This window comes from Micromonospora sp. BQ32 (assembly GCF_059358895.1).
Genome location: NZ_JCADBI010000019.1, coordinates 1 through 111245, shown reverse-complemented (window position 1 = coordinate 111245; position 111245 = coordinate 1). Strand labels below are relative to the sequence as shown.

The following is a 111245-nucleotide window of genomic DNA, read 5'->3' as shown; positions in this document are numbered from 1 at the left end:
CGGGACGTTACCGGACGTCGCCGCCGGCCGGCCCACCCCACGTCGGGGCGCTCCGGCCGGCGGCCACGGCGGTCAGCTCAGCCCATGTGCACGGTGTTGCCGGTCGGGATGTCCTCCTTGCGGACCTTCACCAGGACCAGGGTGGCCAGTCCGGCGAGCACGATCAGCGCCGCGCCCCAGGCGAAGGCCACCCGGTAGCCGTGCACCAGCGCCTCGACCTGGTTGACCGGGTTCGGCGCGCGGCCGACCAGGTAGGCGGCGACCGCGCTGGTGTAGAAGGTGTTCAGCAGCGCGGTGCCGAGCGAGCCACCGATCTGCTGGGTGGCGTTGAGGGTCGCGCTGGCCGCGCCGGCGTCGTGCTCCGGCACCCCGACCAGGGCCAGGCTGGACAGCGGGACGAAGGTGAAGCCCAGCCCGAGGCCCAGGATGACCTGCGCGGGCAGGAGGTGGGTGAGGAACGAGGTGTCCACGTCGATCTGGGTCAGCACCAGCATGCCCACGGCCGCGAGCGCCGCACCGGCGACCATCAGCGGCTTGGCACCCAGCCGGGGCATCAGCTGGCTGGCGCCACCCGCGGCGATCAGCACACCGGCGGTGACCGGCAGGGACGCCAGACCGGCTTCGAGGGGCTTGTACTGCAACACCACCTGGAAGTAGAAGGTCAGGAAGAGGAACGCCCCGAACAGGCCGGCGCCGATCAGCGTCGAGGTGAGGAACGCCCCGCCCCGGTTGCGGTCCAGCAGGATCCGCAGCGGCAGCAGCGGGTGGCTGGAGCGCAGCTCGATCACCACGAAGGCGGCGAGCAGCACGACGCCCGCGGCGATGAAACCAAGCGTCGCGGTGGCGTCCCAGCCGTCCTCGGCGGCCTTGGTGAAGCCGTACACCAGGGAGACCAGGCCGGCGGTCACCACGATCGCACCGGGTACGTCGTAGCGGGTGTTGCCGTGGGCCCGGCTCTCCGGCACCAGCGGCAGCGCGAAGGCGATGGCGATGGCGGCGACCGGGATGTTGACCAGCAGGCACCAGCGCCAGTCGGCGTACTCGGTGAGCACCCCACCGAGCAGCAGGCCGACCGCCGACCCACCGCCGGCGATCGCGCCGTACACCGCGAATGCCTTGGCCCGCTCGGTGGCCTCGGTGAAGAGAACGGTGAGCAGCGCCAGCGCGGCCGGGGCGAGCAGCGCGCCGAAGGCGCCCTGCAACGCGCGGGCGGCGAAGAGCATCTCACCGGTGGTGGCCAGACCGCCCAGGGCGGAGGCGAGCGCGAAACCGGTCATGCCGACCAGGAAGGCGCGCTTGCGCCCCCAGTAGTCGGCGATGCGACCGCCGAGCAGCAGCAGACCACCGAAGGCCAGCGTGTAGGCGGTGATCACCCACTGCCGGTTCGCGTCGGTGATGCCCAGGTCGGCCTGGGCCTGCGGCAGCGCGATGTTCACGATGGTGGCGTCCAGGACGACCATCAGCTGTGAGACCGCGATGACCGCCAGCGCGATCCAGCGCCGCGGGTGCGGTGCGCCTGTCGACGCCCCGGCGTTGGGCGCGCCGGGCGCGGTCGAGGTGGTTCCGGGCATGGTGAAGCCTTCCGTGTTGCGAATATCGGTGAGTCAGGCCGGCGACGGACGGTCGTGCTGATAACGGAGCACCGGGATCAGCACCTGGTCGACGACCTGGGTGAGGAACGCGTCATCGGCGGGTAGGCCGTGCGCGACGATGCGGGACATGGTGAGCGCGGGCGCCAGATCGTGGAACAACTCCCGCTCGCCGGCCTCCGGCGGGATCTCCCCGCGGGCGGCGGCCCGGACCAGGATGGCCGTGCTGGCCACCCGCCCGGCCGGCAGCACCTGGTGACGTACCAGGCGTTCCAGCTCGGGATTGGTCCGCATGGCGAAGGTCAACGCCTGCATCAGGTCGCAGTCGGCCGTGCAGATCGCGGCCGTGGCCCGCAGCAACTCGATCAGGTCCCCGCGCAGGGAACCGGTGTCGGGCGGGTTGTGCACACCCACGTGCCGGTCGCGCAGGGCGGCGACGACCAGCTCCGCCTTGCCGTCCCAGCGTCGGTAGATGGTGGCCTTGCTGACGTGGGCGCGGGCGGCGACGGCGTCGATGGTCATCCGGTCGAAGCCGACCTCGCGCAGGGTGTCGATGACGACGGTGAACAGGTGGCTGTCGGTGCAGCGCGGACCCCGGGCTGCCGGCACCCCGGCACCCGCGCCCACCTGCTGACCACCCAGCATCCCGACCCCCCGCGAAACGATGTCGTACTGACCCTAGTTCGCGGTTGGTTGATCGTGCAGGCTTTCGTGAGTTGCCTCGCATCCAAACGACGAAACGATTGCGTTTCCACCGGGAGTCCGGCGGGTGAACGGGTGGTCAGCCGCCGGGTGCGAGGACCACCGGCACGGCCATCGTGTTGATCCGCGCGCCGTTTTCGGCGGACACCTCGTACACCTCGACCGTGCCCTGCTGTTCGCGGACCGTGCGCCAGCCGACCACCACGCGGTAGCCACCCCGGCAGCCGCTGCCGCAACTGGCGGTGCCGAAACCGGTGGCCACCTCCCGGCCGGCGGCGTCCAGCACCCGGACGCTCACCGTGGCCTCGAACACGGTTGCGGTGCCGGTGACGACGAGCGGGACGGACACGCGTTCGCCGGGAATCGGGCCGGTGACCACGATCGGTGCCAGCAGGTCCGCGTAGTCCGCCCGGTCGACCGGGGTGGCGCCGTCGAGGCGAACCTGACGCACCGTGGGGAACTGGGTGAGCGTCCACACCACCTGCGCCTCGCGTAGCCGCCGGGTGGCCGGGTCGCCGGCGGACGGCACCCGCAGCGTCGCCATGCCGTCGGCGACGCGGGTGACCTCGACGCCGACCGGCAGCAGGGTGGTCATCCCGGTGGCGGCCTCGGCCGGGTTCGGCCCGGCGGCCAGTTCGGTCAGTGCCAGCCGGGACGTCGCGACGGTGGCCGGCCGGGTGCGTCGGGTCGGCACGAGCTGCCCGGCGCGGACGTACCACAGCTCGATGGTGACCGGGTCCGGCCGGCGCGTGCCGGTGGACGCCGCCGCCGACGGACCCGGTGGCCGGTCGGGGGGTGGTGGTGTCGGCTCCGCTGCCCGGGTCGGGGCGGGTTCCGGACGGTCGTTGGGTGCGACGCGCGGCGGCGGCGCGGTGGGCGCCGGGCCGAGGTCACCGGAGCGGGGAGTGCCGCAGCCGCCGAGCAGGAGCGCCGCGACCAGCGCCGGTACGCCCAGCCCGACCGCGCCGCGGCCGGTCATCCCGCACCGCCCGCCGCGCCGGCGGTACGCCCAACCGGACCCGGGCGCGGCACGTCACCGTGCGGGCCGGCGGGACCGTCAGCGGGCAGCTCCAGTCGGAACCGGGCCCCCTCACCCGGTTCGCTGCGCACGCCCAGCGCGCCGCCGAGCAGTTCGGCGTGCTCCCGAGCGATGGCCAGCCCGAGCCCACTGCCCGGCGCGGACCGGGACGGGTCGACCTGGTGGAACCGGTCGAACACGCGGGGCAGATGCTCGGCCGGGATGCCGGGCCCCTGGTCGGTGACCTCGAAGACGACCAGGGGCCCGGCGCCCGCCACGCTGGCCGTGATCTCTCCACCGCCATGCTCGACCGCGTTGGCGACCAGGTTGGCCAGCACCCGCTCCAGCCGACGCGGGTCGGTGCGCACCGCGACCGGATCACCGGTGACCCACACCCGCGGCGTCCAGCCGCGCGCCGCGACGATGCCGCGCAGCAGCGCCAACGCGTCGACCGCCTTGACCGCCAACTGCTCCCGCCCGGCGTCCAGCCGGGAGATCTCCATCAGGTCCTCGACCAGCCGGCGCAGCCGGACCACGTCGCCGACCAGCAACCGGGCCGCCGGCCGGGCGTCGTCGGGCAACTGGTCGAGGTGTTCGCGCAGCAGCGACGCCGCGGCCACCAACGCGGTCACCGGGGTACGCAGCTCGTGCGCGACATCCGCGGTGAACCGCCGCTCGCGGGCCTGCGCGGCCGACAGCGCCGTGATCTTCGACTCCAGCGCCTCGGCCATCTCGTTGAACGTCGCCGCCCAGACGCTGAACTCGTCCCGCCCGCGTACCGGCAGGCGGGTGGCGAGCAGGCCCTCGGTGAGGGCTCGGGCGGCCCGGCTGGCCCGACCCACCGGCTCCAACGTGCGGCGGGCCAGCGCGTGACCCACCGCGGCGGCCAGCAACACCACGAGCACCCAGCCGGCCACCAGCGCGGTGCGTAGCTGACCCAGGTCGGTGGCGACGTCGTCCTCGACGGTGAGGACGTACAGCTCGGCGGTCGAGCCGGGAATGCGCCCGCCGATCACCAGCAGCCGCGGACGCTCCGCCGGCCCGGAGCGCTGGTAGCCGAGCCGCCCGTCCGCGACGACGGCCCGCAACGGGGTGCCCAGCACCGGGGCGTACGCGGGGTGCGAGGCGCGGGGCGGACCGTCGACGAGCACCACGTGCCGGCCGCTGGCCTCGAAGCTGGTGAGCAGTTCGGTGCTGCGCTGCTCCGTCAGCGGGAGGAACTGTCCAGCGAGCACGAGTTGGTAGCGGGCGTCGGCGGCGGCCTCGTGCAGCGACGCGTCCCACCAGGACTGCCGCAGCAGCAGCCCGGTCCCGCCGGCGAGCAACCCGGCCGAGACGCCGGCGACCAGGACGAACGCGATCATCAGCCGGCGCCGCAGGCGGCCCGGGAGCACCGCGCGTCCGGCCATCGCCGACCCCCCGTCAGCCCGTCGACAACTTGTAGCCGGCGCCGCGCACGGTCCGGATCAGCCGTGGCTGCGCCGGATCGTCCTCGATCTTGGCGCGGAGCCGCTGCACCGCCACGTCGACCAGTCGGGAGTCGCCGAGGAAGTCGTGGTTCCAGACCAGGTCCAGCAGGAGTTGCCGGGTGAAGACCTGGCCGGGTCGGCGGGCCAGCTCCAGCAACAGGCGGAACTCGGTGGCGGTCAGCGCCACCTCTCGGCCGCGCCGGCGGACCACGAAGCCGCCCGGGTCGATCTCCAGGCCGCCGACCTCCACGACGGTCGGCGGGGCCGGCCCGCTCACCCGGCGCAGCACCGAGCGGACCCGGGCCACCAGCTCGGGCAGGTCGAAGGGCTTGCGCAGGTAGTCGTCCGCGCCGCACTCCAGCCCGACCACCACGTCGATGGTGTCGGTACGCGCCGTCAACATCAGGATCGGCACCTGACTGGTCCGCCGGATCTCCCGGCATACCTGGAGACCGTCCAGGCCCGGCAGCATGATGTCGAGCACGATGAGGTCGACCGGGTGGGCTCGGAACGCGACCAGCGCCTGCTGCCCGTCCACGGCGGTGTCGACCCGGAAGCCGGCGCGGCGCAGACCGAGGGCGGTGACCTCCCGGATCGAGAAGTCGTCCTCGACCACCAGCACGCGGCCCTCCATCACCTGAGGGTAGACCCGGCGCCACCGTCCGTAGTCCTGGCAAAACGGTCGACATCGGCGGCCGGCTGGCCCCCTCCCGGCACCGTCCAACCGCTACGGTCAGGTGCCTTCGGCACCCCTGAACCAGCTCACACGAAAGGGCACGACGTGCAACGTCATGGCTGCGTGATCCGACTCCGCCCCGAGCAGCGTGAAACCTACCTGCGGTTACACGCCGCGGTCTGGCCGAGCGTCGAGAAGACGCTGCGCGAGGCGAACTTCCGTAATTACACCATCTTCCTCCACGACGACCTGCTCTTCGGCTACTACGAGTACGTCGGCGACGACTACGAGGCCGACCTGCGGCTGATCGCCGCGGATCCGCAGACGCAGGAGTGGTGGAAGCTGACCGACCCGTGCCAGGAGTCGATCGCCGAGCCCGGCTCGGGGGACTGGTGGGCCCCGATGCGAGAGGTCTGGCACCTGGCCGACGAGGCTATCGAGCAGGCACCCGACCCGACCCGGCAGGGTTCTGGCGGCTAGTGCTGTGTCCACTAACGTTGGCCGGGTTGTGTCAGGCCCTCGTGGTTGGCTTCTGGTATGCCCAGACGTAGGGATTCGGGAGCGCCGGCGGGTGGTGCATCGCACCGCCCGGGTCGGCCTGCGTCTTACCCGGGCGCAGCGGCAACGCTGCTTCGGCCTGCTCCGCGCGGCCGGGGATCTTTGGGCGTGTGTATTGGAATACAACAGCTGGCGGCATCGTCGTCACGATCGGCCGGTCGCGAGCTATCAGGAGTTGTGTCGACTGCTCGCCGCGTCTGGTCCGGGCACGTTCGGTGAGCTCGACTCGACCGGCGCCCGGTCGGTGTTGCGTCGCTATTCTGATGCGTGGTTCAGCGCTGCCGCCCGCCGTAGGGCGGGGCATGGTGAGGTGCGGTATCCGCGGCGGCGACGGTCGTTGATGCCGGTCCGCTGGTATCACGGCACGTTCGGTCTGAGTGAACGGCGGCTGCGGTTGCCGACCTCGGCCGGGAGCCCGCCGCTGGTGGTGCGCCTGGACCGGGCGGTTCCCTACCCCCATGATGCGGTGCGGTCAGTGACGCTGGTGTTCGATCAGGGGCGGTTGTGGGTCGAGGTCACCGCGGAGCTTCCGGTCGCGACCTACCCCGCGGGTCAGGAGCCGCAGCGGGGGCGGGTCGCCGGGGTCGACCTGGGCATCATTCACCCGTACGCGGTGGCAGCGGGTAACGGGCAGATGTTGCTGGTGTCCGGGCGGGCGATCCGCGCCGAGCACCGTCAGCACCTGGCCGACACGAAAGGCCGCCGCCGGGCGATCGCCGCCCGTGCGCCGAAGAGGGGCCAGCGGGGTTCGCGGCGGTGGCGCAAGACCCGCCGGCGGGCTCGGCTGATGGAGGGGCGGCATCGGCGTCGGGTACGGCAGGCTGGGCACGAGGCCGCGAAGACCGTGATCGGCTGGGCAGTGCAGCACCGGGTCGGGACGCTGACCGTCGGTGACTCGCGTGGTGTCCTCGATCTGCCGGCGGGTCGGCGGCACAACCTGCGGTTGCGGCAGTGGCAACTCGGCCGGGCGATCGCGGTCCTGAAGGACAAGGCGGAGCTGGCCGGGATCACCGTGTATCTGGTCGATGAGCGGGGTACGTCGTCGACCTGCCCGGTGTGCCGGCGCAGAGTGGTCAAGCCCCGCGGGCGGACCATGATGTGCAGGAGTTGCGGGTTCGTCGGGCATCGTGATGTTGCCGCGGCGTTCACCATCGCCACCCGGACCCCGGGCGGCGTCACCACCACCGCACCCGACATGGGTGCGGTCATCACGCACCGTCGAGCAGGCCGACACCTTCCCGGTGCCGGGCTGTCCCGGCGTGACCCACGCCGCCCACCAGCGGTGTCAGGGTCGGTTGGCCGGCTGAGGCCCGCCCCACTACCGGTGGGGAGTCGCTCGCTCCGACAACGTCTGGGCGAGGAACCACAACAGCACCGACAACCCGGTGAACGTTAGTGGTCACAGCACTAGCTGACACGGAGCTACGACGGGGGCCCACCGACCTGCGACGGATGGCCGGCCGGACGGGACGCCATCGGACGGTCGGGGCCGGCCGGGTCCCGACCGTCCACGTCGACCGGCGGGAGGCAATCCCGAGGACGTTCGTACGCCCCAGTGGGGTGACAACTCAGCGCTCGCATTGAAGACTAGCTTCATTCCGTCATGTCGATTGGTTAATATCTTACGGAGGAAGCGTGCTCACCAGAAGAAACCTGCTCGTCGCTGCCGGTGCGGCGGTGGTCGGCGCCGTACCGCTGGCCAACTCGGCTGCGGCCGCGTTGCCGCAGCTGGACATGGAGGCGCTGATCAAGGCGGCGCAGATCGACCCGCGCCGGCCGGACACCGCGCTCACCGACGGGGCCAAGGACAGCGTCCTGCTGGTCGAGCGCGCACTCCAGGCGAGAGGATTGCTCTCGTCGGCGTACGTCGACGGGCACTTCGGCACCAGCACGATCGCCGCGTACGCCGCCTATCAGCGGTCGCTGGGCTACACCGGTCTCGACGCGACAGGTCTTCCCGGCCCGTCGTCGCTGCGGTCGCTCGGCGAGGGGCGGTACGCCGTGGTCAGGGCGATCTCACCCGGCAGCGTGGTGACCCTGCGCGGCGTGCAGGTCAACACCCGTACCAGGTCGATGCTGTTCGAGGCCGAACGCCTGCTCGGCCGCCAGCTCGGCATCACGCAGGGCTCGTACAGCAGCGGTGTGGGCGCCTCCGCCGGCACGCACGACGGCGGCGGAGCGCTCGACCTCTCGGTCAGCGGCCTCTCCTCGGCCGTCCGGACGGACGTGCTGCGTCGCCTGCGCACGGTGGGCTTTGCCGCGTGGCTGCGGACCCCTGCCCAGGGCGACTGGGGCTACCACATCCACGCCATCGCGCTCTCCGACACCGACCAGTCGACCGGTGCGCAGAACCAGGCCGGCGACTATTACCTCGGTCGTAACGGCCTGGCCAACCGGGGCGCCGACGACGGGCCGGCAGTCAGCCCCAAGCGGACCTGGGAGGAGTACCAGCGCACCCTCTGAGGCTCACTGGTCCTCCCATGCTGACACCGTAGCCAGCGGCACCGCCGCCTGCCCGCCGGTCGGTGGGCGGTGCCGCCGGTCAGGCGAACTGCGAGAATCGGTGGTCGGGCTCGTCCGCTATGTCCCGAGATTGCCTCATCTTACGCCGACGCCAAAAATCGTGGACAAAAATTTGGGGCGTGCTGTCGATTGGGGTCGGTTCAGTTCGTAGCCCTGGTGAGAGCCCGGCATCGCAACGGGCCGCACACCCACTGGAGGGCACGATGACCGCCACTGCGAATACGACCCACGCCACCACGTCGACCGTCGGTGCGCTGATCCGGACCGGTGTCGCCGCCACGGTCGCCGCGAGCATCGCCACCATGGCCGTAGCCGCCGCCGGCCAACTGGCCGGAATCAGCCTCGACCTGGCCGGCGCCCCGATCCCGGTGACGGGGTTCGGCGTGCTGACCGCTGTCTTCTCGCTGATCGGCGTGATCATCGCCGCGCTGCTGGCGCGTTTCGCCCGGCACCCGCGGCGCACGTTCGTCCGCACGACGGTGGTGCTGACGGTTCTGTCCCTGGTGCCGGACGTGATCGCCGACGCCGGGGCGGCCACCAAGGCGCTGCTGATGCTCACCCACCTGGTCGCGGCCGCGATCGTGATCCCCGCTGTCGCGCGCCGCCTGGCCGTCTGACCTGCATTATCCCACCATCGAGCTGCCGGAGGATCATCATGAAGCAGTACCTGCTGTCCGTGCATTTCGTCGAGGGCGCGCCGACGCCGTCCGACGAGGAGATGCAGACCATGTTCAGGGAGACGGGCCGGATCAACGACGACCTGCAGGCCGCGGGCGCCTGGGTCTTCGGCGGGGGACTCACGTCGCCGGACAGCGCCACCGTCGTCCGGGTCGAGAACGGCACCACCACCATGAGCGATGGGCCGTTCGCCGAGACGAAGGAGCACATCGCCGGGTTCTGGGTCATCAGGTGTGCCGACCTGGACGCGGCGCTGGCCTGGGCCGAGAGGTGCTCGGCGGCCTGCGGGCCGGTCGAGGTGCGCCCCTTCGACGACCTGTCCCAAGCCTGACCACGAGTTGGTCTCCCGACATGGACCTGGCGAGCATCTACCGCGCGGAGTACGGCCGCTGCGTCGCCACGCTGGCCCGCCTCCTCGGTGACATCAACCTCGCCGAGGAGGCGGTCCAGGACGCTTTCACCACGGCGTTGCAGAAGTGGCAGACCCCGCCGCCGAACCCGGGCGCCTGGATCGTGACCACCGCACGCAACCGGGCCGTCGACCGGCTCCGCCGGGAGTCGACCCGCGAGGCCCGACACGCCCAGGCCCTGCTGCTGCGTCACCAGGACGAGCCACGAGAGGTGGGACCGGTGCGGGACGACCAGCTGCGACTCATCTTCACCTGCTGCCACCCGGCGCTCGCCCCCGACGCGCGGACGGCCCTCACGCTGCGCCTGCTCGGTGGCCTCGACGTGCCGGAGATCGCCCGGGCCTACCTCATCCAGGAGGCGACCGTCGCCCAGCGGATCGTGCGCGCCAAGAAGAAGATCCGCGACGCCGCCATTCCGTACCGGGTGCCCGCCGAACACGAGCTGCCGGACCGGCTGCCGCCGGTGCTCACCGTGCTCTACCTGATGTTCAACGAGGGCTACGCGTCCACCGCCGGGCCGCTGATCAGAACGGATCTGTGCGCCGAGGCGATCCGGCTCGCCCGCGAGCTCGCCACGTTGATGCCCGACGAGCCCGAGGTCCTGGGCCTGCTCGCCCTGCTGCTGTTGACCGAGGCGCGCCGCCCGGCCCGGCTCGACGCGACCGGCGAACTGGTGCTGCTGGCCGACCAGGACCGGTCGTTGTGGAACCGGTCGCTCATCGCCGAGGGCCACGACCTGGTCCGCCGTTGCCTGCGCCGCAACCGGCCCGGCCCGTACCAGATCCAGGCCGCGATCAGCGCGGTGCACACCGACGGCGCCGCCACCGACTGGCCGCAGGTCCTGGCACTGTACGACCAGCTCCTCGCGCTCGCGCCAACCCCGGTCGTCGCCCTCAACCGGGCGGTCGCCGTCGCCGAGGTGCACGGCCCGGCGGTGGCCCTCGCCGCGTTGGAAAGTGTCGATCTCCCGGGCTATCACCGGCTGCCCGCCACCCGGGCCGAACTGCTCGCCCGGCTCGGACGTGCCGACGAGGCCCGAGCCGCCTACGACCAGGCCATGGCACTGGCCACCAACGAGACCGAGCGGGCCTACCTGCAGACCCGACGCACCGAACTCACCCGTGAATGGAGAGCTTCATGACCGCCACCTACACCGTCGACGTCTTTTCCAGCCTCGATGGCTTCGGCACCACCAGCGGAAACTGGGGTGGCTACTGGGGCAAGCAGGGCCCGGAGCTGCTTGCCCACCGCCTGGCCCTGTACGGCGCCGAGCAGCGCATGGTCTTCGGGGCCGGTACGTACCGGGTGTTCGCGCAGATGCTGGCCGCGAGCACCGAGGAGTCCGATGTCCGCGACGCCTGGGTGACCCAGATGAGGAGCCTTCCGGCGACCGTGGTGTCGAACACCCTGGACGGCCCTCTTGACTGGCCGGACGCGACCGTCGTGCGCGGTGACGCCGTTGACGTCGTCGCTCAGCTCAAGGAGGAGTCCGAAGTGCCCTTGCGTTCGCACGGCAGCCTGTCGTTGAACCGGGCGCTGATGGCCGCCGGGCTGGTCGACGTCGTCCAGGTGACGCTCTTCCCGGTGATAACCGGACAGACCGGTACCGAGCCGATCTTCCAGGGCGCGGCCGACTTCGACCTGGAGCTGATCGACAGCCGGACCCTCGACGGCCGCACCCAGGAGCTCACCTACCGGCCCACCCTGCACGTCTGACTGATGCCCGGGTCGGTGCTCGGCTGAGCGCACCGCCGACCGGACCTCGCGGCGGCCTGTCGCGTCGCCGCCGAGAGGTCGGCGGGGGCTTCGAACGTCGGCGCCCAGGTCACCACTGGTGGGCGACGTCGAGCACCACCCGACTGTGGGTGCCGGGGCCGGCGAGCACGAGCACGCGGAACGGCAGCCGCGCCCGTACGCCGACGGCGAAGGTGCTGTAGCCCTCGAAGCTGCCGCCGAAGACCACGTCGCGCAGCGTCGGGTAGCGCAGCAGGTTGGCCACGTGCTCACCGACCGCGTAGGGCACGGTGCCCAGGTGGTCGTCGTCGTACGCCGGGGCCCGCAGCGAGACCCGCAGCAGCGCGCCTCCGGCGGTGTACGGCGACAGCGCCAGTCCCTCGCCCTCGGTCCACGCCTCGCCGTAGCCGATCGCGTACCCGTTGACCGGGCCGGCGAACTCGAACACCACCCGGTCGTAGCAGTCGTGCCGGCCGGTCCGTACCTCGGTCAGCGGGGCGTCGCTCAGCGCGCCGGCCGCCTTCTCCGCGCTGCCCCAGGTGATCCCGCAGTACGCCGACGCGCTCGTGCCGCCCGACGCGGTGCTGCTGCCGGCGCTGGCGACCAGCCCGGCGAGGACGACCGCCAACGCGGTCAGTGTGGCCCTGATCCTCATGATGATTTCTCCGTTCGGTGTCGGGGTTACGTCGCGGCGGCGCTGCCGGTGACCCTCTGTCGCCACCGTCGTCCTGCCCTGGCGCAGGCACTTCGCTGGGCAGTAACCGTTGAGTAACAGGAAGTGGTGGGGTGACCGTCGGATCGGGCACACCGGCCAACCGCCGTCGACGTCGCCGGTATGACGCTTCCGCTATGCCGAACATCGAACGCCGTCACACTAATATCGGCGTACATCGATGACCGGCGGCCGATGGTCGCCGGACGACCGTAGGGGAGTACCCGATGTTCCGACGACAAGTGCGACGTGCGGCGCTGGCCATGCTGGTGGCGATCCTGGCGGCGGCCGGGGTGCAGCTCGCCACCGGTGCGCCGGCGGCCGCCGTCCGGACCGTCTACTACGACGCCAGCCGGACCGGCGAGTTCCGCACCAACTTCGACCAGGCGGCGCAGATCTGGAACAGCCGGGTCAGCAACGTCCGACTCCTGGCCGGCACCCCGGCCAGCATCACCATCTACGTCGACGACGGCTGGCCCCGCGCGCAGCCGACCGGCCTCGGCTCGGGCCGGATCTGGATGGGCCGCACGGCTGTCAACCAGGGCTACGACCGCAACCGCATCGCCGCCCACGAACTCGGACACATCCTGGGTCTGCCGGACCGGCGCACGGGCCTCTGCTCCGACCTGATGTCCGGCAGCAGCGCCCCGGTCTCCTGTCGCAACGCGAACCCCAGCGCGGCCGAGGCGAGCCGGGTGAACTCGCTGTTCGCCGGCACCCTGGCCGCGCCGGCCAGCACGACGTACACCTGGAACAGCGCCTCGGACATCGGCCCGACGGTGGTCGGCGGCCGGCCGGCCACGGAGAACTACCCCTTCATGGTGTACGTCTCCGGCTGCACCGGCACGCTGATCAAGGGCAACTGGGCGGTCACCGCCAAGCACTGCTCGACGCCGTCCTCCGTGCGGGTGGGCAGCATCAACCGCACCAGCGGCGGGACCGTGGTGCGGGTGACCCGCGCGGTCAACCACCCGAGCGTCGACGTCAAGCTGCTGCAACTGGCCAGCTCGGTCACGTACGCGCCGGCCCCGATCCCGAGCACCTCCGGCGCGGTCGGCACCGCCACCCGGATCATCGGCTGGGGCCAGACCTGCGCGCCGCGGGGCTGTGGCTCGGCCCCGACCGTGGCCAACGAACTGGACACGTCCATCGTGGCCGACAGCCGGTGCTCCGGAATCAACGGCCCGTACGAGATCTGTACCAACAACACCAACGGCAACTCCGGCGCCTGCTACGGCGACTCGGGTGGGCCGCAGGTGCGTCGGGTCAACGGAGTGTGGAACCTGATCGGCGCGACGAGTCGGTCCGGCAACAACAACTCCACCTGCGCCACCGGCCCGTCCATCTACGTCGACCTGCCGTCGATCCGATCGTGGATCTCCACCCAGGTCGGTGGCCTACCGGTCTGACCATCAGGGACACCCGGGCGGGGGCGAGCGTCAGACGCGCCCCCGCCCCCGGTGTGCCGGTGTCACCCACGCCATCCCACATTGCGGTACGGTGCGTGGCATATTCGGCACATCGGAGGTGGCTTCATGCCTACCGTCGTCGTCCTCGCGCTGACCCTCGCCCTCGCGCCCGCGCCCGCGCCGTCCCCGTCGGCCACCTCGAATCCGCTCGGTGACATCATCGGTGGCGTCGGCCAGATCGTCGATGACCTGCTCGGCGGCGGGACGCCGAGTGCCACACCCGCGCCGAGCGTCACCCCCACCGGGGCGCCCACGCCACGTCGGCCACCGGTTGCCGGTCAGCCGAGCCCGGTGAAGCCCATCGCGATCCCCGGCCCCGCCGGGTCGGCGGGCGGTGTCCCCGCATCCGCCGCCCCCGATCGCCGTACCGCTGGCGAGAGCACCGGCACCCGCGAGGCCGCCGTGCCCCGACTCGACGGCGGCACCCCCGCACCGGCCGCCCCGCCGACGCTCGCCAACCCCACCCGCCATGCCTGGCCACCCGCGTCGTACCTGCTGGTCGTGGCGGTCCTCGCGCTGCTGGCACTGCTGCTCCTGCGCCGCCGGGCCCCGGTCCCCGCCGCCGCACCCGCGCCGGACCCCGGTCCCGTACCGGAGTCCGGTCCGGCGCCGGACCCCGGCCCGGTGCCGGACAACGTCAGCCGGCTGCCCACCAGCCTCAACGCCATCTACGAGATGGGCCGGCAGGATGAGCGACTCGAACAGGAGCGCCGCCGGCGCACCTGAGGGCACCTCCGCCGTCGGTCTCACCGCGCCGAGTAGGCGCCCTCACGCCGGGGAATCTCGTCGTCGTACGCCCCGACCGGCCCGCTGTAACGGGCCTTGCCCTTCGGGTACGGCCAGGCGTTCGCGGTGCAGCCGTGCAGGCCCAGTGTCTGCTGCTGCATCACCGGCGCCGGCCGGCCCCGCCCGGGGCATCGCTCGTGGCCGTACCCGAGCTTGTGCCCCACCTCGTGGTTGACCATGTACTGCCGGTAGGTCTCCAGGCTCGCGCCGTAACCCGGCACGCCCTTGACCCAGCGCGCCACGTTGAGCACCACCCGGCCACCGTTGCGGCACGAGGTGTAGGCGTCCGGCACGTCCTGGCAGAGGGTGTCGCGGGTGCCGGGGGTCGCCAGGTAGATGGTGAAGTCGGTTGGTTCGCCGGCACCGACCCGACGCAGCCGCCACGCCCCGCCCGCCGTCCACCCGCGGGGGTCGTTCAACGTCGTGGTGATCGCCGTGGCGATGTCCTTCGCCGGCAGGCCACGGATGTCGCGCTCCACGGCGACCCGGTAACGCAGCAACCGGCCGGCCGTCGCGCGCGCGGGGGTGGTCTCGCCGGGCGCCACCGACCAGCGGTTACCGCCGGCGGCGGGGTAGCTGACCGGGATGACGGGCGCGGAACTGGGTCGGACCTCGGTGGTCCCGATCGGCCGACCGGTGGGTGTCGCCAATCCGCTGGGCAGCGGCCCGGCGGCGACCGGGTCGGTGGCGGGTTGCCCGGCGGCGGGCAGGCCGCATCCGGTGAGCAGCGCCACCACCAGCAGTGACGCCATCCAGGCGGGACCCCAGCGGCGGGTAGCCTTCGTCGACATGTCTCTCCCCTCGCGCGTCGCTCGGCGGCGGCGCGGAGGAGAAGACGGGTGACCGTGCCGAAAAGTTGATGTGACCCAGGCTCAACCTTTTGCCGGCCCCGCCCGTCTCTAGCTCTGTGGCACGGGGAGGGTTCGCGGTGGCGCGGGGGGACGCGGATTTCGTCGAGTTCGCGCGGGCGGCGTCCGCGCGGCTGGTGCACGCCGCGTTCCTGATGACCGGTGACCACCACCAGGCCGAGGACGCCGCGCAGACCGCCCTGGTCCGCACCTACGCGTCGTGGTCGCGGATCCACGACGAGGACGCGTACGGGTACGCCCGCCGCACGCTGGTCAACCATCTGGTCGACGGGTGGCGACGACCGATGCGGGAGTACCCGACCGACGAGGTGCCGGAGCAGCGCCGTGGTGACGTGGCCGACGACGTGACCACCCGGCGCTGGTTGATCACCATCCTCGGTGCGCTCAGCCCCCGGGAGCGCGCCATCGTCGTCCTGCGCTACTACTTCGACCTGCCGGAGGCGCAGGTGGCCCGAGAACTCTCCGTATCCGTCGGCACGGTCAAGAGCACCAGCTCGCGAGCTTTGGAGAAGTTGCGCACCGCAGCGCCCCGCACTGCCGATGAGGAGGCGCGCCGATGAGCGAGCTGGACCGGCTCCGCCACGCCATGCGGGCGACCGAGCGCCCCGACGCCGTGCTCGATCTGGACACCGTGATGCGCGAGGGACGCCGGTTGCGTACCCGTCGACGCGTCGCCGGAGCCGGGGCGGCGACGCTCGCGACCGGCCTGGCCGCCGTGGTCGTCGTGGTGGCGGTCGGCGCGTCCGGGCCGGGCGATCCGGTGCCGACCGAGCACCCACCGTCGGTCGCCGTCGCTCCGCCGTCGGTCAGTGTCTCGCCGACGGCGGAGAAGTCGCTGGGCCCCACGCCACCGCCGACGACGGCCGGCGACGAGCCGCCACCGAAGCCGCTGGGTCAGTTCGTGGACAGCGAGGTGCGGCACGGCGCCGACCGGCGGATCTACTACTTCGTCCGGGTATCCGTGCCCGGTCAGCCCAAGGTGTCCATCGGGCTGGCCGCCGGTCGCCAGGCTCCGGACGGCTCGGTGACCACGGACATCCTGGTCAACGACGTCGGCGGCAGCGACCGCAGCGCCGGGTTCCACCAGATCGGCTACGACGTGGGCTCGGCTGCCGCTCCGGTGCCCACCTTCGGCTACTTCGTCGGCCCCGCCAAGCGGATCATCGGCACCGTCGACGGTCGGCAGGTGGATGCCCGAGTGGCGCGCTGGAGTGTCGACAGACAGGTAGTGATCTTCTGGTTCGACCCGGCGCAGCTCACCCCGGGGGAGCGGCTGGACGGCATCATCGCCCACGACAGCAGCGGCCGCCGCCTCTGACCCGCTGAACCCGCTCAGGCCAGTCGACGCTCGATGGTCACCGTCGTCCCCTCGGCGGTGGAGACCAGCCGCACGTCGCCGTAGGCGTTCATCAGCAGCGCGCCGCGTCCCCGGTCCATCGCCGGCCGGCGGTCCCGCCAGGTGCCGAAGTCCCGGACCGAGATCCGGACCAGGTCGCCCCCCACCTGGACGCGCACCCGCACCTCCGGACGGCTGGGTCGCTGCGCGTGCTCGACGGCGTTGTTCATGGCCTCCGAGGCGGCGAGCAGGAGATCTTCCAGCACGTCCGGGTCGACGTCCAGGTCGCCCAGTGCGCCCCGGACGTCCCGACGCATCGCCGCGGCGGAGGTGGGTGCGGACGGGTACGTCCACCCGACGTCCAGGAGGTCGCCCGGCCCGTCCGGTTCGGCCGGCGTCTGCACGACCACGGCCGCGTCGCGGACGGGTTCGACCACCGGTGCCGGCGGTACGGGGTCGACCGGGGCGGGTCGGGCCCCGGGAGCGGGGGCAGCGACCGTCGCCGGGTCGCCGCCGGCGGCCGCCGCGGGCGTACGGTCGCGGGCTCGGCGGATGCTGGCCCGGATTCGGGCGATCAACTCGGCCGCGGCGAACGGTTTCACCAGGTAGTCGTCGGCGCCGAGGCTCAAGCCCTCCACGCTGGCCTCCCCGCCGGCACGGGCGGAGAGCACCAGCACCGGCAGCGTCCGGGTCGACGGCTCGGCGCGTAGCCGGCGCACCAGGTCGAAGCCGTCCAGTACCGGCATCATGACGTCGGTCAGGACCAGGTCCGGCAGGTCGCGGTGGATCTCGTCGAGGGCCTGCCGGCCGTCGGTGACGGCCCGCACCCGCCAGCCCTGCCCGGTGAGCAGCCGGGTGAGGTACGCCCGCATGTCGGCGTTGTCGTCGGCGAGCAGGATCCGGGCACCGGCCACGTCGTCAGTGGCCGGCCCGGACGTCGGATCGGGCTCGGTCACCGCGTCGTCCGGTTCGGTGAGCCAGCCCATCGCCTCCTCCACGGCGGCGCGGGCCGCGTCACCCCGCCCGTCCGCCGCCGGCCCGGTGACCGCGGTGCGCCGCGCCGCCGACCAGGGCAGCGTCACGGTGAACCTGCTGCCGACGCCAACCTGGCTGGTCACCCGCACGTCGCCGCCCTCCAACCGGGCCAACTCGTGCACCAGCGCCAAGCCGATGCCGGTGCCCTCGTGACTGCGCGAGCGGCCGCCCCGTACCCGGTGGAAGCGTTCGAAGAGCTTCGGCAGGTCCCGTTCCGCGATGCCGATGCCGGTGTCCGCGACGGTGAGGCGCACCTCCTCGTCGTCGGCGTCGAGGGTGACCCGGATCCGGCCGATGAACGTGTATTTCAGGGCGTTGGAGAGCAGGTTCGTGACGATGCGTTCCCAGTTGACCGGGTCGACCGCGACCGGCCGGGGCAGCGGTGGGCAGCTGACCTCGAGAGTCAACCCGGCCCGCTCGACGGCGGCCCGGAACACCCCGGCGAGTTCGGCGGTCAGCGCGGCCAGGTCGACCACCCGGGCGTCGCTGCGCGCGCGCCCGGCCTCCAGGCTGGAGAAGGTGAGCAGACTGTTGACCAGCGTCAACAGTCGGGTGGCGTTACGCCAGCCGGTCTCCACCCGCTCCCGCTGCACCGCCGCCAACGGCGCGGCGGCATCGGTGAGGGCATCGGTCAGCGGGCCGAGGATGAGGGTCAACGGGGTGCGGAACTCGTGGCTGACGTTGGCGAAGAAGTCGGTCTTGACCCGGTCCAGTTCCGCCATCGCCTCGACCCGACGCCGCTCCTCCTCGTACTCCTGGGCGTTGCGCAGCGCCACGGAGATCTGCTGGGCGAGGAGTTGGTGGAAGGAGCGGTACGCCTCGTCGAGCCCTCGGCTGGGGCTGACCCCGGCGAGCAGGACGCCGAGCGGCTGATCCTCGTCGCCGGAGGGCAGCGGCAGCGCCAACGCGGTGCGGACCGGGTCGTCCCACGGGCCGGCGGGCAGCGGCAGCCGATTGGCGACGTCGGTCACCTGGGTCGCCCGGCCCTGGACGGCGTCCGCCAGCCCCCAGGCGTACGCGGGCGGGCCCGGGTCGGTCAGCTCGACGGTTTCCGGTAGGGCCCGGGCGTGCCCCCGGTCGTCGCCGGTGCAGGCGACCCGTCGCAGCGCCGTGCCGTCGCGCAGGTAGATGGTGGCGAACGGCACGTCCAGGGGGTGGCCGTCGATCACGTCGATCAACCGAGCGGCGGTGGCGTCCACGTCGACGGTGCGCCCGTCGCCGAGCACGGACAGGTCGCGCAGGAGACGGAGCCGGCGCTCGCCGACCACCTGCTGGGTGACCTCGCTGCACACGGTCAGCACGCCGACGGTGCGGCCGTCGTCGTCGCGGGCCGGGGCGTGCGAGACGCTGAAGTACGCCTCCTCGCGGTAGCCGGCCCGCTCGAGCAGCAGTTGCAGCGCGGGGACCCAGCTGGCCACCCCGGTCGCCATAGCCTCCTCGATCAGCGGGGCGAGCACGTCCCAGCCCTCGGCCAGGGTCACCCGCACGTCGTCGCCGAGCGCGGCAGGGTGTTTGTCGCCGATCAGCGCGGAGTACGCGTCGTTGTAGAGCTGGGAGAAGCTCTCACCCCAGAGCAGCAGCATGGGATACCGGGAGGAGAGCACCATCCGGACGGCGGCGCGCAGGCTCTGCGGCCATTCGTCGACCGCGCCGAGCGGGGTACGGGCCCAGTCCAGCTCTGCCATCAGGCGCCCGGTCTCGCCGCCGCCGACGAACAGGTCACCACCGGGTCGTGTCACGCTCGATCCGACCCCATCGCAAGCCCCCGTTCCGGGCCCGACGACCCCTGCCGCGTTACCTACCCATCCTGACACCTCTACTCACCTGTGCCGACGCCGGTACCCATCGTCGAACCGGCGGCGGTTCGGGACGAACGACCGATGCTCGGAAAATAGATATCTGTAATTGTCTCCGATATCTCTCCAACCCCGAGGAGCCCCCATGAGAGGCAGAACGCTGAGCGCGGGAACCGCGCTCGCCGTGTTCGCCGGATTGACGGTGACACTGGCCGCCCAACCGGCGACCGCGTCACCCCCGACCACCACGACGGTGACCCGGCCGATCGCCGCCGCCGCGTTGGCAGCGCCGGACATCTCCGTCACCAACCTCCAGGCCCACCTGACCCAGTTCAACGCCATCGCCACCAGCAACGGTGGCAACCGACGGGCCGGCTCGGCCGGCTACACCGCCTCACTCAGCTACGTCAAGACCAGGCTCCAGGCGGCCGGCTACACCATCAGCGAGCAGTACTGCTCCAGCTGCCGGTACCCCTCGAACAACCTCATCGCCGAGTGGCCCGGCGGCTCCGCCGACCAGGTGGTCATGTTCGGCGCGCACCTGGACGGCGTCTCGGCCGGCCCGGGCATCAACGACAACGCCACCGGATCGTCGACCCTGCTGGAGAACGCGCTGGTCCTGGCCGCGCAGAACCCGACCATGACCAAACGGGTCCGGTTCGCCTGGTGGACCGACGAGGAGCAGGGGCTCAACGGCTCCCGGTTCTACGTCAACTCGCTCAACGCCACCCAGCGCGGCTACATCAAGGGTTACTACAACTTCGACATGGTCGGCTCGATCAACGGCGGCTACTTCATCAACCGGGTCACCTCGACCACGGCGGCGCCGCTGAAGGCGTACTGGGACTCGTTGGGCCTGCAACCGGAGGAGAACGTCGAGGGCCAGGGACGCTCCGACGACTACTACTTCCAGCAGGCCGGCATCCCCACCTCGGGCTACGCCGCCGGCGCCAGCGCCCGCAAGACCAGCGCCCAGGCGGCCAAGTGGGGCGGCACCGCCAACTCCGCGTACGACCCGTGCTACCACCGGTCCTGTGACACCACCGCCAACGTCAGCGCCACCGTGCTGAACCGGGCGGCCGACGGTGTCGCATACGCGCTGTGGCAGCTCGCCGTGGGCGGCGGCACCCCGACCTGTACCGGTGGTCAGGTGGTCGGCAACGGTGGCTTCGAGAGCGGCAGCACGCCGTGGACCGCGTCCTCCGGCGTGATCACCAACGCCAGCGGCCAACCGGCCCGGACCGGGTCGTACAAGGCGTGGCTCAACGGGAACGGCAGCACCCGCACCGAGAATCTGTCGCAGTCGGTGACCCTGCCGGCCGGCTGCGCCACCTACACGCTGTCGTTCTGGCTGCACATCGACACCGCCGAGACCACCAGTTCCACGGCGTACGACCGGCTCACCGTGCAGCTGGGTTCGAGCACGCTGGCGACGTACTCGAATCTCAACGCCGCAACCGGTTACGTGCAGCGCAGCTTCAACGTGGCCGGGTTCGCCGGGCAGGCGGTGACGCTGCGGTTCACCGGCGCCGAGGACTCGTCCTTGCAGACCAGCTTCGTCCTCGACGACGTGACGTTGCAGGCGAGCTGACCGGGTAGACGAGAAAGGGCCGCCACCGGTCACTTCCCGGTGGCGGCCCGTCGCGTGGCGGGTCAGGGGAGCTGTGGGTAGAGCGCGGCGACGCCGCCGGCCAGCCCGGCCTGCACCTGGCGGCTGAGGTCGTCGGCGAGGATCTCGTACGCGTCGGCCTCGATGCCGTCCACCCCGATCCGGGCGATCGTCGCCGGGTCCAGTTTCGGGCCGGTGACGTCGGCGGCCATGTCGGTGTCCAGGTAGCCGACGTGCAGGCCGGAGACCCGGACGCCCCGCTCGGCGAGCTGGACGCGCAGCACGTTGGTCATCGACCACTCGGCGGACTTGGCGGCGCTGTAGGCCCCGTGGAGCGGGGAGCCGAACCAGGACAGCACGGAGAGCACGTTGAGGATCGTTCCGCCGCCGTTGCCGGCGATGACCGGCGCGAACGCCCGGACCGTCGACAGGGTGCCGATGTAGTGGGTTTCCAGCTCCAGCCGGACGAGGTCCAGGTCGCCGTCGAGGAGGTCGGTCCGGGTGTCGATGCCGGCGTTGTTGATCAGCAGGTTCACGTTCCCGGCCTGCTCGGCGGCGGCGGCCACCGAGGCGGGGTCGGTGATGTCGAGGCGGACCGGCGTCACGCCGGGCAGGTCGACGCTGTCCGGGTTGCGGGCGCCGGCGTAGACGGTGGCGCCCCGGGCGAGAAGTTCGGCGGCCAGGTGTCGGCCGAGGCCACGGTTGGCGCCGGTGACGAGGGCGGTGCTTCCAGCGATCTTCATGGCCGCCACGCTATCCGGCCTGACTTCTGTTGAGCAAAGTCAGCTATCTCACCAGGATGGGCGACCGGATCGGGAATACGACCCGGACGCGGCCACAGCCGGAGCGGTGACGACTCGTATCCTTTCCGCGAACCTCCGAACGAGCCGAGATGGGAGACGGTGTGAGCAACCAGGCCGAAACGTTGGAATTCCAGGCCGAGGCGCGTCAGCTCCTCCAGTTGGTGGTCCACTCGATCTATTCGAACAAGGACGTCTTCCTGCGGGAACTCATCTCGAACGCGTCCGACGCCCTAGACAAGCTCCGGCTGGCCACCCTCGTCGACAAGGACCTCGTCGCCGACACCGACGACCTGCACGTCGCCCTGGAGATTGACCGCGACGCCCGCACCCTCACCGTGCGGGACAACGGCATCGGGATGACCCGCGACGAGGTCGTCCAGCTGATCGGCACGATCGCCAAGTCGGGCACCGCCGAGCTGCTGCGCCAACTGCGCGAGTCCGCCGACGCCCACGCCAAGCAGGACCTCATCGGCCAGTTCGGCGTCGGTTTCTACGCCGCGTTCATGGTCGCCGACCGGGTCACCCTGCTGACCCGCAAGGCCGGCGAGACCGGCGGCACCCGTTGGGAGTCCACCGGCGAGGGCACCTACTCGATCGAGGCGGTCGACGAGGCGCCGCAGGGCACCACGGTGACCCTGCACCTCAAGCCGGCCGACACCGAGGACAACCTGCACGACTACACCGCCGAGTGGACCGTCCGCGAGATCGTCAAGCGCTACTCCGACTTTATCGCCTGGCCGATCCGGATGACCGTCGAGCGCCCCGGCGCCGACGGCGAGGCCGCCACCCGCGAGGTGCAGACCCTCAACTCGATGAAGGCGCTCTGGGCGCGACCCCGCGACGAGGTCGACGCCGCCGAGTACAACGAGTTCTACAAGCACGTCAGCCACGACTGGGCCGACCCACTCGAGGTCGTGCACATGAAGGGCGAGGGCACCTTCGAGTACGAGGCGCTGCTGTTCCTGCCCAGCCACGCCCCGCTGGACCTGTTCTCCCCGCAGGGCCGCCGTGGCGTCCAGCTCTACGTCAAGCGCGTCTTCATCATGGACGACTGCGAGGCGCTGGTCCCGACCTACCTGCGCTTCGTCAAGGGCGTGGTCGACGCGCACGACCTGTCGCTGAACATCTCCCGGGAGATCCTCCAGCAGGACCGGCAGATCCAGATCGTCCGCCGCCGCCTGGTCAAGAAGGTCCTCGCCACCGTCAAGGACCTCAAGGCCAACCACGCCGAGCGCTACCGCACCTTCTGGACCGAGTTCGGCGCGGTGGTCAAGGAAGGGCTGATCGACGACACCGACAACCGGGACACCCTGCTGGACATCCTGACGGTGGCCTCCACCAACGACCCGGCCGAACCCACCGACCTGGCCGGCTACGTGTCGCGGATGAAGGACGGTCAGAGCGACATCTGGTACGCCACCGGCGAGTCCCGGGCCGCCATCGAGAACTCTCCGCACCTGGAGGCGTTCCGGGCCAAGGGGCACGAGGTGCTGCTCCTCACCGACCAGGTCGACGAGGTGTGGGTCGAGCGGGTCGGCACGTACGACGGTCGACCGCTGCGCTCGATCGCCAAGGGCGAGATCGACCTGGACACCGACGAGGAGAAGCAGCAGGCCGAGGCCGAGCGTGAGCAGCAGCGACAGGAGTTCGCGGCGCTGCTCGACTGGCTGGGGACCATCCTCACCGACAGTGTCCGGGAGGTCCGCCTGTCGTCGCGGCTGACCACCTCACCGGCCTGCGTCGTCGGCGACGCCCACGACCTCACCCCGACCCTGGAGAAGATGTACCGGGCGATGGGGCACGAGATCCCCCCGACCAAGCGGATCCTGGAGATCAACCCCGGTCACCCGCTGGTGTCCGGGCTGCGCAAGGCTCACGAGCAGGGTAGCGACACCGCCGCCCTGACCGAGACCGCCGAGCTGCTCTACGGCCTGGCGGTGCTCGCCGAGGGTGGTGAGCTGACCGACCCGGCCCGTTTCACCCGGACGCTCGCCGACCGGCTGGCCCGCACCCTGTAGGCGTACCCCGTCGGGCTGTGGGGTTCCCGGATCACCGGGAACCCCACAGCCGGCGGGTTGCTACCAGCGGTTCGTGGCCCGTCACGCCGCGGAGGCGGCCTTCGACCCTCGGTGCGACGCCACCGGGCCGGCGTTCCAGCCCCAGCGCGGGGCCGGCACCGCGGCGTCGCGGCGCCCGTCCGTGTCGACGTCGACGTCGACGTTGTCGGTCCCGTCGACGGTCAGCTCGACCGAGCTGGATGTGCTGCGGGCCAGCCGCAGTGAGTGCTCAGCACCGGCGCGGGCCGCACACGGCCAGGACTGCCCGGCGCACTGGAGGTTGCGGCACTGGCTCTCGTCGTCCGGCTCGTGTGCGCTCAGCACATCGATCGCCAACTGCCACAGCAGCGGGTCCGTTACGTCGTGCGGGCGCTCGGCGGTGCGGCTCGGTCGGTTGCTGGTGTCGTCGGACATCATGGGCCCCCCTCGTCAGGCTGTACCCCACAAGGGTCACCCGTCAGCCGCCGGTTAAACCGCCGACCTGCTGTGATGTGTCTCTGGTCGCAGCTCGGCCGCGGACGCCGCACGCGTATCGGTCAGTCCGGCAGGAGTGGCATCTCCACGCTCGGCTCCCGGCCGAGCAACACCGCCCGGGTGAGCGCCGCTGATCCGAACCGGTCGCGGACCGCGTCGACCGCAGTGTCCAGATCGGACCCGGGGTCCGGCTGGAACGGCAGCTCAGGCTGGACCGGGTTGTCGTCGAGGTTGCCCACGGAGACGCCGATCAGGGTGATGCCACGGCGATCGATCTCGGGCAGAGCCGCGCGCAGCAGCGCACGCGCGGCGGCGAGCAGCGGCGTCGTGTCCGCCGTCGCCTTACCCACCGTGTGCGAGCGGGTCGCCCGGGTGTAGTCGCCGAAGCGCAGCCGCAACACCACAGTGCGGCCGGACCGCCCGGCCGTCCGCATCCGCCGGCTGACCCGGTCGACCAGGCCGGCGAGGATGGCGTCCAGCTCCGTCGAGGCGTGCGGGGTACGACTCAGCGCGTGCTGCGCGCCCATCGAACCGCGCCGCCGCCCCACCTGCACCGCCCGGGGGTCGCGATTGTGCGCCAGCGCGTGCAGGTGCCGGCCGGCGCCCGCCCCGAGCAGCGACACCAGCGCCGCCTCGCCGAGACGGGCCACCTCCCCGACCGTGCGGATCCGGCGTTCCCGCAGCTTGGCGGCCGTGACCGGGCCGACGCCCCAGAGCCGTTCCACTGGCAGCGGGTGCAGGAATGCCAGCTCGGCGTCCGGTGCGACCACCAGCAGGCCGTCCGGTTTCGCCACCCCGCTGGCCACCTTGGCCAGGAACTTCGTGCGGGCCACCCCCACCGTGATCGGCAGGTGGACCTGGTCGCGGACCTCCCGGCGCAGCCGTTCGGCGATCTCGGCCGGTGGCCCGACCAGCCGCCGCAGACCACCCACGTCGAGGAACGCCTCGTCGATGGAGAGCCCCTCGACCAGCGGTGTGGTCTGCCGGAAGATCTCGAAGACCGCGCGGCTCGCCGCCGTGTACGCCGACATTCGGGGCGCCACCACGATCGCGTCCGGGCAGAGCCGACGCGCCTGCTGGCCGCCCATCGCGCTGCGGACACCCCGCGCCTTCGCCTCGTAGCTGGCCGCGAGCACCACGCCACCACCGACGATCACCGGCCGCCCACGCAGGCGCGGGTCGTCGCGCTGCTCGACCGACGCGTAGAACGCGTCCAGGTCGGCGTGCAGGATGCTGGCGCCGGGCGACACGTACACATGTTCGCATGGCGCCCGGCCAGTGCGGCAGTGAGCTGGGCGAACACCCGATCAGTCGAGACAGAACTCGTTGCCCTCCGGGTCGGCCATGATGAGATGACCGGCGCCCAACGGGGGAGTGGGCTCGTGCCGACTGAGCCGCTTGGCGCCATGGGAGACGAGGCGTTCGGCCTCCGCCTCCAGGGCCGCCATCCGCTCGTCACCCTCCAGCCCGGGGGCCGCGCGGACGTCGAGGTGGACGCGATTTTTCACCTGCTTGTGCTCCGGCACCCGCTGGAAGAACAGCCGTGGTCGCGAGCCCTCGGGGTCGACCACCGCCGACGCGTCGTTGCGGTTCTCCGGCGGCACACCCATCGCCTCCAGTGCCTGGTCCCAGGTTTCGAAGTTCCCGGGTGGGGCCTGCACCTGATAGCCGAGCGCCTCGGCCCAGAACGTGGCCAACCCAGCCGGGTCGGCGCAGTCGAACGTGATCTGGACGTCGCGGGTCACGGCGGACCCTTGCTTCTTGCCCTGGTCGGTCATGATCCCAGCCTCTCGCGGATAGCGGACAGGGTTGTTCCGCTATCCGTGCAACGATCGACAGGTGACCGTCGAGGCGACGACCGAGCGGGTGCTGCGCCTGCTGGCGCTACTGCAACGACGACTGTCCTGGACGGCCGCGGAGCTCGCCACCGAGCTGGGGGTCACCGGCCGTTGCGTGCGCCGCGATGTGCAGCGTCTGCGGACGCTCGGCTATCCCGTGCACGCGGTGTCGGGCGTCGGCGGCGGCTATCAACTCGGTGCGGGCACCCGGCTGCCGCCGTTGCTCCTGGACGACGAGGAGGCGATCGCCACGGCGGTGTCTCTGCGGCTCGCCTCCGGGGGCACGGTCGCCGGGGCGAGCGAGGCGGCGCTGCGGGCTCTCGCGAAGCTCGACCAGGTGATGCCGTCGCGGCTACGCGCCGAGGTACGGGCGGTGCACGGCGCCACCGACACCCTCCTCGGCCCGGTCGCCGAGATCGACGCGGAGCTGCTGGTGACGCTGGCCCGGGCCTGTCGAGACGGGGTGCGCGTTCGATTCCACTATCCCGGCCGGGACGCTGGCGAGCAGGAACGGACGGTCGAGCCGATCCGGATGGTCACCACCGGTCGCCGCTGGTATCTGATGGCCTGGGACGTCGACCGCGACGACTGGCGGACGTTCCGGCTGGATCGGATGCGGGCAGCGGCGGCGACGACCTGGCGTTTTCGCGCACGCGAGCACCCGGATCCGGTGGCCTTCGTGCAGCGTGCCGTGACCGGGGCGCCGTACCGGTACCTCGCCCGGGTGCGGGTGCACGCCCCGGCCGACCGGGTGCGTGAGGTGGTCCCGCCCCAGGTGGGGCGGGTCGAGGACGACCGCGACGGGTGGTCGGTGCTGGTCGTCGGCGGCGACAGCCTGGACTGGCTCGCCGCGCACCTCGCCCGCCTGGATCACGAGATGGAGGTGCTGGAGCCTCCCGAGCTGCGCGAGGCCGCAGGCCGGCTCGCCCGTCGCCTCGCGGCGCTGGCCGCTGCGGCGTCGGAGCCCGGCGCGCGATGACGCAGCCTGTAGTGGCGCAGCGACACCGGGCTGCCGTCCGGAGCGGCCCAGGGTGCCGTGCTGGTGCCGACACACCGCCATCCCGCGCGCTCATATAACGCGGCGGCTGCGGTGCCACCGGCGGCCACTTCCAGCACCAGGTCAGTGCCACGTTTTTCCGCCCACCGGCGGGCCCGGTCCAGCAGCGCGCTGCCCAGCGCCAACCCCCGGGCTCTCGGCGACACGAAGAGACGAGCCACCTCGGCCGTCGGCCGGCCGGGCGGCCCGTCCACCTGGCCGGGGATCCGATGCACAGCGACGTGTCCGACAACGGCCGCGTCGGCGTCGACGGCGACCCAGGCTCGCGCCGGGTGCGGTTCACGCAGCCAGCGGTGCGGGTCGGCGGGCCAGTTCAGCGGGTACCGGTCGACGCGGTGCACCTCGGCGAGCGCTGCGACGCAGCCGTCCAGATCGGTGGCGCGCCGCCGGCGGACAGCGGGTCGGTTCACAGGTCGTCGAACGGGCTGGCGTAGCGGAACTCGCCCCGGATCGACTCCCGCCACGCGTGCAACGGTCGAGCCATGAAGTACTGCGGCCCCCACGGCTGCGGCGGCGTCACGCCCAGCTCGACGGCGGGCCGGAACCCGAAGCGCGGGTAGTAGTCGGGGTGCCCGAGCAACACCACCAGCGGTTCGTCCCGCGCGTCGGCCGCGCCGAGCACCGCGTGCATCAACGCGCTGCCGACCCGACGTCGCTGCCAGTCGGGCAGCACGCCCAGTGGCCCCAGGCCCAACGCCACGGGCGCACCATCCACCAGGCCGCGGGTGGCCACCACGTGCCCGACCACCTGGCCGTCCGAATCGGTCGCCACCAGGGAGTACGCGGGCAGCCAGCCCTCGTCGGCGCGCAGCGCGTCGACGAGCGTCGCCTCGACCGGCATGCCGTCACCGCCGTCGGGCTTGGCGAAGGCTGCGAAGTGCACCGCCCGAATGGCGTCGACGTCGGCGGGTGTCTCGCGTCTGATCAGCACCGCGCCACCATACGGGTGCCCTCGGCCGCGGCTCCACGGGTTTATCCCGTCGCATGCCGATGACGCGGCGTCCTCGGCCTGCCCACTCGAGGCGCCCCAGGGCAACGATCGTCTGGACGTCTCCGGTTTCGCGGCGGGCCACCCGCCCGGCACCGCACCGCCGAGCAACGCCGGAGCGGCGCGGGCCGGTCGGTCGCCGAGCCGGGGCTGTTTCCGCATTGGCGGCGGCTGGAGGGCATGTCGCGGAAACGGGCTATACCTCTGAGTCATGAATATGAACCAGAGGCATAGCGCTCAACGGCGAATATGGCTCCCCGGTCGGAGAGTTGCGGGTCGGAGGCCGGCGGGGTCGGAGTCCAGGTCCGGGCCGAGGCCGGAGTGGGCTGGCGGCCAGGGCCGGTCCGAGGCCGGCAGGTCCGAGCCCAGGCCGGCCAGGTCGGGCGCGATCTCAGCCGATGGCGGTGGCGGACGGCGGGGCGCTGCCGCCCTGGGGTGCCTCCGGGACCATCAGCCGGATGATCTCCGCCTGATCGGCGGGCGAGGGCAGCCCCCATTCCGGCCGGTAGCCGTACACCTGGTGCAGTGGGGTGGAGCCGGTGCGGCCGTCCAGGATCTCCACGGCGTCGGTGCCGATCAGGCCGGGGTGTTCGACGCCGCAGGCCTCGGCGACCCTGGTCAGGTCCCGGCGCAGTGTCCGCAGGTAGTTGGCCGCCCGGACCGACTTCACCGTCGGGTCCAGGCCCCGGGCGAGCCACGCGTTCTGGGTGGCGACGCCGGTGGGGCAGGTGTCGGTGTGGCACTTCTGCGCCTGGATGCAGCCGATCGCCAGCATCGCCTCCCGACCGACGTTGACCAGGTCGCAGCCGAGCGCGAACGCCACGATGGCGTTGTCCGGCAGGCCGAGCTTGCCGCCGCCGACGAAGACCACCTGCTCGTGCAGGTTGTGCTCGGCGAAGATCTTGTACACCCGGGAGAAGCCCTGCTGGAACGGGAGCGACACGGAGTCGGTGAAGATCAGTGGTGCGGCGCCGGTGCCGCCCTCGCCACCGTCGATCGTCACGAAGTCCACACCCCGGCCGGTGTCGCGCATCAGGGTGGCCAACTCCTGCCAGAAGCCCAGGTCACCGACCGCCGACTTGATGCCGACCGGCAGGCCCGTCTCGGCGGCCAGCAGCTCCACCCAGTCGAGGAGGCTGTCGCAGTCGGAGAACTCGGCGTGCCGGGACGGGCTCACGCAGTCCTGACCGGCCGGAATGCCCCGGGTGGCGGCGATCTCGGCGGACACCTTCGCCCCGGGTAGCAGCCCACCGAGGCTCGGCTTGGCGCCCTGGCTCAGCTTGATCTCCAGCGCCCGCACCGGCGCGCCGGCGACCAGGTCCTTCAGCCGGTCAAGGCTGAACCGGCCGTGCTCGTCGCGACAGCCGAAGTACGCCGTGCCGAGTTGGAAGACCAGCTCACCGCCGTTGCGGTGGTACGGCGACAGACCGCCCTCGCCGGTGTTCTGCAAACAGCCGGCGAGCGCCGCCCCCTTGTTGAGCGCCGTGATGGCGTTGCCGGAGAGCGAGCCGAAGCTCATCCCAGAGATGTTGACGACCGACTCCGGTCGGAACGCCCGGGCCCGCCCCCGTGCCGCGCCGAGCACCTTCGCGCAGGGCAACCGCACGTCGTGCCCGGCGGTCGGTGACGACGGCGGCACGGCACGGCCGAACGTGCGGTGCTTGATGATCGGATACCCGGGGGTGTACTCGATGTCGTTGTCCGTGCCGAAACCGAAGTAGTTGTTCTCCTGCTTGGCCGACGCGTACACCCAGCGGCGCTGGTCGCGGGTGAACGGCCGCTCCTCGTTGTTGCCGGCCACGATGTACTGCCGAAGCTCCGGCCCGATCGTCTCCAACAGGTAGCGGGCGCGTCCGAGGACCGGAAAGTTGCGCAGCAGCGCGTGGTCGCGCTGGATCAGGTCCCGCGCGGCGAGGGCCGCGACGGCGGCGGCGACAGCGGGTACGGCTCGACGGGCCCAGGTCATGCCCGGGACTCTTTCCGCCCTGGCGGCGGATCAAACCGGTGAGCCGGCTGGGTGGCGGTGCGGGTGCGGCCCGCACCGCCACCACGGGCTCAGCGGTGCCGGAACGACTCGCGGACCGAACCGCCGACGACCGTGCACCACGTGCTCGTGCTGAGTTTGCCGTTGCGGGGCAGCCCGTGCAGCGCCTGAAGGTCCTGCACCGCCCTCCGGGTGGCGTGGTCGTACGCCCCGGTGACGGTGACCGCGTACCCCTTGGTGGCGAGGATTTCCTGCACGGCCGTGACCGGCGCTCCGGCCGCGTGCTGGTCCAGCTCCGGAGCGAGGGTCTCCCAGGTCGGTGTGGTGAGTGTGGCGTCCACGTCCACCGCGATGCCGTTGCGGGCCTGCCAGTCCTGCACGGCCGCGACGGTCGCGGCGTCGAACGTGCCGCTGACGGTCACCGGGTAGCCCCGGTGGGCGAGCAGGTGCTGCACCACCCGGACCGACGGGGAGTTGACGAAGCGCCACAGGTCCGGCCAGCGGCGTGCCGGCACGTCACCGAGCTTGGTGCCGAGGGCGGCGTGTACCCGTCGCCGCAGCTCGGGGAACTGCCGGTAGAAGGCGGCGCCCGGGCACTGGGTGGTGCGGAAGTCCCAGTGACCGAAGATGTCGTGCGCGTGCAGCCCGTACTGCCGGCAGATCGCGACGCAGAGCTTCACCAGCGAGTCGGTCAACGCCTCGGGCGGCGTCTCGGTGACGTAGGTGCCCTCGTTCTCGATGCCGATGGCCCGGCCGTTCTCGCCCGGGCAGTGCGCCGAGATCATCTGCCGGTCGCCGGCTTCGAGGCGCTCCAGGCTGCCCCGGCGGCCCTCCAGCACGTAGCCGCCGCGGCTCACCGTGAAGTGCTGACCGGTGTCCGACCAGCCGTTGCCGTCCATGTGCAGGTCCTGGCAGTCGTGGGCCAGCTTCACCGCCTGCTCGCGGGAGTAGTCGGTGACGTTCGGGAATGCCATGTGGTGAACGATGATCTTGTTGGTGGCGATGGCGCTCACCGACAGCGGATCCTTCGGTGGACGGGCGGCCCACTCGTCACAGCTGATGATCCAGTCCAGGTCGGTGCCCGGCGCGGCCTGCGCCGCGCCCGGGAAGGCGAGTTCGCTCCCGACGACGGCGACCGTGGCGGCGCCGAGACCGGCCCGCAGCAGCGTCCGGCGATCCACTTCGGAATGGTCGACGTGCATGGCATCTCCTCCTGCGGCCGACGGCGGGGGGATGAAAAGTAGCTCCAGTGGCCGCACGCACTCCGGAGAATATTGCCAAGACTCGCCCCGCGCTAGAGGGTCGGCCGGCCAGGTGATCACTTGTGTTTCCGCGGGTCGGGTCCGGGGTAGGTCCGGGGTGACCGTTCCGGCTGCCCCTTAAGGAATGACCAGATGAGTGACAACGTCAGCGACGCGGTGGGCGACGCTCTCCGCTCGGTGATGCTCTTCCTGCCCAAGGCCGTCGCCTTCCTGGCGATCCTGGTGGCCGGATGGCTGATCGCCAAGGCCGTACTGAAGATCGTGGAGAAGGTCCTCGAACGGGTGGGCTTCGACCGCGCCGTCGAACGCGGCGGCATCCGCCGCGCGTTGAGCCGCTCCCGGTACGACGCCAGCGACATCGTCGCGAAGCTCGTCTACTACGCGGTGCTGCTGTTCACCCTTCAGCTCGCCTTCGGCATCTGGGGCCCGAACCCGATCTCCGACCTGCTCGGCGCGGTGATCGCGTGGCTGCCCCGCGCCTTCGTCGCGATCGTCATCGTCGTGGTCGCCGCCGCCATCGCCAACGCGGTCAAGGACATCATCAGCGGCGCGCTCGGCGGCCTGTCGTACGGTCGGGTGCTGGCCACCATCGCCTCGGTGTTCATCCTCGGCCTCGGTGTCATCGCCGCGCTGAACCAGATCGGTGTGGCCACCGCGGTCACCACTCCGGTGCTGATCGCCGTGCTGGCCACGATCGGCGGCATTCTCGTCGTCGGTGTCGGCGGCGGTCTGATCCGTCCGATGCAGAGTCGCTGGGAGTCGTGGCTGACCCGCGCCGAGCAGGAGTCGCAGCTGATCGCCGAGCACGCCCAGGCGTACCGGGCCGGTCGCCGCGACGCCGAGGCCGAGCTGGCCCGCGCGTCGACCACCAGCAGCGGCGCGGAGGCCACCCAGGTGGTGCCCCGGCCGGTCGACGCCGAGGCCACCCAGGTGGTGACCCGACCCGCCGACCCGGAGGCCACCCAGGTCGTCCATTTCCCGGTCAGCTCCGACGCCACCCAGGCGGTCGGTCGCGGCGCCCTCGACGGCGATACGACGCCGACGCCGGCCCGGCCCTCCGCGACCGACGACACGACCCAGGTGGTCAGCGGCTCGGCCGGTTCGGAGGTCACACAGGCGGTGGGCACCGGTGTCGACCCCGACGCGACCCAGGTGGTCCGGGGCGGCACCGATCACGTGGTGCCCGGGCAGCGCACCAGCGACGACGGTGAGACCACCACTGTCATCCCGCCGGTCGACCGGCGCTGACCTTCAGCGGTACGGCGCGGGGCGGGATCGATCTGATCCCGCCCCGCCTCGCGTTGTCCGCCCGCTCCCTCACCCGCACGGCTCGCGGTGCTCGGCACGCCGAAAGCGCTGGCCGCGGCCGCGCGGGTTGTCTAGCATCGCGGGCATGACCTGGCGACATTGATCCAGCGGCGTTGGCCGATCCCGTGGGCCACCACGGGCACCGCACGTCCGGTGTCCGTCTCCACTCCCACGGGAAGGCCCCATGATCTCCATCGCTTCGCGCGTGCCCGACCCGGCGCTCCGTCGGCTGACGGCGACCCTCTACGGGTACGCGTTCCTCAGTGACCTCGTCCTGCTCTACCCGCTGTACGTGGTGTTCTTCGCCGACACCGGACTGTCGGTGGGGCAGATCGCGTCGCTCTTCGTCATCTGGTCCGCCGCCGGCATCCTGTTCGAGGTGCCCTCCGGCGCCTGGGCCGACGTGCTGTCCCGCCGGCTGCTGCTCTGCCTCGCCCCGCTGGTCGCCGCCGCCGGTTTCGCGCTCTGGGTGCTGCTGCCGTCGTACCCGGCGTTCGCGGTCGGTTTCCTGCTCTGGGGCGCCGGTGGCGCACTGGTCTCCGGTGCGCTGGAGGCGTTGGTCTGGACCGAGCTGGACCGGCTCGGCGCGGTCGGCCGGTACGCCCGGGTGCTCGGGCGGGCGCGGACGGCGGGTGTGCTGGGCGTGGTGGTCTCCGGAGTGCTCGCCGGCCCGGTGCTCGCCGCCGGCGGGTACCCGGTGGTCGGCGCGGCCAGCGTGCTCGCCTGCCTGCTCGCCACGATCGTCGCCACCCGGCTCCCGGAACACCGCGCGCCCGCCGCCGTACGCGTTCCGGTCGCCGAGCCGGCGATGGCCGCCCGGCCGACGGGCGCCGCACCAACCCGGCCGGACGAGCCGGACACCGTCCCGGCCGCGAGCCCGGACGACGATGGTGACCTGGGGTGGTGGGACACGCTGCGGGCCGGAGTGGCGCAGGTCCGTACCCGCCCGCCGGTACGGGCCGCCGTGCTGCTGGTGGCCGTGGTCGCCGCCGACTGGGGTGCCCTCGACGAGTACACCCCGCTGCTCGCCCTGGACACCGGCGTCGGGGCGCAGGCCGTACCCCTGCTGCTCCTGCTGCTCTGGGCGGGGGTGACCGTCGGCGGGCTGCTCGCCCCGGCGGGGGAGCGGCTGGGCAGCCGAGGCTACGCCGCGCTGCTGGGGCTGGTCGGCGTCGCGCTGGCCGCGGGTGCCCTGCTCCGGCACCCGGCCGGGTTCGTGCTGCTCGCGGTGGCCTTCGGCGCGGCGCAGTTGGCCACCGTGCTGGCCGACGCGCGGCTCCAGGCCCGGATCACCGGCACCAGCCGCGCCACCGTCACCTCCCTGGCCGGGATGGCCACCGACGTGCTGATCATCGTGACGTACGCCGGCTACGGCCTGCTCGCCACGGCGGCCGGCAACGCGGTGGCGTTCGCGCTGACCGCCGGGGCGTACCTCGTGGTGGCGCTGGTGCTGCTGACCCGCCGCCCGCGCCGGACGGCCGTGCCCACCGGCGTCGCCGCGGCGGTGACCGGCGCCCCGGACTGACCGGGGCCCGGCGGCGGCCGGAGCAGGCCGCCGCCGGGCCGCACGGTCAGCCGGCCATGTGCAGGAACGACCACTGGTGGCCGTCGAGGTCGCGGAAACCGCGCATGTACATCGGCCCGTTGGCCGTCCCCGGCCCGAGCGACTCCCCGCCGGCGACCGCCGCCTGGTCGACCAGTTCGTCGACCTGCCCCCGGCTCGACGCCGACAGCCCGACGATCACCTCCCGGCTGGTCGCCGTGTCCGTGACGGCGACCCCGGTGTACGCCTCGAAGCCCGAGCGGAGGTGCAGCACCAGCCGGGTGGTGTCGGAGATGGTGAGCATCATGCTGTCGCCGTCCGGATCGGCCTGGTCGCTGATGAAGCCGATCGCCCGGTAGAACTCGGTCGCGGTGGTCAGGTCGCGCACCGGCAGGTTGATGAACGTCATGGTCATCGGCGGTCTCCGTCCGTTTCGAGCAGTGCCTTCAGTGCGACGAGCCGGTCCCGCCAGTACGCCTTCAGCTCCGCGGCCTGCTCGGCTCCGGTCAGCTTCTCGTGCAGGATGCTGACCCGGGCCTTTGACTCGCCGACAGCGTCGATGCCGACGACGATCCGGGTGGGGCCACCGGCCCAGTCGGCCCGGAAGATGCGCGGCGCGGTTGCGGTGCGGACGCGTACCTCGACGTCGGGCAGCCAGCGGGCGCGTGCCGTCTCGTCGGCGAATGCCTCGAACAGTCGCCGCGCCGACACGGCCACCGTCCGGCTCGCGCTCGCCTCGAAGCCGCCGCCGCGTCGTTGACCCGGCGCGCGCAGGCCGCGTGTCTGCTCGTACCCGACGGTGATGGTCTGCGCCCACCAGCCCGGCACCTCGTGTTCGGTAGCCAGGTGACGGGCGATCCGGGTGTGCGTCCACTCGGCGGCGGACGCGGCGTCGAGCACTGCGAACCACTCGGCCCAGCCGCGGCCGGTCCGGTCGCGGATCAGGTCGTCGGCGATTCGCTCGGTCTGCGCTGCGGCGGCCGAGGCAGGGGGCGCGGTGGGTTCGGCCTGCGCTGGAGGGGGCGCGGCGGTGGACGCCGCAACCGGCTCGGCGGTCCGATTGATCAGGTGCCGGCGGGCGGTGGTGTAACTCTCGCCGGTCTTCTCCATTCGGGCCCGGACCCGGGCCTTGAACGATCTCTGGGTGGTCATCACATGCTCCCGGTCAACGGCACGGTCACCGGGACTCACGCTCCCGCCGACCCCGCCGCAGTGGGGCATGTGGCACCACGTCCCGAGGGCTCAAGGCCCCCTTTGCCTCCGCGTTGCCGGCGGCGTGAGCGCCGGGAGGGAGGTGTGGCGCAGGACTACGCCGACGTCATCCTACGCCCGAACAGCCGTCAGGGTTGGTCACCGTCGAGGTAGACCCACCGGCCGTCCTCGCGCACGAACCGGCTGTGTTCGGTCACCGTGCCGGGCCGGCCCGCGTCCCGGTAGTGCGCGTGGAAGGTCACCGTGCCGGCGGTGTCGAGCAGACCGCCCCGCTCGGTCTCCACGATCTCCAGTCGGGTCCACCGCTGCCCCGGGTCGAGCTCCAGGGAGGCGGGCCGGGTCGAGGAGTGCCAGCTGCGCAGCAGGTAACCGGAGTCGCCGAGGGCGAAGGCGCTGAACCGGGAGCGCATCAGAGCCTCGGCCGTCGCCGGGGCGTCGCCGCCGTGCGCCGGGGCGCAGCAGTCCGCGTACGCCCGGCCGGAGCCGCACGGGCACACCCGTCCCGTCGTCGCGTTCGCCCGCCGACGTCCCGCACCCTTACCCACGTCGCTCATCCTGCCGCACCCGACCTAGTCGAGCGGCACCGGCAGCGGCACCGGCCGCTTGGCCACCCGGTCGTCGCCCGACGAGCGGCCGCGTAGGTGTCGGGCCAGCCAGGGCAGCAGGTGCCGGCGGGTCCAGGCCAGCTCGGCGCCGAACACCTCGCCGCGGCGCCGCTGCGGTGCCGGCGGCAACGGCCGCGTCCAGGAGTCGTCGAACCCGGGCAGACCCGCCGTGTACGCCAGCGCGGCGGCGATGCGCTCGTGCCCGGCGCTGTTGGCGTGCAGCCGGTCGTCGCTCCACAGCCGGGGATCGGAGGAGACCGGATGGGCGCCCAGGTCGAGGAGCGTGGCGCCGGTCCGTGCGGTGGCGGCCCGCAGCGCCTCGTTGAGCGCCAGCATGCGACCACGCAGCGGCCGGGCCAGCGGCATCACGGGCGCCGGATCCGGCATCGTGAAGGTCAGCACGGTGGCCCCCTGCTCGACCAGTGCCTGCTGCATCGCCGCGACATCCGCGGCGACCTGGTCCGCGTCGAAGGAGGGGCGCAGCACGTCGTTCATGCCGGCGACCACGGTGGCCAGGTCGGGGGCCAGGTCGAGGGCGGGCTGGAGCTGCTCGGCGCGGATCAACGCGGTGGTCCGGCCACGGATGGCCAGGTTCGCGTATTCCAGACCGCCCTGGGCGCGGGCCACCGCCAGGGCGAACCGGTCAGCCCAGCCCCGGTAGCCGCCGACGCCGTCCGGGTCGTCGAGTCCTTCGGTGGTGCTGTCGCCGATCGCCACGTACCGCTGCCACATCACCCGCGCGAGGTTAGCCGTCCGTCAACTCAGGCGGACCTCCGGTCGGTCGAGAACGACAGTTGACGATCCTTCCTAGACTCGCGACATGACGCGAGCCCCTGCGGTGGCACTGGCCCCGAATGTCTGGCGCATCCCCACGGTGGGCCGATCGGCGGTCAACTCGTACGCCTTCGTCGACGACGATGGCAGTGTCACGCTGGTCGACTGCGGGCTGGCCAAGGCGCCGGCCCGGATCGTGCGTGGGCTCGCGGCGATCGGCAAGGCGCCGGCGGACGTCACCCGGATCGTGCTCACCCACGCGCACCCCGATCACGCCGGCGGCGCGGCGGAGTTGGCCCGCCGCACCGGCGCCCCGGTCGCGGCGCACGCCGCCGACGTGCCGTACGCGGAGGGGGCCGCGCGCCGGTCAGCGACCCGACCGTGACCGGCGGCCGGCTCTTCGCCCGGGTCAACAGCGGCCGGTTTCCGGCGGTCGAGGTGGCCCAGCCGCTGGCCGACGGAGACCTGCTCGACGTCGGCGGTGGCCTGCGGGTGGTGCACACCCCCGGGCACTCGCCCGGTCATGTGTCGCTGCTGCACGAGCCGACCCGCCTGCTGATCACCGGGGACGCGTTGTTCAACGTGCTCGGCGTCCGGTGGCCGATCAAGTGGCTGTGCAGCGACTTCCAGCTGACCCGGGAGACCGCGCACGTCCTCGGCGAGTTGGATTACGACCTCGCGGCCTTCACCCACGGCCCTGAGCTGACCGACAGACCCCGCGACCGCATCCGCGCCTTCCTCTCCGCGCACCGTTGAGCAGCCCGCCGGCGGGTCTCACAGCCAGCCAGAGCGGCGGAACAGGCGGTACAGGAACAGGGCCGCCGCCGCCATCAGGGTGAGCGCCCCGGCGTAGCCGTAGCGCCAGGCCAGCTCGGGCATGTGGTCGAAGTTCATGCCGTAGATGCCGGCGATGCCGGTCTGGGTGGCCGCGATGGCCGCCCAGGCGGCGATCTTGCGCATGTCGTTGTTCTGCTCCACGGCGAGCTGGGCCAGCCGCGACTGGACGATCGAGGTGAGCAGGTCGTCGTACGCGGCCACCCGGTCCACGGCCCGACTCAGCCGGCCGTCCACGTCGACGAACCAGCGGTGCAGGGCGCGCGGTGGGCCGTCGGGTCCGAGCAGCGTACGCATCGGCGCCTGCAACGGCAGGACCGCCCGCTTGAACTCCACCACCTCCCGTTTGAGCTGGTAGATGTGCTGGATGTCCGCGCTGCGGTCGCGGGCGAACACGGCCTCCTCGACCCGCTCCAGGTCCCGTTCCACGTGCCCGGCCACCTCCAGGTAGGAGTCGACCATGCGGGCGCACACCGCGTACGCCACCGCCCACGGGCCGGCGGCCAGCAGCGTGGGGCGGCGCTCGATGTCGGCGCGGACGCTGCGCAGCGCCCCGGCGGCGCCGTGCCGCACCGTGATGGCGAAGCGGTCACCGAGCAGCACCATGACGTCCCCGGTGTCGATCACCTCGGAGGTGTCGGTCAGCTCGTCGTGCTCCACGTACCCGGCGGTGCGCAGGACCAGCAGCGTGACCGGCCCCTGGCGCTGCACGGTGGGCCGGTGCCCGTCGGCGAGCGCCTGTTCGACGGTCAGCTCGTCGAGGCCGAAGGTCTGGCCGACCGCGGCGAGCACGGCCGGGCCGGGATCGTGCAGTCCCAGCCACACGAAGGCGTCGCGGCTGTGCCGCGCCCGGGCGTACGCGTCGGCGTAGTGCGGTTGACCGGGTTCCCGGCGGCCGTTGACGTAGACGGCGCAGTCGACCACGGCGTCCGGGTTGGACCGGCGGGGGTTGGGGGAGTCGTCCTCGACCCGTCCGAGCAGTCGACGGGCCAGGGCGCGTACGCCTCGACCGGTCCGGTCCCGTACCGGTCGCTGATCCACCGCGTGCCTCCCCGTCGCCGGCGCACCATCTCGATCACGGATGGTGCCACCGCATTCTGCCGAGCAGGGTCCGGCTCCCGACAGCGGGGCGGTGGCTCAGGCGGTGCGGCGGCGCGGGCGGGCGGCTGGGATCAGGCGGGCGGCCCGGGTCAGGCGGTGCGGGTGGCGAAGACGACGACGTTGTCGACGTAGTTGCCGGTCGTGGCGTCGAACCGGCCGCCGCAGGTGATCAGGCGCAGCCCAGCGACGTCCGCCGGGCCGTAGACCAGGGTGGTGGGGAAGTGCTCCTTGGGGTACGCGCGGACGTCGTCCACGGTGAACGTGGCGACCTGTGCATCGGCGCGGGTGACCTGTACCTGCTGCCCGGCGCGGAGCCGACCGAGGTCGAAGAAGACCGCCGGGCCGGACGGTGAGTCGACGTGTCCCACCAGGACGGCGTTGCCGGTCTCGCCGGGGCTGACCCCGTGCCGGTACCAGCCGGCGAGGGTGGGCCGATCCAGTGGTGGCACCTCCAGCACCCCGGCGGTGTCCGCGCCGACGGGGACGATGTCGGCCCGTACGTCGATGGCAGGGATCTGCACCCGGACCGGCGCGGCCGGTGGCAGCGGCGCCAGGTCCGGTGCGGGGTGGGTGCGGGTCGGCGCGTCGGCCGACGGTCGTGGTGGCCGCGCCGGGTCGGCGGTGAGGCCGACGGTGATCAGCCCGAGCCCGGTCACGCCGAGCAGGGCGACCACGGCCGGTAGGGTCCGCCGCCACCACACGTGTGCACCTCCGTACCGGATCGTCGGGGTGCCCGCACCGGTGTCACCGGCGCGGGCACCCGTCTCAGGGATGGAACGGTCGCCGATCAGGCGACAGTGGACACCGGACGACGCCGGCGGATCAGGATCACCGCGCCGGCGAGGGCGGTGCCGAGCAGCGTGCCGCCGGCGGCGAGAGCGCCGGTGTCACGGTTGTCGCCGCCGGAGCCGGCCGGCGCGCCGCCGATCGGCGTGACGGCGAACGTGGCGGTGCCGGCCGAGCTGCCGTCGCCGCAGGTCGCCGCCACCGTGTACGTGCCCAGGGTGAACCCGGCGGTGAAGAGTTCGGCGCTGAGTCCGCCGCCGGCGGCGGCCGTGGTGGACCGGACGTTCTGGTCGCGGTTGGGGCCGGTGACCCGGAAGATGGCATCACCCGACTTCGGGTTGCAGGTCGTCGCGGTGAGCACGACGGTCCCACCGACCGGGGTGGTGGCCGGTGACACCGTGGTGTCGGCCAGTGCGGCGCCTGGCAGCAGGAGCGTGCCGAGGCCCACGCCGAGCGCCGCCGAGCAGAGTGCTGTTGAGACCTTCATACGCGTCTTCCCTCACTTTTCGTCCGCTGACTGCGTGGGACGTCGTTCGGGTGGCCAACTCCGTGACTAGCACCGGTGTGCCCAACACTAGGTGGGTTGGGTCCTCGATCAGGTGAAAATGAGAAATCCTCGTTGCCGTCACGTGTCCACCCGAAGGCGGGGAGAGCTGCGGAAAGGCCCGGACGGCCCGACCGGCACCGGTGCTCCGGTCGATGTCCATCCGGTCGGGCTGTCGTCGCTGGGTCGATGGCGAGGTATTGCCGGAGACGGCGGAAATGCACCGCCCGGCCGGCGCGATCCGCGCGGTCGGGTCAGCGGGCCTGGGCTGGGTCGGGCATCGGCTCGCCGGTCTCCAGCAGGGTCTTGAGGCTGGCCAGCAGCTCCGGCCAGCCGCCGCTGCCGTCGAGCTGGCCGCTGATCGCCCGGTGCATCTCGCTGTCGGGGGAGAAGTCGTCGTGGATGACGGTCAGCCGGACGGTCGACCCGCTGTGCGGCTCGATCTCGAAGGTCACCTTCGACTGGCGCTCACCGAGCCGGGCGGCCAGCTCCTCGGCGGACCAGCCGAAGTGCTCGGCGTGTTCGGGCTGGAAGCCGTGCCAGCTGTAGGAGAGGCGACGGTACGGCTCGGCGACGAGCACCCGCTGGCCGAGGTCGCGCGGCTCGCCGTCCGGCGTGTCCTGCCACAGCACGGGTGACCCGACCTGCCAGTCCGAAACCAGTGCGACTCCACCCCAGTAGCGACGGGTGAACGCCGGTTCGGTGAGCGCGGACCACAGTCGCTGCGCGGTGGTGGTGACGTAGGTGGTGTAGACGAAGGTCGGGCTCTCCATGGGTTGTCGCTCCAATGCGGTGGTCAGGTCGGCCAGGGTGGCAGCGCGCTCGCGGTCGTAGCGGCTGAGCCACCGGTCGGCGATGGCGTTGATCGGCGCGGCGTTGAGGTAGTGCAGCTTCTCCCGGCCGCGCCGCACGGTCGTGACGAGATCGGCCGCCTCCAGCACCGACAGGTGCTTGCTGACGGCCTGTCGGGTGGTGGCCAGCCCGTCGCACAGCTCCCGCAGGGTCTGGCCGTTGCGCTCGTTGAGTCGGTCCAGCAGTCGACGCCGGCTGGGGTCGGCCAGCGCCCGAAACGCGTCGTCCATCGACCCTCCCCGGTGACAGGCAACCAAGCGGTTGCACGTCACCATAGGCAACCGACGGGTTGCCTGTCAATCTGGCCATCCGGTGGCGGCGCGCGTGCGAGCCGGACCGTGTGGCAGCGTGGTGCGGGTGACCGACTCCGCGCCGCTCGACGTCGACCTCGCGCTGCTCGGTGGCGGCGGCGCGGCGTCGTTGCTGCTCGCCGCACTGGACCGGCACGGCGTCCGGGATCTGCGGATCGCCATCGTCGACCCGGTGCGCCGACGCGGCCAGGACCGCACCTGGGCGTTCTGGGGCCACCCCGACCCCGAGCTGGACCCGCTGCTCAGCGCGAGCTGGCGGCAGGTCGAGGTGGCGACGGCGGCGCGACGCCGCGTTCTGGACCTCACCCCGCTGCGGTACGCCATGCTCCGCTCCGGCCCGGTCTACGACCGGGCTGCCGACGCCGAGCGTCGCCTCGACGCCACCCGGATCGTCGCCCCCGCCGAAACGGTGCGCGACGACGGCGCCCGGGTGCGAGTGCGCACCGGCGACGGGCGCACCGTACGAGCCGGGTGGGTGCTCGACTCCCGCCCCCGCCCGCCGGCGCGAGCGGGGCGAACCACCTGGTTGCAGCACTTCCGGGGGTGGTGGCTGGAGGCTGACCGACCGGTGTTCGACCCGACCCGCGCGGTGCTGATGGACTTCCGCACCCCGCAGCCGCCCCGGGGCGTCTCCTTCGGGTACGTGCTGCCGGTCAGCGACCGCTACGCCCTGGTCGAGTACACCGAGTTCTCGCCGGACCTGCTCACCGACGCCGGGTACGACGCGGCGCTGGCCGGCTACCGGGATCTGCTCGGGCTGGACCCGGCGGGGCTGCGGGTGCGCGAGGTGGAGAACGGGGTGATCCCGATGACCGACGCGCCGTTCCCGGCCCGGCCCACCCCCCGCGTGGTCCGGCTCGGCACGGCCGGTGGCGCGACCCGCCCCTCCACCGGGTTCACCTTCTCCGCCATGTACCGCCAGGCCGACCAGGTGGCCCGCGCCCTCGCCGCGGGCCGTGCGCCGGTGCCCGCGCCGGCGTACCCGCGTCGGCACCGCTGGATGGACGCGGTGGCGCTGCGGGCGCTGGATCGGCGCGGGGTGGGCGGTCCCGAGTTCTTCGACCGGCTCTTCGACCGCAACCCGGCCGAGCGGGTGCTGCGCTTCCTCGACGGCGGCACCACCCCGGCCGAGGAGGTCGCGATCATGAATTCGACCCGGCTGGTGCCGATGATCGCCGCGACCGCTGGTGACGCCGTACACCGCGTCCGCGACCGGCTGCGCCCCACCCGGCCCGCGCCGGCCATCCCACCCGCGGTGGTGAGTTCGGCGCCGACGGCTCGGCGCGCCGGCCCCCCGAGCGGGCAGGACGACGTCACCGCCCGGTAGGTTGCCCGGCATGGTGGACGCGGCGGCCGGCAGGGGCGTGCAGATCTGGACCGACGGGGCGTGCAGCGGCAACCCCGGGCCGGGCGGTTGGGGTGCGCTGCTGCGCTACGGCGATCACGAGCGGGAGCTGTGCGGCGGTGAGGCCACGCCCACCACCAACAACCGGATGGAGCTGATGGCGGCCATCCAGGCGTTGGAGAGCCTGAACCGGCCGGTCACCGTGGAGCTGCACACCGACAGCACGTACGTGCGCAACGGCATCACCAGCTGGCTGGCGTCGTGGAAGCGCAACGGTTGGCGGACCGCCGCGAAGCAGCCGGTGAAGAACGCCGACCTGTGGCAGCGGCTGGAGGCGGCCTGCGAACGGCACGAGATCACCTGGCTGTGGGTGAAGGGGCACAACGGGCACCCGGAGAACGAGCGGGCCGACGGGCTCGCCAACAAGGGCATGACCGAGGCGCGGGCCGCGCTGACCAGCCGCTGAGCCCAGTCAGCGGGTCGCGTCGGGGTGCCCCGGCATGCTGGAACCGCCGCCGCTGCTGCCGGACGAACCACCGGCCACGCCTGAGTTGTCGGGCTCGGTCACGATGTCCGGCCGGACGTCGGTGTCCGCCGGAGCGGGGACCTCGGTGTCCGCCTCGACCTGCACCAGTGGCACCTGGCCGGCCTCGTCCTCGCTGTGCTGCGGGTCGCCCGGCAGCTCACCTTGGCGATTTCGGTAGCCCACGCCGTGCCCCCCGTCGATGCCGGTCCGCGTCGGCGCTGGCTACCCGGCGTCGTCCCGGCCGAAACCTGACCCGCCGGTGCTGACCGTCGATCCGACCGTCTCGGCCTGCGGCGCGGCGGACGGCAACCGCAGCGTCCGGCGACGGCTGAGCGCGACGATCAGCGCCAGCGCCAGCGCGCCGACGACCACCAGGAACGCCCAGGTGTTACCGAGGTGGTCGTTGACCACGCCGCTGGTCGCGGAGCCGGCGGCGATGCCGAGCTGGCCGGCCGTCTGCAACCATCCGTACGTCTCGGGGAGCCGGACCGCCGGGGTGGACCGGGCGAGGATCTCGTCGGTGACGGCGAGGAACGGTGCCAGCGCGAGGCCGAAGACCGCGAGCGCGACGGCCATCTGCGGCACGCTGCGCGGCAGCAGCAGCGCCACCGAGCTGGCGGCCAACGTGGCGAGCATCGTCAGGTACGCCGCCGCCGGGCTGCCGGGCCGCCCCCGGCTCGCCAGCAGCACGCCACCGGCCAGGCTGCCCACCGACCAGATGGTCACCAGCAGCCCGGCCTGGTCCGGGTGCCCGACCGTGGTGGCGAACGCGGGCACCAGCACCCACATCGCGCCGATGCCCATCATGTAGCCGATGTGGGTGCCGACGACAGTGCGGCGGGTGGCCTGGCCGGGCAGCGCGGATCCCTTCCCGCGAGGCTGCCGGTCGGCCTCGCGCGGCGGCAGCACGGCGACCATGCCGAGCAGCCCGGCGCTGCCGATCACGGCGAAGGCGAGCAGTGCGGCCGTGGGTCCACTGATCAGCAGGCTCAGGGTCACCGCGAGCGGGCCGCCCACGTAGAGCACCTCCTGCCCGACCGCGTTGACGGCGTAGGCGCGGGCCAGCGCGGCAGGGGCGACGAGCCGGGCCAGGTGGGCGCGTCCGCTGCCGACCGCCGGGGGAGTGCTGAGCCCGGCCACGGTGGCCAGCGCCACGAACGCCACCGGTTCGGTGGTGACGGCCAGGCCGAGCAGGGCGAGCAGGTGGGCGAGGCCGGTGGTGAGTAGCACGGGCCGGGCACCGATGCGGCCCAGGAGTCGGCCGACCAGCGGCGCGGTGACCGCCAGCCCGATACCGCAGCCGGCGCTGGCCACTCCGGCGGTGGCGAAGCTGCCGGTGTTCTGGTGACCGAGCAACACGACGAGCAGCTGCCGCAGTGCGACCGGTAGCTGCGCCACGGTCATCAACACGATGAGCAGCATCGCCCGGCGCGGTACATTCACAAGTTATGAATCTACCCGAGGATGGGTCCGCCAACCTGCTCGGCGCTCTCGCCCTGTTCGTCGGCTCGCGGATGCGGGCGTCGGTCAGCGCGTCCGTCGGGGCCGGCGGCGCGCTCGCCGAGGCGCTGGTCGTCCTCAAGGACCAGCCCGGGGTGACCGCCGAGTGGTTGGGCCAGGTGCTGGGGCTGACCCAGCCCGGCGTCGCGCACCTGGTCCGACGGCTCCGAGAGCAGGGCTGGGTGGAGCGGCGTCCCGGCGCCGACGCGCGCAGCCGGGCCCTGCACCTCACCACCGAGGGCACGGCGGCCGCCACCCGAACCCTGCGCGCCCGGCAGGAGGTGCTGACCGCGCTGCTCGCCCCGCTGACCGACGGGCAGCGCCGCCAGTTGGCCGACATCGCCCGCACCCTGCTGCACGACGAGGTGTCGGACGCCGGCAGCCTGGCCCACCTCTGCCGGCTCTGCGACCGCGCCCGCTGCCCACAGTGCCCGGTCCATGCCGGCTTCCAGGAGGTGACGGGAGCACGCGGCGGATCGGATCGCGCCGGTTCCTAACGGCGGCGGCCCCGACGGGCGGGGGAGCGGGCCGGCTGGCGGACCGGGGTGAGCGGCAGCGCCGTCCAGTGCGCCGGCCGGGTCAGCGTCCGCGGCAGCCCGGTGTGCGTGTCACCCCGGGCGGCGTCCAGCTGAGTCTGGTGCAGGAAGAGCGCGCCCCGCAGGTCCGCGCCCCGCAGGTCGGCCCCACGCAGGTCGGCGCCGGTCACGTCGGCCAGGCCGAGGTCCGCTCCGCGCAGGTCGGCACCGATGAGCAGCGCCCCGCGCAGGTTGGCCCGGCGAAGGTCGACGCGGCGCAGGTCCACCCCGAGCAGGTGCGCGCCCCGGCGGTCGACGCCGCCGGGGGCGCGGGCCGCGTCGCTGGCCCGGGACAGCAGCGGGTTGACCCGATCCCGGTGGCCGCCGACGTCGACCGCGCGGAGCTGCGCCGGGTCACCCTCGGTGAGCGTCAGCGTCTCGGCGCGGGCGCGTTCCAGCTCGGCGCGCAGGTCGGCCGGCGGGCGCAGCGCCACCGCCTCGGTGAGGTACCAGAGCAGTTCGTGCAGCGGTCGTAGCACCGCGAACGACTCCGCCATCGCCGGCAACGTCTCCGGCGCGTCCCGCCAGTCCCGCCCGCCGAAGGTCACCTGGGCGACCTGCTGCCCGGCACCGAAGCAGTCGAACACCGTGCAACCGGGAAAGCCGCGTTGGCGCAGCTCGGTGTGGATGCCGCAGCGGTGGTCGGGGCGCAGGTTGGGACAGGGCGAGCCGGCCGGCTTGTCGATGGCGAAGTCCGTCGACGCGGCGAAGGCCGGCACCACGCAGCACAGCCCGAAGCAGCGCCCGCAGTCGGCGCGCAGCTGCGCCGCCCCGGACGGCGGTGCGGTGCGGTGCGACACGCCGACGGTCCTCCTGACGATGAGGGTGGACCACCATTGTTTCCTGTGCCGAGCCGACCGGGCCGGTCGGGGGTCACCGTGCGTGCGTGTCGCCGGCCGTCGCCGGGCGGGGCGCCGGGGTACGGGGATCACCCGGTGGCGGCACCAGTCGGCGGATGTCCCGCTCGCCGTCGCCGTGCCCGTACTTCTGGTCGAAGTGCCGTTTCGCCAGGGCGGCCGGGGTGCGGTCCCCGTCGGCGGGCTCGGCCAGCGCGAACACGCCGGGGGTCGCCCCGGGCGCGCGGGGCGGCAGCACGGCGCGCACCGTCAGTGGCCCGGTGACCCGGAACCCCCGGCAGTCGACATAGTGCTGCCCGTCCACCGTCACGTACGGCACGCGTACCTCGACCACGTCCGACTCGTCGTGGCGCAGCGTGACCATGACCGACCAGTACCGCTCCAGGTCGAGGGTGGCCTGCTCGTGCTCCCACAGCTCCTCGAACCGCGCGTGCACGAACCCGCCCCACGGGCTGTCCATGTCCACCTCGAGCTGCGGCACGTTGAACGACAACTTCCCGATCGGGAAGAACGAGATCAGCGCCCGCCCGTCCCACTGGTAAAGCTGGATCGACGGGGACGCGTCGTAGAGCCGGACCTGTAGGCGGTGCCGCAGCCGCGAGTCGAGCGCGTCGGCGAAGGCGGCCAGGTGGCGCAGGTTGGTGCGGATCTGCCGGGGCACGTCCACCCGCTGCCGTTCCAGCTCCTCGGAGCGTTGCTGGGCGGCCGTGCAGTCCGGGTCGAGCAGGAGCAACTGCACCTGGGCACCGTTGGCGAGCGCCGCGCGCACCGCGCTCAGGGTCTCCTCGCGGTGCCGTTGCTCCAGCAGGATCGTCCAGGTGTCGAGGATGCGCACCCGGCGTCCGGAGCGGTGCAGCCGCGTCACGAACGCCTGCTGGTCGAAGCTGAGGTGCTCCTGCACCCGCGCCTTGCGGGCCTCCTCGAACAACGGGTCGAAGATGACGTACGAGATGGCCGCGAGCACCACACTGGCCCCGAGGTTGAGCAGCAGATCGCTGAGGAAGCCGGTGCTGCGCCAGGCGGCCAGCAGCATGACGATGGCGACCGCGAACAGTGCCCCACCGACGACGAAGGCGCGGCGTTGCCGCCCGCCCCGACCAGCCCACCCGGGCATCCGGTCCCCTTCCGCCGTCGGTCGACCCCACCGTCGCTTGCTGATCACCGGAATTCGGAGGATACGTGCCCGCTTTGCTGGGCGCTGTCCCGTTCTCCGACCGGTCGGTTCGCCGCTCGGGCCCGCTCCACGCTCATAGCGTGACGGTAACGGAGTCGCGCGACCACGGAGCGTGGCGGGGTGGACGAGAGCGAACGCGAGTAGGCGCTCCACACTGTCCTGACCACTGAACACTGCTGGTCAGACGGACCGCCAGTCGTCGTTCGTCAGCGCCGCGGCCTGGGGACCCATCAGCAACATGCCCCCGTCGACCGGCCAGGACGCGCCGGTGACGTAGCTGGCGGCGGGGGAGGCGAGCAACGCGACCACGGCGGCCACCTCCCGGGCGTCACCGGGCCGCCCCAGCGGCACGCCGGGCCGTTCCTGGGTGAACGGGTCCACATCCTCCTGACCGGTCATCGGCGTGGCGATCTCGCCCGGGGCGACGGCGTTGACGGTGATCCCGTCGACGGCCAACTCCTGGGCCATCACCCGGGTCAGCAGCCCGAGCCCGCCCTTCGCGGCGCAGTACGCGGCGGAGCCCACCCGGGGCGCGTGCTCGTGGACGCTGGTGATGTTGATGATCCGCCCGCCGGCGCCGGTGGCCCGCATCCGTCGCGCGGCCCGCTGGGCGCACAGGAAGGGCGCGTCCAGGTCGACGGCGAGCACCTCGCGCCACTGCTCCCACCCGGTGTCGACGAACGGCGTCGAGGCCCCGGTGCCGGCGTTGTTGACCAGCACCCCGATGCCGCCCAGCCGGTCGGCCAACTCGTCCACCACCGCCGCCGCGTCCGGTAGTCGGGTCAGGTCCACCTCGGCGACCTCGCAGCGCCGTCCCGTCGCGCGGACCTCGGTGGCCGTCCGCTCGGCGCCGTCGGGATCGCCGTACCAGGTGATGCCGATCTCGAAGCCGGCAGTGGCCAGCGCCACCGCGCAGGCCTTGCCGATGCCGGAGTCCGCGCCGGTGACAACGGCGATCCTCGGGTAGTTCTCGTATCGCTGCGGCATGCTGCCGCACTACCCCGGCGGGGCCGGTCCAACCGCCACGAGGACCACGCTCACCTCCCGGCGGCGTACCGTCGCCTGATGCGGATCACCCGATTCACGCACGCCTGTGTCCGCGTCGAGCACGACGGCGGGGTGCTGGTCGTCGACCCGGGGACGTGGAGCGAGCCGCGGGCCCTGGTCGGCGCGGACGCCGTCCTGGTCACCCACGAGCACACCGACCACATAGACGTGTTGCGGCTAGCCGGTCTCGGTGTCCCCGTGTACGCGCCGGAGGGTGCCCGACTGCCGGATCTCGCCCCGCTGCCGGTGACCCGGGTCCGTGCCGGCGAGCGGTTCACGGCGGCCGGCATTCCGGTCAGCGCGCACGGTGGCCGGCACGCCACGATCCACGAGGGGCAGCCCGACTGCCCGAACCTCGGCTACCTGATCGGCGGCGAGCTCTACCACCCGGGCGACGCCCTGCACGTGCCGGACGAGCCGGTGCGCACCCTGCTCGTCCCGGCCCAGGGGTCCTGGCTGCGCCTCGACGAGGCGATCCGGTTCGCCGGCGCCGTGGGCGCGGCGGCGGCGTACCCGATCCACGACGCGCAGCTCAACGACCGCGGTCTGGCCAGTGTCGCCGGCTGGTTCGCCGAGACGATCCCCGGCTACCGTCACCTGTTGCCCGGCGACACCGCCTGAGCCCGGTCGTCACCCGTGGTCGGGGTGCGGAAACGGGGCGCGGCGGCGGTGAGCACCGCGGCGGCCATCGGCGCGGACCACCCCTGGGTCAGCTCCGTCACGAGGTCGGCGACCAGCCGGGTCACGGCCGGCTCGCCACCGGGGTGCAGCGCCTCGGCGACGATCAGCACCGACGAGGTGCCCGCCCGTACGGCCGACCAGCCGCTCTGCCGGTTCGTCCACCGTCGGGCGTGCGCCCGCCCGGCCGAGTCGACGAAGGTCACCTCGCCCGGCTCGGGATGCTCGGTGTCGCCCGCGAAGCTCAGGTACGCCTCGTCGCCGTGCGCCGGCCGGACCACCAGGTCGCCGTCGACCCGGTCCAGGTCGAGCACCGCGACCGGGATGGCGTACGCGGCCGAGATGGCATTGCAGAGATCGACCAGCGGGTGCACCCGGGGCAGTTCGCCGTCCAGGCGCAGCCGACGCAGCAGCGCCTCGGCGGCGCACCGGTACCTGGTGGGCCGCAGCCCCATCGCCGCGTACGCCCGCCGCCACGCCTGGATCTCCGGGAGCCCGCTCTCGGGCCCGGCGGCCAACCGCCGTCGCGCTTCGGCGAGATAGCCGGCCGCGCGTCGCGTCATGTCGGCGGTGGCGGTGATGCCGGCGGCTCGCACCACACCGGCGACCAGGTCGGGGTACGCGTCTCGGAGTTGCGGAGCATGTTCGAACTGCACGGTGGTCCTATCGTTCGGTGAGGGCGAGGGTCACGCCGAGCGCGACGAACGTGCCGGCGGCGGATCGGCGCAGCCAGTCGGTGACCCGGGGTCGGGTCAGCACCCTTTCGCGTACCCGGGCCGCGAAGATGCCGTAGCCGCTGAACACCACGAAGGTGAGCAGCATGAACACCGCGCCGCAGCCGAGCATGGCCCGGGTCGAGCCCGGTGCCGTGGTGTCCACGAACTGCGGCAGGAACGCGACGAAGAACATCGTCGGCTTCGGGTTGAGCAGGTTGACCAGCACCCCGGAGACGATCACCCGGATCGCCGAGCGGGGTGGGGCGTCGGTGGTCACCGCGAAGGCGTCGCGGTCCCGTGCCATGGACCAGGCCAGGTAGAGCAGGTAGCCGACGCCGAGGTAGCGGACGGTCTCGAACGCCGCGGCGCTGGTCTGCATCAGCGCGGCCAGCCCGGTCATCGCGGCCAGCAGGTGCGGCAACGTGCCCAGCGTGCAGGCGAACGCGGCCAGCACCCCGGCCCGGGCGCCCCGCGACAGGCCGGCGGAGAGCGTGAAGATCACCCCGGCGCCGGGGGTGACCACCACGATCAGCGTGGTGATCAGGAACGGGATGGTCACGATCGTCCTCCGGCGGAGTGGGCAGGTCTGGCTCCTGCTCACTCTGCTGCCACAATGGTCCGATGGGCAGAGCCAAACCGACGGCATCCGAGGGGTCCATATCGGCCGGCTCCGACTTCCTGCACCTGACCATCACCGACGCCGCGCCGGGCGGGCGCGCCGACTGGCTGACCGACCGACTGCGGCAGGCCATCGCCGAGGGGCGGGTGCCGGTCGGCGACCGGCTGCCCCCCACCCGGGTGCTCGCCGCCGACCTCGGGGTCTCCCGGGGCGTGGTCACCGAGGCGTACCAGCGCCTGACCGAGGAGGGGCACGTCGCCGGTCGGGGCCGGGCCGGCACGGTGGTCGTCGCCGCGCCGGCCGCGCCCACCCCCGCCCCGGCCGCCGCGACGGCACCGGTCGCGACCTTCCCACCGGCACCGGGCACCGACATCTTCGACGCGGTACGCGCGGCGCACGCGACCATCGACCTGACGCCCGGCGTACCCGACCTGGCCGCCTTTCCCCGCGCGGACTGGCTGCGCGCCGAACGGACCGTGCTGCGCCGCCTCGCCGCGGCCGACCTCGGCTACGGCGACCCGTGTGGCACGCCCGCGCTGCGACAGGCCGTCGCCGCCTGGCTGGCCCGCAACCGCGGCATCAGCGTCGACCCCGCCGAGGTGATCATCGTGGCCGGCGTCTCCCAGGCGCTCGGGCTGCTCGCCCAGGCACTCACCGCCGCCGGTGTCGACCGGGTCGCGGTCGAGGACCCGGGCTCGCTCGGGGTGCGGCAGCACCTGAACAACTGGCGGATGGACACCCCGCCGATCACGGTCGACGACGCCGGTCTGCGGGTCGACGAGCTGGCCACCAGCGGCGTACCGGCCGTGATGCTCACCCCCGCGCACCAGTTCCCGACCGGCGTGGTGCTCGACGGTGACCGCCGCCGCCACCTCGTCGCCTGGGCGCGGGCCGGCGGGCTGATCATCGAGGACGACTACGACGCCGAGCACCGCTACGACCGTCCTCCGGTGCCGGCGCTGCGTGGCCTGCTGCCCGAGCAGGTCTGCTACGCCGGCAGCGTCTCCAAACTGCTCGCCCCCGCCCTGCGGGTCGGTTGGCTACTCGTGCCGGCACGGCTGCGCGAGGCGGTGGTGGCCGCCAAGCGCAACGCCGACCTGGGCAACGCCGTGCTACCGCAACTGGTGCTGGCGGAGTTGATGACCTCCGGCGCCTTCGAGCGGCATCTGCGGCTGCTGCGCCGACGGCACATCCGCCGGCGGGACGCCATGATCGCCGCGCTGGCCCGCGCGCTGCCCTCGGCGACGGTGCACGGCGCCGCCGCCGGTCTGCACCTGATGATCACGCTGGACGACACCGTGGTCGACACCGAGCTCGCGGCGGCGACGCTGGCGCGCGGGGTGAAGGTGCAACCGCTGTCCTGGCACTGCCAGCGGCCGTACCGGCCCGGCCTGGTGCTGGGCTACGCGGCCCGTACGCCCACCGAGATCGAGGACGGCGTCGCCGCCATCGCCGCCGCGCTCGGCCCCGGCTAGCCCCGGGACCGTCCGGTCCACCGTGCTCGCCGCGTATCCTTCGCCCGTGGGACTGCGGTTCGAGACGCGCGGGTCCGACTCGCCCTGGGTCGACACCGTGTGGACCTGCACCAGCGAGCAGGTCACTGCGATGACGTCCGTGGCCGGGGTGCGGTGGGGCCTGGTGTTCTGGGAGCAGGCTGGCCGGACGCACGCGAGCATCACCGGTCCCGAGACCCGGACCGGCACGGCGCCGGTGCCGGAGGGCGCGACCTTCACCGGCATCGAGTTCGCCGTGGGCACCTCGTTGCGGACCGTGCCCACGCCGACGCTGGTCGACGGCGGCATCGAGCTTCCCGACACCACGCGCCGGACGTTCCGGCTGGACGGCGCGCGCTGGGAGATGCCCGGCCCCGACGACGCCGAGGCCCTGGTCGAGCGCCTCGTCCGGGCCGGGACCGTGGTCCGTGACCTGCTCGTCGCCGACCTGCTGCGGGGGCACGACCCGGCCGTTTCGGGGCGTACCGTCGAACGCCGGTTCCGCGCCGCGACTGGACTGACGCGCGGCGCGGTCCGGCAGATCGAGCGGGCCCGCACGGCGGCGGAGCTGCTGGCTACCGGCGACCCGGCCGCCGACGTGGTCACCAAGCTCGACTACTTCGACGAGCCGCACCTGGCCCGGGCACTGCGCTCCTACGTCGGACGCACCGTCAGGCAGCTACGCGAGGGCACCGGCGGCGCCATCGCCCTCGACCTGAATCAGCGCCTGACGTCGTAGACCAGCTTGAGGATCCCGTTCGAGTAGCTCTCCGACTCCCGCAGCGTCAGCATGTGCTTGTCTCGGTCGGCCCGGCCGAACAGGCTCTTCCCGGCGCCGAGCAGCACGGGGAAGACGAGCAGGTTGTACTGGTCGATCAGTCCCTCGTCCGACAGCCGCCGGGCCAGCTCCGCGCTCCCGTGGATGAAGATCGCTCCACCCTCGCCCTGCTTGAGCGCGGCGACGTCCCCGGTCGAGCGCAGGATCGTCGTCGGCCCCCACCCGTCGACGAGCGCGTCGTCGGACAGCGTGCTCGACACCACGTACTTGGGCAGCTCCTTGTAGCCGGCGTGGTCCTCCGAACCGGGCCAGACCGGCGCGAACGCCTCGTAACTGCGACGGCCGAACATCAGCGCCGTCGTGTCAGCGAGTTCCTCGCCCTTCAGCGACCAAGCCTCCGGGACGAACTCCAGGTCCTTGAACACCCAACCGCCGCTGCGGTGCTCCTCACCCGGCCCGCCGCCGGGCGAGTCCACGACGCCGTCGAGCGACATGAAACCGGTGTAGACCAGGTCGCGCATGGTTTGTCTCCTCATGCTCGGACGGGATTGCTGGGTCCACGCTAGATCGAGGTCGCGGCGCTGTCTTGGACGGAAACGACAGCAGTCCACACGCGCTGCCCGACCTGGTGGTGCCGTGATCCGGCTCCCGGGCCGACCGGGCGGATGACCGGTCAGCCCAGGAACAGCTGGACGAGGACCAGCACGGCGAGCAGCGCCGGCCCACGTGACCCCTGACGCAGCAGGTCCACCGGGACCATCCCGAACGGCGTGTTGACCGTCGCGCCGCCGTAGTCGATCGGCGGGCGGGTACCGGCCCGGAACGCGGCGGCCACCACCCCGAGCGCCAGCGTCGGCGCCAGCCAGGGCGGCCCCGGGTCGACGGTCGGCAGGGTCAGCAACCACCACAGGCCCGCGCCGACGGCCGGCACCACCACGTGGATCCCGCGCAGCAGGTTGTCGCTGCCGCCGAGCGCCCGGCGCAGCCCGGGTGAGCGGCTGACCGACCGCAGACCGCCGGTCAGCCGGTTGGCGGCGAGATACGCGAACACCACCTGCGCGGCCCCCGCCAACCCGGGCAGGGCGAGCGCGGCAGCGTACTGCACCCCGATCAGCGCCGCCCAGATCAGCACGGCGCTCGGGTGCCGGCGCAGCCGGCGTACGTCGGCCTGGAGCAGCGCCCACCAGCCGGGGCCGGGCAGGAACCGGCGGCTGCGAACCCGGCCGATCCGACGCCAGCGGCGGCTCTCCACCAGACCGGCGAGCAGGCTCGGGTCCAGCAGGATCGTGGCCGTGGCGGCGGCGTTGGCGAACTGCGCGCCGGTGGTCAGGGTGGCCCGGTCGACCCGGGGCAGCGCGTGAACCGCGAGGATCGTGCCCACCACCGCGAGGGGCACCGCGACGGCGACCAGCGCGACGGTCGGCGTCGTCGCCGGCCGGGGCAGCCCGTCGCCGAGGCGACCGACGAGCACCACCAGGGCGGTGATCACGGCCGCCGCCATCATCGGCACCGCCCCGGCCAGGGTCGGCCAGCGTCGCCCCGACCGGCTGCCCCCCTGAGCGACGACGCTGAGCGCCAGCGCGGCAGCGCCCCACCCCGCGCCGGCCGCCGCAGCCCAGCCCAGGGTGGCCGGGTCGCTGACCCCACCGAGCGCCGCCACGGCCACTCCGAGCGCCGCGGTGCCGGCCGCCGCGCCCAGCAGCAGCAGGACGAAGCGCGGCGCCAGCCACGCCCGCCGGTCGATGGGCGCGCTGGTCGCCCAGCTCTGCGTGGCCGGGGTGACCAGCAGCGGGCCGAGCGCGCGCAGGCCACGCCAGGCGAGCCCCGCCCCGGCCAGCAGCGCGGCGACCGCCAGCCACCAGCGCACGCCCGGCTCGGCCCGCCCCACCGTGGGGGATTCCAGCAGGTCCCGGCTGGCGCTGATCGCGAACCAGCCGTACATGCCCACGAACAGGACCATGACGTACGCGTCGCCGAGCACGTCACCGAGAGAGTGGTCGTGGTGCCGGCTGCGGGCCTTGCGCAGGTGTGTCCGCACCTGCCGGGCGGTCGGCACCCCGGCCGGCGTGTCAGCGATCGTGGCCGGCGCGGTGGTCACTTGCCGATCTCGATGCGCTCGTCGACCACCGCGTCGATCAGCTCCGGGTCGTGCGACGCCAGCAGCACGGCCGTGCCCGCCGCCCGTTCCCGCAGCAGCCGGTCGGCGAGCCACTGTCGCCCGCGGACGTCCAGCCGCTGCTCGGGCTCGTCCAGGATCAGCACCCGGCGGGGCCGGACGAAACAGGACGCCAGCGCCAACCGGCGGCGCTGCCCGCTGGACAGCGTCACCGGCAACTGGTCGCGGGCCGGCTCCAGACCCAGCTCGGCGAGGACCTCCTCGACCGGCTCGGCGTCACCCCCGTGGGCGTACGCGACCAACTCCAGGTGCTCGACCACGGACAGGTCGGGGAAGAAGTCGATGTCGTCCAGGGCGGCGGCCACCAGCGCCCGCACCTGAGGATCGGTCTCGTCGGCCCGGCGGCCCTGCACCAGCACCTCACCCGCGTCCGGCCGGTCGGCACCGACGACACAACGCAGCAGGGTGGTCTTGCCGCTGCCATTCGGGCCCAGCACCACCGCGATCCGGCCGGCCGGGAGCGTGAAGCTCACCTCGTCGAGCACGACCAGGTTGCCGAAGTTGCGACTGAGTCCCCGTACCGAGAGCGCGTCCACGATCACAGAGTCTCCCAGAGCCGTACCACCGACCAACCCGAGCGACCTACGTCACCCGGCTGTCGGCGTCGTCCTCCAGTCGGGCGTCGGCGGCGGCCAACCCCTGGGCGTCGGCGACCTCCTCGGCCACCGCCGCCGCGTCCGCCCAGTGCCGCCGCGCGTCGTCCCGGTCGCCCAGCGCGGCGCAGGCGTCACCCAGGTAGAGCAGGGTACGTGCCAGCCCGGCGGTCGGGCGGGTCTCCTCGCGCAGCCGGCGGCTCTCGGCCAGCAGCTCGTACGCCGTCCGCGCCTGCCCCGGGGTGCTGCTCAGCAGCGTCGCCCCGGCGTTGAGCAGTGCCGTCGCCCGGCTGGTCGGGTCGTTGACCGACTCGTACTCGCGCAGTGCGGCCCGCCACGCCTGGGCGGCGTCCAGGTGCTCGCCGAGCGCCGCGTGCACCAGCACCAGGTTGGTCAGCGCCGCCGCGTACCCGCGCGCGTCACCCACCGACCGGAACGTGTTGGCCGCCCGTACCAGGTGGTGGTGTGCGGTGTCCGGTTCTCCCCGGGCCAGCTGGGCCGCGCCCAGGCCCAGCTCGGTGAGGGCGTGCCCGGCCCGGTCGGCGCCCGAGCGGTGTCGGCGGGACATCTCCAGGTGCTCCACCGCGTCGTCGAGCTGCCCCAGGTCGAGCAGGGCCAGGCCGAGGTTCATCCGCGCCTGGGCGTTGCCCCGCCGCCCCCGCTCGTTGACCGCGAGGGTGAGCGCGGCGGCCGCCCCCTGCGGGTCGTGTCGGCGTCGGCGCAGCACCCCCAGCTCGTTGTGCGCCCACCCGGCGATCTCCGGGCGGTCGTCGGCGGTCGGGGTGGCCAGCACGGTGCGGCAGACCTGCTCCCACTCGTCGAGCCGCTCGGCGTACGCCAACCACCCGCACAACGCCACGGCCAGCCGGAACCACCACCGGCGGACCCGCCGGGGCAGCGTCTCCTTCGCGCCGGCCGGCACCCGCACCACCGCCAGCAGCAGCTCCTGGTGCAGGTCGAACCAGCCGTACGGGTCGTCGTCCAGCGGCAGCGACCACTCCCGGTCCGGTGCGGAGCCGAGCACCGCCAGATTGGCCGCGTGCCGTTCGGCCCGGCGGGCCAGGTGCCGGGTCAATCGGGCCTGCGCGGCGACCCGGGCCCGGGCCGGATCCGCGTCCCGCAGGTGCAGTCGGGCGCTGCCGGCCAGCAGAGGGCGGATCTCGTACCGGTCACCGGGCGCGCCGACCACGAACGCGGCGGCGGCCAACCGGTCGAGCAGCGCGGTCACCAGCTCGGGGTGCCGCCCGGCCAGCGCGGCGATGGTGGGCCGGTCCACCGGGGCGGGGACCAGCGACATCAGCCGGTACAACCGTCGGGCCTGACGGGGCAACGCCTGGTACGCGATGTCCCGTTCGGTGACCAGGCGGGCCGCCGGTGAGACGGCGAGCCGTTGGTGCGGTGGCGTCTGCACCGCGCGGCGCAGCGCGTCCAGCACGTCGGAGTGCCGCCAGCCGTGCTGCGCCGTGCGGTAACCGAGCGCGCGGACGGTACGCGGCTGCCGCCCGCACAGGTCGACGATGTCGCGTACCGCCGGGTCGGTGCGCGGGTCGGCGCGACGCACCCGCGCGGCGGGCGCGGCCCCGCCCGCCGTCGCGAACAGCTCCACCGCCTCGGACGTGCCCGGCTCGGCGATCCAGTGCGCGACCACACCCTCCAGACCGACCAGCGCCGGACCGCCGGCGAGCAGCAGGCGGCAGGTGCGCGCGGTGGGCGGCAACAGTGGCCGGACCTGGTCGGGACGGTCGACGTTGTCCAGCACCAGCAGGATCTTGCGACCGTCGAGCTGGCCGCGCAGCGCGTCGGCGGCGGCGGCGAGCGCGTCCGGCCGACCGGAGGCCGGCGGGGCGGTGCCCAGGATCCGGGCCAGCGCGGTGAGCACCTGCCGGGCCGAACGGGGTCGGCCGCGCCGCCGCAGGTCCAGGTAGTACTGCCCGTCCGGGAAGTCCTCCCGGCACTGGTTCGCGGCCTGCACCGCGCACGCGGAGGTGCCCACCGCGCGTCGGCCCAGGACCGCCACCGCGTGCTCCCGGGCGAGCAGACCGATCAACGCCTCGACGTGCTCGTCACGACCGGTGAACTCGGCCGTGTAGGGCAGGTTGGGCGCCCCGGTGGCCGGGGTGGTGAGCACCTCCGTCGGCTCGGGGCCGACCTCCCGGCCGGCCCGGCGGCGGCGCACCTCGTACACGACGTAACCGACGACGCCGCCGGCGGCCAGGACGACGGTCACCGGCCCGAGCACGCTGGCCGCCAGCTCGGAGAGGACATTGCCCGCCAGGTTGCTGGCCACGTTGGCGAGGATGCTGCCGACCACGCCGCCGATCGCGATCAGCGCCGGCCAGCGCGAGCCACCGCGCGCACCACCCGGCCCGGTCACCGGACGCCCCCGGAGACCAGCCCGGCGACCAGGTGCCGCCGGGAGAGGACCACCAGCACCACCGGCAGCACCGAGGCGAGCACCGAACTGGCGGCCAGCGCGCCACTGTTGCTCACGAAGCTGCGGGTCTGCTCGGCCAGGAACGGCCCGAGCGGCGACGCCCCCGGCCCACCGAACAGCCGACCCACCACCAGGTCGTTCCAGACCTGGACGAACTCCAACACGGACACCGCCACCACCGCCGACAGGTTGTGCCGGGCCAACCGGCGCAGCGTGTGCCACCACCGGTGCCCGCCCAACCGGGCGTCGCGGACCTGCTCGACCGGCAGGTCGGCGAACGCGTTGCGCAGCACCAGCACCGCGAACGGCACGCCCAGCGCGATGTGCACCAGGGCCAGACCCTGAGCCGTGCCGGAGGAGAGCACCAGCCCCAGCACCTCGTTGACCGGCCCGGCGATGACCTGGATCGGCACGACGCTGGCCGCCAGCAGCAGCAGCCCGGTGGCCTGCGCGGCCGGCCCGGTCAACCAGGCCAACGGGTACGCGGCCAGCAACGCGACCACCAGCACCGTGGCGGTCACCGCGGTGGCCAGCAGCAGGGTGAAGCCCAGCGTGCGCCACAGCTCCGTGCCGGTGACCAGGTCGCGGTAGGACTCGCCGTTCGGCGCCGCGGACCACCAGCCGCGCGCGGCGGCGTCCACCCGGCCGTGCGCCGACGTGGCCACCAGCACCGCCAGCGGCACCAGCCAGGCGATCGCGGCACCCGCCGCGAGCAGCCGGAACACCCGCCGGGGCGGGGCGACCGGAGGGGGCTCCGGTGCCGCCTCCACGCGCGGCGGGGGCCAGGCTTGCCGGACGAAGAGCGCGGCCACCATGATCCCGCCGATCACCGCCACCAGCCACACCACGCCGAGCGCGGCGCCGTCGCCGGTGGTGGTGCCCCCGGACGTCTGCCAGATCCGCAGCGCGAGCACCGAGGCCTCGTCGCGGACCGAACCGGGGGTCATCACCAGAATGAGGTCGAACGTGCGGCTGGTGCCGACCGCCACCAACGCGAAGACCACCGCGGTCGTCCGCAGCAGCAGTGGCCGCCACTGCGCGTCCCACAGCACATGGCGACGCCCACCGCCGTAGGCGCGGACCGCGTCGGCGAGACTCGGCGGCACCGCGTCCAGCGCGGACCGGAAGACCAGCACCGCCAAGCCGACCCAGGCCCAGACGAACGCCGACATCAACGCGACGGTGACCATCCCCGGCCCGAGCAACTGCGGCGCGTCCTCGACCGGGCGGCCGGTCAGTCGGGTGGCGACCAGGGTGGCCAGCCCCCGGCTCGGGTCGGGGTCGTACATCAGTCGGAAGGTGACCCCGGTGACGACCAGCGGCAACGCCACCGGCACCAGGAGGATCAACCGGACCAGGCCGCCCTCCTGGGAGCGGCGGGACGCGGCGGCGAGCAGATAGCCCAGGGCCGTCACCACCGCCGGCACCAGCAGGGCCCAGAGGACCGTCCGGCCGACCACCGCGCCGGTGCCCGGGGCGGCGAGCGCGGTCCGGAAGTGCGCCGCGCCGACCCAGTGACCGTCGGTGGTGACGCTGGCGTGCATGGTCCGCAGCACCGGCCACAGGACCAGCCCGCCGAGCAGCACCGCGGCCGGCAGCAGCAGGGCCGACGTGGCCCCCGCCGCCGGGTAGGCCCGGCCCCGTCGGGCTGGACCGACGTCGTCGAGGACCGCCAGCTCGCCGAGGACCCGCACCTGGCTCATCGGCCACCCCCCGCGCTGCGGGCCGCCGCGGCGAGCAGGCCGGTGGCCCGGCGGATCGCCTCGCTGGCGCGGACCCCGTCGGTGACGTCGGCGAAGAAGCCCTGCATGATCCGCCAGATGCCCACCCCGTCCGAGCCGGTGAACGCGCCGGGCAACTGGTCGGAGAGGTCGAAACGCAGGGTGCCGGGCGTCCGCATCTCCGCGGCGAGCCCCTGGCCGACGCGGTCGCGGTAACTGCCGATCGCGACGTTGGTGTTGGGCGAGAGGTAGCCGCCGGCCCGCAACCACGGCTGGAACGAGTCGGCCCTGGTGAGCCACTCGACCAGCTCGACCCCGCCGTGGGCGTCGGCGAACGCCACGGCCGCGTCCCCGCCGACGATCAGTGGGCCGCCGCCCGGCTGGGCGCCCGGGAACCGGAACGTGACCGGCGCCTCCGGGCCGCGCTGGAACGGGTCGGCGACGTCGGCGGTGAAGTCGGCCCCGACGAGCATCACCGCCCGCTTCGTGTGCACCACCTGGATCACCGACTCCTCGTACTGGGTGAGCAGGGCGCGACGGCCGCCGCCGACGAACGCCCCGTTGATGCTCCACAGCCCGGCGAGCCGGTCCAGCGCGTCACGCACCGGTCTGCCCTGCCAGTCGGCGTCCGGCCGGGCGAGGGTGTTGTAGCTTTCGGGCGCCACGTCGGCCAGCACGTTCTCGAACCAGTCGGTGAGCACCCAGCCGTCCGCCGCGCCGATGGCCAGGGGTGCCGGCCCGCCGTCGCGCCGGGCGAGGGCGCCCAGCTCCTGGGTCCGCCGGACCAGCGCGTCCCAGTTGGCCGGCTGCGCGGGCAGCATCGAGGGCAGGTGCCAGACCAGCGACTTGTGCGCCGCCTTGACCCAGACGCCGTAGCGCTGGCCCTCGGCCGTCAGCAGCTCGCCCAGCCCGGCGGGTACGGCGTACCCGGTGGACGCGCGCACCGGGCTCAGCCACCCACGCTGGGCGTACTCGGTGACCAGGCCGGGGCGCGGCAGGATCGCCACGTCCGGGCTGGTGCCGGCGAGGTGCCGGGCGCGCAGGAACGCGTCGATGTCGTTGCCGGCGCTGACCACCTGCACCGGGGCGGGGTAGCCGGCGACGACCTCGCGGAACCGGTCCAGCTCGCTGGTGCTCCAGACCACCGCCACCTGCACCGACCGGGTCCCGCCGGAGCAGCCGGCGGCCAGCGCGGTGGCGCCCGCGGCGGTGGCGCGCAGCAGCGTACGACGACTCACTCGGGTGGCCGGCCTCATCGGGGCGCCTCGCTCGGCTCGGTGACCAGCTCGTGCCGCACCGGTATCTCGGCCAGGGTGGCCGGGTCGGCGGTGCAGACCAGCACCGCCACCCCGGGGGCGTCCGGTGGCGAGAGTCGAGGCATCAGGTCACCGAGGCGGCTGTCGCCCGCCGAACCGGCCGGTAGGTCGACCACCAGCACCTCGGGCAGGCAGGCCGCCGCTCGGGCGAGCGCCACCCGGAACCGCTGGGCGGCGGAGATCTGGTGCGGCAGCAGGGCGAGGGAGAGCGCCAACTCGAGCCGGTCGACGACGGTGGCCGTCCAGTCGTTGGCCACCTCGTGCACCCGTTCGCGTTTGCGCTGGCCGTACTCGATATTGCGCCGCACGGTGAGCTGCGGCAGCAGCGCGCCGCCGGCGGGCACGTAGCCGATCTGCCGGCGGGGCGGCGGCAGGCCGGTGACGTCCCGGTCGCCGACGAGGATGCGACCGGTCACCGGCGGGGCCAGCCCGGCCAGCACCCGGGCGACCGCCGTGCCGAACCGGGGCGGCGCCACCAGGGCGGCGAGCGTGCCGGCGGGAACGTCGAGGGTCACCGGCCCGGTGCCGGGGACGGCGACCAGTGCGCGTAGCCGTAACGTGGCCCTCACCTCCGGTGACCATTGATGACCGTCCCAGGGTGGCACACCGTGACGACAATCGACGCCCCCGACGCTTCCACTGTGGAGATGGTCGGGGCTGTTCAGGCGGGGGAGTAGAGCGCGGCGAGCCCGGCCGCCGTGGCGGCCAGCCGGTCGCGCAGCGCCACCGGGGCCAGCACCTCGACGTCGGCGCCGAAGCGCAGCAGCTCGCCGTGGGCATGGGTGAGCGACTCGATCGGCAACACCGCGGTCACCCAACCCCGCGCGTCCGGTGGCCCGGCGCTGGCGTCCATCGCGGTCACCACCGGATCGGTGCCAACCTCGCGCAGCCGCTCCCGACCGGCGGGGGAGAGCCGGACGTGGGCCTCGTCCCGGTGCAGCCGGGCCCGGAACTGCGCCACGTGCGCCCGCCACCAGGCCGGCAGGTCGAAGTCGGCGGGCCGGTCGAACTCCTGCGCCAACGGGGTCAGCGCGAGGATCTGGTTGACCCGGTAGGTCGCCGGCGCGCCCCGGCCGGGCTGGTCGGCCACCACATACCAACGGCCGCCCTTGAGCACCAGGCCGTACGGCTCCAGGACCCGGGTCACCTCGCCGTTCCAACCGCGGTAGCGCACCTCGACGCGGTGCTGTCGCCAGACCGCCTCGGCCGTGCGGGCCAGCTCGGGGGAGGCGTCGCCGTCGGCGTACCACCCGGGAGTGTCCAGGTGGAAGCGTTGTTGCAGTCGGGTCGCCCGGTCGCGCAGCGGCGCGGGGAGCGCGGCGTGCAGCTTGAGTTGCAGCGCGGCCACCACGTCGCCGTAGCCCAGCTCGCCGGCGGGGCCGGGCAGCCCGGCGAGGAACAGCCGGTCGGCCTCCTCGGCGGTCAGCCCGGTGAGGCGGGTCCGCCAGCCGTCGACGAGCTGGTAGCCGCCGGCGTGCCCGGCCTCCCCGTAGAGCGGGATGCCGGCGGCGTGCAGCGACTCGACGTCCCGGTAGATGGTGCGGGGGGAGACGGCCAACCGCTCGGCGAGCTGCGCGGCGGTCAACCGCCCGTGCGACTGGAGCAGCAGCAGGACGGAGAGAAGTCGACTGGCCCGCACTTCACTGACACTAGTTGTCAGGGGACCGGTCGTACTGTCCCGACATGACTGAGAACGCGACGAGCGGCAGCGCCGGTGGGCCGACGATGGGCGACTTCGACTTTTTCAAGGGCACCTGGAACGTCGTGAACCGGCGGCTGCGCAAGCGGCTGGCCGGCTCCGACGAGTGGGAGGAGTTCCCCGGGGTGTCGGTGGCGCACGGCTTCTTCGCCGGCGGCGGTCACTTCGACGAGATCACCTTCCCGACCAAGGGCTCCGCTGGCGCCACGATCCGGATCTTCGACCCGGCCCGGCAGGAATGGTCGATCTACTGGATGAGCAGCGACACCGGGGTGCTGGGGCAGCCGCCGATGGTGGGCCGCTTCGTCGACGGAGTCGGCCGCTTCTACGCCGACGACCAGCACGAGGGGCGACCGGTCCGGTGCCGGTTCATCTGGTCCGACATCAGCGCGACCACCGCCCGCTGGGAGCAGGCGTTCTCGGTCGACGGCGAGCAGACCTGGGAGACCAACTGGATCATGACCTTCACCCGAGCGGCCGACTAGGGGTTGTCGCGGTGGTTTCCGGCCATCCGGGGCGGTGTTAGGGTCCGATCACCGCCCCGGATGGAGGAAAACCGCCAGCAGAGGAGCAGGATCGTGCAGAGGTTCGACTTCGCCGGTGGGACCGCCGTGGTCACCGGGGCGGCCAGTGGCATCGGCGCGGCGCTGGCGCACGCGCTGGCCCGCCGAGGCAGCGACCTGGTCCTGCTGGACCGCGACGCCGAGCGGCTGGACACCGTCACCAACGCGATCCGCGCCGGCCACCCGGATCGTCAGCTCGCCACGTACCTCGTGGACCTCGCCGACCAGACCGCCGTCGCCCAGGTGGCCGCGGAGATCGGCCAGCGGCACCCGCGGGTACGCCTGCTGATCAACAACGCCGGCGTGGGCCTCGGCGGCCGGTTCGACCAGGTGACGTTCGACGAGTTCAGCTGGGTGATCGACGTCAACTTCCGGGCCGTGGTGCAGCTGACCCACGCGCTGCTGCCCACCCTCCGGGCCGAGCCGGGCGCGCACCTGGTCAACATCTCCAGCCTGTTCGGGCTGATCGCGCCAGCCGGGCAGACCGCGTACGCGGCGAGCAAGTTCGCCGTGCGCGGCTTCACCGAGGCACTGCGCCACGAGCTGGTCGACGACGGCATCGGGGTGACCTCGGTGCACCCCGGCGGCATCCGCACCCGGATCACCGAGAACGCCCGGATCGGCAGTGGCGTCTCCCACGACGAGTACGCGGCCGGCCGGGCGCAGTTCGAGAAGCTGCTGACCATCGCGCCGGAGCGGGCCGCCGAGGTGATCCTGCGCGGCGTCGAGCGGCGTCGGGGCCGGGTGTTGATCGGCTGGTCGGCGAAGCTGCCCGACCTGCTGGCCCGGGTCCTGCCGGCCTCGTACAACCGGCTCCTGGTCACCGGCCTGAACCGGGGCGTGGCCCGCCCGGCGCCACCCGCCCCCGCCGTTCCCGCGCAACGCCCCGCTGACACCCTCGTCGACCCGGCCCGCGAGGTGGCGTGACCGGAGTTCAGGCCGGGCCGGGCACCGCCGCGCTCGGGCCCACGTCGCGGCGGCGCAACAGGATGGTCAACGCCACGAGGGCGACCAGCAGCGCCGCGAGTACGTACACCGGGGCCGGGCCGAGCGGCGCGAGCAGTGCCAGCAGCGCGACGACCGGAAAGGCGACGACCACCGCGCCGTGCTGCTGCCGGCGTACGTGCAGCACCCAGACCGTGAGCAGGAAGACGGCGATCGGAACGGCCACCGCGTACCCGGCGATCGTTCCCGAGATGTGCGCGATGTGCCGCTCGTGGTCCACCGACACGCTCAGACCCGCGCCGACTGCGGCGACCGCCGCGAAGATGAGGTAGTGGCCGTAGCCCCAGACCAGCGAGTACGGCAGCCGGTCGGGCGCGTCGATGGGCCGGTCGAAGTAGAGCCACCACAGGGCGAACACGATCACGGTGGCCGCCGCCGCCAGCGGCCAGAGGTGGCGGTTGCCGGCGTCCACTCCGGTCTGGATGGCCACCGACGTGGCCAGCACCACGTCACCGAGCACGATCAGCGTGAACAGTCCGTATCGCTCGGTGATGTGTCGCGGATGCCAGGGAGTCATGCCCGGGCGCTCGGCCACCGCCGGCACCAGCAGGTCGGCCACGACCAGCAGCAGCAACGCCGCGCTCCCCAACCCCGGCGGCAGGGCCAGCCGGAGCAGCCAGCCGAGCTGGACGACGGTGACGCCGATCGCGTACCGCCGGGCTGCCCGGCGATGCGCCGGGTCACCGGCGGCGGCCCGGCACCACTGCGCGACGAGCGCGATCCGCATCACCACGTAGCCGTACGTGATGACGCTGAAATCGCCGTGGATGAACGCCCGGGGCACTCCGGCGGCGATGATCAACGCCCCGGCGATCTGCACCAGCGTGGCGATGCGGTAGAGGTCGTCGTCGGTGTCGTAGGCCGAGGCGAACCAGGTGAAGTTCATCCACGACCACCAGATCGCGAAGAAGACCAGCAGGTACCTGGTCAGCGCGTGGCCGAGCTGGTCCTCGGAGACGGCGTGGTGCAGGTTGCCGGCGGCCTGCGACACGGCCACCACGAAACACAGGTCGAAGAAGAGTTCCAGCGGCGTGGCGGCCCGGTGCGGCTCGTCACGAAGGCGTGGCCGCATCGGCCGGTAGAACGGCCGCACCGATCGAGGCTGGGTCACCGCAGCTCCTCAGGCCGCCCGCCCGGGTCAGCCGAGCCGACGGCCGTGGGTCAGCCCCTCCAGCACCAGGGTCAACCCCGCGCCGACCAGCCAGACGTCCTTGGCCAGCCCCGCGCCCTGCTGGGTCGGGCGGATGCTGCCCGGTTCGCGCATCCCCGGCGTCTTCAGGTACAGCTGGATCAGGCCCGCGCCGAACGCGGTCAGGCCCAGCCCGACCAGGGGCGCCGGGACGAACGGCGCGATCAGCGCGGCCCCCAGGGCGATCTCCGAGTACGACAGCAGCTTGGCGAAGCGCGCCGGCTCCAGCTGACCGAGCTGGGGCATGGCGGCGACCGCCATCCCGTGCAAGCCCTCCGCGGCGGTGCCCTCCAGAGTGCGCTTGCCCAGACCCGAGTTGAGGAAGTACGCGCCGATACTGACCCGTAGCGGCAGATGCGCGAATTTCATGGTCACTCCCGTTGGCCGTGGTCGAATGCGGCCCGCGTACCCCGGACCGCCCGCGATAACCCGCCGGGCCGACTGGGCTGGCCGTGGTGCTCGCGGTAGGTTCGCCGGGGGCCCACCGCCGAGCCCGTGGCACACCCGCCCACCCCGGCACTCGGCCCTGCCGCAGACCACCAGCAGGAGGCGAAGTGAGCCAGGAAGTCCGGGGAGTCATCTCCCGCAGCAAGGGCGCGCCGGTCGAGGTCACCACCATCGTGGTGCCCGATCCCGGGCCCGGTGAGGCGATCGTCCGGATTCAGTCGTGCGGGGTCTGCCACACCGACCTGCACTACCGCGAGGGTGGCATCAACGACGACTACCCGTTCCTGCTCGGTCACGAGGCGGCGGGCATCGTGGAGCAGGTGGGTGAGGGCGTCACCGACGTGGCCCCGGGTGATTTCGTGGTGCTCAACTGGCGGGCGGTCTGCGGGGTCTGCCGCGCCTGCCGTCGGGGTCGGCCCTGGTACTGCTTCAACACCCACAACGCCACCCAGCGGATGACCCTCACCGACGGAACCGAACTCGCCCCGGCGCTGGGCATCGGGGCGTTCGCCGAGAAGACCCTGGTGCACGCCGGGCAGTGCACGAAGGTGGACCCGGCGGCCCGACCGGCCGCGGTGGGTCTGCTCGGCTGCGGGGTGATGGCCGGGCTGGGCGCGGCGATGAACACCGGCAACGTCACCCGGGGCGACTCGGTCGCGGTCATCGGCTGCGGCGGCGTCGGAGACGCGGCGGTCGCCGGTGCGGTCCTCGCCGGCGCCACCACGATCGTGGCGGTGGACACCGACAGCCGCAAGCTCGACTGGGCCCGCAAGTTCGGCGCCACGCACACTGTGAACGCCTCGGACACCGACCCGGTCGAGGCGATCCGCGCCGCCACCGGCGGCTTCGGCGCCGACGTCGTGATCGACGCGGTGGGCCGACCGGAGACGTGGAAGCAGGCGTTCTACGCTCGCGACCTGGCCGGCACGGTGGTGCTGGTCGGCGTACCCACTCCGCAGATGCAGATCGAGCTGCCGCTGCTGGACGTCTTCGGACGCGGCGGCGCCCTCAAGTCCAGTTGGTACGGCGACTGCCTGCCCAGCCGGGACTTCCCGATGCTCACCGAGCTGTACCTACAGGGCCGGCTCGACCTCGACGCGTTCGTCACCGAGGAGATCGCGCTCGACCAGGTCGAGAACGCCTTCGACCGGATGCACCACGGCGACGTGCTCCGCTCGGTGGTGGTGTTCCCGTGACCGCCCGAGTCGACCACGCGGTCACCTCGGGCACGTTCTCCCTGGACGGGCAGACGTTCGACGTGGACAACAACGTCTGGGTGATCGGTGACGACCGCGAGTGCGTCGTCCTGGACGCGCCGCACGACGTGGCGGCGATCCTCGCCCTGGTGGGCGACCGGCAGGTCCGGGCGATCCTGGCCACCCACGCCCACGACGACCACGTCCGGGTGGCGCCCGAGCTGGCCGAGGCCACCGGCGCGCCGGTGCTGCTGCACGCCGCCGACCGGGTCCTCTGGGACATGGTCCACCCGCACCTGCCGCCCAACGGGGAACTGCACGACGGGCAGATCATCGAGGTGGGCGGTGTCACGCTGCGGGTGCTGCACACCCCCGGGCACAGCCCTGGCGCGTGCAGCTTCCACGCTCCGGAGCTTGGCGCGGTGTTCACCGGCGACACGCTCTTCGCCGGTGGTCCGGGCGCGACGGGTCGCTCGTACAGCGACTTCGACACCATCGTCGGGTCGATCCGCACCCGCCTGCTCTCCCTTGCGGCGGAGACGGTCGTGCACACCGGCCACGGGGACGACACGACGATCGGCGCGGAGGCACCGCACCTGCAGGAGTGGCTGGCTCGCGGCCACTGACTCCTGCGGGCGTGCGGGTTAGGCTGGCGGGTCGGCCGTGCTGGTGCGTGGTCGACGGGCTCAGCGTTCGTCGGCCGCGCCCAGCACCGGTTTGACGTGGCGCGCTGGCCGCGTCGGTCAGTGACGAGCCGCGCCGCGCCGCTAGGATCCCGCGCATGGCCGCCGACTCGCCCGTCCCCGCCGACTCGCCCCCGCCCGTCGTCCGGCAGCTGCGCCTTGTGGTGGAGGCCGCCGACCACGAGGCCGCCGTCGCGTTCTTCCGGGACGCGCTGGGCCTGCCGGAGGAGGCGGCGTTCAGCGGCGAGGGGGATGCCCGGGTGGTGATCCTGGACGCCGGCCGCGCCACCCTGGAGATCGCCAACCCTGCGCAGAAACGCCTGATCGACGAGGTCGAGGTGGGTCGGCAGGTCGCGCCGCGTATCCGGGTGGCCTTCGAGGTGGACGACGCGGAGGCGACGACCGCCCGTCTGGTGGCCGCCGGGGCGAGCGAGGTCGCGCCGCCGACGCGTACGCCGTGGCAGTCACTCAACTCCCGCCTCGACGCCCCCGCCGGCCTGCACATCACGGTCTTCCAGGAACTCCTCAGGCCGGACAAGGGCGTCGGGACGCGGGATGCGGAGTCCGGACGTGACGGGGACAGCTGATTCGGGCAGCTTCCGGCCCGCCACTCTCGCCCTGGCGTAAACAGCGGCCCTGACCCACGTGCGGTCTCTGGGCGTGGTTGAGCCTCCCGCCGCCTCCGCCACGTTCGGTGCGGCGAACCGCATGGCAACCCTTCACCCACCGTGCTGGCCTACGCCGCCTCACTCCCGGTAGCGACAAACCGCTAGCTGCCGGCCTCCCCCTCACTTGCATGACCCCTTTGCTCTGCTGACCTATACGCACCACGTCCCATGAGCTGCGAATAGGCATTTTCCGCCAGCAACGGAGGTCTCAGCCCGCCGTCACGGAACGTGGCCGGTGCGTATAGGTAAGCAGAGCAAAGGCTGGCGTTCGGACATTGCCCCCCGGTTCCGAAAACACCCTCCGTCACGACCGTCCGACCTGACCTGGGCAGAGCCGCTATGTCCGACTCCGTGTGGTGACCGGGGCCGCACGCGGCCCGCCTTCGGGCGTATCCGGAATGCCCGACAGGTGAACCTGGTTGTGTCCCCCGTACCGCCGGAGCCCAAACCCTTTTCCGCGGTCATCTCCCGAGGAGTGTTCACCCCGGAGCGCTCCGCACGATCGAAAGGGCAACCATCGTGAAGGCTGACTTCACTCGATGGCTCCCCGCCATCGCTAAGGACTCGTACCGCAAGACCGCGCTCAGCGTGGCGGGTGTGGCCGCTCTCGGCGGCCTGGCGCTCGCGCCCACCGCCGCCGCGGCCCCGGTCACCTCCGGACCGCACCAGGGCGCCGTCGCCGCCATCGACCTTGCCACCGGCAAGGCCGCCACTTCGGCCCACCAGGACGAGCAGCCCGTCGAGTCGGGCCTGACCACCGGCTCCGCCACCGGCAAGCCGCCGGCCGGCAAGCCGAGCCGAGCCCAGCTGATCCCACACGGCATTGAGGGCGCACAGTCGCGGGTACCCCTCGACGACGCCCAGCTGGCCAACGCCCGGGCCATCGTCGACGCCGCCAAGAAGACCGGCGTCGGTGACCGGGGCGCGGTGATCGGCGTCGCCACCTCGCTGCAGGAGTCGAAGCTGTACAACCTCGGCCACCTCGGCGCGTACAACGACCACGACTCGCAGGGCCTGTTCCAGCAGCGTCCGTCGTCCGGTTGGGGCACGCCCGACCAGATCACCGACCCGGAGTACGCCGCCACGGCGTTCTTCAGCGCACTCAAGAACGTCGGCGGCTGGCAGGACCTGCCGCTGACCACCGCCGCGCAGACCGTGCAGGTCTCCGCCTTCCCGTACGCGTACGCGCAGTGGGAGGAGCAGGCGGCGGACATCGTCCAGCAGCTCTGGTGACACCCGCACACGAAGCCGGCCGGCTCCCTTCGACGGGAGCCGGCCGGCTTGTCGTGTTCGCGTACCTCAGCAGGCCGGGTAGAGGCGGCGGGTGCCGACGCCGGCCGCGTATGCGTCCCGGTCGCTGAACCGGCAGCCGTAGTCGGGTCGGGCCACCACCGCCGGGTCGGTCACGGTGTCGCCGGCCGGGCGCTTGCCGGTGCGTACCCAGGACATTAGGTCGTCCCAGGCGGCGCCGGCCTCGGCCGGGGTGAACTCGCAGTGCTGCGTGGCCCGGATCGCCCGCTGAACCACCAACTTGCTGCGACCGTGCCGCGCCACGTCGCTGGCGTACGCCTGTTCCATGCTGAACGGCACGAACAGGTCGCCGAGGCCGTGCAGGCTGAGCACCGGCGCGCTCGGGCGGCCGGCGATTCCCGGCACCTCGGTCAGCGTCGGCAGGAGCCGCTGCCACACGTTCTCCGGGGCGACCCGTTGCACGGTTGCGTTGACGTTGACCGGGCTGTTCGGGGTGTAGCGGGTGAGCAGGTTGGTGGAGAGCTGGCCGGGCCGCTGGGCGGGGGAGTTGCCGCTCCCGGTGGGCACGCTGATCGAGAAGAGGAAGTCCTTCCAGACCGCGAACGCCGCGTCGGCTCCCGGACGCGGCCCACCGGAACGGTTCACCGTGATCGCCCGCAGTTGCTTGCCCCGGTCCGTGGTGGTGTCCGGCCCGGTGGGGGTCAGCCCGGCCAGGCCGAGCGCCACCTGGATGCGGGGCACCGCGTTGGTCAGGTAATCCGCCGGCGTGGGATAGGCCGGCACTCCGGCGAGCGCCTGCGCCACCAGGTTGTAGTCCAGGTAGAAGTCGAGCAGCGTCTGATCACCGAGCACCCCGCACATCGGCAACGCGCCGTCGTAGAAGCCGGGGTACTGCTCCAGTGAGCGACCGATGACGTACCCACCCATCGACACCCCGGCGACGTAGGTGTGCTGCGGCCGGCGGACCGTCCGCCCGAAGTGGTCGGCGAGATCCTTCGTGCCCAGCACCCCGGAGCGGATGTCGAAGCCGTTACGGTCGTACGAGGACGACGCCCAGGCGTACCCCTGCTCCAGGAGACGCTGGCGCAGCCCGAAGGCCGGCGGTTCCGGCGAGAGCACCGTGCCCTGGCCACGGTAGCCGTGCGCCCACAACACCAGGTCGCCGTTCCACCGGGCGGGGACCTCGATGATGTACCCGGCGTGGCGGTGCACGCCCTGGCGTACCGTCGTCGGTTTGCCGCCCACGACCAGCGGCGACAATGGCGGATTCTCGATGGTGTAGCCGGGCAGCGGCTCGCCGCCCCTCGCGTCGCGACCGAACGCGCTGGCCGGCACGGCACCGGCCAGCCCGACTGCGAGGGTCAGCGTCGCGGTGGCGGCGAGCAGCCGGCGGAGGGTACGAACGGGTGTGGACAGCATCGATGCTCCCCATCGGACGGTTGTCGCCCGGGGGCGACCAGCGGGACGGTTGCCTACCGGCCGGTAGCGTCCTGAACGTAGAACCGCCGTCGACCAGTGTCAATGGGTACGCTGACCGGTCGGTCAACCATGACTGTCCAGCCGTACCCGGTCGTTGGGGGCGGTGGGTCGGTCGGGTTGACTGGTCGCCGTGGACGAGTCGATCTGGGAGGCGGCCCGCGCGTCGCGCGGCTGGCTGGACGCGGCGAACGGAACCGGGCAGACCGAACTGACCTGCCGCATCCTCAAGCTGACCGAGGAAGCGGGGGAGGCGTCGGCCGCCTGGATCGGTCTGCTCGGGCAGAATCCGCGCAAAGGTGTCACCCACACCCGCGAGGACGTCGCGGCGGAGCTGGCCGACGTCGCCTTCACCGCGCTGGTGGCCATCGAAAGCCTGGGGCTGGACGCGCAAACGGCCCTGGGCGCCTGTGCCGCAAAGGTGCGCTCCCGCCTGACGAGCCAAGAACGTCCCTAGCGTCCAGTTCCGTCCGGCTCCCGTCCGCCCGCCGCCAGCCGTTGTGACCATGTCGACGGTATGTACGATTTACCCGTATTGAGCGTGATGCGCCCGACAGCGCATTTATGATCGACTCGGGTTTGGTGAAGTCGCGGTGTCTGGGCGTCCGGGATGCCCCGACTTCCGTGAACCCGAGTGGATCACGCGGGTGAGGGGCGATTCGACGCCGTGGCCCCGGTGCTGGTGGGTGGTTGTCCGTTGCCGTGTGTTATGGGCGGTGACCGGCCGCACTCGTGGGCCGGAATCATGGCCGGGTCGGGGTCGTTACATACCCTGACGATCGCAGTACCACCGACCCGCCGCCGACCCCTGGGGCTGGTCGCGCAGGGTTGGAATGCCAGCCTCCGCCCGGTCGTTACAGTCCGAACGAACGACCGCAGGCACCGCCTTGATGAGGGTGCCGGCAGGTGGGCCACCCCGGAATGACCTCGGCCTACCGGTCGTTGCAGTCCCGCGAACGCCGCAGGCACCGCCCCGATGAGGGTGTCGGCGGGTGGGCCACCCGGAATGACCTGGGCCCCCCGGTCGTTACACAGGGACCCGGCGCCACGAGCCCCCGCTCGTCAGGTCGCCGACCCCGACGCCCGACAGGGCGTCCCCCAGACTTCCCCCTTTCAAGTGCAGCGCCGGACGAGGTGCTCACACCCTGCCGCCGTCCCCCTGGTTGGTGGTCGGGTGTTCCTACCCCCGAAGGAGCTACCCCCCATGAACACGATCATGCGTAAGAGCATGCTGTCTGTTGCTGGTCTCGCGTTCGCCGGCGGTGTGCTCGCCGGCCCGGTCGCTCACGTGGCCAACTCGGTCGATGCCAAGCCGGTCGCGGTTGCGGTGCAGGCTGACAAGCCCGACATCAGCAAGTTGATCCCGCACGGCACTCAGGGCGAGCAGTCCCGGATCACCCTGAACGATGAGCAGACCGCGAACGTCAAGGCGATCATCGCCGCCACGAAGAAGGCCGGCCTGCCGGAGCGGGCCGCGGTGATCTCGATCGCGACGAGTCTGCAGGAGTCGAAGTTGGAGAACCTGGGCCACCTCGGCGACGCCAACGACCACGACTCGCTGGGCCTGTTCCAGCAGCGCCCGTCCAGTGGTTGGGGTACCCCGGAACAGATCACCGACCCCGAGTACTCCACGACCGCGTTCCTCAAGGGTCTCAAGCAGGTTGATGGGTGGCAGGACATGCCGTTGACCGACGCCGCGCAGACGGTGCAGGTGTCGGCGTACCCGGACGCGTACGCCCAGTGGGAGCAGCAGGCCGCCGACCTGGTCGGCCAGTACTGGAACAGCTGACCCGCGACTCAGCACCACCGCAGAACCACCCGCAACTAAGCACCATCGCACCACCAGCACGACACCGGCCGCTGGCCGACACCCGCAACCCGGGTGCCGGCCAGCGGCCTTTTTGCTCTCGCCGGTCGCCGGTCGCCGGTCGCCGTTCACGAATCGCCGTCCCCGTTCACTGATCGCCGTCCCCGTTCACTGATCGCTGGCCGCTGGCCGCTGGCCGCTGGCCGCTGGCCGCTGGCCGCTGGGCCGCTGGGCCGCTGGGCCGCTGGGCCGGTGGTCGTTGGTCGTTGGTCGCTGGGCTGGGGATGCCGTGCTGCGCGGGTCCGTGGGGGAGGCGGATGGCGTCGTCGGATCGGTGGCTGCTCGTAGATCTTGGACAGTTTCCGTTCCGCGCGAACGGAAACTGTCCAAGATTCGCGGCGGCGACGTAGCGGAGTGGCGGGATCGGCGCGGAGTGATCCGATCGGCCGGCGGGTACGTACCCCAGGTTGGGGACCGGCGGAGGGATAGGGGCATGGCCGCAGTGGGGTACGGCGCGGATCGCGAACCGGAGTCCGAGCCGGAACCGTCGGGTGAGGCCACACCACAACGGTGGTCCACCGGCGCTCGCCTGTTGGTGGCAGCCGCCGCCGTCGTGTTGCTCCTGGGTGCGGCAGCGGTGGCCGTGATCGTCGCTGACCCCAACCGTCTCGGCATGACCTACTTCGGCCAAACCGACGGCACCCGCCCCGATGACACTCGCCCCGACGGCACTGGGCCCGACGGCACTCGCCCCGACGACGGTGGCCGCCCCGGGGGCGTCGCTGACCCGGACGCGGCTGGGGGTCGCCGCGGTGGTGCGGGTGCCGCTGCCGAGCAACTGTTGACAGCGCCGCTGTCGGGTCGGCAGAAGGGCACCTTCGTGCTCGCGGATGGGTTGTCCTCGTTCGAGCTGCGGGTGGCCGAGTTGGGCGATGATCTGTACCAGATCAGTACCCCGGCCGGCTCGGGTGTGACGGGCCGACCGGCGGTGCGGGGGGAGACCGTGCGGCTTGACCTCGTGGAGTCCGGGACGCGCGGGCCACGGGTCGTACGGGTGTTGCTCAATGAGCGGGTCGCCTGGCGTCTGCACCTCGTTGGTGGGGTGAGCAGTCAGGTGTTGGACCTGGCCCGGGCCCGGCTCCTGGGCGTGGAACTCGCCGGCGGCTCCAGCCGCACCGAGATTCTCCTGCCACCGATCACCGCCGCCGGCCCCGGCGACCCCACCGGCCCGCGCTCAGACAACCCCGCCAGCATCCTGACCGTACGACTCACCGGTGGGACCAGCCAGCTCGATGTCCGGGTCCCCGGGGAGACTCCGGTACGGGTTCGGGCGGGAGCTGGCGCGGGTTCGGTGGTGGTACGCGACGAGCGCTGGGATGGGGTGGCTGCGGGCTCGGTGCTGGGTACGCCGGGTTGGGACCGGTCGGCGGAGCGCCTGTACCTGGACCTGGTCGCCGGCGCCAACAGCGTGATCGTGTCCTCCAGCAACCGCTGAACCCACGCCGAGCGAACCCACGCCGAGCGAACCCACGCCGAGCGAACCCACGCCGAGCGAACCCACGCCGAGCGAACCCACGCCAGGCCGACCCACGCCGAGCGAACCCAACCAAGGCCGACCCATGGCAGGCCGACCCACGCGGGGCCAGCCCGCGCCGATGAACCGCCCCGACAGCCACGGGCTGGTGAACCCCGCCCGCCCTGGCTGGAAGCGTCGCGGTCGCGAGGGGGCGTGCGCGTACAGTCGGGCGGTGGAGCGTACTGAATCGATGCTGGCGCAGACCCGACCGCCTGGCGTGGCCGACGTCGATCCCGGCAGTGTGTTGTTGCCGGGCCACGACGTGCCGTTGGGTCGGTACACCACGGTGCGGCGGCTGCTTCCGCAGCGCGCCCGCCGGATGGTTGGCGCGTGGTGTTTCGTGGATCATTTCGGCCCGGACGATGTGGCGCAGCGGCCCGGCATGGAGGTGCCGCCGCACCCGCACACCGGGTTGCAGACGGTGACCTGGCTGCTCGACGGGGAGATTCTGCACCGGGACAGCCTCGGCAACGTGCAGCCGATCGTGCCCGGCCAGCTGAACGTGATGACCTCCGGGAACGGCATCGCCCACTCGGAGCGGTCGCCGGCCACCCACCCGCCGGTGATGCACGGCGTGCAGCTTTGGGTGGCGCTGCCGGACCCGGCGCGAGCCGGCGCGGCCGATTTCGCGCACCACGCCGACCTGCCGCGCTGGCGGGACGGCGATCTGGACGTCACCCTGCTGGTCGGCGAGTTCGCCGGTGAGCGGTCACCGGCGGTGGTGCACACGCCGCTGGTGGGGGTGCAGCTGGAGTTGCGCGGCGAGGCGCCGGCGACGATGGCGTTGCGGCCCGATTTCGAGTACGCCGTGCTGGCGATGTCCGGGTCCGCGGAGGCGGCCGGGGTCGGGTTCGAGCCGGGGGCGCTGCTGTATCTGGGCTCGGGCCGCCGGGAGCTGACCGTTCGTGGCGGGGCTGGGGCCCGGTTGCTGCTGCTGGGCGGTACGCCGTTCGAGGAGCCGTTGGTGATGTGGTGGAACTTCGTCGGCCGGTCACACGAGGAGATCGCCGCCGCCCGGGAGGACTGGATGGCCGGCGACGGACGCTTCGGGGTGGTCGCCGACGATCCGGCGCCGCCGCTGCCGGCGCCCGCCCTGCCCACGACCCGCCTCAAGGCCCGCGACCGCACCGGCGGCTTGCACGGTTGACGACAACGCCTGCCCGTCCCCCCGCTGGTGTGGCCGGTGGTGGCGCGGGTAGTCGCCGGCATGGCGACCACTTTGATCACTCCGGTGGAGGACCGTAAACGTCTGGCGCGCCGGCTCGCCGGTACCGGGCGGGGCTTCGCCGAGCAGTACGGGTTCCGGGTGACCAACAACCCGGCGAGCCTGTTCCAGGTGCTCTATCTGTCGGTGCTGCTGGCCCGTCGTGGTGACTTCCGGCGGGCGTTGGACGGGGCGCGGGCGTTGCGCGACGAGGGGTGGGACAGCGCGGCCCGGCTGGCCCGTTCGCTGCACGCGGATCGGGTACGGGTGCTGCGCGCCAGCGGCCAACGTGGTGACGTGGACGCGCTCGCCGATGTGCTGGGTGACCTGGCCCGGACGGTGGTCGAGCGGTACCGGGGTGATCTGCGCCGGTTGCGGGCGGTGGCGCACCACGACCCGGTCCGGGAGCGGGCGCTCCTCGCCGAGCTTCCGGGCGTGGACGATCAGGTCGTCGACCTGTTTCTCCGCGAGGCGCAGGCGTTGTGGCGGGAGGTGGCCCCGGTCGCCGACCGGCGGGCGTTGGCTGCCGCGCGTCGGCTCGGGCTGGGCAGGTCGGCGGACGACCTGGCCGGCCTGGCCAGTGGCGAGTCGGAGCAGCTGGCGTGGCTGGTGGGGGCGTTGGCCCGGGTCGACCTGGAGCATCGGTACGCGGAGGTGACCGGTCGGCCGTGACGTGCCCTGGCCCACACTTCCCCAAATTCTGACCAAACGGAGGATGTTCTGCCGTATGGTTGGACCCGGCAGTGCTGGCCGCTCGGTTCGGGCGGACCTCCACCGCCTGGTGACCGCGACCGGTTCGGATGCGGTTCACCGCCTGGGCAGGCTTGCGTGGCGCCCTGGGTCGCGGTTCGTGACCAGGGGCGCCCGCCTGTCCCGGCCCTTCGATCGGCCCCGCCCCGTGTCACGCTCGGGGGTCCGCGCGGCCCGGAGAATGCGGCATCTTCACCGAGCCAGACCCGCCAGCAGGTTCACGGTCACGGCGATGATGAACGCGCCGAACAGGTACGACACCATCGAGTGGCGCAGCACCGTACGACGCATCTCGTTGCTGGTCAGGTTGGTGTCGGAGATCTGGAACGTCGTCCCGATGGTGAACGCGACGTACGCGAAGTCGGAGTAGCGCGGTGGTTCGGGCTGGTTGAAGTTCACCCCGCCGTCCGGGCCGGTGTAGTAGATCCGCGCGTACCGGGCGGCGAACAGGGTGTGCACCACGAACCAGGAGAGCACCACGCTGAGTACGCCCAGGCCGCTGTGCAGTTCCCGGGCCGTACCGGGGGGCGCGCTCTGCGCGCTGGCCACGACCAACCCCACCGCCAACAGGCTGGCCAGGCAGGCGACGAGGAGCAGGGCGTCCCGGATCGCCCGGTTCGGGTCCTCGTGGACGGCCAGTTGGGCGGTCCGCTCGGCGTCCATCGGCCAGAGCTTGTGCCAGACCAGCACGAGCCAGCTCAGCGCGCCCACGTCCCAGCCGGCCAGTGCGGCGAGCGGCAGTGGCAGCAGCAGCGTGAAGACGCAGCCGGCGATGACGCCGACCACCGCCACCACGGCGAGCTGCACCGCGGCCGGGAAGCGCACGTCCGCTGGCCGGGACGGGCCGGTGCGGGTCATCCGTGCCGCTTCCCGGTCAGGGCGGTGTGCGTCACCGCTGGGTCAGATGCCGCGCAGGTGCTGCGAGACCCGGTTGTGTTTGTCCCGCGCCTGCTCGGCTCGCTGGGCGGGGCCCACCTCGGGCGCGGCCTCGATCCCGGCCGAACGGGCCACCTCGGTCCCGTTGGCGTAGTCGACCGGCGGCAGGGCCCGCAGCGCCTTCAGCACGTCCGGCGGGGCACCCTCCCGCTCGGCCTCGCGGACCACGTCGTCCTTCTCGGCCGGGTAGTCCAGGCTCGACAGGTACTGCAGGACGTCGGCGTAGCTCGCCATGGCGTGGGCTCCCTCGGGCATCGATGTGGTGACGACCGGCGGCGGTTACCCGCCCGCTGGCCGGTCACGCCCGCCCGGCGGAGGCAAAACCGATGCCGTTTCTCCTCGTCCGCGGCGGGTACCCGCAGACGCCGACGCGAGCCCAAGGGAGTACGCGATGAACTACGACACCTTCATCGACCAGGTTTCCCAGCGCACCGCCACGTCGTCCGAGCGGGCGGTCGAGCTGACCCGGGCCGTGTTGGAGACGTTCGCCGAGCGGTTGACCGGCGGCGAGGTGCTGGACCTGGCCGCCCAGTTGCCCCAACCGCTGCAACTGGTGCTCAAACCGAGCCCGAGCACGGAGCAGGCGGACCGGTTCGGCGCGGCGGAGTTCGTCGCCCGGGTCGCGTTGCGCGCCGGTGTGCGGGAGCCCGCCGCCGAGGACGCCAGCCGGGCGGTCTTCACCACCCTGCGCGAGGCGATCACGGGTGGTGAGTTCGATGACGTGGTGACCCAGCTGCCGCGTGACTACCGGGGCCTGGTCGAGCAGGCGATGGCCCCGGGCGCGACGCTGCGCCGCGGCTGACAGCGCTCGTTCCGGGTACGCACAGCGGTTTACCAGGGCAACCATCGATGTCCCGCTTGGCGTGGCGATTCGGCCTGGCCTAACCTTGTCGTGCGAGGGGAGTACTTCCCACGAACCATTCCGGTCAGTACGGCGCGCCGGGCGCGCCTCGGGTGGTTGCCCACCAGCTGGTGGGTGAAGGAGACCTCGAACATGACGTGTTCGAGGAGACCCGCATGAGTCAACTGTCGTATCTGTCCGCCGCCAGTGACCTGTCCTCGGTGGGCACGCCCACGCTGTGGGCGGTCACCATCGTCGGGGTCGTCCTGCTGCTGGTGCTGGATTTCCTGGTCACGCGTCGCCCGCACGAGGTATCGATGCGGGAGGCCATCGGCTGGTCGGCGTTCTACATAGCGCTGCCGCTGGCGTTCGGCGGTTGGATCTGGTCCCGCTACGGCTCCCAGCAGGGCGTGGAGTACCTGACCGGTTACCTGGTGGAGAAGTCGCTCTCGGTCGACAACCTCTTCGTCTTCATGCTGCTGTTGGCGGCGTTCGCGGTGCCGGCGGTGCTCGCCCAGCGGGTGCTGCTCTACGGCATCGCCGGCGCGCTGGTGCTGCGGGCGGTCTTCATCGCCCTCGGCGCGGCGGCCTTGCAGACCCTCGACTTCGCCTTCCTGCTCTTCGCGATCATCCTCATCGCCACCGCCGTGAAGCTGCTGCGCGATGCCATGTCCGGGCATCAGCAGGAAGTCGACATCAACAAGATGCGCTCGGTGAAGCTGCTGCGCAAGGTCATGCCGGTGGTCGACGACTACCACGGCACCAAGATGACCGTCCGGCAGGGCGCGAAGCGGGCCCTCACACCGTTCGCCCTGGTGGTGGTCGCGGTGCTGGCCACCGACGTCGTCTTCGCGGTCGACTCGGTGCCGGCGGTCTACGGCATCACCGAGGACCCGTACCTGGTGTTCGCCACCAACGCGTTCGCCCTACTTGGCCTGCGGGCGCTCTACTTCGTCCTGCACGCGGCGCTGAGCCGGCTGGTGCACCTCAGCTACGGCCTCGCCATCATCCTGGCGTTCATCGGCCTCAAGCTGGGTCTGCACTGGGCGCACGGCATCTGGGACAGCGTGCCGCAGATCCCCACCCTGGCCTCGCTCGGCGTGATCATCGGTGTGTTGGTGGTCGTCACGGTGACCAGCCTGCGCGCCACCCGGGGCGGCGACCTGCCCGAGGACCGGAAGGTCGTTGCGGAACGGCGCTGACCGCGCCGCGCCGGCTGACGACGGGGTACGCGGGAAAGCTCCCGCCCCGCCCGGTGCGGGTGGTACGACTGTGCAATGGGAATCGTGTCACCGGGCTTTCAGGGTCGGCCCCGAACGCAGGAGCCGGCCCTGCCACCCGGTCAGTATCTGACCGAGGACTTTCCGGTGCTCTCGGCCGGCCCGACGCCCCGGGTGTCACTGGACACCTGGGAGTTCGTCATCTCCGCCGAGAACGGCAGCGAGCACCGCTGGTCGTGGCAGGAGCTGATGGCCCTGCCGCAGGAGACGCCGATGGTGGACATCCACTGCGTCACCCGCTGGTCCAAGCTCGGCACCAACTGGCAGGGCGTCTCACTGGACACGCTGCTCGCCGACGTCGACACCGGGGCGCACTTCGCGCTGGCGCACTCCTACGGCGGGTACACCACCAACCTGCCGCTGGACGACCTGCGCGGCGGTCAGGCCTGGGTGGTACACACCTTCGACGGCGCCCCGCTGCCGGCTGAGCACGGCGGGCCGGCGCGACTGCTGGTGCCGCACCTGTACTTCTGGAAGTCCGCCAAGTGGGTGCGCGGCCTCCGGCTCAAGACGATGGACGAGCCGGGGTTCTGGGAGACCGCCGGGTACCACGACTACGGCGACCCGTGGCGCGAACAGCGGTACCAGGGTGACTGAGCGCGCCGTGGCGACGAGCACCCCGCCGCAAACCAAGAACCGTTGGCAGGTTGGCCGGCTGGTGGAGCGCCGGATGGAGACACCGACCGCGCAGACCCTGGTGCTGGAGGTGCCGGACTGGCCGGGGCACCTGCCCGGGCAGCACGTCGACCTGCGGCTCACCGCCCCGGACGGCTACCAGGCGGCCCGGTCGTACTCCGTCGCCGGGCCGGCCGTGGACGGGCCGGGAGGCCCGCGCATCGAGGTGACCGTGCAGCGGGTGCACGACGGCGAGGTGTCCCCGTACCTCATTGATGTCTTTGGTGCCGGCGACCCGGTGGAGGTCCGCGGACCGCTCGGTGGCTGGTTCATCTGGCGGCCCGAGGAGACCGCGCCGGTGCAGCTGGTCGCCGGTGGCTCCGGCGTCGTGCCGCTGATGGCGATGATCCGGGCCCGGCGGGCGGCGGGCAACAAGGCGCCGTTCCGGTTGATCTACTCGGTGCGCACCCCCGCTGACGTGATCTACGCCGACGAGCTGCGCCGCCGGGTCCGCGACGACTTCGGCCTGGACGTTGCGTACGTCTACACCCGCGAGGCGCCCGAGGGATGGCGCGGTGAGCCGCACCGGATCGGGCTGGCGGACGTCAACACGCACGGGTGGCCGCCGGACCTGGAACCACTCACCTACGTCTGTGGCCCGACCGCGTTCGTGGAGACCGTGGCTGACCTGTTGGTGGGGCTGGGCCACCCGTCGCGGCGAGTCAAGACCGAACGCTTCGGCCCCACCGGCTGACCGCCCGCTCGCTCACGCAGTGTCGAGGAGATTCGATGACCGAGATGTCGTACCTGGACGGCAACATGCTCGACGGCCCGATGCGTGAGCTGTTCACCGTCGACCTGAGCAGCGCGATGGGTCGCTGTGAGAACTGCGGGATGACCGGCTCGATGGCCAGCCTGCACGTCTACTCGCACGCCCCTGGCCTCGTCGCCCGCTGCCCCTCCTGCGAGGAGGTGATGGTGCGCCTGGTGCGCGGGCCGGACCGGGCCTGGCTGGACATGCGCGGCACCACCTACCTCCAGGTGCCGATGCCGATGGAGCAGACGTTCCCCGGCCCGCTCTGACGGATCGGTTGCCTGGCTGAGGCAACATGGCCGGATGAGCACCGGTCGATGGCATGGTGTGCCGCTCGCGGTCCGGTGCGTGGTGGCTGTCGCCGTGCTGGTCTTCGCCTACGGCACCGGGGTGCACGTGGTGCAGCTGCTCCTGCCCCAGTTCGGGCCGCAGCTCGCCCTGCCCGGGTGGCTGACGTTCTACTTCACGTCCCTGACTGTGTGGGATCCGTTGGCGGCGTCGCTGTTGGCCGTTCGCCGGGTGCAGGGGCTCGTGCTGGGCTGCGCGGTGCTGGTGACGGACGCGGCCGCGAACGGGTACGCCAACTACGTGCTGGACCCGGCGGTCGGTGTCACCCCGGGCCGGATCGGGCAGGCCGTCATCACCGCCCTCGCCGTCGGTCTCGTCGCGCTCACCCCGTGGCTGGCGCCGTGGTTCATCGGCCCGCTCGGCCGAAGCGGCAAGCCCGCTCACACACGGAGGAAATCGTAGGATCGGGCGAGGTCGGAGTACGGGAAGCAGGGCCTTCACGTCCGCCCGGCTGCCGACCGTGTTGCCGAGGCTGATGGTCAGCGACTCACTGGGCGGTGCCCGCGAGCAGCCACCGCCGGACGGGGATCTCCAGCAGCGCCCGCTCGCCGTCCGGGCCGACCTGCCGGCCGACGTCCCAGCCGTCGTACTTGCGCGCGAACGCCTCGACGACCGGGATCGGGAATCCACTTCGGTGCACGTGGGCGGCGCCCTCCGCCACCACCGGGGCGTTGCCGCCTTCCAGGGCCAGCGACACCCGCGGGTCGACCACGACGTTGCGGGCCTTGACGCTGCGGCTTTCGCAACCGACCCAGAAGGTCGCGGAGCGGTAGACGAACCAGACCGGTGTCAGGTGCGGGGACCCGTCGCGCCGTAACGTGCACAGCCAGACGTTCAGCTCCCGCGACAGTCGCTCCTCGACGTCGGCCGCAGGGATCGAGGGGGTTCGGCTCACCCGGCCAGTGGATCACAACCCTGCACGTCCCGACGATGGTCTTTCAACTGATGTGGGGCCGCGTGCGGCGTGTCGAGTCAGGCAGCAGAGGGTTCGTCGATGGTGGTACCGGTCCGTGCGGCGCTCCGCCGTACCTCGCCGATCGACCCGAAAACTCGGGTGCGGTCGACCTGGCACACCCCTAGGCTCCCGCTCCGACGGCTGGCACGGCGTCCGGTCCGATGGGAGATGAGCGCAGCGATGACCGCACACCTGTTCGCGATCAGCTTCGACGCGAGCGAGCCTCTGCGGCTCGCGCAGTTCTGGTCCGGGCTCCTGGGGCGGGAGATCGTCGACGATCCACACGACGGCGTCCTGCTCCTACCCACCAACGACAACGAGTTCCACCTCCGCTTCGCCCCGAACCAGCAGCCGAAGGTCGTCCAGAATCGGATGCACTTCGATCTGACCAGCAGTTCGCTGGAGGACCAGCGGCAGACGGTGGCCAGGGCACTGGAACTCGGCGCGCGGCACGTCGACATCGGCCAGGGCCCGGAGATCGATCATGTGGTGCTCGCCGACCCCGAGGGCAACGAGTTCGACGTCATCGGGCCGGGCAACAAGTTCCTCGCCGGTTGCGGCTTCGTCGGTGCGCTGGCCTGCGACGGGTCACAGGCCGTCGGCTACTTCTGGAGCGCTGCGCTGGGCTGGCCGCTGGTCTGGGACCAGGACGAGGAGACCGCGATCCAGTCGCCGCTCGGCGGCACGAAGATCACCTGGGGTGGCCCGCCACCGATGCCGAACGGGGGCCGGGATCGGGTGCGTTTCGACCTCGCCCCGGCTGTCGACGTCGATTGGCGGGTCGAGGTCGACCGTCTGCTCTCGCTGGGGGCGACGCGGGTCGACGCCGACCAGGGTGGGGCAGGCCGACTGGTGCTGGCCGACCCCGATGGTCAGGAGTTCAGCCTGCTGACGGCCCGCTAGCTCACCGTCAGTCGAAGATGGACACGCGGGCGCGGTGGTGCCGAGGGGCTTCGATCTCGTCGATCACCGCGACGGCGAGATCGGCGTACGACAACGTCGTCGATCCGGACGGGTCCACGGTGTCCCCGCCGAGGCGGTACCGGCCCCGTCGTGGGGCCGCCGCGTCCAGCATCGCCGGCGGGGTGAGCATGAGCCAGTCGACAGTGGTGTCCGCGGTGCGGAGCCGGTCCAGGCCGGCGGTGTGCGACAGGGCGAAGGGGCGCAGGTGGCTGGGGAACGACGCGGGGTCGTCCAGGATCAGGCGACCGTGCTCGTCCTGAAGGTTGGCGAACAGGCCAATGAGGACGAGTCGAACCACTCCGGCCTCGGCCATGCCGTGCAGGAGCGCGTCGGCGGCGTTGACGAAGAACTGGTCGTCGAGGTGGTCGAGGGCGGCGAGGGCCTCGGGGCTTGACGCGGGCGTGACGGCGCTGACCACGGCGTCGTGGCCCGCTGCGATCGCGGATGTCGAGCGCGGGTCGGTGACGTCACCCCGGACCACCGAGATCCCGTCCGCCGTGATGTCGTCTGCCGTGCGCGGATCCCGGACAGCGGCGGTGACCCGATGGCCACGCACGCGCGCCTCGGCGGTGATGGCCCGTCCCGCTCTGCCCGCTGCTCCGAAGATGGCGATGCTGCTCATGGAACCGTCCCCCGTCCAGCGGTCTGCCTCGACGTCAGGGACGGTATCCACGAGATACTGGTTACTGCAAAGCTACTGGGATAGCTTCGGGCGGATGGTGACAGGTCTGGATCCGGAGATGTTCGATCCGATGTGCCCGTCCAGCGCGCTGCCGTTCCAGATCGGCGACAAGTGGACCGGGATGGTCGTGCTCTGCCTGGAGGACGGCCCGCGTCGTTTCACCGAGATCCGGGTGCCACTTCGCGCCGTCACCCCTAAGGTCCTGACGCAGACCCTGCGCGCGATGGAGCGGGACGGCCTGGTGGTGCGGACCGCCTACCCGGAGAATCCGCCCCGCGTCGAGTACGGACTCACCCCGCTGGGACGCAGTCTGTTGACCCTCATCGCAGCGGCGCGCGCCTGGAGCAGGGACCACCTCGCCGCGCTGCTCGCGGCCCGGGAGGCACACGGAGCTCCGCATGATCGTGCTCGATCAGTGATGTAGTGGTCATGTGCGCTGCCGGAGGCCACGACATCCTTGTTCGAGCGCGATCACGCGACCGCGCGGGCCACCCACCTGGCGGCGGTTGGACAACGGCGGCACCGGTCGGTCAGAGTGATCCGCCGTGAGATACCTGCGTACCGGTGGTCCCGCCGCGATCCGCCGTCCCCGCCCCACCGACTCCGACGAGTTCGTGGCCGGCGTGCGGCGCAGTCGGGATCTGCACCACCCGTGGTTGGCCGCGCCGGCCAACCCGCAGGAGTACGAGCTCTATCTGCGCCGGATCCGTCGCCGCGACAGCGCCGGCTACCTGATCTGCGACCGGGCCAGCGGCGAGATCGCCGGCTACGTGAACATCAGCGGGATCGTGCGGGGTGCGCTGCGTGGCGGCTACCTCGGGTACGCGGCGTTCCTGCCGTACAGCGGAACCGGGCACGTTTCGGCAGGCGTGGCCCTGGTGATCGACCACGCGTTCACCTCGGTCGGGTTGCACCGGCTGGAGGCAAACATCCAGCCGGGCAACGAGCCGTCGCGGCGGGTGGCCCGCAAGCTGGGTTTCCGGCTGGAGGGTTTCTCTCCGGACTACCTGTTCATCGACGGCGCGTGGCGCGACCACGAGCGCTGGGCGATCACCGCGCCAACCCCCGCCTGACCGTCGGCCCGCCCGCCCACCGCCCACTGGAGTCCCGGAACTTTCACCCGGACCGGGTGATGACGCTCCGTACCCTGCTTCCTACGGTGGGTGTCATGGCTGCCGTTCGCGCGACCCCTGCCAACCCCTTCCCCGGCCTGTCCGTCGCGAATGCGGACAGCGCCGACCAACGGGCCATCCCGCCCGAGTTGGGCCCCGACTCCCTCGCGGTGCTCAGCGGGCCGACGTTCCTGTACTCCAACGCGTGCGGGGATGTACCGCCGGGCAGCATCGGTGGGCTCGTGCACCTGGACACCCGCCTGATCAGTGGTTGGAACCTGACCGTCAACGGCGGCGAGCTGTTGCTGCTGCGCGCCGAGACGATCGACCACTACTCCGCGCAGTACGTGCTCACCAACCCCGAACTGCCCGGGCTGGCGCCGAACAGTCTGGGTCTGCGGCGGCTGCGCTACGTCGGCGACGGCTTTCACGAGCGCCTGGAACTGGTCTCCTTCCGGCTGGAGCCGGTCCGGGTCGAGCTGCGGCTGGCCGTCGCCGCCGACTTCGCCGACCTGTTCGAGGTCAAGTCGACGGTCCGGGACCGCTCCGCCGAGATCATCCGTGACCACGCCGACGACGGGTCCGAGCTGTGCTTCTCCTACCAGCGCGGCGAATTCTCCGCGCAGACCCGGGTGTGCTGCGCGAAGCCAGCCGACCGTATCGAGGGCGACGACCTGGTCTGGGAGCTGGAGCTGCGCCCCCGCGAGGAGTGGCAGGTCGACCTGCACGTGCCGCTGCCGCCCGGGATGGGAGTGGTCGAGCCGGTCCGGGGCGACATCGCCGACGTCATCCACGGTCGGGCCGACGACCCGCTGCGCCGGTGGCTGGAGGACCGGGCGACGCTGCGTAGCGACAACGCCGCGTTGGAGCGCACCTTGCGACAGTCCCGCAACGACCTGGCGGCGTTGCGGCTCGACCTGGAGGTCAAGGGCCAGCGGATTCTGCTGCCCGGCGCCGGGTTGCCGTGGTTCCTCGCCGTCTTCGGCCGGGACACCCTGATCACCGCCTACCAGACGCTGATCGCCGGGCCCGCGCTGGCGAAGGGTACGTTGCTCGCCCTGGCCCGGCTGCAGGGTGAGACGTGCGACGACTTCACCGACGAGGAGCCCGGCAAGATCCTGCACGAGGTGCGCAGCGGCGAGTTGACCCGCAGTGGCGAGAAGCCGTTCGGGCCGTACTACGGCACCGCCGACGCCACCCAACTCTGGCTGATCCTGCTCTCCGAGTACTGGCGCTGGACCGGCGACGACGAAACCGTCCGGCACCTGCGGGACAACGCGCTGGCCGCGTTGCGCTGGATCGACGAGTACGGCGACCGGGACGGCGACGGCTACGTCGAGTACGCCACCCGCTCGCCCGAAGGGCTGGGCAACCAGTGCTGGCGGGACTCGCCGGACGGCGTCTGCTTCGCCGACGGCCGGATCCCCGTGCTCCCGCTGGCCACCAGCGACCTACAGGGCTACACCTACGACGCCAAGCGTCGGCTGGCCGAGCTGTTCGACGGGCCGTTGGACAACCCGACGTTGGCCCGCCGGCTGCGCGACGAGGCCAACACCCTGTACGAGCGGTTCAACCACGACTTCTGGATCGAGGAGCGGGGCGGCTATTACGCGGTCGCCCTGGACGGCGACAAGAACCGCGTCGATTCCAAGACCTCGAACATGGGTCACCTGCTGTGGAGCGGCATCGTCGCGCCGGAACGGGCGGACGCGGTGGTGCGACAACTCATGTCGCCGGACATGTTCTCCGGTTGGGGCATCCGCACGCTGTCCCGCGAGGAGCGGCTCTACAACGCCCTCGGCTACCACCTGGGCACCGTCTGGCCGCACGACAACTCGATCGCCGCGCTCGGCCTGGCCCGGTACGGCTACCGGGCCGAGTCGAACCGGATCAGTCTGGCGATGTTCGAGGCGGCCGACCAGTTCGGTTACCGGCTACCGGAGGCGCTCAGCGGGTTCGATCGGGAGCGGCTGCTCTTCGCCGTGCCGTACCCGACCGCGTGCAGCCCGCAGGCGTGGGCGGCCGGCACACCGCTGGCCCTGATCCGCGCCATGCTCGGCATCAACCCGGTCAACGGCCGGCTGGTCCTCGATCCGGACGTCCCGGAGGAACTGGGCCGGATCGTCGCCGAGCGGGTTCGGGCGTTCGGCCAACAGTGGGAGTGGGAGGCGGTGGGCCGCAGTGGCCACGTCCGGCTCCAGCCGAGCTGAGCGCGGGTGGCGCGTCGGACGTTTGTCGCGGCCTTCGACGGGAAACGGCCCGCAATGACGAAACCTCGTGTGGTGATCGTGGGGGCCGGGTTCGCCGGTTACCACGCGGCGAAGACGTTGAGCCGGATCGCCCGGGACCGGGCCGAGATCGTGGTGCTGAACTCCACCGACTACTTCCTGTACCTGCCGCTGCTGCCCGAGGTGGCGGCCGGGGTGGTCGAGCCCCGACGGATCGCCGTGCCGCTGACCGGGACGCTCAAGGGCGTACGGGTGGTGGTCGGCGAGGCGGACCACGTCGACCTGCAGAACCGCTGGGTCGGCTTCACCCAGGCCGAGGGGGAGAAGAACCGGCTGGCGTACGACCGGCTGGTGCTCGCCGTGGGCAGCGTCAACAAGCTGCTGCCCATCCCGGGGGTGACCGAGTACGCGCACGGCTTCCGCGGCCTGCCCGAGGCCGTCTACCTGCATGATCACATCATCCGGCAGCTCGAGCTGGCCGAGCAGGCCGAGGACCCGGCCGAGCAGCAGGCCCGGTCCACGTTCGTGGTGGTCGGGGCGGGCTACACCGGCACCGAGGTCGCGGCGCACGGGCAGCTGTTCACCGACGCGCTGCACGCCCAGCGGCCCCGGCTCACCGTCCGGCCGCGCTGGATGCTGCTCGACGTGGCGTCGCGGGTGCTGCCGGAGTTGGACAAGCGGATGTCGGACACCTCGCACAAGGTGCTTGACCGGCGTGGGGTGGACGTGCGGATGGGCACCTCGGTGGCCGAGGCGACCTGCGACGGGGTGAAGCTCACCGACGGTGAGTACGTCCCGACCTGCACCCTGGTGTGGTGTGTGGGGGTGCGCCCCGACCCGTTCGTCAACGAGCTGGGCCTACGGACCGACCGGGGTCGACTGGTCACCGACGAGTTCCTCAACGTCCCCGGCTACCCGGAGGTCTTCGCGTGCGGTGACGCCGCCGCCGTGCCCGACCTGGTCAACCCGGGCAAGGTGTGCGGGATGACCGCACAGCACGCGCAGCGGCAGGGCAAGCGCGCGGCGTACAACATCGCCGCATCGTACGGCTTCGGCAAGCGCAAGCCGTACAAGCACCACGACCTGGGGTGGGTCGTCGACCTGGGTGGCAAGGACGCGGCGGCGAACCCGTTGCACGTGAACCTGGGCGGGTTGGCGGCCAAGGCGGTCACCCGGGCGTACCACCTGATGGCGATGCCGGGAAACCGCACGCGGGTCAGCGCCGACTGGGCGTTGGACGCCGCGCTGACCCGGTCCGCGGTCCAGTTGGGGCTGGTGCCGGCCAACGCGGTGCCGTTGGAGAGCACCACACCCGAGGTCGCGACCCGGTCCCGCTGAGCGGGCAGCCGGACCGGTCGCCGCAGAGCAGGCGGCAGCGGGCGCCGCGCCGGTCAGTCGGTGGAGCCGGCCGGCCGCGCGGCCGGCCCGGCCGCCGGGGCGGGCCGGAGCCGGCGTGGGCCGTACTCGCGCAGCAGGGTCTGGATGATGCCGGCGGCGGGGATGGCCAGCAGCGCGCCGAGCAGACCGGCCAGCTCGGCCGCGAGCAGCACGCTGACCAGCACGGTCAACGGGTTCAGCCGGACCGCGCGGGACAGGATGAGCGGCTGGAGCAGGTGGTTCTCCACCTGTTGGTAGACCACGAAGAAGACCAGCACGATCACCCCGGCGGTGGGGGAGTGCAGGAAGCCGGCGCCGGCCGCGATCACCGCGCCGAGGGTCGCCCCGACCAGCGGTATCAGGTCGGCCACCGCCACCAGCAGGGCGATCACGGCCGCGAAGGGCACCCCGGTGAGGGTCAGCACCACGAAGGTCAACGCCCCGCAGATGACGCTGATCAGCAGGTTCCCGGTGAGGTAGCCGGTGACGGTCCGCGACACCTCCCGGCCCACCCGGCGCAGCCGTTCGCCCTGACCGTCCCCGGCCGCCGCGAGCACGCCACGGGTGATCCGCGGCGTCTCCAACACCATGAGGTACGCGAGCACGATGACCGTGACCAGCCCGGCGACCGACTCGACGAGGCCGCGCAGCACACCGACGGCGGGTTGGCGCAGCCGGCCGCCGAGGTCGCGTAGCTGCTCGGAGTGCTCGCTGACGTAGCGGCGTGCCCCGGTGCGCTCCAGCGCCTGCCCCACCGGGCCTCGTCCGGCGCGGGCTTCCCGCAGCAGCTCGGGCGCCCGGTCGGCGAAGCGGCCCAACTCGCCGAACAGCGGCACCAGGATGAGCGCGGCCAGGATCGCCAGCAGCACGAACGCGGCGAGGAACACCAGCAGGGTGGCCAGCGCCCGTCGCCGGACGAGGCGGCGTTGCAGCCGGTCGACGAGGGGTTTGAGGGCGACGGCGAAGAACGCGGCGACCACCGCCCAGACCAGCACCCGCCGGGTCGCGTACACGAACCCCAGCGCGAGCGCGGTCGCCAGCACCAGACCGATCACGATCAGAGTGCGACGCGCAGTGCCCCGGTCGTCGGTGTTGCTCATCCGGCGGGCCTTCCCCACGCGCGCCGTCGGAAACCCGGCATTGCGGGCGCAACGGCGATCAGTGGCGGGAGTTGTCGTCCGCGTCGGTGACGGGGTGGGCGCCGGAGACGAACGTGTCCAGCGCGGCGGCGTGCAGCAGCCCGCCGGGCACCGGGTCGCGCAGGGCGGCCACCGCCAGCCGGGCCACCGGCAGCCCGCCGGGGCGGGAGGTCGCGGCGAGCACCAGGTTGCCGTACCTGCGGCCGCGCAGCATCCGCCGGTCGCCGACCACGCACACGTCGGCGAAGACCGCCCGCAACGTGGCGACCTGCACCCGGGTGCCGACCAGTGGCGGCAGGTCCGTGACGTTCACCAGGTACAACCCGTCGGGGCGCAGGGTGCGGGCCACCTCGGCGGCGAACTCGACGGTGCGGACGTGCCGGGGCATCCGGGCCGCCCGGTAGATGTCGGCGATCACCAGGTCGTACCGGCCGTCGGGGGTGCCGGTCAGGGCGTCCCGGGCGTCGGCGACCTCCACCCGCACCTCCGGCGGCAGCGGCGGCAACTCCCGGGCCACCAGCTCGACCACCGCCGCGTCCCGCTCGACGACCCGTTGCGGGGAACCGGGTCGGGTGGCAGCCAGCCAGCGGGGCAGCGTCAACGCGCCGCCACCCAGGTGCAGCACGTTCAGCGGGGCACCGGCCGGGGCTGACAGCTGCACCGCCGAGGCGATCCGCCGAACGTACTCGAAGTGCAGGTGGCGGGGATCCTCGACATTTACGTACGACTGCTCGACCCCGGCGGACAGCAGTGTCCGCCCGGTCCGGCGGACCGGGTCGACGACCAACTCCAGCCGGTCGGCGGCGCGGTTCATATCCGGCACGCTAGCCGAGCCCACGGTCCACCCGTCCCGTGGCCCGACCCGGCCGACGGGCCGGCGGAGCGGGGTTCTCCCCGGTCCGCCGGCCCGCCGATGTCGCGGTGGCCGTCAGCCGCCGGCCATCCCGGCCCCCACCTCGTCGATCGCGTCGTCGATCTGGCGGGCGAGGTCCACGTCGAGCGCGGTCACCCCGTTGGCCTGGTTGGTCCGCACGGTCAACACGGCGGCGGTGTCACCCGGACGCCCGATGCTCGGGCCGCGGCCGTTGTCCTGGCGCAGCCGATCCAGCCGGGCGAGCACCCGGTCCAGGTTGTCGGGCGGCAGCGCGACCACCCGGTAGAGGCCCTGGCTGTCGCCGGACCAGTAGGGCAGGTCGTCCAGCGCCGCGTCGATCTCGTCGGCGTCCAGGGTGGGTGTGGTGGTGGAGGCGCCCACCAGGCCACCGCCGGCCTCCGGCGGGTTCAGCAGGTCGCGCAACCCGTCGGGTACGTGCAACGACTCGACCAGGTCGCCGTCCTGCGCGGCGAGCGCGGCGATCGTCGCCTCCGCCTGGTACCGGGCCTGCTCCGGGGTGTTGCCGCTGATCCGGCCCACCTCGGCCAGGAAGCCGGGCAGGTCCTGGTGCCGCTCGATGCCGTCGACCGGCAGCACGTCGTGCAGCGACGACGGCACCGCGGCCAGCAGCCGCTGCCGCTCGGCGGCCTCCAGGGCGAACGCGAGGACCAGCACGGTCGCCTCGGTGCCCACCTTGGCCGTCTTGAAGTCGACCCCGGCGCGACGCCGGACCTCGTCGACCAGGTCGTGGTAGCCCACGCTGTTCACGCCGGCCGCGCCGCTCGGCGGCGACGGCTGGGGCCGCGGATTGTCGGCGCTCCCGACCGGCGGCGGTGCCGGCCCGCCCCGGGTGCTGTCCGGTTTGTGCGGTCCGGCCGCTGGTGGCCCGGCCCGCTTGCCCGCATCGAGGCTCTTGAGCTGCTTGGAGGCGCTCAGGCTGGCACCGATCTCGCTGGGCTGGCGACTCTGTTCGCGGGCCTGCCGGGCCAGTGCCCGGCGCCTCTGGTTGTCGCCCTCCATCTGCTTGCGCATGGTGGCATCCCTTCCGCTGGGGATCGTGGCTGCGCCCGTCGCCTTCCCGCCGTCCCGGAGCACGAAACGGAGGCCGCCGGCCGGGTCGGCCCGGCCTCCGCCAGGCTTCATCCGGCGGGGGTGAGGGGCGCTCACCCGCACGGCCCGCACCATCGGGTCAGGACCGGAGTTCTTCCGAGGTACGCGGAAGGAAGGCCGTCATGAAGCAGATCGTCGAGATCGTCCCCGCTCGACCCGGCTGGTACGCGCGCTGGCAGCTCGCACCAGAACTCACCAGGTGTTACCCGGTGAGCCTGTGGGCGCTGCTGGAGGAGGCGGACGGGACCGGCCGCGAGGTGATCGGCATGGACTGCATCGGCCAGTGGCCCGGCGCGGACGACAACGAGGCGGATGGGCAGTTCGTCCGCTATCTGTATCAGACGCCCGATTCGGGGAAGCCCGACGACATCGACCCGGCCCCGATCGGCGAGCTGCGTGAGGACGGCCCTCGGCTCCAGCCGATGACGGCACCCTAGACCTTCCTCCGGCCCCCGACCCCAGGTCCCAGGGTCGGGGGCCATCCCCGTTCAGAACGGGGGTGGCCCACGGGTCAGCCGATGGCGCGCACGTCGTCGTCGGTGTGCGCCACGGCCAGCAACTCACTCAGGCCCGTGCGGTCCAGCATCCGGCGCAGCTGTGGGCTGACCCCGATCAGCTGGATCGCCCCGGCGGCGCGGTGCACCACCAGCAACGCGCTCAGCCCGGAGGAATCGCAGAGGGTCACCCCGGTCAGGTCCACCAGCACCGGGGCGTCGCCGCGCAGCTCGGCCGCCGCGGCGATCAGCTCGGGTGCGGTGTCGTAGTCGAGTTCACCGGTCAGCCGGAGTCGGACGTGCCCGGCGGCGAGCCGGGTTGTCTCGATGGTCAACAGCTGGTCGGGCATCCCACCATTCTCCTTGTCGAGCGACAAAACGCAAAGCGGGGGCGGCCACGTGCGCCCGTGTCCCTCGTCCGGCGCCCCCGTCGTGGCGGGTGCCCGCCACCTGCCGTGAGATGCCGGTGTCCGGGTTCCGGCGTAGGGTGGCCTGGAGACTTTTGACCGTGGACGCCGGTTCCGGCACGGGTTCGGTGAACGACAAGGAGTGAGGCTCAGCTGGTGACTGCTTCCGACGTCAGGGACTGGGACCCGGGCGACGGACGGCTCTCCACGCCGAGCGCGACACGACCCTCGGCGTGGTCCGCCGACGTTCGCCGCCCCACTGCTGCCCTGCCGCCGTTGGCCCCTGACCGAGGTCAGGCCCCACCCGACTGGTTCGAGGTCGTCGAGCACTTCCGGGAGGGCCTGGTGGTCTGCGACGCCGATGGCGGCGTGCGGCATGTCAGCCCGGTGGCCGAGCGGTTGCTGCCCGAGGTGACGCCCGGCGAGCTGCTCAGCGCGGCCGGTGTGCCGGGGCTCAGCGAGGGCGTGCCCGGCGGCTTCACCCATGGCGGGAGGCGGCTCACCGCGCGCCGGGTGCCGCTCTCCGGCGCCCGCTGCTGCTGGTACGTCGAGGACGTCACCGACAGCGTCAGCCGCGCCGACGCGCTGCTCGCCGAACGGGCGCGCTCGGCGTTCCTGGCCGTGGTCGGCGACAAGCTGGGCAACCCTCTGCACCCCGACCGGGCCGCCGCCGCGGTCGTCCGGCTCGCCGTGCCGACCCTGGCCGAGGTGGCGGTGCTGGTGCTGGCCCCGCGGGCCGGCCGCGCCCGCTGGTGGCGGGCCTCGCGCACCGACGACGAGGCGCCGACGGTGGACAGCGGCGTGCTGGTCGGCGGCGAGTTGCCGAGCGCCATCGCCGACGGGCTGACCGGGGCCGAGCCGCACGCGGTGGACTGGCTGGTCGAGCAGGCGGTCGACGCCGGCTGGCTGCCGGGGCTCGCCGGCACCGAGAGCGCTGCCCGGGTCGTCCCGCTGCCGGGCCGCGACGCGCCGGTCGGTGTGCTGCTGGTGGCCCGTCGCGCCACCCGCTGGTACGACGAGGCCGACGTGGAACTGGTCCGCGCGTTCGCGGCCCGCGCCGGTGCGGCGTTGACCACCGCGCTGCTCTACCGCGACCAGGCGGAGGTGGCCGACACCCTCCAGGCCAGCCTGCTGCCGGTCGAGCCGGTCGAGGCCGTCGGTGTGCAGTGGGGCACCGCGTACCGGCCCGCGCAGGCGGGGCTGCGCATCGGCGGCGACTTCTACGGTTCGCACCGACTCCCCGACGGTGGCTCGGTGTTCTTTCTCGGCGACGTGTCGGGCAAGGGTGTCGAAGCCGCCGTTTTCACCGGCCAGCTGCGCCAGTGCCTCCAGGCGCTGCACCGGTTGGAGTCGCACCCCGCGCGGTTGCTGCGGCTGCTCAACGACGCGCTGTTGGAGACCACCCAGGCGCACGGCCAGGGCCGCTTCGCCACGATAGTGCTCGGTGTGGCCCGCCCGGAGCGCGACGGTGGCCTCACTCTCACCATGGCCGGCGGCGGGCATCTGCCGCCGCTGGTGCTGCGCGCCTCCGGCGAGGTGGAGACGGTGCCGTTGCGCGGGATGCTGATCGGGGTGGTGCCCGATCCCCGGGTCGGGGAGGTGACCGTGCGGTTGGCGCCGGGCGAGACCTGCCTGCTCTACAGCGACGGGGTGACCGAGGCCCGGGGCGGGCGGCGCGGCGACGAGCAGTTCGGCCCCGAGCGGCTGGTCACCGCGCTGACCGGCTGCCAGCGGATGCCCGCGCCGGCGCTGGCCGAACGGGTCGAGCAGGTCACCTGCGACTGGCTGGCACAGGGCGACCACGACGACATCGCCGTGCTGGCGCTGCGGGCGGTCGGCCTGGGCGGGCGGAGCGCGCGGCACCTGCACTCGGTGCCCGCCGGCATCGACCAGACAGAGGAGACTGACGCGTGACCGTCGCAACGGCCACCACGGACCTCGGCGAGGCGTACTCCGGGTACCTGGACCACCTCGCCGACGCCGACGAGTACGCCGCGACCGACCTGGCGATCGGCCTGCTCGACGCGGGCGTCCCGGCGGAGCGGGTGTTGCTCGACCTGGTCGCGCCCGCCCAGGCCGAGGTGGGCGAGCGGTGGGCGCGCAACGAGTGGAGCGTCGCCCAGGAGCACGCGGCCACCCACATCAGCGAGCAGGTGGTGGCGGCGGTCTCCGCGCACGTCAAACCGCGACCGACCGGCGGCCGGGTCGTGGTCGCCTGCATGGACGGGGAGTGGCACGCGCTGCCGCCCCGGTTGGTGGCCGAGGTGCTGCGGTTACGCGGGTGGCAGGTGACCTTCCTGGGCGCCAGCGTGCCGGCCGCGCACCTGGTGTCGTACCTGCACCGCTACGACGCGCACGCGGTCGCGCTGGCGTGCGCGCTGCCGATGCGCCTGCCGTACGCCCACCGGATGATCGAGGCATGCCGCCGCTCGGACGTGCCGGTGGTGGTCGGTGGGCGCGGGTTCGGCGCGGATGGCCGGTGGGCGCGCCAACTCGGGGTGGCCTGGGCGCCGGACGCGCCCTCGGCGGCCGAGCTGATCGCCGACGAGCGGGCACTGCGCGGGGCGCCGCCGGCAAGGCTGGCCCACCTGGCCGACGACGAGTACGCCAGCCTGGTGCGCCGTCGCGGTGAGTTGATCGACAGCGCGTTGGCGGAGCTGCGGGAGCGGGTGCCGGCGGCACGGGCGTACACCGCCGCTCAGCTCGACGCGACAGTGAGCGACCTGGGCCACATCGTGGATTTCCTGGCCGCGGCGGTCTACGTCGACGACGCCTCGTTGTTCACGGAGTTCGTGGAGTGGCTGTCGGGGATTCTGGGCAGTCGTGGGGTGCCCGTCGGGGCGATCGCCCTGCCGCTGGAGCACTACGCCGCCGCGCTGCGGGACTTTCCCCGGGCGGCGCGGGCGCTGGCGCTGGGATGTGCGGCGCTGCCCGGCATGGCCCGCTGACCGACCCGCCGGGGGTCCCCGGATCGATCACCGCGCTCGACGGCGGGCGGGTCAGCTCTGCGTATACTTGCCGGACTGCAAACGTCCCACCGTGGGTGGAGCGAGGGGGAGAACGGTGACGTTCAGCGTCAGCTACGTCGAGGGCGACGGTGGTGGCGCCTGCCTGCGGCTCGTGGGCGAGCTGGACCTGAGCACCGCCCCCGAGCTGACCGCCGCGATCGACCGGCTCAGCGCGGCGGGCGAGAACCGGGTGCTGCTCGACCTGACCGACCTCACGTTCTGTGACTCCACCGGGATGGCGGTGTTCGTCCGGGGCGACAACCAGGCGGCGGCCGACGGGGGGTGGCTCCGGCTCACCGGCGCCAACGGGCGGGTCGAGCGGGTGCTGCGGGTGACCGGCCTCGCCGACGTGTTGCGCTACGAGCCGGAGTCGGTCGACCCCGCGTCCCGCAGTGCTTCCTGATGGGCTAGATTTCCCCGCCAGTATTTTCCCGCCAGCGCGGTGACCGTCAGGGTCCCGTCCCCGCCGACTCCGAGGCAGGTAGTGATGGGCGCAGACAGCCCGCAGCCGGTACGCATCCTGGTGGTCGACGACGACCCGGGTGACGTGCTCATGATCGAGGAAGCGCTGGCGGACTCCGACGTCGACAAGATCATCGACGTGGTCAGTGACGGCGAGGAGGCGATGGAGTTTCTCCGCGCCGAGGGTCGGCACGAGCAGGCCCGTCGACCCGACGTGATCCTGCTGGATCTGAACATGCCGCGGATGGACGGTCGGCAGGTGCTTGGGGCGGTCAAGCAGGACGAGGACCTGCGGACCATCCCGATCGTCGTGCTCACCACCTCCAACGCCGACACCGACATCGTCGGCAGTTACACGTTGCAGGCCAACGCGTACGTCACCAAGCCGATCGACCTGGACGACTTCAACGACGTGGTGCGCCGCATCGACGAGTTCTTCGGCCGGGTCGTCGTGCTGCCCAAGCGGAGCTGACGCCGGCGCCGCCCGCGCGCATGCTGAACATTTTCCCCGAACCCCCTCGCCGCGAGCGGTCGCGGCCGAGGATCCAGGTGGGGAAGTAACAGCAGCTGCCTGGGGGGCGACAGTATGAGGTTCTCCATCGTTGAGACCGGTTACGACCAGCGGCAGGTGGATTACTGCCTGGACGAGTTGGGGATCCGGTTGTCCCGGCTCGCGGCGCGGGCTGAGGGCGCGGCCGGGGCGGCCCGGGAGTGGGACGAAATCCGCCAGGAGGCGGCCTGGCTCAGCGGGCTCCTGCAACGGCTGGACCTGGACGACGCCGCCGTCACCCGGCACGCCGGTGACCCGGTGCGGCGTGAGGCCGCCGAGATGCTGGCCCAGGCCCGCACCGAACTCGACGAGGCCCGCGAGGAGGCACGGCGGGTACGGGAGCGGGCGTACGCGGAAGCCGTGCAGGCCCGACGTGACGTCGAGGCGGCACTGGACGCTCGTCGACGACATGCGGCGCGGGTGGACGAGATCCTCAGCCAGGTCACGGTCGACCAGGTGCCCGCGGACACCCCCACCGCGGCCGCTGGCGTACCGGGCAGTCGGGTCGGAGTCGGCGGGCCGGGCGCGGGCGCGGAGCGGCCGCCCGGCCGTCGCTGAGTCGCGCGGGCACGGGCGTGGTCGCTCGGCTCAGGTGGTGAGCGCCGCCGCGACGGTGGTCGCCCGGTCCTCGTGCTGGGCGTACGCGTCCGGGTAGGCCGAGATCTGTACGGCCTGGGCGGCGGAGGTGACGCTCATGTCCTGCCAGCCGGGGATCTCGTTGAGCGCGCTGTAGAAGGCCCGCGCGGCGTACGACGGGCGCATCAGCTGGGCCACCGTGCCCCAGCCGCTGCTGGGCCGTTGTTGGAACAGCCCGACCGAGTCGTGGTCGGAGCCGCTGCCCTGGTTCGGGTACTCCGCCGACTCCGGGAGGACGTCGCTGGCCAGGTTGTAGAGGTTGCTCTCCTGCATGGCGGTGGCCAGCGCCACCACCAGGGCGCGGCGCGGCATCTTCATCTCCAGGCCGACGTCCACGATGATCTTCGCGTTGTCCATCTGGGCCTGGTCGAGGCCGGCGACCGGCCGGGGGCGGCGGGGCTTGACCGGCTTCTTGGGCGCCTTGCGGACGACGGTGGGAGTGGGCGTGGGCTTCGCCGTCGGGCTGGGCAGGACCCGGGCGGGGGCCAGGTCGCGGTCCAGTGACCGGGAGGCGCGCTCGTCGGCGATCGCGGCGCGGTCGGCCACCGCCTCGGCGAGCGGCTCGACCGTACGGGTGGTGTCGTCGTTGCCTCGCGCCGTGGCGACCGCCACGAGGCTGAGGCAACAGGTGACACCGGTGGCCAGCGCCACCCGTACCGGGGTCGAGCCCAGCAGGGCACGCCTCGGCGGTTCGGGAACGCGGTGACGGCCGATCGTCCGTTCGGTTGATGCGGCGTCGTCCGAGATGGTGGTCGGGCGCGCGTCGGTCAGCTTCTGGGCGGAGGGGTCGTCGGGGTGCACCTGACGAGGCTAAAGAGCTGAATGCCCGATGCCATCGGCCCGTACGGTGGCATGCGCCACAATTTGCCCTGATCATGGTGACTTTAGTGGGCAAAACCTTAGCGAAGCTGATCAACCTCGCGGATCACACCAGACGGTTATTCCCGATTTGACGGGTGAATGCGATCGCGTCGCCGGTCTGCCGCTCGAACTCGCGGCCACGCCAAGTGGTCATCTGAACGTCCGATGCTCATTCCACCGAAAGGGCCACTCCGGGGCTTCCTGCTGACACCCCGGGCGACGACTCCTTGGTATATGGCTCACCAGCGACTCTCCCACCGGAGAGGTTGCGGAGTCAGTGTCGGCCGTTCTCGGCCGGGGTGACGGTCAGGCGGTGGCGGCTGGCGTCGCCGCTGGAGAACGGCCAGAGGCGGTCGGCGTACTCGACCAGGTCGGCCAGTTGGTCTCGGCTCAGGCCGGCTGAGGAGATCTCGGCGTGTACGTCGGCCCGGTATCGGCCGTCGTTGTCCCGTCCCAGCTTCGCCTCGGCCCGGACCTGCACGGTGTGCGCCTCGTCGGTGATCTTCCCAGCCACCTCCACAGCCGCGTGATGCAGGCAGGAGGCGAAGGCCGCTGCCAGCAACTGTTCCGGGGTCAGCCCGGTGCAGTGCGGCGCCAGCGGTGAGGCCAGCGCGGTGGAGAGCCCGCCATCGTCGGTACGTACGTGACCGCCCTCGGCGGTCGCTGTGGCCTCACGCAGCCAGGAACTCTGATCCGGCATCGCGTATCTCCCGTCGCTCACCAGGGGCTACCCCGCCGCCGCCCGGCGAAACGCCGGACCGCTCGGCGAAACCCCGTGCGGTCAGCGCGCGGAGGGCAGGTTCGGCTCGTGGGCCACCGCCACCGCCTCGGTGGCCTCCGCGGCGGCCCGTTCGGTCCACGGCGACATCGGTACCGGCCGGCGGGTCGTCGGGATCGTCATCGGCACGTACACCCGGGCGTCCACCGCCTCGGCCAGCAGCAGCGCGGCGACCAGGCTGGTCGGACGCTGCTCGGGGTCGTCGGCGAGGCAGGAGTGGCACAGCTCGGCGACCTCCGGCGGGAGCCCGGTGATGTCGGGCAGCGGCTCCGGTGGCTGACGGCGGCGTACGAGCAGCAGTTCGCTGGCGGTCGCCGCGCGGTAGGGCAGGCGGGCGGTGAGGCTGTAGTAGAGCAGCACGCCGAGGGCGTACATGTCGGCGGCCGGGGTGGCCGGCGCCTCGTCCAACTGTTCGGGCGCCAGGTACGCCGGGGTGCCCAGCACCATGCCGGTCGGCATCGGGTCCGGTTCCCCGGCGGTGATGGCGATGCCGAAGTCGAGCACCTTCACCCCGGCCGGGGTGAGCATGACGTTGGCCGGCTTGACGTCCCGGTGCACGATGCCCTCGGCGTGCGCGGCGGCCAGCGCGGCGGCGACCTCCGCGCAGACCCGCACCGCGATCTGCCAGTCCAGCGGGCCGGCGCGCAGGTGCACGGCGAGCGTCTCACCCTCGGCCAACTCCATCACGATGTAGGGCACCGGCCGGCCGGGCCACGTCGAGGAGGTGCCGAAGTCGTGCACGCTCGCCACGTTCGGGTGTTCCAGGCGGGCCGCCGACCGGGCCTCCGCGCGGATCCGGTCCACCGGGCCGTCCCGATCGTCGCGGCCGGGCGAGATGAGCTTCACCGCGACCGGCCGATCCAGCACCTGGTCGTACGCCCGCCACACCTCGGACATCCCACCCACTCCGATGCGCTGTTCGAGCCGGTACCGCCCGTCCAGCATGCGCATCGACCACTCCTCGTCCTGGCCCCGCCGACGGCGGGTGCTCAGATGCCGGTACCCGAGCGCCGACCTGGGCAAACCGGAGCCCGATTCGGGGGCAGGCGGCCCCGCGCACCTCGCTGCGCCACGGCGGCGCGTGCGGTAGCTTGCGAGCCAGAGCCGGTGTCACCGATTGTGCCGGCACGGTCACCCGAGGGGACGCCGCGATGAGCGAGGTCACCGTACGTTTCGTCGGCGGGCCCGCGGACGGTCTGGTCCGGCTGCTGCCGGCCGGGTCGGACGGCGCCCCACCCCAGCGTTGGATCATGCGACACCCGGACGGCACGGGCCCGGTTCAGCCGGGCCCCGACCACCTCTACGAACGCGACCGGCCCGACGAGGCGGGCGGCTGGAGCATGCGCTTCGTGCGCACCGACGCGTACGGGGTGTCCGAGTGACCACGAGGCGGGGCTGACCGGTGGCGACGCCGGCGTCGCGTCGGCCCGGTCGCACAGCTGGCGCACAGCTTCCGCAGGGGCGTGGCACAGGCGTGGCGGCCACGATGGGGCCCATGGTCATGAACGGGCGGGCCACGCCGAGCCGGATCGAGCTGCGTCGCCCCGACGGTGAACCCGTCCGGGTGCTGGTGGTCGACGACGAACCGACGCTCACCGACCTGCTGTCGATGGCCCTGCGCTACGAGGGTTGGCAGGTCCGCACCGCCGGCAACGGCATGGCGGCGTTGGGCACCGCCCGACAGTTCCAGCCGGACGCGGTGGTGCTCGACGTGATGCTGCCCGACCTGGACGGCTTTCAGGTGCTGCGCCGGCTGCGCGAGCACGCCCCCACCGTGCCGGTGCTCTTCCTGACCGCCCGCGACGCGGTCGAGGAACGCATCGCCGGGTTGACCGTCGGCGGCGACGACTACGTCACCAAACCGTTCAGCCTGGAGGAGGTGATCGCCCGGCTGCGCGCGCTGCTGCGCCGCTCCGGGCTCGCGATCACCGCCCGGGAGGAGGCGGTGCTGACCGTGGGTGACCTCAGCCTCGACGAGGACAGCCACGAGGTCCGCCGGGCCGGCCAGCTCGTCACCCTCACCGCGACCGAGTTCGAGCTGCTGCGCTACCTGATGCGCAACCCGCGTCGGGTGCTCAGCAAGGCGCAGATCCTCGACCGGGTGTGGAACTACGACTTCGGTGGCCAGGCCAACGTGGTGGAGCTGTACATCTCGTACCTGCGCAAGAAGATCGACGCCGGCCGGGCGCCAATGATCCACACGCTGCGCGGCGCGGGCTATGTCCTCAAGCCCGCCGAGTAGCCGCCGACCGCTGCGCGCCGCCCGGGGGTGGCTGGCCGGGCGCTCCCTGCGTACCCGACTGGTGGTTGCCCTGCTCGCGCTGCTGGCGTTGGTCAGCGTCGGCATCGGGGGCCTGACCACGGTGGCGCTGCGGCACTTCCTGATCGACCGGCTCGACGCCCAGTTGGCCCCGGCGACGGGGATGCGGGGTGACCGTCCGGGGCGGCCGACCTTCCCCGGCAACGGACCGAGCATCCCACCCGGGTTGCCGTCCGGCACGGTGGTCGCCGAGATCACCGACGGTCGGGTGACCAGCGCCCGGACCCTGAACAACAGCGCCTCCAACGCGTTCCCCGACCCGCAGTCCGTGCCGGTGGGGGAGGTCGCCGCGCTGGCGGACCTGCCGGTCGACACCGCACCGCGCACCGTCGACCTCGGCGATCGCGGTGACTACCGGGCCGTGGCCCGGCAGTACTGGGACGGCCGGGTACGTGTCGTCGCGGTGCCGCTATCCGGTGTCCAGGAGACCGTCTGGGCGCTGGCCGCCGCGCAGGCCGCCGTGGCCGCGGTCGGGCTGCTGCTCGCCGGTGTGGCGGGTGCGCTGATCGTGCGGGCGACCCTGCGACCGCTCCACCGGGTGGCCGCCACCGCCACCCGCGTCACCGAGCTGCCCCTGGACCGTGGGGAGGTGGCGCTCGCCGTCCGGGTCCCGGCCGCCGACACCGACCCGCGCACCGAGGTCGGTCAGGTCGGCGCGGCGCTGAACCGGATGTTGGGTCACGTCGCCGACGCGCTCTCCGCCCGGCAGGCCAGCGAGACCCGGGTACGCCAGTTCGTCGCCGACGCCAGCCACGAACTGCGGACGCCCCTCGCGGCGATCCGCGGCTACGCCGAGGTGGCCCGGCGTGGCCGCGACGAGGTGCCCGCCGACGTGGCGCACGCGCTGCGCCGGGTGGAGTCGGAGAGCACCCGGATGACCAGCCTCGTCGACGACCTGCTGCTGCTGGCCCGCCTCGACACCGGCCGTCCGCTCGCGGTCGAACCGGTCGACCTGACCGCCCTGGTGGTGGACGCGGTCAGCGACGCGCACGTCGCCGGCCCCGAGCACCGCTGGCAGCTCGAACTGCCCGAGGTGGCGATCCGGGTGCCCGGCGACGCCGCCCGGCTGCACCAGGTGGTGGCGAACCTGCTCACCAACGCCCGGGTGCACACCCCGCCCGGCAGCACGGTCACCACCACGCTGGCCGTCGACGCCGCCAGCGCCGTGCTCACCGTCGCCGACGACGGGCCGGGGGTGCCGGTGGAGCTGCAACCGGAGATGTTCGAGCGGTTCGCCCGGGGCGACAGCTCCCGGTCCCGCGCGCACGGCAGCACCGGCCTCGGCCTCGCGATCGTCGCGGCCGTGGTGGAGGCCCACCACGGCACGGTCGGGGTGCAGAGCCGTGCAGGTCGGACTGTGTTCACCGTCCGGTTGCCGAATCCCACAGCTGACGCATGATCACCGCACGGCACACCGGTGCCGGTCAGCCGCACAGCATCTCGGTGAGGACCTCGACGACGCGCCGGGTGTGCCGCCCGTCGGGGTCCTCGTCGGTGTTCAGGTCGGTCACGCTCATCCCGAGCAGCCGGTCGGCGCGGGCCAACGGCGTGACCAGCGCGATCAGGTCCGCCCAGCGCGGGCCGTCCGGCTCGGGGTAGGTCACCGCGGGCAGGTCGCGCGGGTCCACCACGTCCAGGTCGAGGTGCAGCCAGGCCGGTCCGTCGCCGTCGGCGGCCAGGCCCGCGCCGACCGTCGCCGCGCCCCGGCGCAGCAACTCGGCGGCGTTGACCTGGTGGATCGCCGGGTCGATCCGGGCCGCCTCGACCCGGCTGTTCTCGTCGGTGGCCGGGCGGTGCCCGAGCAGGTGGACGCGGCTCGGCTCGATCAGCGCGCCCACCGCGCCGACGGCGGCGGCCGGGCCGTTCCCGGTGACCACCGAGAGGTCCATGTCGGCGGCCTCACCGGTCGGCGAGCTCGTGCCGTCGAGGAAGTCCGGGTGCGCGTCGACGAACCACAGGTCGGTCGCCGGGGGCAGGGCCCGGCAGATGCCGGGCAGGATCGCGCAGTCCCCGCCGAGCACGAGTGGTCGGTGGCCGTCCGCGATGAGCCCGCCGATCCGCGCGGCGATGGCGCCGCCGGCTCGGACCAGGCCCGCCGCGCCGATCACCCCGCTCGCCGGGTCGCGGTGCGGGTCGCGTAACCGCGCCTCGTCGATTTGCCCGTCGTCGTCGGCGGCCAGGGCTTCGCGCAGGCCGGCTCGGCGCAGCGCGGCTGGGGCCCGCTCCTCGCCGCGCCCCGCGCCGGAGGAGTCCAGCGGCGCGTCCACCATCGTCCAGCGCACGTCCGCAGCGTACCGGCGCGACCGGCCGTCCCGGCCACATTCTGTGGCCAGGCTGGGAGTACGCCGATGTGCCCGCGACGGCGACGACGAGCGGCGTACGGTGATGGACAAGTCCGGCTTTCTGGGTCAAAAGCCTCACCGGTGTACGGCCGGGACGCCGGGTTGTCGAGACGGCGAGGGCAAGGAGCGATCGGTGGAACATCTGGCCTACCTGGACGCGGGGTCCGGCAGCCTGATCGTGCAGGCGGTCGTCGGCGGGGTGGCCGGCGCCGCGGTCGCCGCGAAGCTCTACTGGCGACGGCTGGTCGACCGGTTCCGCCGCGAGCCCACCGACCAGCGCTGAGCGGCCCAGTCCCGACGATGGCGATCTCACCCACCGAGGTACGGCCCGAGCCGGCCTCCTTCCGCGACCCGGCCAACCGGGTCTTCCACGTCGGCGACGAGGTGCTGCGCGGGTTGAACCCGCAGGCCGCCGAGCACTGGCGGGCACTGACCGGCAGCACGTTCTTCCCGGCGCTCGTCGCCGCGCGCAAGGTCTGCGCCACCGAGGACGCCCCGCCCGCCCTGGTGCCCGCCGCGACCGGGACGCCGTGGGCCGCCGTGCTGCGCCACGAACGCATCCCGTTCGTCTCCCACCCGTACGAGTGGTCGTTCAGCATGCTGCGCGACGCCGCCCTGCTGCACCTGGAGATCCTCAACGCCGCGCTCGGCGAGGGCTTCACCACCAAGGACGGCTCGGCGTACAACCTCCAGTGGCGCGGCGCCCAACCGGTCTTCATCGACATCGGCTCCTTCGAACCGGTCCGCGACGGCGAACCATGGGCCGGCTACCGGCAGTTCTGCCAGACCGCGCTCTACCCGCTGATGCTCACCGCCCACCTGGGCGTCGACTTCCAACCGTGGCTGCGCGCCCGGGTCGACGGCATCGAGGCCGACGAGCTGCGGCCGCTCTTCACCGGGGCCCGTCGGCTGCGCCCCGGCGTGCTGACCCACCTGCACCTGCACGGGGCCATGCAGCAACGCAACGCCGCCGCCAGCACCACCGAGGTACGCGACCAACTGCGGGCCGCCGGCTTCTCCCGGGAGTTGCTGCTCGCCACCGTACGTGGCATCGAGAAACTGGTCCGCAGGCTGGACCGCCGCCCGCCCGAGACCCACTGGTCGGACTACCAGCGCACCTGCGGCTACTCGGCCCGCGACCGGGTGGCGAAGGAACAGTTCGTGGCCGTCGCGGTGGCCGCCGGCGCCCGCCCCCGCCTGGTGCTCGATCTCGGCGCCAACGACGGCCGGTACTCCCGGCTGGCGGCCGGGCACGCCGACTACGTGGTCGCCGTCGAGCAGGACCCGACCGTCGTCGACGAGCTGTACCGAAAGCTGCGCTCCGAGGGGCAGCGCCGCATCCTGCCGCTGGTGCTGGACCTGGCCGACCCCTCGCCGGGTGGCGGCTGGCGGGGCGTCGAACGGGCCGGCTTCGCCGAGCGGGCGTCCGCCGACGTGGTGCTCGCCCTGGCCGTGGTGCACCACCTGGCGATCGGGCGCAACGTGCCGCTGCCCGAGGTGGTCGACTGGCTGGCCGGGCTGACCGCGCCGGGCGGCGCGATGGTGGTGGAGTTCGTCCACCCGGAGGACCCGATGGCGACCCGGCTGCTGGCCAACAAGCCCGCAAATCTCTTCCCGGACTACCGACGCGACGCCTTCGAGTCGTTGCTCGCCGCCCGGGGGCGGATCACCGACCGGCTGGAACTGCCCTCCGGCACCCGCACGCTCTACCGGACGGTGATGGGTGGCTGAACCGGCTTCCGTCGACCCGCCGGCCCCGCCCGACCGGCCGTCCCCGACCCCGGGGCGGTGGGACCAGGGCTGGCGAGGTGAGCTGGGCCGGCTGCTGGAGATCGTCGCGCTGGTCGGTCTCGTGGTCACCCAGCCACTGCTGGACGTGCTCGGCCGCAGCCCCGACTTCTTCCTCTTCCACCGCGCCGACCCGGCCCAGATCCTGCTCCTGGTCGCCCTGGTGACGGTGCTCCCCACCCTCGCGGTGGCGCTACTCGGCGCGCTCAGCCGACTCGCCGGCCGGACCGCCCGCGCCATCACCCACACCGCGCTGGTCGGGCTGCTGGTCGCCGCCCTCGCCGTGCAGGTGGGCCGACACGTGACGCCGCTTCGGGGCGTACCGCTGCTGCTGGTGGCCGTGCTGGCCGGAGCCGCCGGCGCGGCCGCACACCGGCGGTGGCGGGCGCCGGGCCGGGTGCTGCGGCTAGCCGCCGCCGGCCCGGTGGTCTTCGTGGCGCTGTTCCTGCTCGCCTCACCCACCTCGGCGGTGGTCCTGCCGCGCGGCGACGGCGGTGCGGCCGGCACCGCGCAGGGCTCGGCCGTGCACCCGCCGGTGGTCATGCTGATCCTCGACGAGCTGCCGCTGGTCAGCCTGCTCGGCGCGGACGGGAAGATCGACGCCGGGCGGTACCCGCACTTCGCGGAGCTGGCCGGCGGCTCCACCTGGTACCGCAACTCCACCGGGGTCAGCGGGTGGACGCCCAACGCGCTGCCGGCGATGCTCACCGGCCGCTACCCGGCGCGGGCGGTCGCCCCGCACTACTCGCAGTACCCGGACAACATCTTCACCGCCTTCGGCGGCCTGTACGACATCCGCGCCGAGGAGAGCATCACCCGGCTCTGCCCACCCAGCCGCTGCGAGCAGCCGGTCACCCCCGAGCAGGGGCTCGGCGTGCTGGTCCGGGAGACCGGCAAGCTGCTCGGCCGGGTCGCCGGGCCGACGGAGAGCACTGTCGACCCGGAAGACTCGTACCGCGAGCAGACCCGGGCCGAGGCCGGCCTGGACGCCGCCGAACCGGTGCCGGCCGACCCGACGTTCCGGTGGGACAGCCTGGACGACAACCAACCGGCCCGGTTCACCAGCTTCCTCGCCGGGCTGAAGCCGACGACCCGGCCCACCCTGCACTTCCTGCACCTGCTGATGCCGCACTCACCGTGGGCGTACCTGCCGTCCGGGGCGCGCTACGACGCCCCCGAGGACCTGCCCAACGACGGCGCCGGCTGGGTCGACCTGGCCCGGCAGCGGCACCTCGCCCAGCTCGGCTACACCGACCGGCTGATCGGCGAGACGCTGCGGACGCTGCGCGCCAACGGCCTCTACGACCAGGCCCTCGTCGTGGTGACCGCCGACCACGGGGTCAGCTTCCGTGCCGGCGCCCAGGGCCGGGGCATGGACGCCATCAAGGCCGCCGCCGACGAGGTCGCCTGGGTGCCGACGTTCGTCAAGGAACCCCGACAGCAGACCGGCCGGGTGGACGACCGCAACTGGGAACACGTCGACCTGCTGCCGACCGTGGCCGACGAGGCCGGTATCCGGCTGCCCTGGCAGGCCGACGGGCGCTCCGCCCGGCAGGCACCCCGCCCCGACGGTACGAAGCACTTCTACGACCGCCCCGGCGAACCGGTCACCTTCCCCGGTGGCGTGCCCGCCCCGCCACCCCTGCCGACACCGCACCCCCTGGTCGGCACCGAGGTACGCGCCGGCCCGGCCGCCGGCAGCGCCCGGGTCGCCGACCTGGCCGCGTTCACCGCCACCGACCCGGACACCGGCACCCTCCCGGCGCTCGTCTGGGGCGACGTGCCGGACCGGATCCCGGACGGCACCCTCCTCGCCGTCGCCGTCAACGGCCGGATCGGGGCCGTCGTCCCGGTGGTGCCCGCCGACCCCGGCGGACGCCGGTTCGCCGCCCTGCTCGCCGACGACAGGTTGTTCCACGCCGGCACCAACCAGCTCGACGTCTTCCAGGTCGCGACGGACGGTACGCTGCGACGCCTTGCCCTGTCGTGAAGAGGTTTCCGGGTTCGGTCCGGTCTGGCCTCCGGGTCGGTCCGGCCTGTTCCCGGGTTCGGTCCGGTCCGGTCCCGGCTGGCGGGATGCCGGGTTTCCCGGCGGCCCGGTCGGGAATCGGGTGACGCATACCTCACCGCCGAACCACGGCGGGCGTTGTCCCCCGAGCCGCAATTACGGTAGAAGCGAAGGCAATTCAACGTAGATCTGCCGGCGAAGCGAGGAACCACATGACGGAAGTCAAGCTCGATCACCCCGGTGGGCAGCTGTCGATGCCGGTGCATCCTGCGGTCGAGGGCCCCGCCGGTATCGGGGTGAGCAAGCTGCTGAAGGAAACCGGGATGACCACGTACGACCCCGGTTTCGTCAACACCGCCGCTGCCTCATCCGCGATCACCTACATCGACGGCGACGCGGGGATCCTGCGTTACCGGGGGTACCCGATCGAGCAGCTGGCCGAGAAGTCCTCCTTCCTGGAGGTCTCCTACCTGCTCATCTACGGTGAGCTGCCGACCGAGCAGCAGCTGACCGAGTTCACCGAGTGGATTCGGCGGCACTCGCTGCTGCACGAGGAGATGCGCCGCTTCTTCGACGGCTTCCCCCGGGACGCCCACCCGATGGCGGTGCTCTCGTCCGCGGTGAGCGCCCTGTCCACCTTCTACCAGGACAGCCTGGACCCGTTCGACTCCGAGCACGTGGAGATCTCCACGGTCCGGCTGATGGCGAAGGTCCCCACCATCGCCTCGTACGCGTACAAGAAGTCCATCGGTCAGCCCCTGCTGTACCCGGACAACTCGCTGGGGTACGTGGACAACCTGCTGCGGATGACCTTCGGCGTGCCGGCGGAGCCGTACGAGGTCGACCCGGTGATGTCGAAGGTGCTGGACATGCTCTTCGTCCTGCACGCCGACCACGAGCAGAACTGCTCCACGTCGACCGTCCGCCTGGTCGGCTCCAGCAACGCCAACCTGTTCGCCTCGGTCTCGGCCGGCGTGAACGCGCTGTTCGGCCCCCTGCACGGTGGCGCCAACCAGGCGGTGCTGGAGATGCTCCAGCAGATCCACGCCGGCGACGGCGACGTCCGGTCCTTCGTCCGCAAGGTCAAGGACAAGCAGGACGGCGTCAAGCTGATGGGCTTCGGCCACCGGGTCTACAAGAACTACGACCCGCGGGCGGCGATCGTCAAGAAGGCCGCGCAGGACGTGCTGGGCCGGATGGCCAAGCCCGACCCGCTGCTGGACATCGCGATGGAGCTGGAGGAGATCGCCCTCGCCGACGACTTCTTCGTCTCCCGTCGGCTCTACCCGAACGTGGACTTCTACACCGGCCTGATCTACAAGGCCATGGGTTTCCCGACCAAGATGTTCACCGTGCTGTTCGCGCTCGGCCGGCTCCCCGGCTGGATCGCCCAGTGGCGCGAGATGATCAACGACCCGGAGACCAAGATCGGCCGCCCGCGGCAGGTCTACGTCGGCTCCGCCGAGCGGGACTACGTCCCCTTCGGCGAGCGCTGACCCGCTCCTCGCTTCACCAGCAGGCCGTCGACCCCTCGGGGCCGGCGGCCTGCCGCCTTTCCGCGCTCCAAGCTGCCCCGTCCATCGGCGTCAACCCCTGGGTCTGGGCCTCGCCGGTCGACGACATGGCCCCGTCCCGGCATGATCGACTCGGGTTCCTTGAAGGCGCGGTGTCCGCCATGTCGGGACACCCCGACTTCCAGGAAGCCGAGTCGATCACGCGCGGGGCGATGCCGGCCCTGGGCGCCAGGGTCCGGGCGGCAGGCGTGGGCGGCGGCGGTGGGTGGCCCGGCCTGGGTCGGGGTGGCGGGTTTGGGTGGCGGCGGTGGGTGGCCCGGCCGGGGTCGGGGTGGCGGGTTTGGGCGGTGGCCGTGGCCCGACCCGGCCCGGGTCCGGGCGACGGGGCGGGCGGTCAGAAGGCGGAGATGTCCTTGGCCCGCTCGCTGCGACTGAGCGCGCTGATCAGCGCGGACTGGCCGTTGCGCCGCACGGCCAGTCGGACCAGCAGGTCGCGTACGGGGTCGAAGACGTCCGCCGGGAACTCCGGCGTGGGCACGCCGACGCTCACCGCGAGGTCGTCGGAGTGGACCACGATCTCCAGCTGACGGGTGAGCAGGAAATCACCGCGCCGCAGCGACCAGCCCTGCCACGGGATCGGCACGATCTCACGGGCCGCACCTCGGGAGAGCAGGTCGCCGACCTCCTCCACCGCCCGGGCGGAACGGGCGTGCAGGTCGGCCGGCCCGCGTACGGCGTCGGCCTCGTCGGGGCCGGAGGCGACGGTGTCCTTGTCCGGGGACCCCTCAGAGACCCAGGCGGCCCGCTCGTAGTGGTTGTCGGCCGACTCCAACGTTGGCAGGTCGGTCGGCGTCGGCAGCAGCTCCGCCGCGCGGACGGCCTGACGGCCCAGGTGGCACGCCAGGCCACCCACGGACAGGTGCGGCAGCGCGCTCGGGCTCGACCACCGCTCGGTCACCTCGGGGCGTCGGATCAGGTCCAGCGCGATCGAGGCGGCGACCGGAAAACTGGCATCCAGGGCGTCGACAGGAGGAGACATTCGCACATTCTGACAGGCTGGCCCGACCGGCGCTGGGCTGCGCGACCCCCGGCCCGATGGCCCGGCATTCAGCGGCGCGGCCGGCGCCCGGCGGCGAACTACGCGCCCGGTCCGGCTCCCCGGGCGTTCGGCCGCACAGCCCGGCGGCCCAGCGCGGAGCTGTGCGCGGCGCTCCTCACATCATGATCGACTCGGCCTTCAGGAAGTCGGGCGGTCCCCAGCACCGGGACGCCCCGACTTCAAGGAAACCGAATCGATCAACCGCAAGTCGGGGGGTCCCCATCACCGGGACAGCCCGACTTCATGGAAACCGAGTCGATCAAGGCCGCACGAGCACGAGCCAGGCCCGAGTCCGGGCCGGGTCAGTCCGAGCCGGGCCCGGGCCCGGGCCGTGGAGGGTCAGCGCAGGCCGGCGGCGGCGAGGAGGTTGCCCTCGGGGAGCGCCGGGAGGGCCCGCCCCTGGGACATCCGCTGCTCGGCGCGCTCGGCGGTGAACGCGGCGTCGTGGTGGATGGCGGCGGCGTAGCTGGCGGCGGTGCGTTGGGCGATGGCGGCCCAGCCGTACTGGTCGTGGACCATCCGGCGGGCGCGGCGGGCCATGACGCGGGAACGGTCGGCGTCCGACAGCAGCGCGTCCACGGCGTCGGTCAGGCTCTCCGGGTCGTGCGGGCGGAAGGTCATCCCGGTGACGCCCGGCTCGACGATCTCGCCGAGGCCACCGGTGGCGGCGACGGCCAGGGGAGCGCCGGCCGCGGCTCCCTCCAGGGCGACCATGCCGAACGGCTCGTAGATGCTCGGCACGACAAAGCAGTCGGACGCGGCCATCAGCGCCGGCAGGTCGGTGCCGCCCAGAAAGCCCGGCATGGTGACCATGCCGCCCAGGCCGCGGCGGTGCACCTCGGCCTCCAGTTCGGCGCGGTACGGGCCGTCGCCGGCGATCACGGCTCGCAGCCCGGGGTGCCGCTCGCGCAGCCGGGGCAGCGCGGCGATCAGGTGCTGCACGCCCTTTTCGTACACCAGGCGGCCGGCGAAGGTGACCAGCGGGCCGTTGCCGGCGAAGCGGGCGCGGGCGGCGGCCACGGCACGCGCGGGTACCCGCCAGCGGTGCGGCTCCACGCCGTTGGCGACCACGTCGACCCGCCCGGCCGGTACGCCGAACAGCGCGTTCACCTCGTCGCGCATGTACCCGGAGCAGACGATCACCCGGTTGGACTCGCTGCTGAGCCACTGCTCGACACCGTGGATGGTGCGGTTCATCTCCTCCGGCAGCCAGCCCTGGTGCCGACCGGCCTCGGTGGCGTGGATCGTGCTGACCAGCGGGATGTCCAGGTGGTCGCGCAACGTCATCGCGGTGTGGGCGACGAGCCAGTCGTGGGCGTGGATGACGTCGTAGGCGCCGG

115 protein-coding genes are annotated in these 111245 nt (G+C 72.6%); 59 read left to right on the top strand and 56 right to left on the bottom strand.

The window, feature by feature from the left end; genetic code table 11:
• Positions 1-77: 77 nt before the first annotated feature.
• From AC5L30_RS28360 to AC5L30_RS28340, 5 genes are all read right to left on the bottom strand, one after another.
• Positions 78-1571, bottom strand: coding sequence for a DHA2 family efflux MFS transporter permease subunit (locus tag AC5L30_RS28360; protein WP_494870930.1), 1494 nt, complete (start codon positions 1569-1571; stop codon positions 78-80).
• 33 nt (positions 1572-1604) lie between these two features.
• Entirely contained in the window at positions 1605-2234 is a 630-nt protein-coding gene (locus AC5L30_RS28355) for a TetR/AcrR family transcriptional regulator (protein ID WP_494870929.1), read from the bottom strand.
• A gap of 136 nt (positions 2235-2370) precedes the next feature.
• Positions 2371-3270 (bottom strand): Gmad2 immunoglobulin-like domain-containing protein, encoded by a 900-nt coding sequence (locus AC5L30_RS28350; RefSeq protein ID WP_494870927.1) that lies wholly within the window; start codon positions 3268-3270, stop codon positions 2371-2373.
• On the bottom strand, positions 3267-4718 hold the full coding sequence (locus tag AC5L30_RS28345) for a sensor histidine kinase (protein WP_494870926.1): 1452 nt from the start codon (positions 4716-4718) through the stop codon (positions 3267-3269). Before AC5L30_RS28345 ends, AC5L30_RS28350 begins: the two co-directional genes overlap by 4 nt.
• Positions 4719-4731: 13 nt before the next feature.
• On the bottom strand, positions 4732-5412 hold the full coding sequence (locus AC5L30_RS28340) for a response regulator (RefSeq protein WP_494870925.1): 681 nt from the start codon (positions 5410-5412) through the stop codon (positions 4732-4734).
• Positions 5413-5577: 165 nt separating this feature from the next.
• Here AC5L30_RS28340 and AC5L30_RS28335 point away from each other — a divergent pair, with 165 nt between their 5' ends.
• The 7 genes from AC5L30_RS28335 to AC5L30_RS28305 all read left to right on the top strand — a co-directional run bounded on the left by AC5L30_RS28335 (position 5578) and on the right by AC5L30_RS28305 (position 11339).
• Complete coding sequence (locus AC5L30_RS28335) at positions 5578-5934, top strand: L-rhamnose mutarotase (protein WP_494870924.1); 357 nt, start codon at positions 5578-5580, stop codon at positions 5932-5934.
• 4 nt (positions 5935-5938) lie between these two features.
• Positions 5939-7408, top strand: coding sequence for an RNA-guided endonuclease InsQ/TnpB family protein (locus AC5L30_RS28330; RefSeq protein ID WP_494870923.1), 1470 nt, complete (start codon positions 5939-5941; stop codon positions 7406-7408).
• A 239-nt stretch (positions 7409-7647) separates the two neighbouring features.
• Complete coding sequence (locus tag AC5L30_RS28325) at positions 7648-8475, top strand: peptidoglycan-binding domain-containing protein (RefSeq protein WP_494870922.1); 828 nt, start codon at positions 7648-7650, stop codon at positions 8473-8475.
• A 263-nt stretch (positions 8476-8738) separates the two neighbouring features.
• Positions 8739-9152 carry a DUF6069 family protein gene (locus tag AC5L30_RS28320; protein WP_494870921.1) on the top strand — a complete coding sequence of 138 codons (414 nt, stop codon included), beginning with the start codon at positions 8739-8741 and terminating at the stop codon, positions 9150-9152.
• A 38-nt stretch (positions 9153-9190) separates the two neighbouring features.
• Positions 9191-9544, top strand: coding sequence for a YciI family protein (locus tag AC5L30_RS28315; protein WP_494870920.1), 354 nt, complete (start codon positions 9191-9193; stop codon positions 9542-9544).
• A gap of 20 nt (positions 9545-9564) precedes the next feature.
• Positions 9565-10764: an RNA polymerase sigma factor gene (locus AC5L30_RS28310; RefSeq protein ID WP_494870919.1), complete on the top strand. Its 1200-nt coding sequence runs from the start codon at positions 9565-9567 to the stop codon at positions 10762-10764.
• Positions 10761-11339: a dihydrofolate reductase family protein gene (locus AC5L30_RS28305; RefSeq protein WP_494870917.1), complete on the top strand. Its 579-nt coding sequence runs from the start codon at positions 10761-10763 to the stop codon at positions 11337-11339. The genes AC5L30_RS28310 and AC5L30_RS28305 overlap by 4 nt, the downstream gene beginning before the upstream one ends.
• Positions 11340-11448: 109 nt before the next feature.
• Here AC5L30_RS28305 and AC5L30_RS28300 read toward each other — a convergent pair whose 3' ends face one another.
• Entirely contained in the window at positions 11449-12012 is a 564-nt protein-coding gene (locus tag AC5L30_RS28300; protein WP_494870916.1) for an AMIN-like domain-containing (lipo)protein, read from the bottom strand.
• Positions 12013-12296: 284 nt separating this feature from the next.
• Between AC5L30_RS28300 and AC5L30_RS28295 the strand changes: the two genes are divergently transcribed.
• Entirely contained in the window at positions 12297-13478 is a 1182-nt protein-coding gene (locus AC5L30_RS28295; protein ID WP_494870914.1) for a snapalysin family zinc-dependent metalloprotease, read from the top strand.
• A gap of 126 nt (positions 13479-13604) precedes the next feature.
• Entirely contained in the window at positions 13605-14264 is a 660-nt protein-coding gene (locus tag AC5L30_RS28290; RefSeq protein WP_494870913.1) for a hypothetical protein, read from the top strand.
• Between the two features lie 20 nt (positions 14265-14284).
• Here AC5L30_RS28290 and AC5L30_RS28285 read toward each other — a convergent pair whose 3' ends face one another.
• A complete protein-coding gene (locus AC5L30_RS28285) occupies positions 14285-15115 on the bottom strand; it encodes a DUF3152 domain-containing protein (RefSeq protein WP_494870912.1) in 831 nt (276 codons plus the stop codon).
• A gap of 137 nt (positions 15116-15252) precedes the next feature.
• Here AC5L30_RS28285 and AC5L30_RS28280 point away from each other — a divergent pair, with 137 nt between their 5' ends.
• Together AC5L30_RS28280 and AC5L30_RS28275 are read left to right on the top strand one after the other, a co-directional pair.
• Positions 15253-15753 carry a SigE family RNA polymerase sigma factor gene (locus tag AC5L30_RS28280; RefSeq protein WP_494870911.1) on the top strand — a complete coding sequence of 167 codons (501 nt, stop codon included), beginning with the start codon at positions 15253-15255 and terminating at the stop codon, positions 15751-15753.
• The gene (locus AC5L30_RS28275) at positions 15750-16511 is read left to right on the top strand and encodes a hypothetical protein (RefSeq protein ID WP_494870910.1); all 762 of its coding nucleotides are present in this window, start codon (positions 15750-15752) and stop codon (positions 16509-16511) included. The genes AC5L30_RS28280 and AC5L30_RS28275 overlap by 4 nt, the downstream gene beginning before the upstream one ends.
• 14 nt (positions 16512-16525) lie before the next feature.
• Here AC5L30_RS28275 and AC5L30_RS28270 read toward each other — a convergent pair whose 3' ends face one another.
• On the bottom strand, positions 16526-19303 hold the full coding sequence (locus tag AC5L30_RS28270; RefSeq protein WP_494870909.1) for an ATP-binding protein: 2778 nt from the start codon (positions 19301-19303) through the stop codon (positions 16526-16528).
• Positions 19304-19505: 202 nt separating this feature from the next.
• Here AC5L30_RS28270 and AC5L30_RS28265 point away from each other — a divergent pair, with 202 nt between their 5' ends.
• Positions 19506-20951 (top strand): M28 family metallopeptidase, encoded by a 1446-nt coding sequence (locus AC5L30_RS28265; protein WP_494870908.1) that lies wholly within the window; start codon positions 19506-19508, stop codon positions 20949-20951.
• A 62-nt stretch (positions 20952-21013) separates the two neighbouring features.
• Here AC5L30_RS28265 and AC5L30_RS28260 read toward each other — a convergent pair whose 3' ends face one another.
• Complete coding sequence (locus AC5L30_RS28260; RefSeq protein ID WP_494870907.1) at positions 21014-21712, bottom strand: SDR family oxidoreductase; 699 nt, start codon at positions 21710-21712, stop codon at positions 21014-21016.
• A 149-nt stretch (positions 21713-21861) separates the two neighbouring features.
• Here AC5L30_RS28260 and htpG point away from each other — a divergent pair, with 149 nt between their 5' ends.
• Positions 21862-23790, top strand: coding sequence for a molecular chaperone HtpG (gene htpG, locus AC5L30_RS28255; protein WP_494870905.1), 1929 nt, complete (start codon positions 21862-21864; stop codon positions 23788-23790).
• An 81-nt stretch (positions 23791-23871) separates the two neighbouring features.
• Here htpG and AC5L30_RS28250 read toward each other — a convergent pair whose 3' ends face one another.
• The 3 genes from AC5L30_RS28250 to AC5L30_RS28240 form a co-directional block, all read right to left on the bottom strand.
• The gene (locus tag AC5L30_RS28250; protein WP_494870904.1) at positions 23872-24246 is read right to left on the bottom strand and encodes a hypothetical protein; all 375 of its coding nucleotides are present in this window, start codon (positions 24244-24246) and stop codon (positions 23872-23874) included.
• Between the two features lie 119 nt (positions 24247-24365).
• A complete protein-coding gene (gene dinB, locus AC5L30_RS28245; RefSeq protein ID WP_494870902.1) occupies positions 24366-25553 on the bottom strand; it encodes a DNA polymerase IV in 1188 nt (395 codons plus the stop codon).
• Positions 25554-25610: 57 nt separating this feature from the next.
• Positions 25611-26081 carry a VOC family protein gene (locus tag AC5L30_RS28240; protein ID WP_494870900.1) on the bottom strand — a complete coding sequence of 157 codons (471 nt, stop codon included), beginning with the start codon at positions 26079-26081 and terminating at the stop codon, positions 25611-25613.
• Between the two features lie 61 nt (positions 26082-26142).
• Between AC5L30_RS28240 and AC5L30_RS28235 the strand changes: the two genes are divergently transcribed.
• Positions 26143-27120, top strand: a complete 978-nt coding sequence (locus tag AC5L30_RS28235) for a helix-turn-helix transcriptional regulator (RefSeq protein WP_494870898.1) — start codon at positions 26143-26145, stop codon at positions 27118-27120.
• Here the strand turns inward: AC5L30_RS28235 and AC5L30_RS28230 are convergent.
• The 4 genes from AC5L30_RS28230 to AC5L30_RS28215 all read right to left on the bottom strand — a co-directional run bounded on the left by AC5L30_RS28230 (position 27012) and on the right by AC5L30_RS28215 (position 31372).
• Positions 27012-27608, bottom strand: a complete 597-nt coding sequence (locus AC5L30_RS28230) for a GNAT family N-acetyltransferase (protein WP_494870896.1) — start codon at positions 27606-27608, stop codon at positions 27012-27014. The two genes, AC5L30_RS28235 and AC5L30_RS28230, sit on opposite strands and share 109 nt — an antisense overlap.
• Positions 27605-28129, bottom strand: a complete 525-nt coding sequence (locus AC5L30_RS28225) for a GNAT family N-acetyltransferase (RefSeq protein ID WP_494870894.1) — start codon at positions 28127-28129, stop codon at positions 27605-27607. The genes AC5L30_RS28230 and AC5L30_RS28225 overlap by 4 nt, the downstream gene beginning before the upstream one ends.
• 448 nt (positions 28130-28577) lie before the next feature.
• The gene (locus AC5L30_RS28220; protein ID WP_494870892.1) at positions 28578-30152 is read right to left on the bottom strand and encodes an FMN-binding glutamate synthase family protein; all 1575 of its coding nucleotides are present in this window, start codon (positions 30150-30152) and stop codon (positions 28578-28580) included.
• Positions 30153-30241: 89 nt separating this feature from the next.
• Positions 30242-31372, bottom strand: a complete 1131-nt coding sequence (locus tag AC5L30_RS28215) for a peptidoglycan recognition protein family protein (protein WP_091406627.1) — start codon at positions 31370-31372, stop codon at positions 30242-30244.
• A 192-nt stretch (positions 31373-31564) separates the two neighbouring features.
• On the opposite strand from AC5L30_RS28215, the gene AC5L30_RS28210 reads away from it, so the two are divergent.
• Together AC5L30_RS28210 and AC5L30_RS28205 are read left to right on the top strand one after the other, a co-directional pair.
• Positions 31565-32680, top strand: coding sequence for a mechanosensitive ion channel family protein (locus tag AC5L30_RS28210; protein ID WP_494870890.1), 1116 nt, complete (start codon positions 31565-31567; stop codon positions 32678-32680).
• 244 nt (positions 32681-32924) lie between these two features.
• Positions 32925-34265, top strand: coding sequence for an MFS transporter (locus tag AC5L30_RS28205; RefSeq protein ID WP_494870888.1), 1341 nt, complete (start codon positions 32925-32927; stop codon positions 34263-34265).
• Positions 34266-34311: 46 nt separating this feature from the next.
• Here AC5L30_RS28205 and AC5L30_RS28200 read toward each other — a convergent pair whose 3' ends face one another.
• The 4 genes from AC5L30_RS28200 to AC5L30_RS28185 all read right to left on the bottom strand — a co-directional run bounded on the left by AC5L30_RS28200 (position 34312) and on the right by AC5L30_RS28185 (position 36832).
• A complete protein-coding gene (locus AC5L30_RS28200; protein ID WP_494870886.1) occupies positions 34312-34698 on the bottom strand; it encodes a VOC family protein in 387 nt (128 codons plus the stop codon).
• Complete coding sequence (locus AC5L30_RS28195; RefSeq protein WP_494870884.1) at positions 34695-35435, bottom strand: hypothetical protein; 741 nt, start codon at positions 35433-35435, stop codon at positions 34695-34697. The genes AC5L30_RS28200 and AC5L30_RS28195 overlap by 4 nt, the downstream gene beginning before the upstream one ends.
• A gap of 188 nt (positions 35436-35623) precedes the next feature.
• Positions 35624-36049 (bottom strand): YchJ family protein, encoded by a 426-nt coding sequence (locus tag AC5L30_RS28190; RefSeq protein ID WP_494870882.1) that lies wholly within the window; start codon positions 36047-36049, stop codon positions 35624-35626.
• Positions 36050-36064: 15 nt separating this feature from the next.
• Entirely contained in the window at positions 36065-36832 is a 768-nt protein-coding gene (locus AC5L30_RS28185; RefSeq protein WP_494870961.1) for an SGNH/GDSL hydrolase family protein, read from the bottom strand.
• Positions 36833-36920: 88 nt separating this feature from the next.
• On the opposite strand from AC5L30_RS28185, the gene AC5L30_RS28180 reads away from it, so the two are divergent.
• Together AC5L30_RS28180 and AC5L30_RS28175 are read left to right on the top strand one after the other, a co-directional pair.
• Positions 36921-37259 carry an MBL fold metallo-hydrolase gene (locus AC5L30_RS28180; protein WP_494870880.1) on the top strand — a complete coding sequence of 113 codons (339 nt, stop codon included), beginning with the start codon at positions 36921-36923 and terminating at the stop codon, positions 37257-37259.
• A complete protein-coding gene (locus AC5L30_RS28175; protein ID WP_494870878.1) occupies positions 37256-37630 on the top strand; it encodes an MBL fold metallo-hydrolase in 375 nt (124 codons plus the stop codon). The genes AC5L30_RS28180 and AC5L30_RS28175 overlap by 4 nt, the downstream gene beginning before the upstream one ends.
• A gap of 18 nt (positions 37631-37648) precedes the next feature.
• Here the strand turns inward: AC5L30_RS28175 and AC5L30_RS28170 are convergent, their stop codons facing one another.
• The 4 genes from AC5L30_RS28170 to AC5L30_RS28155 form a co-directional block, all read right to left on the bottom strand.
• On the bottom strand, positions 37649-38749 hold the full coding sequence (locus AC5L30_RS28170) for a magnesium and cobalt transport protein CorA (protein ID WP_494870877.1): 1101 nt from the start codon (positions 38747-38749) through the stop codon (positions 37649-37651).
• Between the two features lie 149 nt (positions 38750-38898).
• Positions 38899-39510, bottom strand: a complete 612-nt coding sequence (locus tag AC5L30_RS28165; protein ID WP_494870875.1) for a class F sortase — start codon at positions 39508-39510, stop codon at positions 38899-38901.
• Positions 39511-39596: 86 nt separating this feature from the next.
• Positions 39597-40082, bottom strand: a complete 486-nt coding sequence (locus AC5L30_RS28160) for a hypothetical protein (protein WP_124775133.1) — start codon at positions 40080-40082, stop codon at positions 39597-39599.
• Between the two features lie 311 nt (positions 40083-40393).
• Positions 40394-41221, bottom strand: coding sequence for an ArsR/SmtB family transcription factor (locus tag AC5L30_RS28155; RefSeq protein WP_494870872.1), 828 nt, complete (start codon positions 41219-41221; stop codon positions 40394-40396).
• Between the two features lie 127 nt (positions 41222-41348).
• On the opposite strand from AC5L30_RS28155, the gene AC5L30_RS28150 reads away from it, so the two are divergent.
• Positions 41349-42629, top strand: coding sequence for a lycopene cyclase family protein (locus tag AC5L30_RS28150; RefSeq protein WP_494870870.1), 1281 nt, complete (start codon positions 41349-41351; stop codon positions 42627-42629).
• A gap of 10 nt (positions 42630-42639) precedes the next feature.
• Positions 42640-43113 (top strand): ribonuclease HI, encoded by a 474-nt coding sequence (gene rnhA, locus AC5L30_RS28145; RefSeq protein WP_238658802.1) that lies wholly within the window; start codon positions 42640-42642, stop codon positions 43111-43113.
• Positions 43114-43119: 6 nt separating this feature from the next.
• On the opposite strand, the gene AC5L30_RS28140 is transcribed toward rnhA, so the two are convergent.
• Complete coding sequence (locus AC5L30_RS28140; RefSeq protein ID WP_494870868.1) at positions 43120-43356, bottom strand: preprotein translocase YidC; 237 nt, start codon at positions 43354-43356, stop codon at positions 43120-43122.
• Between the two features lie 39 nt (positions 43357-43395).
• Entirely contained in the window at positions 43396-44616 is a 1221-nt protein-coding gene (locus AC5L30_RS28135) for an MFS transporter (protein WP_494870866.1), read from the bottom strand.
• 5 nt (positions 44617-44621) lie between these two features.
• Here AC5L30_RS28135 and AC5L30_RS28130 point away from each other — a divergent pair, with 5 nt between their 5' ends.
• Positions 44622-45170: a MarR family winged helix-turn-helix transcriptional regulator gene (locus AC5L30_RS28130; RefSeq protein WP_494870864.1), complete on the top strand. Its 549-nt coding sequence runs from the start codon at positions 44622-44624 to the stop codon at positions 45168-45170.
• On the opposite strand, the gene AC5L30_RS28125 is transcribed toward AC5L30_RS28130, so the two are convergent.
• The 3 genes from AC5L30_RS28125 to AC5L30_RS28115 all read right to left on the bottom strand — a co-directional run bounded on the left by AC5L30_RS28125 (position 45167) and on the right by AC5L30_RS28115 (position 48266).
• Complete coding sequence (locus tag AC5L30_RS28125) at positions 45167-46048, bottom strand: pentapeptide repeat-containing protein (RefSeq protein ID WP_494870862.1); 882 nt, start codon at positions 46046-46048, stop codon at positions 45167-45169. The two genes, AC5L30_RS28130 and AC5L30_RS28125, sit on opposite strands and share 4 nt — an antisense overlap.
• Positions 46049-46121: 73 nt before the next feature.
• Positions 46122-47219: a DUF5919 domain-containing protein gene (locus tag AC5L30_RS28120; RefSeq protein WP_494870861.1), complete on the bottom strand. Its 1098-nt coding sequence runs from the start codon at positions 47217-47219 to the stop codon at positions 46122-46124.
• A gap of 240 nt (positions 47220-47459) precedes the next feature.
• On the bottom strand, positions 47460-48266 hold the full coding sequence (locus AC5L30_RS28115; protein ID WP_494870860.1) for an SDR family oxidoreductase: 807 nt from the start codon (positions 48264-48266) through the stop codon (positions 47460-47462).
• 78 nt (positions 48267-48344) lie between these two features.
• Here AC5L30_RS28115 and AC5L30_RS28110 point away from each other — a divergent pair, with 78 nt between their 5' ends.
• On the top strand, positions 48345-48947 hold the full coding sequence (locus tag AC5L30_RS28110; RefSeq protein ID WP_494870859.1) for an MBL fold metallo-hydrolase: 603 nt from the start codon (positions 48345-48347) through the stop codon (positions 48945-48947).
• Here the strand turns inward: AC5L30_RS28110 and AC5L30_RS28105 are convergent.
• Positions 48920-49660, bottom strand: coding sequence for a B3/B4 domain-containing protein (locus AC5L30_RS28105; RefSeq protein ID WP_494870858.1), 741 nt, complete (start codon positions 49658-49660; stop codon positions 48920-48922). The genes AC5L30_RS28110 and AC5L30_RS28105 overlap by 28 nt on opposite strands.
• A gap of 7 nt (positions 49661-49667) precedes the next feature.
• Complete coding sequence (locus AC5L30_RS28100; protein WP_494870857.1) at positions 49668-50279, bottom strand: LysE family translocator; 612 nt, start codon at positions 50277-50279, stop codon at positions 49668-49670.
• A 62-nt stretch (positions 50280-50341) separates the two neighbouring features.
• Between AC5L30_RS28100 and pdxR the strand changes: the two genes are divergently transcribed.
• A complete protein-coding gene (pdxR, locus tag AC5L30_RS28095) occupies positions 50342-51814 on the top strand; it encodes a MocR-like pyridoxine biosynthesis transcription factor PdxR (RefSeq protein ID WP_494870856.1) in 1473 nt (490 codons plus the stop codon).
• Between the two features lie 46 nt (positions 51815-51860).
• Positions 51861-52571 (top strand): helix-turn-helix domain-containing protein, encoded by a 711-nt coding sequence (locus tag AC5L30_RS28090; protein WP_494870855.1) that lies wholly within the window; start codon positions 51861-51863, stop codon positions 52569-52571.
• On the opposite strand, the gene AC5L30_RS28085 is transcribed toward AC5L30_RS28090, so the two are convergent.
• The 8 genes from AC5L30_RS28085 to AC5L30_RS28050 form a co-directional block, all read right to left on the bottom strand.
• Positions 52553-53131: a dihydrofolate reductase family protein gene (locus tag AC5L30_RS28085; protein ID WP_494870959.1), complete on the bottom strand. Its 579-nt coding sequence runs from the start codon at positions 53129-53131 to the stop codon at positions 52553-52555. The genes AC5L30_RS28090 and AC5L30_RS28085 overlap by 19 nt on opposite strands.
• A gap of 152 nt (positions 53132-53283) precedes the next feature.
• Positions 53284-54708 carry a DUF6297 family protein gene (locus tag AC5L30_RS28080; RefSeq protein ID WP_494870853.1) on the bottom strand — a complete coding sequence of 475 codons (1425 nt, stop codon included), beginning with the start codon at positions 54706-54708 and terminating at the stop codon, positions 53284-53286.
• A complete protein-coding gene (locus AC5L30_RS28075; RefSeq protein ID WP_225855085.1) occupies positions 54705-55322 on the bottom strand; it encodes an ABC transporter ATP-binding protein in 618 nt (205 codons plus the stop codon). Before AC5L30_RS28075 ends, AC5L30_RS28080 begins: the two co-directional genes overlap by 4 nt.
• A gap of 46 nt (positions 55323-55368) precedes the next feature.
• The gene (locus tag AC5L30_RS28070) at positions 55369-57753 is read right to left on the bottom strand and encodes a tetratricopeptide repeat protein (protein ID WP_494870851.1); all 2385 of its coding nucleotides are present in this window, start codon (positions 57751-57753) and stop codon (positions 55369-55371) included.
• The gene (locus tag AC5L30_RS28065) at positions 57750-59516 is read right to left on the bottom strand and encodes an ABC transporter permease (protein ID WP_494870850.1); all 1767 of its coding nucleotides are present in this window, start codon (positions 59514-59516) and stop codon (positions 57750-57752) included. Before AC5L30_RS28065 ends, AC5L30_RS28070 begins: the two co-directional genes overlap by 4 nt.
• Positions 59513-60772, bottom strand: coding sequence for an extracellular solute-binding protein (locus tag AC5L30_RS28060; protein ID WP_494870848.1), 1260 nt, complete (start codon positions 60770-60772; stop codon positions 59513-59515). Before AC5L30_RS28060 ends, AC5L30_RS28065 begins: the two co-directional genes overlap by 4 nt.
• 14 nt (positions 60773-60786) lie before the next feature.
• On the bottom strand, positions 60787-61419 hold the full coding sequence (locus tag AC5L30_RS28055) for an ATP-binding cassette domain-containing protein (protein WP_494870846.1): 633 nt from the start codon (positions 61417-61419) through the stop codon (positions 60787-60789).
• A gap of 92 nt (positions 61420-61511) precedes the next feature.
• A complete protein-coding gene (locus AC5L30_RS28050) occupies positions 61512-62489 on the bottom strand; it encodes a helix-turn-helix transcriptional regulator (RefSeq protein ID WP_494870844.1) in 978 nt (325 codons plus the stop codon).
• Between the two features lie 44 nt (positions 62490-62533).
• Between AC5L30_RS28050 and AC5L30_RS28045 the strand changes: the two genes are divergently transcribed.
• Positions 62534-63034, top strand: a complete 501-nt coding sequence (locus AC5L30_RS28045) for a hypothetical protein (protein WP_494870842.1) — start codon at positions 62534-62536, stop codon at positions 63032-63034.
• Positions 63035-63127: 93 nt separating this feature from the next.
• Positions 63128-64039, top strand: a complete 912-nt coding sequence (locus tag AC5L30_RS28040) for an SDR family NAD(P)-dependent oxidoreductase (RefSeq protein WP_494870840.1) — start codon at positions 63128-63130, stop codon at positions 64037-64039.
• 7 nt (positions 64040-64046) lie between these two features.
• Here AC5L30_RS28040 and AC5L30_RS28035 read toward each other — a convergent pair whose 3' ends face one another.
• Entirely contained in the window at positions 64047-65228 is a 1182-nt protein-coding gene (locus AC5L30_RS28035) for a low temperature requirement protein A (protein WP_494870838.1), read from the bottom strand.
• A gap of 27 nt (positions 65229-65255) precedes the next feature.
• Complete coding sequence (locus AC5L30_RS28030; protein ID WP_494870836.1) at positions 65256-65675, bottom strand: hypothetical protein; 420 nt, start codon at positions 65673-65675, stop codon at positions 65256-65258.
• 185 nt (positions 65676-65860) lie between these two features.
• On the opposite strand from AC5L30_RS28030, the gene AC5L30_RS28025 reads away from it, so the two are divergent.
• The 4 genes from AC5L30_RS28025 (at position 65861) to AC5L30_RS28010 (ending at position 69533) form a co-directional block, all read left to right on the top strand.
• On the top strand, positions 65861-66949 hold the full coding sequence (locus tag AC5L30_RS28025) for an S-(hydroxymethyl)mycothiol dehydrogenase (protein WP_494870834.1): 1089 nt from the start codon (positions 65861-65863) through the stop codon (positions 66947-66949).
• The gene (locus AC5L30_RS28020; protein ID WP_494870832.1) at positions 66946-67575 is read left to right on the top strand and encodes an MBL fold metallo-hydrolase; all 630 of its coding nucleotides are present in this window, start codon (positions 66946-66948) and stop codon (positions 67573-67575) included. The genes AC5L30_RS28025 and AC5L30_RS28020 overlap by 4 nt, the downstream gene beginning before the upstream one ends.
• Before the next feature lie 155 nt (positions 67576-67730).
• Entirely contained in the window at positions 67731-68219 is a 489-nt protein-coding gene (locus tag AC5L30_RS28015) for a VOC family protein (protein ID WP_494870830.1), read from the top strand.
• Positions 68220-68819: 600 nt separating this feature from the next.
• Positions 68820-69533: a hypothetical protein gene (locus tag AC5L30_RS28010; protein WP_494870829.1), complete on the top strand. Its 714-nt coding sequence runs from the start codon at positions 68820-68822 to the stop codon at positions 69531-69533.
• Positions 69534-69599: 66 nt separating this feature from the next.
• Here the strand turns inward: AC5L30_RS28010 and AC5L30_RS28005 are convergent, their stop codons facing one another.
• A complete protein-coding gene (locus AC5L30_RS28005) occupies positions 69600-70970 on the bottom strand; it encodes an alpha/beta hydrolase family protein (RefSeq protein ID WP_494870827.1) in 1371 nt (456 codons plus the stop codon).
• Between the two features lie 190 nt (positions 70971-71160).
• Between AC5L30_RS28005 and AC5L30_RS28000 the strand changes: the two genes are divergently transcribed.
• The 5 genes from AC5L30_RS28000 (at position 71161) to AC5L30_RS27980 (ending at position 76286) form a co-directional block, all read left to right on the top strand.
• Positions 71161-71484 carry a MazG-like family protein gene (locus AC5L30_RS28000; RefSeq protein ID WP_494870825.1) on the top strand — a complete coding sequence of 108 codons (324 nt, stop codon included), beginning with the start codon at positions 71161-71163 and terminating at the stop codon, positions 71482-71484.
• 747 nt (positions 71485-72231) lie between these two features.
• Complete coding sequence (locus AC5L30_RS27995; RefSeq protein ID WP_494870823.1) at positions 72232-72816, top strand: hypothetical protein; 585 nt, start codon at positions 72232-72234, stop codon at positions 72814-72816.
• 511 nt (positions 72817-73327) lie between these two features.
• Complete coding sequence (locus AC5L30_RS27990; RefSeq protein WP_494870821.1) at positions 73328-74329, top strand: hypothetical protein; 1002 nt, start codon at positions 73328-73330, stop codon at positions 74327-74329.
• Positions 74330-74582: 253 nt separating this feature from the next.
• On the top strand, positions 74583-75557 hold the full coding sequence (locus AC5L30_RS27985; protein ID WP_494870820.1) for a pirin family protein: 975 nt from the start codon (positions 74583-74585) through the stop codon (positions 75555-75557).
• Positions 75558-75617: 60 nt separating this feature from the next.
• Positions 75618-76286, top strand: coding sequence for a hypothetical protein (locus AC5L30_RS27980; protein ID WP_494870818.1), 669 nt, complete (start codon positions 75618-75620; stop codon positions 76284-76286).
• Between the two features lie 270 nt (positions 76287-76556).
• On the opposite strand, the gene AC5L30_RS27975 is transcribed toward AC5L30_RS27980, so the two are convergent.
• Positions 76557-77222: a DUF1345 domain-containing protein gene (locus AC5L30_RS27975; RefSeq protein ID WP_494870816.1), complete on the bottom strand. Its 666-nt coding sequence runs from the start codon at positions 77220-77222 to the stop codon at positions 76557-76559.
• 42 nt (positions 77223-77264) lie between these two features.
• Positions 77265-77534: a DUF2795 domain-containing protein gene (locus AC5L30_RS27970; protein WP_112587651.1), complete on the bottom strand. Its 270-nt coding sequence runs from the start codon at positions 77532-77534 to the stop codon at positions 77265-77267.
• Positions 77535-77691: 157 nt separating this feature from the next.
• Here AC5L30_RS27970 and AC5L30_RS27965 point away from each other — a divergent pair, with 157 nt between their 5' ends.
• The 6 genes from AC5L30_RS27965 to AC5L30_RS27940 all read left to right on the top strand — a co-directional run bounded on the left by AC5L30_RS27965 (position 77692) and on the right by AC5L30_RS27940 (position 81600).
• Entirely contained in the window at positions 77692-78102 is a 411-nt protein-coding gene (locus AC5L30_RS27965) for a DUF2267 domain-containing protein (RefSeq protein ID WP_393227047.1), read from the top strand.
• A gap of 215 nt (positions 78103-78317) precedes the next feature.
• The gene (locus AC5L30_RS27960) at positions 78318-79343 is read left to right on the top strand and encodes a TerC/Alx family metal homeostasis membrane protein (protein WP_494870814.1); all 1026 of its coding nucleotides are present in this window, start codon (positions 78318-78320) and stop codon (positions 79341-79343) included.
• A 75-nt stretch (positions 79344-79418) separates the two neighbouring features.
• Positions 79419-80018 (top strand): sulfite oxidase-like oxidoreductase, encoded by a 600-nt coding sequence (locus AC5L30_RS27955; protein WP_091408112.1) that lies wholly within the window; start codon positions 79419-79421, stop codon positions 80016-80018.
• A gap of 73 nt (positions 80019-80091) precedes the next feature.
• The gene (locus AC5L30_RS27950) at positions 80092-80790 is read left to right on the top strand and encodes a ferredoxin reductase (protein WP_494870957.1); all 699 of its coding nucleotides are present in this window, start codon (positions 80092-80094) and stop codon (positions 80788-80790) included.
• Positions 80791-80825: 35 nt separating this feature from the next.
• Positions 80826-81119 carry a DUF6510 family protein gene (locus AC5L30_RS27945; protein WP_355420842.1) on the top strand — a complete coding sequence of 98 codons (294 nt, stop codon included), beginning with the start codon at positions 80826-80828 and terminating at the stop codon, positions 81117-81119.
• Positions 81120-81153: 34 nt separating this feature from the next.
• Positions 81154-81600 carry a hypothetical protein gene (locus tag AC5L30_RS27940; protein ID WP_494870813.1) on the top strand — a complete coding sequence of 149 codons (447 nt, stop codon included), beginning with the start codon at positions 81154-81156 and terminating at the stop codon, positions 81598-81600.
• Positions 81601-81685: 85 nt separating this feature from the next.
• On the opposite strand, the gene AC5L30_RS27935 is transcribed toward AC5L30_RS27940, so the two are convergent.
• The gene (locus AC5L30_RS27935; protein WP_494870812.1) at positions 81686-82093 is read right to left on the bottom strand and encodes a pyridoxamine 5'-phosphate oxidase family protein; all 408 of its coding nucleotides are present in this window, start codon (positions 82091-82093) and stop codon (positions 81686-81688) included.
• Positions 82094-82333: 240 nt separating this feature from the next.
• Here AC5L30_RS27935 and AC5L30_RS27930 point away from each other — a divergent pair, with 240 nt between their 5' ends.
• Entirely contained in the window at positions 82334-83056 is a 723-nt protein-coding gene (locus AC5L30_RS27930; protein WP_494870811.1) for a VOC family protein, read from the top strand.
• Between the two features lie 7 nt (positions 83057-83063).
• Here the strand turns inward: AC5L30_RS27930 and AC5L30_RS27925 are convergent, their stop codons facing one another.
• Entirely contained in the window at positions 83064-83738 is a 675-nt protein-coding gene (locus AC5L30_RS27925; RefSeq protein ID WP_494870809.1) for an NAD(P)-dependent oxidoreductase, read from the bottom strand.
• A gap of 94 nt (positions 83739-83832) precedes the next feature.
• Between AC5L30_RS27925 and AC5L30_RS27920 the strand changes: the two genes are divergently transcribed.
• The 4 genes from AC5L30_RS27920 to AC5L30_RS27905 all read left to right on the top strand — a co-directional run bounded on the left by AC5L30_RS27920 (position 83833) and on the right by AC5L30_RS27905 (position 88476).
• Positions 83833-84222 carry a winged helix-turn-helix transcriptional regulator gene (locus AC5L30_RS27920; RefSeq protein ID WP_494870808.1) on the top strand — a complete coding sequence of 130 codons (390 nt, stop codon included), beginning with the start codon at positions 83833-83835 and terminating at the stop codon, positions 84220-84222.
• Positions 84223-84343: 121 nt separating this feature from the next.
• A complete protein-coding gene (locus tag AC5L30_RS27915; protein ID WP_494870807.1) occupies positions 84344-84871 on the top strand; it encodes a GNAT family N-acetyltransferase in 528 nt (175 codons plus the stop codon).
• 95 nt (positions 84872-84966) lie between these two features.
• The gene (locus tag AC5L30_RS27910; protein ID WP_494870805.1) at positions 84967-87120 is read left to right on the top strand and encodes an amylo-alpha-1,6-glucosidase; all 2154 of its coding nucleotides are present in this window, start codon (positions 84967-84969) and stop codon (positions 87118-87120) included.
• A gap of 54 nt (positions 87121-87174) precedes the next feature.
• Positions 87175-88476 (top strand): NAD(P)/FAD-dependent oxidoreductase, encoded by a 1302-nt coding sequence (locus tag AC5L30_RS27905; RefSeq protein WP_494870803.1) that lies wholly within the window; start codon positions 87175-87177, stop codon positions 88474-88476.
• Positions 88477-88529: 53 nt separating this feature from the next.
• Here the strand turns inward: AC5L30_RS27905 and AC5L30_RS27900 are convergent, their stop codons facing one another.
• From AC5L30_RS27900 to AC5L30_RS27890, 3 genes are all read right to left on the bottom strand, one after another.
• Positions 88530-89615 (bottom strand): AI-2E family transporter, encoded by a 1086-nt coding sequence (locus tag AC5L30_RS27900; protein ID WP_494870802.1) that lies wholly within the window; start codon positions 89613-89615, stop codon positions 88530-88532.
• A gap of 58 nt (positions 89616-89673) precedes the next feature.
• Entirely contained in the window at positions 89674-90468 is a 795-nt protein-coding gene (locus AC5L30_RS27895) for a spermidine synthase (protein ID WP_494870801.1), read from the bottom strand.
• A 114-nt stretch (positions 90469-90582) separates the two neighbouring features.
• Positions 90583-91560, bottom strand: a complete 978-nt coding sequence (locus tag AC5L30_RS27890) for a DUF2267 domain-containing protein (protein WP_494870799.1) — start codon at positions 91558-91560, stop codon at positions 90583-90585.
• A 200-nt stretch (positions 91561-91760) separates the two neighbouring features.
• On the opposite strand from AC5L30_RS27890, the gene AC5L30_RS27885 reads away from it, so the two are divergent.
• Positions 91761-92075: a hypothetical protein gene (locus AC5L30_RS27885; protein ID WP_494870797.1), complete on the top strand. Its 315-nt coding sequence runs from the start codon at positions 91761-91763 to the stop codon at positions 92073-92075.
• Between the two features lie 74 nt (positions 92076-92149).
• Here the strand turns inward: AC5L30_RS27885 and AC5L30_RS27880 are convergent, their stop codons facing one another.
• Positions 92150-92482 carry an STAS domain-containing protein gene (locus tag AC5L30_RS27880; protein WP_494870795.1) on the bottom strand — a complete coding sequence of 111 codons (333 nt, stop codon included), beginning with the start codon at positions 92480-92482 and terminating at the stop codon, positions 92150-92152.
• Positions 92483-92695: 213 nt separating this feature from the next.
• Between AC5L30_RS27880 and AC5L30_RS27875 the strand changes: the two genes are divergently transcribed.
• The 5 genes from AC5L30_RS27875 (at position 92696) to AC5L30_RS27855 (ending at position 97117) form a co-directional block, all read left to right on the top strand.
• On the top strand, positions 92696-94453 hold the full coding sequence (locus AC5L30_RS27875; protein ID WP_494870793.1) for a PP2C family protein-serine/threonine phosphatase: 1758 nt from the start codon (positions 92696-92698) through the stop codon (positions 94451-94453).
• Positions 94450-95487 carry a cobalamin B12-binding domain-containing protein gene (locus tag AC5L30_RS27870; protein ID WP_494870792.1) on the top strand — a complete coding sequence of 346 codons (1038 nt, stop codon included), beginning with the start codon at positions 94450-94452 and terminating at the stop codon, positions 95485-95487. Before AC5L30_RS27875 ends, AC5L30_RS27870 begins: the two co-directional genes overlap by 4 nt.
• A 115-nt stretch (positions 95488-95602) precedes the next feature.
• Positions 95603-95950 carry an STAS domain-containing protein gene (locus AC5L30_RS27865; protein WP_494870791.1) on the top strand — a complete coding sequence of 116 codons (348 nt, stop codon included), beginning with the start codon at positions 95603-95605 and terminating at the stop codon, positions 95948-95950.
• A gap of 84 nt (positions 95951-96034) precedes the next feature.
• Positions 96035-96481 carry a response regulator gene (locus AC5L30_RS27860; RefSeq protein WP_494870789.1) on the top strand — a complete coding sequence of 149 codons (447 nt, stop codon included), beginning with the start codon at positions 96035-96037 and terminating at the stop codon, positions 96479-96481.
• Positions 96482-96595: 114 nt separating this feature from the next.
• Positions 96596-97117, top strand: coding sequence for an ATPase (locus tag AC5L30_RS27855; RefSeq protein ID WP_494870788.1), 522 nt, complete (start codon positions 96596-96598; stop codon positions 97115-97117).
• Between the two features lie 30 nt (positions 97118-97147).
• On the opposite strand, the gene AC5L30_RS27850 is transcribed toward AC5L30_RS27855, so the two are convergent.
• From AC5L30_RS27850 to AC5L30_RS27840, 3 genes are all read right to left on the bottom strand, one after another.
• Entirely contained in the window at positions 97148-97996 is an 849-nt protein-coding gene (locus AC5L30_RS27850; protein ID WP_494870787.1) for a hypothetical protein, read from the bottom strand.
• A 334-nt stretch (positions 97997-98330) separates the two neighbouring features.
• Entirely contained in the window at positions 98331-98756 is a 426-nt protein-coding gene (locus AC5L30_RS27845) for an OsmC family protein (RefSeq protein ID WP_494870955.1), read from the bottom strand.
• An 81-nt stretch (positions 98757-98837) separates the two neighbouring features.
• Positions 98838-99785 carry a serine/threonine-protein kinase gene (locus AC5L30_RS27840; protein WP_494870786.1) on the bottom strand — a complete coding sequence of 316 codons (948 nt, stop codon included), beginning with the start codon at positions 99783-99785 and terminating at the stop codon, positions 98838-98840.
• 200 nt (positions 99786-99985) lie between these two features.
• On the opposite strand from AC5L30_RS27840, the gene AC5L30_RS27835 reads away from it, so the two are divergent.
• The 3 genes from AC5L30_RS27835 (at position 99986) to AC5L30_RS27825 (ending at position 102553) form a co-directional block, all read left to right on the top strand.
• Entirely contained in the window at positions 99986-100216 is a 231-nt protein-coding gene (locus AC5L30_RS27835; protein ID WP_091408172.1) for a DUF8847 domain-containing protein, read from the top strand.
• 113 nt (positions 100217-100329) lie between these two features.
• Entirely contained in the window at positions 100330-101076 is a 747-nt protein-coding gene (locus tag AC5L30_RS27830; RefSeq protein WP_494870784.1) for a response regulator transcription factor, read from the top strand.
• Positions 101054-102553 carry a sensor histidine kinase gene (locus AC5L30_RS27825; protein ID WP_494870783.1) on the top strand — a complete coding sequence of 500 codons (1500 nt, stop codon included), beginning with the start codon at positions 101054-101056 and terminating at the stop codon, positions 102551-102553. Before AC5L30_RS27830 ends, AC5L30_RS27825 begins: the two co-directional genes overlap by 23 nt.
• Positions 102554-102578: 25 nt before the next feature.
• Here the strand turns inward: AC5L30_RS27825 and AC5L30_RS27820 are convergent, their stop codons facing one another.
• A complete protein-coding gene (locus AC5L30_RS27820) occupies positions 102579-103436 on the bottom strand; it encodes an arginase family protein (protein WP_494870781.1) in 858 nt (285 codons plus the stop codon).
• A 193-nt stretch (positions 103437-103629) separates the two neighbouring features.
• Here AC5L30_RS27820 and AC5L30_RS27815 point away from each other — a divergent pair, with 193 nt between their 5' ends.
• The 4 genes from AC5L30_RS27815 (at position 103630) to AC5L30_RS27800 (ending at position 108788) form a co-directional block, all read left to right on the top strand.
• Positions 103630-103779 (top strand): hypothetical protein, encoded by a 150-nt coding sequence (locus tag AC5L30_RS27815; protein WP_494870780.1) that lies wholly within the window; start codon positions 103630-103632, stop codon positions 103777-103779.
• Positions 103780-103796: 17 nt separating this feature from the next.
• Positions 103797-105227: a class I SAM-dependent methyltransferase gene (locus AC5L30_RS27810; protein ID WP_494870778.1), complete on the top strand. Its 1431-nt coding sequence runs from the start codon at positions 103797-103799 to the stop codon at positions 105225-105227.
• Positions 105220-107274: a sulfatase-like hydrolase/transferase gene (locus AC5L30_RS27805; protein WP_494870776.1), complete on the top strand. Its 2055-nt coding sequence runs from the start codon at positions 105220-105222 to the stop codon at positions 107272-107274. Before AC5L30_RS27810 ends, AC5L30_RS27805 begins: the two co-directional genes overlap by 8 nt.
• Before the next feature lie 230 nt (positions 107275-107504).
• The gene (locus tag AC5L30_RS27800; RefSeq protein ID WP_112698363.1) at positions 107505-108788 is read left to right on the top strand and encodes a citrate synthase; all 1284 of its coding nucleotides are present in this window, start codon (positions 107505-107507) and stop codon (positions 108786-108788) included.
• Between the two features lie 412 nt (positions 108789-109200).
• Here AC5L30_RS27800 and AC5L30_RS27795 read toward each other — a convergent pair whose 3' ends face one another.
• Both AC5L30_RS27795 and AC5L30_RS27790 read right to left on the bottom strand, forming a co-directional pair.
• On the bottom strand, positions 109201-109845 hold the full coding sequence (locus tag AC5L30_RS27795) for a maleylpyruvate isomerase N-terminal domain-containing protein (protein ID WP_494870774.1): 645 nt from the start codon (positions 109843-109845) through the stop codon (positions 109201-109203).
• A 399-nt stretch (positions 109846-110244) separates the two neighbouring features.
• On the bottom strand, positions 110245-111245 hold a 1001-nt coding region (locus AC5L30_RS27790), incomplete at its 5' end, for a glycosyltransferase family 4 protein (protein WP_494870772.1).

Coding starts and splice junctions, on each gene's coding strand:
- AC5L30_RS28360 (WP_494870930.1), bottom strand. CDS start 1,571: ATGCCCGGAACCACCTCGACCGCGCCCGGCGCGCCCAACGCCGGGGCG.
- AC5L30_RS28355 (WP_494870929.1), bottom strand. CDS start 2,234: ATGCTGGGTGGTCAGCAGGTGGGCGCGGGTGCCGGGGTGCCGGCAGCC.
- AC5L30_RS28350 (WP_494870927.1), bottom strand. CDS start 3,270: ATGACCGGCCGCGGCGCGGTCGGGCTGGGCGTACCGGCGCTGGTCGCG.
- AC5L30_RS28345 (WP_494870926.1), bottom strand. CDS start 4,718: ATGGCCGGACGCGCGGTGCTCCCGGGCCGCCTGCGGCGCCGGCTGATG.
- AC5L30_RS28340 (WP_494870925.1), bottom strand. CDS start 5,412: ATGGAGGGCCGCGTGCTGGTGGTCGAGGACGACTTCTCGATCCGGGAG.
- AC5L30_RS28320 (WP_494870921.1), top strand. CDS start 8,739: ATGACCGCCACTGCGAATACGACCCACGCCACCACGTCGACCGTCGGT.
- AC5L30_RS28315 (WP_494870920.1), top strand. CDS start 9,191: ATGAAGCAGTACCTGCTGTCCGTGCATTTCGTCGAGGGCGCGCCGACG.
- AC5L30_RS28310 (WP_494870919.1), top strand. CDS start 9,565: ATGGACCTGGCGAGCATCTACCGCGCGGAGTACGGCCGCTGCGTCGCC.
- AC5L30_RS28305 (WP_494870917.1), top strand. CDS start 10,761: ATGACCGCCACCTACACCGTCGACGTCTTTTCCAGCCTCGATGGCTTC.
- AC5L30_RS28300 (WP_494870916.1), bottom strand. CDS start 12,012: ATGAGGATCAGGGCCACACTGACCGCGTTGGCGGTCGTCCTCGCCGGG.
- AC5L30_RS28295 (WP_494870914.1), top strand. CDS start 12,297: ATGTTCCGACGACAAGTGCGACGTGCGGCGCTGGCCATGCTGGTGGCG.
- AC5L30_RS28290 (WP_494870913.1), top strand. CDS start 13,605: ATGCCTACCGTCGTCGTCCTCGCGCTGACCCTCGCCCTCGCGCCCGCG.
- AC5L30_RS28285 (WP_494870912.1), bottom strand. CDS start 15,115: ATGTCGACGAAGGCTACCCGCCGCTGGGGTCCCGCCTGGATGGCGTCA.
- AC5L30_RS28275 (WP_494870910.1), top strand. CDS start 15,750: ATGAGCGAGCTGGACCGGCTCCGCCACGCCATGCGGGCGACCGAGCGC.
- AC5L30_RS28265 (WP_494870908.1), top strand. CDS start 19,506: ATGAGAGGCAGAACGCTGAGCGCGGGAACCGCGCTCGCCGTGTTCGCC.
- AC5L30_RS28260 (WP_494870907.1), bottom strand. CDS start 21,712: ATGAAGATCGCTGGAAGCACCGCCCTCGTCACCGGCGCCAACCGTGGC.
- htpG (WP_494870905.1), top strand. CDS start 21,862: ATGGGAGACGGTGTGAGCAACCAGGCCGAAACGTTGGAATTCCAGGCC.
- AC5L30_RS28250 (WP_494870904.1), bottom strand. CDS start 24,246: ATGATGTCCGACGACACCAGCAACCGACCGAGCCGCACCGCCGAGCGC.
- AC5L30_RS28240 (WP_494870900.1), bottom strand. CDS start 26,081: ATGACCGACCAGGGCAAGAAGCAAGGGTCCGCCGTGACCCGCGACGTC.
- AC5L30_RS28220 (WP_494870892.1), bottom strand. CDS start 30,152: ATGACCTGGGCCCGTCGAGCCGTACCCGCTGTCGCCGCCGCCGTCGCG.
- AC5L30_RS28215 (WP_091406627.1), bottom strand. CDS start 31,372: ATGCACGTCGACCATTCCGAAGTGGATCGCCGGACGCTGCTGCGGGCC.
- AC5L30_RS28210 (WP_494870890.1), top strand. CDS start 31,565: ATGAGTGACAACGTCAGCGACGCGGTGGGCGACGCTCTCCGCTCGGTG.
- AC5L30_RS28205 (WP_494870888.1), top strand. CDS start 32,925: ATGATCTCCATCGCTTCGCGCGTGCCCGACCCGGCGCTCCGTCGGCTG.
- AC5L30_RS28200 (WP_494870886.1), bottom strand. CDS start 34,698: ATGACCATGACGTTCATCAACCTGCCGGTGCGCGACCTGACCACCGCG.
- AC5L30_RS28195 (WP_494870884.1), bottom strand. CDS start 35,435: ATGACCACCCAGAGATCGTTCAAGGCCCGGGTCCGGGCCCGAATGGAG.
- AC5L30_RS28190 (WP_494870882.1), bottom strand. CDS start 36,049: ATGAGCGACGTGGGTAAGGGTGCGGGACGTCGGCGGGCGAACGCGACG.
- AC5L30_RS28185 (WP_494870961.1), bottom strand. CDS start 36,832: ATGTGGCAGCGGTACGTGGCGATCGGCGACAGCACCACCGAAGGACTC.
- AC5L30_RS28180 (WP_494870880.1), top strand. CDS start 36,921: ATGACGCGAGCCCCTGCGGTGGCACTGGCCCCGAATGTCTGGCGCATC.
- AC5L30_RS28160 (WP_124775133.1), bottom strand. CDS start 40,082: ATGAAGGTCTCAACAGCACTCTGCTCGGCGGCGCTCGGCGTGGGCCTC.
- AC5L30_RS28155 (WP_494870872.1), bottom strand. CDS start 41,221: ATGGACGACGCGTTTCGGGCGCTGGCCGACCCCAGCCGGCGTCGACTG.
- rnhA (WP_238658802.1), top strand. CDS start 42,640: ATGGTGGACGCGGCGGCCGGCAGGGGCGTGCAGATCTGGACCGACGGG.
- AC5L30_RS28130 (WP_494870864.1), top strand. CDS start 44,622: ATGAATCTACCCGAGGATGGGTCCGCCAACCTGCTCGGCGCTCTCGCC.
- AC5L30_RS28120 (WP_494870861.1), bottom strand. CDS start 47,219: ATGCCCGGGTGGGCTGGTCGGGGCGGGCGGCAACGCCGCGCCTTCGTC.
- AC5L30_RS28115 (WP_494870860.1), bottom strand. CDS start 48,266: ATGCCGCAGCGATACGAGAACTACCCGAGGATCGCCGTTGTCACCGGC.
- AC5L30_RS28110 (WP_494870859.1), top strand. CDS start 48,345: ATGCGGATCACCCGATTCACGCACGCCTGTGTCCGCGTCGAGCACGAC.
- pdxR (WP_494870856.1), top strand. CDS start 50,342: ATGGGCAGAGCCAAACCGACGGCATCCGAGGGGTCCATATCGGCCGGC.
- AC5L30_RS28085 (WP_494870959.1), bottom strand. CDS start 53,131: ATGCGCGACCTGGTCTACACCGGTTTCATGTCGCTCGACGGCGTCGTG.
- AC5L30_RS28065 (WP_494870850.1), bottom strand. CDS start 59,516: ATGAGCCAGGTGCGGGTCCTCGGCGAGCTGGCGGTCCTCGACGACGTC.
- AC5L30_RS28045 (WP_494870842.1), top strand. CDS start 62,534: ATGACTGAGAACGCGACGAGCGGCAGCGCCGGTGGGCCGACGATGGGC.
- AC5L30_RS28030 (WP_494870836.1), bottom strand. CDS start 65,675: ATGAAATTCGCGCATCTGCCGCTACGGGTCAGTATCGGCGCGTACTTC.
- AC5L30_RS28015 (WP_494870830.1), top strand. CDS start 67,731: ATGGCCGCCGACTCGCCCGTCCCCGCCGACTCGCCCCCGCCCGTCGTC.
- AC5L30_RS28005 (WP_494870827.1), bottom strand. CDS start 70,970: ATGCTGTCCACACCCGTTCGTACCCTCCGCCGGCTGCTCGCCGCCACC.
- AC5L30_RS27995 (WP_494870823.1), top strand. CDS start 72,232: ATGAACACGATCATGCGTAAGAGCATGCTGTCTGTTGCTGGTCTCGCG.
- AC5L30_RS27990 (WP_494870821.1), top strand. CDS start 73,328: ATGGCCGCAGTGGGGTACGGCGCGGATCGCGAACCGGAGTCCGAGCCG.
- AC5L30_RS27980 (WP_494870818.1), top strand. CDS start 75,618: ATGGCGACCACTTTGATCACTCCGGTGGAGGACCGTAAACGTCTGGCG.
- AC5L30_RS27975 (WP_494870816.1), bottom strand. CDS start 77,222: ATGACCCGCACCGGCCCGTCCCGGCCAGCGGACGTGCGCTTCCCGGCC.
- AC5L30_RS27970 (WP_112587651.1), bottom strand. CDS start 77,534: ATGGCGAGCTACGCCGACGTCCTGCAGTACCTGTCGAGCCTGGACTAC.
- AC5L30_RS27965 (WP_393227047.1), top strand. CDS start 77,692: ATGAACTACGACACCTTCATCGACCAGGTTTCCCAGCGCACCGCCACG.
- AC5L30_RS27960 (WP_494870814.1), top strand. CDS start 78,318: ATGAGTCAACTGTCGTATCTGTCCGCCGCCAGTGACCTGTCCTCGGTG.
- AC5L30_RS27955 (WP_091408112.1), top strand. CDS start 79,419: ATGGGAATCGTGTCACCGGGCTTTCAGGGTCGGCCCCGAACGCAGGAG.
- AC5L30_RS27950 (WP_494870957.1), top strand. CDS start 80,092: ATGGAGACACCGACCGCGCAGACCCTGGTGCTGGAGGTGCCGGACTGG.
- AC5L30_RS27945 (WP_355420842.1), top strand. CDS start 80,826: ATGACCGAGATGTCGTACCTGGACGGCAACATGCTCGACGGCCCGATG.
- AC5L30_RS27940 (WP_494870813.1), top strand. CDS start 81,154: ATGAGCACCGGTCGATGGCATGGTGTGCCGCTCGCGGTCCGGTGCGTG.
- AC5L30_RS27930 (WP_494870811.1), top strand. CDS start 82,334: ATGACCGCACACCTGTTCGCGATCAGCTTCGACGCGAGCGAGCCTCTG.
- AC5L30_RS27925 (WP_494870809.1), bottom strand. CDS start 83,738: ATGAGCAGCATCGCCATCTTCGGAGCAGCGGGCAGAGCGGGACGGGCC.
- AC5L30_RS27920 (WP_494870808.1), top strand. CDS start 83,833: ATGGTGACAGGTCTGGATCCGGAGATGTTCGATCCGATGTGCCCGTCC.
- AC5L30_RS27910 (WP_494870805.1), top strand. CDS start 84,967: ATGGCTGCCGTTCGCGCGACCCCTGCCAACCCCTTCCCCGGCCTGTCC.
- AC5L30_RS27905 (WP_494870803.1), top strand. CDS start 87,175: ATGACGAAACCTCGTGTGGTGATCGTGGGGGCCGGGTTCGCCGGTTAC.
- AC5L30_RS27900 (WP_494870802.1), bottom strand. CDS start 89,615: ATGAGCAACACCGACGACCGGGGCACTGCGCGTCGCACTCTGATCGTG.
- AC5L30_RS27895 (WP_494870801.1), bottom strand. CDS start 90,468: ATGAACCGCGCCGCCGACCGGCTGGAGTTGGTCGTCGACCCGGTCCGC.
- AC5L30_RS27890 (WP_494870799.1), bottom strand. CDS start 91,560: ATGCGCAAGCAGATGGAGGGCGACAACCAGAGGCGCCGGGCACTGGCC.
- AC5L30_RS27885 (WP_494870797.1), top strand. CDS start 91,761: ATGAAGCAGATCGTCGAGATCGTCCCCGCTCGACCCGGCTGGTACGCG.
- AC5L30_RS27880 (WP_494870795.1), bottom strand. CDS start 92,482: ATGCCCGACCAGCTGTTGACCATCGAGACAACCCGGCTCGCCGCCGGG.
- AC5L30_RS27860 (WP_494870789.1), top strand. CDS start 96,035: ATGGGCGCAGACAGCCCGCAGCCGGTACGCATCCTGGTGGTCGACGAC.
- AC5L30_RS27855 (WP_494870788.1), top strand. CDS start 96,596: ATGAGGTTCTCCATCGTTGAGACCGGTTACGACCAGCGGCAGGTGGAT.
- AC5L30_RS27845 (WP_494870955.1), bottom strand. CDS start 98,756: ATGCCGGATCAGAGTTCCTGGCTGCGTGAGGCCACAGCGACCGCCGAG.
- AC5L30_RS27840 (WP_494870786.1), bottom strand. CDS start 99,785: ATGCGCATGCTGGACGGGCGGTACCGGCTCGAACAGCGCATCGGAGTG.
- AC5L30_RS27835 (WP_091408172.1), top strand. CDS start 99,986: ATGAGCGAGGTCACCGTACGTTTCGTCGGCGGGCCCGCGGACGGTCTG.
- AC5L30_RS27830 (WP_494870784.1), top strand. CDS start 100,330: ATGGTCATGAACGGGCGGGCCACGCCGAGCCGGATCGAGCTGCGTCGC.
- AC5L30_RS27825 (WP_494870783.1), top strand. CDS start 101,054: ATGTCCTCAAGCCCGCCGAGTAGCCGCCGACCGCTGCGCGCCGCCCGG.
- AC5L30_RS27810 (WP_494870778.1), top strand. CDS start 103,797: ATGGCGATCTCACCCACCGAGGTACGGCCCGAGCCGGCCTCCTTCCGC.
- AC5L30_RS27800 (WP_112698363.1), top strand. CDS start 107,505: ATGACGGAAGTCAAGCTCGATCACCCCGGTGGGCAGCTGTCGATGCCG.
- AC5L30_RS27795 (WP_494870774.1), bottom strand. CDS start 109,845: ATGTCTCCTCCTGTCGACGCCCTGGATGCCAGTTTTCCGGTCGCCGCC.